Raw genomic sequence first — 113,602 nt, 5'->3', positions numbered from 1 at the left:
TCCACTTTTGAAGATTAGAGATGACATGGTTCGCCACGTTGTCGATGATGGAGACTTTCTGATTCAACATCAAGCAGTTCTGGACGCAATTGTTGAGGAAGATGCTGATCTAGCCGAAGCCGCCATGAAAGTACTTCTCAGCCAAGCGATACAAGCATCGACAGATGCTCGTAAGAAATCTCCACGATAATGAGAACTTTGCCAGGGTTGCCAGATGAATTGCTCTTTGTGCAAGATGGAGCAGTTGCCACTATTACTTTAAATCGCCCAGAGAAGCTCAATACAATGACGCCTGCAATGGGTAAGGCCATCATCCAATTAGTCACCTACATTAATAATGAGGAATCTATTCGTGTGGTCATCCTGACCGGAACTGGAAGTAGAGCGTTCTCGGCCGGTAGCGATGTAAAAGTTCTCGATGACTATGGGTCTAATTGGCAGTTACGAAACCGGATTGATTACGCTCGCGAACTCTGGAAGATTCGTAAACCAGTAATTGCGAAAATTAGAGGCTATTGCATCGGCGGTGGACTCGAAATGGCGCTGATGTCTGATATTCGTTATGCAACTCCCGATTCCAGATTTGCTGCTGGGGAGATAAAACTTGGATGGCATGGAGGAGCAGGCAACACGCAGCTTCTTCCACGTGTGATGTCACCTGGCAGAGCACTTGAAATGTTACTCACAGGGGACATGGTGAGCGCAGAGGAGGCGCGTGATTGGGGCCTAGTCGACAGAATTTTCGATGATGCTGATATTGATGCAAAGGTAGCCGATCTCGCAGCTCGAATCGCAGGAAATGCTCCTATCGCTTCAGAACTGGCAAAACATCTGGTGCGAGTCGCAATGTCAACTGCCGTAGATGTTGGGTTGCAGTACGAGAATGACACTTTTGCATATTGCTTCACAACCGAAGATAGCGATGAAGGCCGTGCGGCCTTTACCGAAAAAAGAAAACCAAATTTCAAAGGAAGATAGGGAAGGGCTAAAAATGGAGATACTCCCAGGTTTACATCGCATTGAATGTCCAATTGGGCCTCGTTATGTGGCCCTATATGCCATCGTTGGCAAAGTTGATATTTTGCTTGTCGATACCGGTTTTGATGGCTCGATACGTGAAACCTTAGTTCCATACTTTAAAGAACATAATCTTTCACTGAGCAAAGTTCGCTATGCCATTAATACACACTCAGATTACGACCATACTGGTGGCAATGGCGCAGTCAAAGAGCTGATGCCAAATGCATTGATATGTTGTGGTGAACGAGATCGTCCGATGATTGAAGACCTTCAGATTATGATTGATGATCGATATAACGAATTTGCTCATGACCACGGGTTTGCAGAATCGCAAGAAGCGGTCGATTTCATTCGTACCGTTGCCTTTGAAAGTAAAATAGATATTGGTTTTGCCGGTAATGAGCGAATTGATTTAGGCGGACGCATGGTGGAGATACTCCATACACCTGGACACTCATGGGGACATTTATCTGTACTCGACGAACAGACTGGTGCAGTAATTATCGGAGATGCAGTTTTAGGGGAGTCAGTTCTCCTTGCAGATGGAGCTCCTGCATTCCCACCCACATATAGATTTGTTGAGGCATATCGTTCAACAATTCGACTTTTAAAGGCCTACAAACCAAGTGAAGTACTGACATCACACTATCCACGATATAAAGGTCAACTTGGTCTTGATTTTCTAGATCTATCTCTTGCGTACACGGATCGAATTGAAAAAATTTGCTTCGAGACTATTCAAGAAGTAGCTAAGCCGATAACCATGCTAGAACTGATTGAGATCGCACATACTCGAATGGGACCATGGCCAGATCCTGCATACAAATATCTGGTCTACCCCGTACTTGGACATCTTGAAGTACTTGAATCCTATGGAAAAATCAAGAGAAGCAAAAATAGTGCGGGAATCGATACCTTCAGTATCTAATATTTAATTCGTATTGACGATTTTGAATGCTTCGGCGATTCGACCCTCTGGAAGTTCGCCTAAGCCAGCGTTACGTTGGCCCCATTCGCGCAGCATTTCTTCCAGGTTTTCCATATGTGATGTCTGGGAAGCATGTTCTTTCAGCGCCGCCAATTTAAAGTGGAATGTGTCGGTGATATCAACGAAGTGATCTGGATGTGCGTGACCCTGCATCCAGACTTCTTTCACCTTCCACGGTTGTAGACCTTCTTTTTCCAACAAATCTGTAAAGGCAAATGGGTTACGGGCATCTGGATAGACCGCTTGGATAGTGGCTTCACCTGCAGCTAGGTGATCTGGGTGGCTGGCACCGATGCGATCCCAATTGCGTTCAGGTGATTGGCAGATCATACGATCTGGTTTCACTCGGCGAATTTGCCTGACAATATCTTTGCGTAGCGCGATAGTCGGTTCAAGATGACCGTCTACATAATTCAGGAATGTGACATCACTAATTCCGAGTGCGGCACATGCTGCGCGTTGTTCTCTCTGACGCACTGCCGGCATCTCTTCTTTCGTAAATCCAGATTCTTCGCCACCTTGGTCGCCATTTGTGCACAGCACATAAGAGACTTCAATGCCTTGTGCCACCCACTGCGCGATAGTTCCTGAGGCTCCGAAATCTGAATCATCGGGGTGGGCGTTGATAACTAAAACGCGCTTGATCTCTGAATCTGCAATCGGCTCCATGATGCACAAGCCTAATAGACTCCGCGGCATGAGCGCGACCGACCCATTGCTAGACGGACTCAATCCGCAGCAACAGAAGGCGGTTTCCCATGCCGGACCACCGCTGCTGGTTGTGGCAGGTGCTGGTTCTGGAAAGACGCGGGTACTTACACGCCGAATTGCATACATTATGGCTAGACGCGATGTGCGCCCCTATGAAATCTTGGCGATTACATTTACCAATAAGGCTGCCGGTGAGATGAAAGAGCGGGTCACTGAACTTGTTGGCCCTGTTGCAAAGTCAATGTGGGTCTCTACATTCCACTCATCGTGTGTGCGCATGTTGCGCCAAGAGGTGGAACGACTTGGCTACAGCAGCACCTTTAGTATTTATGACTCTGCCGATTCTCAGAAGCTCATTTCACGAGTCATGGAGACGCTCAACCTTGATTCCAAGCGCTATCCAGTGCGCCAATTCCAGAATTTGATTTCTAATGCAAAGAATGAATTACAGACTCCTTATGAATACTTAAGTCTGGCTAGCAATCAATTCGAAACCATCGTTGCTGATGTCTATACCCTCTATGAAAAGCGGCTACAGCAGGCTAACGCCATGGATTTCGATGACTTAATCATGAAGACTGTTCAGGTATTGCAGAAATTCCCTGAAGCCAAAGCTCGCTTTCGTTCTCGCTTTCGCCATATTTTAATTGATGAGTACCAAGATACAAATCATGCCCAGTATCAATTGGTTAAGGAACTTACCGGCGTTGAAGGAGACGGCTTCCCACTGGCAGAGCTCTGTGTTGTTGGAGACGCCGACCAATCTATCTATGGCTTTCGTGGGGCAACAATTCGAAATATTCTGCAATTTGAAGTTGATTACCCAAACGCAACTACGGTCTTACTTGAACAGAATTACCGCTCCACCCAGAATATTCTCAGCGCCGCGAATGCGGTCATCACTAAGAATGAATCTCGCAAAGAGAAGAATCTGTGGTCTGATGCTGGTGCAGGTGCGCCACTGACTGGATACGTTGCGGAATCTGAGTATGACGAAGCTGAATTCATTAAGGGCGAGATTCGCTCACTGCAGGATATGGGCCACTCAAACCCGGGCGATACCGCCATCTTCTATCGCACAAATGCCCAATCTCGTATCTTCGAAGAAGTGTTTATGCGCGCAGCAATTCCATATAAAGTCGTTGGTGGGTTGCGATTCTATGAGCGCAAAGAGGTAAAGGATCTATTGGCATACCTTCGGGTGCTGGCCAATCCTGATGATGAAGTTTCACTGCGTCGAGTTATTAACTTTCCTAAGCGGGGTATTGGAGATCGCGCCCTGGAAGAAGTTGAGTTGTTCGCCGAATTACACGGCATTTCATTCTGGAACGCGCTTTTGCGAGTAACAGAGGCAACAGCGGTGCCAAATAAAGCTGCCCACTCCATTAGTTCCTTCACCTCCATGCTCACAGCTCTGCAAACTCTGGTGGAAGCAAAGACAAAACCTTCCGTGATTATTGAAGCAGTCCTTGAGCAATCTGGGTTGCTTACTGAACTTGAGGCAAGTACAGATCCGCAAGATGAAGTGCGAGTGGAGAACCTGAAAGAACTTGTTTCAGCCTCGATGGATTATGAAGAGCGCCCATTTGAAGAGCTCATTGAAGATGAAGAGATTTCACTTTCAGGATTCCTGGAGAAAGTTTCACTTGTGGCCGATGCCGATGAAATTCCAGATGGAGCCGATCATGGGGGAGTTGTCACCCTCATGACTCTGCACACCGCTAAAGGTTTGGAATTTCCAACGGTCTTTCTCACCGGGATGGAAGATGGAATATTTCCTCATGCCCGCACCCTCGATGATCCGAAAGAGATTGAAGAAGAGCGCAGACTTGCCTATGTGGGTCTTACTAGGGCGGAGAAACGTCTCTACATTTCTCGCGCTGAATATCGCTTAACTTTTGGAACACCTAAATACAATCCGGCATCACGATTCCTCGATGAGATTCCTGCTGAACTTATTCAATGGAATAGCGAAGCTCGTTCATCTATTACATCCTCATCCAGTGTGAAGAAATCTCGACTTCCATCAGGGCCACCGCCACGAGCCACGGGAAAGAAATCAACAGCGATGGCTCTTGTCGTGGGACAGCGTGTGTCACATGACACATTCGGACTTGGCACCGTCGTTTCACTTGCTGGCGAGGGCGATAAATCAGAGGCGACCATTAACTTCGGCGCCTACGGTGATAAACGCCTGCTGCTTCGATATGCCCCTGTCACAGCGCTATAAATTAAGCCTTTAGGATTAGGGGCATACACGTCCTGCTCATTAGCCACACCTGAAGGAGCCCATTAGTGGATCTCTACGAATACCAAGCACGCGATCTCTTTGAAAAGCATAACGTTCCAGTATTACAAGGAGCAGTCGCTACAACAGCAGATCAAGCACACGATGCAGCCGCCAAGATGGGTGGCAAAGTAGTTGTTAAGGCGCAGGTAAAAGTTGGTGGGCGCGGAAAAGCTGGCGGTGTAAAGCTGGCAGTTGACGCAAATGATGCAAAGGAAAAAGCAGGAGCCATTCTTGGAATGGATATTAAAGGCCACACTGTTCATAAAGTGATGATTGCTCAGGCCGCACCTATCGTTGATGAGTATTACGTTTCCATACTGCTTGATCGATCTAACCGCACCTTTCTTGTGATGGCATCGGTTGCCGGCGGTATGGATATTGAAGAAGTTGCTCATACTGCGCCAGAGAAATTGGCAAAGGTGCCAGTGAGCGCCGTCGATGGAATTTCATTGGCAAAGGCGACAGAGATTGTTACCCAAGCACAATTTCCCGCAGATGTTGCGGCGCAAGTTGCAGATGTGCTGGTCAAACTTTGGGAAACTTTCCAATCAGAAGATGCCACGCTCGTTGAAGTAAATCCACTTGTAAAGACAGAAGATGGTCGTGTTGTCGCACTTGACGGAAAGGTAACTCTCGATGAGAACGCTGATTTCCGCCAACCAGATCATGAGGCTCTGGTAGATCACGACTCCACCAATGCGCTAGAAGCAGCTGCCAAAGAGAAGGGGCTGAACTACGTCAAGCTTGATAATGGTCAAGTTGGAATCATTGGAAACGGCGCCGGTCTTGTGATGTCCACCCTCGATGTTGTTGCCTATGCCGGAGAAAAATTCGGCGGAATGCGCCCAGCGAATTTTCTCGATATTGGCGGCGGTGCATCTGCCCAGGTGATGGCAGATGGACTCTCTATCATCCTTGGTGATTCAGATGTGAAGAGCGTATTAGTTAACGTCTTTGGTGGAATCACTGCATGTGATGCAGTTGCAAATGGCATCGTTCAAGCTCTGGAACTACTTGGACCGAAGGCAACAAAGCCAATCGTTGTTCGACTCGATGGAAATAACGTTATTGAAGGGCGTGCAATTCTTAGCGCAGCTAACCACCCATTGGTGGAGCAGGCGCAGACTATGGATGGAGCAGCATCGCGTGCTGCAGAATTGGCGGCCAAGTAATGTCAATCTTTATTAATTCAGCAAGCAAGATAATTGTTCAGGGAATGACTGGTTCTGAAGGAACCAAGCACACCCGCCGCATGCTGGCATCAGGTTCCAAAGTTGTTGGCGGCGTGACACCTGGTAAGGGTGGACAGTCAGTCGATATCGATGGCAAGTCACTTCCAGTATTTAACACAGTAGCTGAGGCAATGACAGCGACGGGGGCCAACGTTTCAGTGGTCTTCGTGCCGCCGAAGTTTGCCAAGGCAGCAGTTATTGATGCAATTGATGCCAAGATGCCGCTCGTTGTTGTCATCACTGAAGGTATTCCGGTGCACGATTCAGCATTCTTCTATGCCTACTCGCTTCAAAAAGGCACCACGCAAATCATCGGCCCTAACTGCCCAGGACTGATTAGCCCTGAACAATCAAATGTTGGCATTATCCCTGCAGATATTACAAAGCGTGGACCGATTGGCTTGGTATCAAAGTCAGGAACTCTTACTTACCAGATGATGTATGAGCTTCGCGACATCGGATTCTCAACGGCAGTTGGTATTGGTGGAGACCCAGTTATTGGAACCACCCATATTGATTGCCTACGTGCATTCCAAGATGATCCTGAAACAACTGCAATTGTGATGATTGGTGAAATTGGTGGCGATGCCGAAGAGCGGGCAGCTGCATTTATCGCTGAATATGTCACCAAGCCAGTTGTGGGTTACGTTGCCGGATTCACAGCCCCTGAAGGAAAAACTATGGGACATGCTGGTGCCATCGTTTCTGGTTCATCAGGTACTGCGCAAGCTAAGAAAGATGCACTTGAAGCTGCTGGCGTGAGAGTGGGACAAACACCAAGTGAAACTGCGCAATTAATGCGCGACATACTAGGTCGTTAATTCCACGATGCAACGCGTCCTCCTGGTCTCGTTGTCTCATGTGTTTCGTAGTGCTGCATTTCTGCTGCTGCCATTCTCTTTTATTGCACTGATTGCTTGGTCTACAGCTGGTAGCGCAAGCGGATCAACTACAGATCCCATACGTGGAGCGCTCTGGATCTGGCTTGGCGCTCACCACATTCCATTTCAACTCTCCCTTCCGCCAACTGGTGTTGCTGGCTATCTCACCTACTTGCCTATAGGTGCAGTAGTTCTGCCAATTCTTGTTATTCGCTCCTCATTTACGCGCGCCCTCGAGCGACTCAAGGGTGATTACCACGACCTTAATGTTGTGAGACTTAACTTCTCAATTATTTATGCACTACTTGTCACCATCTTGGCGTTCATGAGCAGATCAAACACGGTTGCAGTGCAGTGGTATTTAGCCCCACTCTTTGCATTTGCCATCGCTCTAATTTCAACTATGACAGTGGGTAGTCGAGTAGTGCCATCACGCCCACTTCAAATGAGTGCTCGAGTTTTATCAGTTCTCCTAGGAGTTTCATTCATCGTCGTATCAGTACTTATCTTCATCAATTTTTCTCAGGTGAGAACAATTACGACCTCGCTACAGCCTGGAATCTTTGGTGGAGTACTGCTTCTCTTTCTCAATATTCTCTACCTACCGAATGCAGCCATTGCCGGCGCGTCTTATTTTTCAGGGACTGGATTGGCAGTTGGCGCCGGAACTCTGATTTCACCACATTCATATAGCTTGGGCGAGATTCCAGCCCTGCCACTTCTTGGAATTCTTCCAGTGGGCCCAAAACCTCTTGCACTCTTTGGAATACTTTTCTTTATTGGCCTTGGTGCACTTTTAGGTTATCTGACAGCAAATTTCGATTTCCGCGCGATCATCCAGAGTTATCTCTTTACAGTCGTTGGTCTGGTAGTTCTTGGCTATCTTGCAAGTGGATCACTGATTACCGCAGAGATGGGCGCCATGGGCGTTTCAATCTGGAAGTTCGCACTCTCCATCGCCCTCGAAATGGGAATAGGTCTAGCTATCACAATATTTATTTCCAATAAGGTATTAAATAGAGGCGTTCGGTGAAGCGAGTTGTCATTCTTGCTTCCGGCGGTGGAACGCTGGCACAGGCCATTTTCGATGCGCGCTCAACAACTTTGGCTGATGTAGATATTGTGGCAGTCATCTCTGATCAGAAAGATGCTCACGTTATTTCCAGAGCAGAAGCAGTGCAGATTGAGTCTTTTGTTGTTCCTATGATGGCCGATCGCACACAATGGGATCGAGAGCTCGAGACACTCCTTGGCGCACTCAAGCCTGACCTCGTGGTTAGCGCTGGGTTCATGCGCTTACTCTCAGCTAAGACAGTTGAAAGATTTAAGATCATTAATAGCCATCCTTCACTTCTGCCGCTCTTTCCAGGTGCTCATGCAGTTCGTGACGCCCTGCAAGCGGGAGCCACTCAAAGCGGCACAACAATTCATTGGGTTGATGCTGGGTTAGATACCGGGGAAATTATCGCTCAAGAAAAACTCGACATAAGCAGTGCTGAAACCGAGGAGTCTCTACACGAGCGCATTAAGATTCTGGAACGCGGTCTCATAGTTGCGACTATTGCATCGATACTGGCTGCGCAGGAGAAGAAGAATGGCTAATCGCAAACCTATTCGCAGGGCGCTGGTAAGTGTCTATGACAAAGTGCGTTTGCTCGAACTTGGCAAAGTTCTACATGATGCTGGCGTTGAAATACTTTCCACCGGTTCTACTGCCAAAACACTCCAGGACGCTGGAATACCAGTAATCGAGGTGAGCACCTATACCGGGTTCCCAGAAATTATGGGTGGTCGTGTAAAGACTCTGCACCCAAAGATTCATTCAGGTATTTTGGCCGATCAGAATAATCCCGAACATCTGAAAGCGATTGCCGATCTTGATATCGAACCTTTTGATCTTGTTGTCATTAATCTGTACCCGTTTGCAGCAACACTTGCCTCAGGTGCTGATTTTGCCGAATGTATTGAGCAGATTGATATCGGTGGCCCATCAATGTTGCGCGGGGCAGCGAAGAACCATGGTTCTGTTGCAGTTATCTGCAATACATCGCAATATGACCAGCTCTTTGCATCCATAAAAGCTGGTGGATTTAGCGATGATGAGCGAAAGTTACTTGCTCTGGAAGTATTTCGCACAACAGCGGAATACGACCTCACCATCGCAAGTTGGCTTGGCTCAACAGTGAGCGATGAGATTCAAGATCTTGATTGGCTAGGTCTAATTTTTAAGCGCGAGAATTCCCTTCGTTATGGCGAGAACCCACATCAGCAAGCTGCCATTTATCGCGGTGGCCCATCGGGAATTGTGAATGCAGTGCAATCACATGGCAAGGAGATGTCATTTAACAATTACACCGATGCCGATACAGCGTGGCGAGCGGCTTTGGATCATGTCGAACCATGTGTGGCAATTATCAAGCACGCTAACCCATGCGGCATCGCAGTCGGAAAAGATATTGCGCAAGCGTATGCAAAGGCACATTTATGCGATCCAGTATCGGCATTTGGTGGAGTTGTGGCGGCAAATCGCACGGTGACTGCTGCGATGGCGCAGTCTCTTTCGGAAGTGTTTACTGAAGTAATCATTGCGCCAGAATATGAGAGCGCTGCGTTAGAAATACTGATGAAGAAACCCTCCATTCGAATTCTTACATGCGCTCATACTCGAATCTCGCCTCTTGAAATTCGCCCCGTCTCAGGTGGCGTGTTAGTGCAAGAGACTGATCTCATTGCAGCCGATGGTGATGATCCAAAGAATTGGAAGCAAGTAACTGGCGCCCCACTTTCACCCGATGTCATGCGCGATCTTGAATTTGCATGGCGAGCTGTTCGCGCCGTGAAGAGCAACGCCATTCTTCTTGCTAAAGATGGTGCGGCCGTAGGAATCGGAATGGGGCAGGTCAACCGCGTTGATTCTGCAAAGCTCGCTGTTGATCGCGCTGGAGCTCGTGTTGCAGGAAGCGTGGGCGCATCTGATGCATTTTTCCCATTTGCTGATGGTCTTGAGATTCTTAGCGCAGCCGGGGTGATAGCAATCGTGCAGCCAGGTGGCAGCGTTCGTGATGAGGAAGTGATTGCTGCCGCAACTAAGGCTGGAATAGCGATGTTCTTCACTTCAACCCGACATTTCTCGCACGCCTAGAGCAACGATTAAGATAAAGCCATGAGCGCACAAATACTTGATGGCAAGGCACTTGCTGCAACCATCAAGAAAGATCTCACAGCGCGCACGCAGGCACTGAAAGCTAAAGGCATCATCCCAGGCCTTGGAACGATCTTGGTGGGCGATGATCCAGGTTCGCATTCTTATGTTGGCGGAAAACATCGAGATTGCCAGGAAGTAGGAATCAATTCGATCCGGATAGACCTACCGGCAACTGCAACACAAGCTGATGTATTGGTGGCCATTAAAGATCTCAACGCCGCCAAAGAGTGCACTGGATATATCGTGCAACTTCCGCTCCCAGGTTCGATTAATACGCAACTTATTCTAGAAGCAATTGATCCGACAAAAGATGCTGATGGTTTGCACCCACTTAATTTAGGTCGACTCGTTGCGGGCTACCGAGCACCGCTTCCATGCACCCCACGCGGAATTGTTGAGCTCATCAACCACTATAAAATTCCACTTTCAGGTGCAGAAGTTGTTGTCATTGGACGTGGGCTGACAGTGGGTCGTCCGCTTGGGCTCTTGCTTACCCGTAAGCAAGAAAATGCAACGGTAACTCTGACACACACTGGTACCAAAGATTTGCTTGCTCATACTAAGCGCGCCGATATTGTGATTGCAGCTATCGGACAACCACACTTCTTAAAGGCGGCAATGATTAAAGCGGGTGCAGTAGTTCTCGATGTCGGAATCTCACGAACTGATGCTGGGCTCATCGGTGATGTTGATCCAGGTGTATTCGAGGTCGCATCATTCGTTGCACCAATGCCAGGTGGTGTTGGGCCCATGACTCGTGCCATGTTGCTGATGAATGTGGTCGATGCATGCGAGCGATAAACGCCCTACAACTTCGTATTGCATACATAGTTATTTCACTCGGAGTTCTCCTTGGTATTGCAGGATTTGTCCGTACTGGAGCGCTGCTTATTTCGGCGGGCACCGGTGTGATTGCGCTCTCGCAGTGGGGGGCTCGCTCTTTCGAGCGCTATCTGCCGCTAACGATAGCCGTGGTGCTTTTCGGGCTGGCAATTGCACTACCTAATGGGTTGTAGAATTCTCTCGATATCAAGATAAATACGTTCAATACATCAAGGTAGATAAAGGATCGCTATGGCAAAGAAAGTCACCGTTGTAGGTGCAGGTTTCTATGGTTCAACAACAGCCCTTCGGTTAGCTGAATACAACATCTTCGATGAAGTTGTACTCACCGATATTCTTGAAGGTAAGCCAGAAGGTTTGGCCCTTGATATGAACCAATCTCGCTCAATCGAAGGTTTTGAAACGCGCATTACTGGCGCGACAACCACGGCAGAAGGTGCTGGATATGAAAAGACAGCTAACTCTGATGTTGTGGTGATTACCGCAGGACTTCCACGTAAGCCGGGAATGAGTCGCATGGATTTAATTGGTGTTAATGCCGGAATCGTTCGTGGAGTTGCTGAAAATATTGCAAAGCATTCACCAAATGCCGTCATCATCGTGGTCTCTAATCCACTCGATGAGATGACAGCCCTGGCACAGATTGCTACCAACTTTCCGAAGAACCGCGTGATGGGTCAAGCAGGAATGCTCGACACTGCACGCTTTACCAACTTTGTAGCAGAAAAACTGGGAGTGCCGGTTTCTTCAGTGAAAACTCTGACGCTGGGTTCACACGGTGACACAATGGTTCCGGTTCCAAGTCGCTGCACAGTTAATGGCGTTGCACTTTCTGAGAAGTTATCCCAAACTGAAATTGACGAACTAGTTGATCGCACACGCAACGGTGGCGCCGAAGTAGTTGCACTTCTCAAAACTGGCTCTGCTTACTACGCGCCATCTGCAGCAGCAGCGCGTATGGCTAAAGCAGTAATTGAAGATTCTGGTGATGTCATGCCGGTCTGTGCCTGGGTTGATGGCGAATACGGAATCTCTGGCGTCTATCTCGGTGTGGAAGCAGAGATTGGCAAGGTAGGCATTCGCAAAGTTGTGGAGAGCGCACTGACAGATGCAGAGGTTGCCTCACTGAAGGAAGCCGCAGAAGCTGTTCGTGCAAAGCAAGCAGACGTTCAAACACTGTAATTAAGTAGAAGCTAATCGGGAGAAGATAATGTCAAAGATTAAAGTAGCAGGCACAGTTGTTGAGCTAGATGGCGATGAGATGACTCGCATTATCTGGCAGTTCATCAAAGACAAATTAATCTTGCCTTACCTCGATGTAAACCTTGAGTACTACGACCTTGGCATGGAACACCGTGATGCAACCGATGATCAAGTAACAATCGACTCTGCTCGCGCAATCCAGAAGCACGGCGTGGGAATTAAGTGCGCGACCATTACTCCCGATGAATCTCGCGTTAAAGAATTTGACCTCAAGAAGATGTGGAAGTCTCCTAACGGAACGATTCGCAACATCCTTGGTGGTGTTATATTCCGCGAACCAATTATTATCAGCAACGTTCCGCGCTTAGTTCCACACTGGACTAAGCCAATTGTCATTGGCCGCCACGCTTTCGGTGATCAATACCGCGCAACTGATTTCAAGGTACCAGGAGCTGGAAAACTCACCCTCTCATTTGTGCCAGAAGATGGATCTGCTCCACAGGAGTTTGAAGTGTTTAACTTCGAATCTTCAGGCGTTGCAATGGCTATGTATAACGTTGATGACTCAATCCGTGACTTCGCTCGTGCCTCCTTGAACTATGGACTTCTTCGTAAGTTCCCGGTCTATCTCTCAACCAAGAACACAATTCTTAAAGCCTACGATGGACGCTTCAAAGATATCTTTGAAGAGATCTATCAAGTTGAATTCAAGACGCAATTTGAGGCCGCAGGTATTTGGTATGAACACCGCCTGATTGATGACATGGTTGCCATGTCATTGCGTATGGAAGGCGGATATGTCTGGGCCTGTAAGAACTACGACGGAGATGTGCAGTCAGATACCGTCGCACAAGGTTATGGCTCACTTGGTCTCATGACATCTGTGCTCATGACGCCAGATGGAAAGATTTGCGAGTCAGAGGCAGCCCATGGAACTGTGACTCGTCACTACCGTGAGCACCAAGCAGGTAAAGCGACTTCAACAAATCCGATCGCTTCCATCTTCGCTTGGACCCAGGGCTTAGCCCACCGTGCCAAGCTTGATAACAACGCTGAGCTTGCTAAGTTCACTAAAACTCTCGAGCGAGTATGTATTGAAACGGTCGAGCAGGGAAAGATGACTAAGGATTTAGCGGTACTGATTTCTAAAGATGCGCCATACCAAACAACTGAGCAGTTCCTTGATTCCATTGATGAGAATCTCAAGAAAGCAATGGCTTAAATCAATTGATAAATCAGGACTCTGGTGCAATAGCACTTGTTGGTTCTGGCGAATATTCACTGCAGATGCAGGAGCTAGAAACCGAGCTCCTGCATTTAGCTATTTCTAAAGGTAAGAAAAACACTTTTGTGCAGATCCCAACTGCGTCTTCGCATGAGGGGCAATCACGCCGCGAACATTGGCAATCACTCGGAAGAGAGCAAGCAGATCGCATCGGAAGTCAGTGCGTTTACTTACCTATTCATGAACGTGAAGATGCATTTAACCTAGACTTTCTAGATTTGATTGCTGATGCTGGACTTATCTATTTTTCTGGGGGAGACCCACACAGAGTTGCCGAAATCTTTAGTGGTTCTCCACTCTGGGAAGAAATCATTAAGCAATGGAATTCAGGAACTTCCCTTGCTGGGTGTTCTGCTGGCGCTATGGCTTTTGGGGGCACCATTATGGGCTTGCGTCGCTCAAACCATAGTCCAGGGCTATCACTCTTGCCAGATATTGAAGTGATTCCACACTATGACAAAATGTTAGGTTGGCTACCAGAGCGAGTTGCATCCTTTGTTTTAAAATCTGATTCTCAGTCTGTACTTCTTGGAATAGATGAATACACGGCGCTTGTGCATACCGATTCATGGCGGCGGGCAGGACGCGGGAAAGTACATGTTCTGCGCGGATCCCTTGATTTCACAGAATAAGAAACCCGCCGTAGAAAACTACGACGGGCCACTTACTTAAATATTAGCTGTGATTAATTAACTCGCCCACCTGTTGCAGAATCAAAGAGGTGAACTGCACCCGGTAAGTTAGTGACGGTAACGATCTGTCCCGCCTTTGGTGGGTTCTTTGGATCCCAGCGCACAATTACTTGAGCGCCTTCATCGACAGCATTTGCGAACTTGATGCTTGCATCGGCCGGCTTGCCATAGACAAATGCATCAGAACCAAGTTCTTCGACAACTTCAACATGAACTTGGAATCCCTTATCTGCTGGAACTAATCCTTCTGGACGAATTCCCACGGTCACAGTTGAACCTGCTGATGCGGGAACATCGATATCAAGATCTCCAAGGTGTGCCTTGCCACCAGATACTGGAGCAATAAGTAAGTTCATGGCAGGTGAACCAATAAATCCAGCAACAAATGCATTTCCTGGCTTGTCATAGAGATTACGAGGTGTATCAACCTGCTGCAGGAGTCCATCTTTAAGAACTGCAACGCGATCGCCCATAGTCATCGCTTCCACTTGATCGTGGGTGACATAGACAGTAGTAATTCCAAGACGGCGCTGAAGCGCGGCGATTTGGGTGCGAGTTGCAACACGCAACTTCGCATCAAGGTTGGACAGTGGCTCATCCATAAGGAAGACCTGTGGTTCACGCACAATTGCGCGACCCATTGCAACGCGCTGACGTTGACCACCAGAGAGAGCCTTTGGCTTGCGCTCTAGATATGGTTCAAGGTCGAGCAACTTTGCAGCTTCACGAACACGCTTATCGCGTTCAGCCTTATCGATACCGGCGATTTTTAGAGCGAAGCCCATATTTTCGGCAACGGTCATGTGTGGGTAGAGCGCATAGGACTGGAAGACCATTGCGATATCGCGATCTTTTGGTGCGACATTTGTTACATCGCGATCACCGATAAGAATTCGACCACCGTCGATTTCTTCTAGACCTGCAAGCATGCGAAGTGATGTTGACTTACCGCATCCTGATGGTCCAACTAGTACTAAGAACTCACCATCTGCGACGGTGAGGTTGAGCTTATCTACTGCCGGAGTTGTGGTTCCTGGATAGATACGTGAAGCATTTTCGAATATGACTGATGCCATCTTTTTTCACTTTCCTTATCCGGGCAGGTACGTGCCCGACGATCCGTGGAGTAAGGCGCTGGTCGGGTGACCAGCGTGGCTAAGGATATGTCAGCGGCAGGCGGGAGGCAATTACGCTCGGTAGACTTCTCCCATCATGGAAAGTGACCCGAGTACCCCACTTATTAGCTCCATCCTGATTGTTGTAGGCCTCATCGTTACTGGCGGACTCTTTGTGGCTGCTGAGATTGCTCTTATCTCATTGCGTGAAAGTCAAGTAAAACAATTAGCTTTGCGTGGAAAGCGCGGAGCAATTGTTGCCAAGTTAGCAGCTAACCCCAATCGCTTACTTGGAGCACTTCAGGTTGGTGTCACGCTTACAGGTTTTCTCTCCGCTGCATTGGGCGCAGAAAAACTAGGTGTCTATGTCATTCCATGGCTAGAAGATCTTGGTGTGCCAACGAAATCTGCAGACACCACGTCACTCATCGGCGTCACCTTAGTCATTGCCTACTTTTCACTTGTATTTGGAGAACTCGTTCCAAAACGTTTGGCGCTATTTCGCACCGAACAGATTGCGCTCGCCTCTGCTTTATTCATTGATTTCGTGGCCAATCTTTTCCGACCAATCATTTGGGTCCTATCTCATTCTACAAACCTAATTGTTCGCCTCTTCGGTATTGATCCAAAGGAGCAGCGCACAGCAATCTCTGAAGAAGAGCTGCTGGATCTTGTGGCTGGCCATGCCGCCCTCACCGATGAAGAACGCGACATTGTGGAAGAAGTATTTAACGCTTCAGAGCGACAAGTGCACGAAGTTATGGTTCCGCGCACCGAAGTAGATTTCATGGATGCTTCTCTCACTGTTGGAAAAGCGATTGCACTTGCGATTGAGAAGGCACACTCTCGCTATCCGGTTGTGCGTGGTTCCTCTGATGAAGTCATTGGCTTTATCCATGTTCGCGATCTCTTAGATACCAGCCTTGCTAATTCAAATGCAAAGATTCAAGAGCTTGCTCGAAACATTATGTATCTGCCAGGGACAAAAGCAATTTTGCCGGCCCTGACTGAGATGCGAAAGCAACGTCAGCACCTAGCTATTGTCCTTGATGAGTACGGCGGCACCGATGGCATCGTCACGCTCGAGGATCTCGTGGAAACTCTCATCGGAGATATCCGAGATGAATATGACTCAGATGAGGTAGAAATTTCGGAGGAATCTCATACCGGCGATTTCGAAATTGATGGTCTGATTTCACTCGAGGATTTACAAGAAGAGTCCGGGGTTGAGTTACCCGAAGGTCCATATGAGACCGCAGGAGGATTTGTCATGCATTATTTAGGGCGTATTCCGGTTGAGAACGACATCGTTGGAGTAAATGGAGTTCGAATCACAGTGCTTTCCATGGAAGGCAAGCGCGCTGGTCGACTATTAATCTCACGTAACTACTAAGGCGTGCGAGAATTACACCCATGAAGCGCGTCTTATCTGGAATTCAACCCACAAGTGATTCTTTCCACTTAGGAAATTATCTAGGTGCAGTCAAGCAATGGGTTGAGCTGCAAGCTGGCCATGATGCTTTCTACTGCATTGTTGATCTACATGCTCTGACCGTTGAGACAGATCCAGCGCTACTTCGAAAGCGCACACTTGCTTCTGCCGCGCAATTAATCGCACTCGGAATCTCACCTGAAAAATCAACGCTCTTTGTTCAATCTCAAGTTCCACAACACAATCAACTGGGTTGGATTATGGAGTGCCTGACTGGTTTTGGTGAAGCAAGCCGCATGACGCAATTTAAAGATAAATCTTCTAAATCTGGCGCTGATTCTTCTCGTGTTGCGCTCTTTACATATCCCATGCTGCAAGCTGCAGACATCTTGCTCTATCAAGCTCACTATGTTCCAGTTGGTGAGGATCAACGTCAGCACATCGAACTTACTCGCGATTTAGCCGGGCGGTTTAATTCACGCTACGGCCAGACCTTCCAATTGCCAGAAGCCTATATTTTAAAGACTGCCGCAAAAATTAATGATATTCAAGAACCCACTGCCAAAATGAGTAAGTCATCAGGCGCCGTTGCGGGAGTCATTGAGATTATGGATTCACCGGATGCTAACTTGAAGAAGATTAAGAGTGCGGTCACCGATGCTGGCCGCGAAGTCACATTCGATGCGGCCGAAAAACCTGGCATCAGTAATTTGCTTACTATCCATTCCGCGCTTTCTGGCAGAACAATTGCCGAGCTCGAAAATGAATTTGCCGGCAAGGGTTACGGAGATTTTAAGGCAGCTGTTGCAGAGGTAGTTGTTGAATACCTACGCCCCATTCGCACTCGAGCACTTGAGCTCCTAGAAGATGAGAAGCATCTACTTGATATTTTGCACCAGGGTTCAGCTAAAGCCCGCACAGTTGCAGAAGCCACTCTTGCAGATACATATAAGAATCTCGGGGTAGTTCTTTAATGAAACTGCGCATGGCACTTGCCTGTGCGCTGATTTTTGGCGTGCTCACTCCGGCGCCCAGTTCGGCAGATACAGCCACCATTGGAGTTGCCTACGATCTTGGTGGACGTGGAGATAAATCTTTTAATGATGCCACCGCAGCAGGCTTAGAAAAGGCTAAGAAGTCACTCGATTTTGGTATTGAAGCAGTGGTTACTGATGGAACCTCTGAAGACCGCGATAAGAGAATTCGTAGCTTGATTGCAAAAAAGTGCGCTCTGATTATCGCTGTTGGCGAGGGATACGGCCCAACTTTGCAAGCACTCGCCTTTGAATTCCCCAATACGCAATTTGCCATTATTAATGACGCAAGCGTTGCGGCAGTAAATGTCAGCTCTATCATCTTTGCTGAAACCCAAGGAGCCTACTTGGCGGGTTTTAGCGCCGCACAAATTTCACAGACTGGCAAGGTTGCGATGATTGCCAACACAAATCAAGCTGATTTATTCAAAAATGGTTTTAGCGCAGGCGTCTTAGCTAGCAAGAAAAAGGTTATTCCCATCGTGAAATATGTTTCTGGCTCCTACTCATTGGCAGCAAGTCAGGTGATTTCTGTTGGTGCAGATGTCATCTATTTGAGCACTCAAGGATCTGACGCCGAGGTATTCAAGGTAATTGTCTCCAACAATATGAAGAAAAACGCCAAGAAAGTTTCATTCATAAATATCGAGCCAGATCAATACTTGGCCGTGACAAGCCAGACCAAGAAATTTTTGGCTGCAACAGTTGTTAAACGAGTGGATAAGGCAATTATTGACATCATCTCCAAATCACTTTCAGGTGATCAATTTCTGGATTATCTCGACCTAGATGCCGGCCTATTTGGCACCCGCTACGGCATTGATGGCGGAGGCATAGAGTTCACCATCCGATCCAAGGAGTTATTGGCGAAAAGTGATGCAATCAATATTGCAGCCGCCACAGCTGAAAAAATCACCGAATAGCACTCAACTTCAACTTGAGAGTTTTCCTAACTGTTACATGCCACGCCCACGTTTTTGCGCCTCAATTCTTGGGAATTATCACCCTCAACTACTAGGCTCGGGCAAAGCAATATTCAACTATTCCTTGGAGGAACCTTGAAAAACAAATTAGCATTGATGGCGATACTTGCCTCGGCTGCCCTTGTATTAAGCGGCTGTAGTGCGTCAAGTGAGAGTGCTGGAGCCAAAGCGTGCCTTGCTCTCGACACAGGTGGCGTGGATGACAAGTCATTTAACGCATCAGCATGGGCTGGAGCTCAGGCTGCAGCTGAAGAGAATTCAGATATCGAAGTTAAGTATCTTGCTGCAGCAACTGATGCAGATTACGCACCAAACATTAAGAAGCTCGTAGATGAGGGATGTACAACAATCATTGGCGTTGGCTTCCTTATCAATGGTGCAATCATTGAAGGTGCTAAGGCGAACCCAGATGTTAAGTTCGCAATCGTTGACCAGGATGGTGAAGATCACGGACCAGATGGTTCAATCTATCCAGGAACCAAGTTTGACAACTTGAAGCCAATTCAATTTTCAACAAATGAGTCAGCTTTCCAAGCAGGTTACCTATCAGCAGGAGTTTCAAAGACCGGAACTGTTGCTACATACGGTGGACTTAACATTCCACCAGTCACAATCTTCATGGATGGCTTTGCCCGTGGCGTCGCGCACTACAACGAAGTTAAAGGCAAGTCTGTAAAGGTGCTTGGTTGGGATACCGCCAAAAAGGACGGCACATTCGTTGGCGGGTTCTCTGACTCCGCAAAGGCACTGCAAATCTCTAAGAACTTCGAGCAACAGGGTGCAGACATTATCTTCCCAGTTGCTGGTGGACTTGGTGGAGCAACTGCAGGTAATTCAATTGCCTCAAAGAAGTCATATGTAATCTGGGTCGACACCGATGGTTACGTGGCTGCTTCTCAGTACAAGGAAGTACTTCTTTCCTCAGTTGTGAAGGGTGTAGATACATCTGTTAAGGCAGTAATTCTTGAAGCAGCTGCAGGTACATTCACAGCAACTGGTTACCAGGGCAATCTTGAGAATGGTGGAACCTACTTGGCTCCATACTATGATCTTGCAGATATGGTTCCTGCAGAACTCAGCGCTGAAATTGAAGCACTTGGTGATGCAATCAAATCAGGTGAGGTCGCTGTTCAGTAATCTGTAAAGGACCGATTTCAAGTCCAACAAATGGGACTAGTGATTATTCACTAGTCCCATTTGCTTTCTATAAAGTAAATTACAGAGTAGATTTACGCTATGTCTCTTGAGCTCCGCGGCATCACCAAACGATTTGGTGATTTGATCGCAAATGATTCAATTAGTTTGAGAGTTGAGTCAGGCGAAATCCACGCGCTTCTTGGTGAAAATGGTGCTGGTAAATCTACGCTTATGAACATCGTCTACGGGCTCTTAGCACCGGATGAAGGCAAAATTCTAGTTGATGAGAAAGAAATTACGATTAATTCACCGCTTGATGCCCTTGCCGCTGGAATCGGAATGGTGCATCAACATTTTATGCTTATTCCGGTATTCACGGTCGCTGAAAATATAGTTCTCGGTCACGAAAAGGTAAGAGGGTTTGGGTTCCTCGATCTGGAAGCGGCAAAGAAAGAGATAATCCGAGTATCTGCTGAGTTTAATTTTGATGTTGACCCCGATGCCTTGATTGAAGATTTGCCGGTGGGAATCCAGCAGCGCGTAGAGATCATTAGAGCTCTCATTTATAACGCAAAGGTGCTCATCTTGGATGAACCAACGGCGGTCTTAACCCCACAGGAGACAGATGAACTCCTTCGAAATATGAGGAAACTTCGGGATCAAGGTACGGCAATAATCTTCATCACTCATAAGCTACGTGAAGTGCAAGAAGCAGCAGATAAGATCTCCATTATTCGCCGCGGTAAGGTTGTAGCGATTGCCTCACCTGAGGCTTCACAAGAGGAACTTGCCTCTCTTATGGTTGGCCGACCTATCTCATTTGAAATTGAAAAAGCTCCTGCATCATTTGGTTCAGTAATTCTCGATGTGGAGAATTTAACAATTCGAGACCACACGGGCAGGGCACTTGTCTCTGATATCTCATTTTCTATCCGGGCTGGAGAAATTCTGGCAGTTGCGGGCGTGCAAGGAAATGGTCAGAGCGAGCTAGCAGAGGCGATTGTTGGATTACAGGACCACGTAGATGGGAAAATTACTTTAGCAGGGAAGGACATTTCGAAGGTTTCTGTGAGAAAAGCTCTGCATGCAGGAATTGCATTCGTTCCGGAATCTCGAGAAGAGGACGGATTGATATCTTCATTTAGTATTGAAGAGAATCTCATCCTCGACTTACATGATCTCCCGCCTTTTGCTAAAGGTCCGGTTATTTCTCAAAGCGTTGTTTCAGAAAACGGAGCATCTAGAGTTACTGAGTTTGATATCCGTGCGCAATCATCAAAAGATTCTGCGTCTTCACTCTCTGGTGGTAATAAGCAGAAGGTGGTCCTTGCCCGTGAATTATCTCGGCCAGTGAAATTAGTAGTAGCGTCACAGCCCACGCGTGGATTAGATGTTGGATCAATCGAGTTTGTACACGAAAGAGTCATAGCAGAACGTGATTCGGGCCGCGCAGTTCTTCTCTTCAGTACCGAACTAGATGAAGTGATTTCTTTGGCAGATAGAATTGCAGTGATGTATCGAGGCAAATTTATTGCAATCGTACCTGCAACAACTTCAAGAGAAGAACTTGGATTATTGATGGCGGGGGTAAAGAGATGAAGAACCTTTGGCAAAGAGTCTCCAGGAAACTAGCCCTTCCATTGTTGGCATTTGCCTTGGCGCTCCTAGTGAGTGGCCTGCTTGTTGCATTCTCTGATTCAGAAGTGTTAGCCCTTAAATCCTCTCCATTACAGATGCTGGTAAAGGCCTTTGCTACAGCTGGTGGTGCTTTTGCGGCGCTATGGCAAGGTTCAGTTTTCGATCCAAATCTGACTCGAAATGGATACTGGAATGGCTTCTATCCACTCTCAGAGACAATCGTTGCCGCTTCACCTTTAATTCTCACAGGACTTTCTGTGGCACTAGCCTTTCGTGCAGGACTATTTAATATTGGAGCCCAAGGACAATTTATTGCAGGCGCAATTGGAGCAAGTTTTGTTGGATTTTATTTCGATCTTCCGGTCGTAATTCATGCACTTGCGGCCATACTGGCTGCAGTAATTGCTGCCGGAATTTACGGTGGATTTGTGGGCCTACTAAAGGCACGTACTGGTGCGCACGAAGTTATCGTCACAATTATGCTCAATTATGTCGCAGGATACTTTTTGCTTTGGCTTTTAAGCACTGAAACTTTTTTACGACCAGGTCGTCAAGATCCACTTGCACCCGAAGTTGCGCTCACCGCGAGATTGCCTAAGCTTTTTGGCGCCGACCTCAGAGCAAACTTAGGATTTATTATCGCTTTAGCTGTAGCAGCCCTGGTCTGGTGGCTTTTGCAACGCAGCACTTGGGGATTTCGATTTCGCGCAGTTGGAGCTAATGCAGTCGCAGCAAAGACTGCGGGTATATCAGTTGGGCGAACTACGACGACGGTGATGTTTATCGCTGGTGCTCTTGCTGGTCTGGGTGGTGCAGTGCAGATACTTGGCTCGGAACCAGCACTCACAGCTGGGGTTGGTGGAACTTTTGGATTCGATGCAATCACTGTCGCCTTACTTGGACGCGCCACCCCTATAGGAACAGTATTTGCTGCTCTACTTTTTGGTGCTCTTCGAGCTGGTGGGTTAGAGATGCAGGCGAGCACGGAAACACCACTGGATCTAGTACTAGTAATTCAAGCTCTCGTTGTCCTCTTTATTGCGGCACCAGCTTTGGTTAAGGCAATTTTCAGATTAAAGAATCTAGACCAAGGAGCGACAATCTCTTCGAAGGGATGGAATGGCTGATGGCAAAGATTAGTTTGCGCACAATGTCTGTTCCGGAGAGACGAAAATTCCGTGGGGTAATCACAATGGGTGTACTAGGAATTTTTGCACTTGTAGTTTTTGCACTCCTGCCGGATAAAAGCCAGCCTGTCACATATGGTTTTATTTTAGGCAAGGAATGGGTGCTGCTCGAGAAGTGGGTCGTTGACTCCAAATCTGGCGCCTTACTCTTCGCCGTCCTGTCAGTAGTTACTGCGCTTGTGGCATTGGGCCTCTTTACGATGAGGAAGCATTCAAGAGTCATCAGCCTTGTTTTCGGATCTACATTTCTTATGTCCTTCCTCTGTTGGGCAGCTGCAGGGAAGTTCATTCCTCTTACAGGTCTCTTACAAGGAGGTTTACTACTTTCCGTTCCACTTATTTTTGGGGCAATGGCTGGTGTGCTATCAGAACGCTCAGGAGTTATCAATATTGCAATCGAGGGACAGCTTCTAGCTGGGGCCTTTGCCTCAGGTGTTATTGCTTCACTGCTAAATAATAATTGGTGGGGACTTCTCTTTGCTCCCATAGCTGGAGCACTAATTTCCCTCCTTCTTGCGATTTTTGCAATTAGATACGGAATTGATCAGGTAGTTCTTGGTTTTGTTCTCAATGTTTTGGTAATTGGATTAACTAGCTTTCTCTACAAGAAACTTCTTATTCCATATCAAAGCGAATGGAATTCAGCAACGGCATTTGCTCCCATAGAGATTCCTTTGCTTTCCCAGATTCCAGTGATTGGACCAATCTTTTTTGCCCAAAGCATAATTGTTTACCTCATGTATATTTTCGTAACAATTATTCACATTGCGCTATTTAAGAGCAGGTGGGGTCTTCGTACACGCGCTGTAGGTGAGCATCCAACTGCTGCAGAATCCGTTGGAATCAATGTCAACGCAATTCGATTTAAGAACGTAATTTTAGCTGGTGCCATCGCAGGTCTTGGTGGCGCCTTCTTCACTTTGGGTGCAGTTGGATCTTTCAGTAAGGAAATGACTGCAGGTAAGGGTTTTATCGCCTTGGCAGCGCTCATCTTTGGCCGCTGGAGCCCCATGGGCGCAGTAGCAGCTGCATTGATCTTTGGCTTCGCCGATAACCTCCAAGGGCTACTGACAATTATTGGCACCCCAATCCCATCTGAATTTATGTTGATGGCGCCATACATTGCGACAATCATTGCCGTCTCAGGATTTATTGGAAAAGTTCGAGCGCCGGCGGCAGATGGAATTCCGTATAAACGTGGCGGAGGCTCGCACTAATGAATATTTATTGGGATGTACTGCACGCAGAGGCGCTAACTGCGATGAAGAAGGCATATGTGCCGTATTCAAAGTTTCCAGTGGGTGTGGCAGCACTTGTCGATGATGGGCGAATTGTTTCTGGATGCAATGTTGAAAATGCGAGTTATGGACTGACCTTGTGTGCTGAATGTGGCTTGGTTTCCTCACTGATTGCAACAGGTGGGGGCCGTCTCGTGGCATTTGTATGCGTGGATATCGCGGGAAATGCACTGATGCCGTGTGGTCGCTGTCGCCAATTACTGCAAGAACATGGTGGTTCCACACTACAAATGATGACTGATCAGGGAGTAAAGACTTTGGCAGATTTACTTCCATGGGCTTTTGGACCCGAGGAAATTGAGAATCGCCTTTCATGATTGAACCTTTTGCGGCTGTAGAAATCATTGCAACTAAGCGAGACCGAAACGAACTAAGCGACACACAGATTGATTGGGTAATCGACGCGTACACCCGTGGTGTTGTTGCAGATGAGCAGATGTCGGCCCTTCTCATGTCAATTCTGCTAAATGGTATGAACTCGCGTGAGATATCACGTTGGACCAACGCGATGATAAATAGTGGCGAGCGTATGGATTGGTCGATGCTCGATCGCAAAACTGTAGATAAACACTCAACCGGCGGTGTTGGCGACAAGATCACACTTCCGTTGGCACCGCTTGTGGCAGCATGTGGTGGCGCCGTCCCTCAACTTTCTGGTCGCGGACTGGGCCACACAGGTGGAACACTCGACAAACTTGAATCAATTCCTGGTTGGCGCGCATCTCTTTCTAATGATGAGATGCTCAAGGTATTACAAGAGACTGGCGCAGTCATTTGCGCAGCTGGTGCTGGGTTAGCACCGGCAGATAAGAAGCTTTATGCACTACGTGATGTCACTGCAACGGTGGAGGCGATTCCGCTGATTGCATCATCAATCATGAGCAAGAAGATTGCCGAAGGAACTTCCGCTCTTGTTCTTGATGTAAAGACTGGCAGCGGAGCCTTTATGGCAGATCCCAAGAAGGCATCAGAGCTCGCTCGCACGATGGTGCAACTTGGTACAGATGCCGGAGTAAAGACTCGCGCGTTAGTAACTGCGATGGATGTGCCACTGGGCTTAACTGCAGGCAACGCACTTGAAGTGCGTGAATCTGTTGAGGTATTAGCAGGGGGTGGCCCCAGCGATGTTGTTGAATTAACAATTTTGCTTGCACGCGAAATGATTGATGCTGCTGGAATTATTGGAAAAGATCCAGAAGTTGCACTGAAAGATGGCAGTGCAATGGATCATTGGCGCAGAATGATTAGCGCCCAAGGGGGAGACCCGGATGCAGCGCTGCCAGTAGCGCGAGAAAAACATGTGATTGCAGCTGCTCACAGCGGCACAGTGACCACCATGGATGCCATGAAGGTGGGTGTCAGTGCTTGGCGTTTAGGTGCGGGGCGCTCTAAGCAGGGCGAGAAGGTCCAGGCGGGAGCTGGAATCGAGTTACACGCAAAGCCAGGGGATTACATCACTGCAGGTGCACCGCTTATGACCTTACATACCGATGAGCCAGCGAGATTCGAACGCGCTTTAGAGATTCTAGAAAGTGCTGTCACAATAGTCGAAGGCGGAACCGTCAACCGACTGCCATTAGTTTTGGAGAGAATCGAAGGATGAGTAACATCACCAAGAAGCCAACTGCTGAACAGGTAAAGCGTTTACCTAAGGCGTTGCTGCACGATCACCTCGATGGCGGACTGCGCCCCCAAACAATTATTGACATTGCCAAAGAGATTGGCCATGAACTCCCAACTTATGACGCGGCAGAGCTTGCCGAATGGTTTAGATCATCATGTGATTCAGGCTCACTAGTTCTCTACTTAGAAACTTTTGCCCACACGGTTGCCGTGATGCAACGCAGACAAGATATTGTCCGGGTTGCGCGCGAATGCGCTGTAGATCTTGCTCGCGATGGTGTTGTTTATGCTGAAGTTCGCATGGCACCTGAACTGATTACCGAAAAAGGACTGACACTTGCACAAGCCATCGAAGCAATCCTCGAGGGTTTCCGCGAAGGTGAAGCTGAAGCAAAGAGTGAAGGGAACACGATTCGCGTCATGTCACTGCTTTGTGGAATGCGCCAAAATCAACTCTCACAAGTAGTTGCAGAACTGGCAGTGAAGTATCGCGATCAAGGAGTTGTCGGCTTTGATATTGCAGGGCCAGAAGATGGATTCCCACCGAGTGATCAGCTAGATACTTTTGAATATCTGCGTCGCGAGAATGCCCACTTCACAATTCATGCTGGTGAGGCCTACGGCCTGCCATCTATCTGGGAAGCAATTCAATTGTGCGGAGCAGAACGCTTAGGTCACGGTGTTCGCATTACCGATGATATCGATTTTAATCACACACCAGCCCGCCTTGGTCGTCTCTCTTCTTATGTGAGAGATCGCAGAGTGCCACTTGAAATGTGCCCATCTTCCAATATTCAAACAGGTGTTGCAGATTCATTTGCCCACCATCCGCTAGCAAAGCTGGCAAAGCTTCGATTTAGAGTGACCATCAATACAGATAATCGCTTGATGTCTGCAACTTCGATGTCACGTGAGATGACAGAGATGGTCAATCAATGTGATTGGACCTTCCAAGATTTGCAGCGAGTGACAATTAATGCCCTGAAAAGTGCGTTTATTCCTTTTGAGGAACGGCTATCGATTATCGAAAGCGTTGTGAAACCGCAGTATGCAAAGATTTCAGAGGAGTAAGTTCGTTACACCCCAACTGAGTGCCAGACAGTTTTAGATTCCATAAATGCAAGGATTCTTGACGGGCTTTGACCAGTACTAAATGCATGAATCCGCTTTAAGTTCTCAGCCCCAGCTACTTTCAGTTCTCCATGTTTTTTCTTGTTAACACCAGAGATATCAAAACCATCAATATCCATATGAGATGCAGCCCACGGGGCAAGTTCATCAAGTGATCCGGTCAGGATATTGATGACACCAGCCGGTAGGTCACTTGTTGCCAACACCTCGGCGAAAGTCATGGCTGGTACTGCAAGTGAACCAGGAACGAGAACAAGAGTTGTATTACCTGAGACTACGGCGGCGGCGATAGCATCGATGAAATCGATAAAACTCACATCAGATGCGATGGCAATCACGCCTTGCGGCTCAGAGATTGAGAAATTGAAGAAGGGACCAGAGACTGGATTTGTGGCTCCACTGACTGCTTGAAGTTTGTCACTCCAGCCGGCATACCAAACCCAACGATCAATAGCATCTGTTACTTGTGCCTTGGCTTTAGCCGCGGTTATCTGCGAAGTAAGTGCAATTTCAGATTCAAACTGTTCTGCTCTGCCTTCAAGCATTTCAGCGATGCGATAGAGAATTTGACCACGATTGTATGCAGTGGCTTTTGCCCACCCTGATTGCGCAGCACGCGCCGCTGTGACTGCATCACGTAGATCTTTACGTGATGCCAGTGCAGGATTAGCAATGAAATCCCCATTCTTGGCGGTTACTTCAAATACGCGACCAGATTCACTACGAGCAAATGCACCGTTGATGAAGAGTTTGTAAGTCTTCTTCACATCAACACGAGGCTGCTTCTTAGTAGTCATTTACTTCGCCCCAGTCTCTTTGCCATTTTTCAAATAGGCAGCAAGACCATGCTTGCCACCTTCGCGACCCCATCCAGATTCTTTGTAACCTCCGAATGGCGATGCTGGATCAAATTTATTAAAGGTATTCGCCCAGATAACTCCAGCTTTTAGGTGTTGGCTAGCCCAGAAAATTCGCGAGCCTTTCTCGCTCCAGATACCGGCAGATAGGCCAAAGGGAGTGTTATTTGCCTTGTCGATAGCTTCTTGGGGAGTTCTAAAAGTTAGGATTGACAGAACTGGACCGAAGATCTCTTCCTGCGCGATTCGGTTAGCCTGAGTGACACCAGTAAAGATTGTTGGAGCAAACCAGAAACCTTTATCAGGCAGATTGCACTGTGGGCTCCAACGTTGCGCACCTTCGCCATCTCCGATTGCTGAGAGCTCTTTAATCTTTACCAACTGCTCCTTTGAGTTGATGGCACCGAGATCAGTATTTTTATCGAGCGGATCTCCGACTCTAATTTTAGACATTCTGACCTTGAGCTTTTCAATCACTTCGTCAGCGATACTCTCTTGCAGAATTAGCCTTGATCCCGCGCAGCAGACATGTCCCTGATTAAAGAAGATTCCATTGACGATTCCTTCGACTGCTTCATCTACTGGGGCGTCGTCGAAGACAATATTGGCACCCTTTCCACCTAATTCCAGGGTCGCTTTCTTATCTGTGGCTGCAATAGCGCGAGCAATCTTCTTCCCAACTTCAGTAGAACCGGTAAATGCAATCTTATGTATTCCTGGATGGTTCACTATCGCTGCACCAGTAGAGCCATCGCCGGTGACAATATTGACTACTCCATCTGGTAATTCAGCTTGCTGACAGACTTCGGCAAAAAGAAGGGCAGTCAGCGAGGTTGTCTCTGCTGGCTTGAGAACCACGGTGTTACCGGTGGCAAGTGCCGGTGCAACTTTCCAAGCCAGCATTAACAGTGGGAAATTCCAAGGAATGATCTGTCCCGCAACGCCATAGGCTTTAGGGGAGTGACCGAGACCTGCGTAATCTAATTTGTCGGCCCACCCTGCATGATAGAAAAAGTGTGCTGCAACGAGTGGAATATCAATATCGCGAGTTTCACGGATTGGCTTTCCATTATCGAGAGTCTCAAGGACGGCAAACTCACGTGCACGTTCTTGCAGAATTCGAGCAATTCGATATAAATATTTTCCACGTTCTTTACCTGAAAGCTTTGACCAGGTTTTTGTATAAGCCTTTTGTGCCGCTGCAACCGCCTTATCAACATCTGACACACCACCCAGAGAAATAAGGCTCAACACCTCTTCGGTCGCAGGATTGATGGTTGGGAAGTGCTTCTTTCCGGCAACAAAAGAGCCGTTGATGAAGTGACCATACTTAGGCTTGATTGAGACGATCGCCCTAGATTCCGGCGCCGGTGCATATTCGAAGGTCATCTTGCGCCCATTCCTAGTCAATCGATACGTAGTTAGGGCTAGCGTAGTAGCCATCTGACATTTTCATGCGTTGCATCAGTAAATCATTGAGAAGCGCGCTTGCCCCGATTCGAAATAGCTGCGGAGTTAACCAGTCAGGTCCTGCAGTCTCATTTACCAGAACCAATTGCTTAATTGCATCCTTCGTAGTTCGGATTCCGCCGGCAGGCTTGACTCCAATTTTTCGTTGTGTGAGTGTGTAAAAATCACGCACAGCTTCAAGCATCACAAGCACAACTGGCGGGGTAGCAGCAGGAGCCACCTTTCCTGTGGAAGTCTTGATGAAGTCAGCTCCTGCAAGCATTGCAAGGTAGGAAGCCTTTCGAACATTGTCATAGGTGACAAGTTCGCCAGTTTCAAAGATAACTTTAAGATGCGCCTTCTCACCACAGATTTCTCGAATCTTTACAATCTCATCAAAGACCATTCCATACTTACCTGCCAAGAATGCTCCACGGTCAATCACCATATCAATTTCAGCTGCACCCGCATTGATTGCATCTTGAGTATCTTGAATCTTCACCTCCATGGAAGCTCGGCCAGATGGAAATGCAGTGGAGACAGCGGCAACTGGAACATGTTCCCCGCCAATTGCATCTAAATGTGTGCGAGCTATTTCAACCATATCGTTATAGACACAGATTGCGCCTACGCTAGGAACTGTTGGATCCGTTGGATCAGGCCTGACTGCCTTTGAACACAAGGCGCGAACTTTCCCAGGTGTATCTGCACCTTCGAGAGTTGTTAGGTCAACCATGGATATTGCGGTATCAATCGCCCATTTCTTGCTTGTTGTCTTAATACTACGAGTTGCCAGCATTGCAGCTCGAGAGTCTGCACCCACTTGGTCAACGCCAGATAGTTGCTCTAAGAATTTAAGAAGAGATTTCTCAGATCCATCAACTAGGCCATAGAAACTCATGAAAGGAATTCTTTCAGAGGTTGGCGAATCTCGTCGAGTATTTTCTGTGACTCACCTGACGTTGCTGTCACGACTTCGATATAACACTTGATTTTCGCCTCAGTACCTGAGGGACGCACAATGACTCGAATTCCTCCAGCAAGCCAGATTCGCAGCCCATCTGTTGGTGGTAATCCGTTTGTAGGAGCCGCTAAGTCATCGATGGCTTCAACGCCACGTCCGGCAATCTCTTGTGGTGGGTGCTGGCGTAGTCGTGCGAGTAGACCAGTAATCACCGATAGATCAGCGACGCGAATTGAAATCTGTTCCGTGCCATGGAAACCATGTCGGGCCCATACTTCATCGAGCAGGTCAGAGACAGTGAGGCCATCGCGCTTTAAATCCATCGCGATCTGAGCCAAGAAGATTGCAGCTGATATTCCATCTTTATCATTAACATTGTCGGAGTCAACTGCGTAACCAATCGCTTCTTCATATCCAAAGGACAGGTTCTCAATCTTTGCCAGCCACTTAAAGCCTGTGAGCACTTCTTTATAGTTGATTCCATAATTCGCACTAATCTTGCCCAGTGCTGAAGAAGAGACGATAGAAGTTGCGAATGTTCCAGATGGCTTGGTGCGTGCAATCCATTCGCCGAAGATTATTCCAAGCTCATCTCCGCGCAACATTCGCCAGCCGACTTTAGGATCTTTAATTGCCACCGCACATCGATCAGCATCTGGGTCATTAGCAATTACCAGCTCAGCTCCAAAATCTTGTGCTTTCTTCAGTGCTAAATCAATTGCGCCAGGTTCTTCTGGGTTTGGGAAAGCAACTGTTGGGAAATCTGGATCAGGAGTGCATTGCTCATCAACCAGAATTAAGGTGGCGAAACCCGCATGGTTAAAGACTCTTTGCACAGTCTGGGTTCCAACGCCATGCATCGCGGTGTAGACAATCTTGAGATCACCGGGACGGGGGGCTAACTGTGCAGTGCGCCTTACGTATTCGGTAATTAAATCCTCACCAACGATTTTCCATTCTTTGCCGCGAGGCTGTGATTTCAAGGATTTCACTAAAGTGATCTGATCGGTAATCAACTGATCGGTGGGGCTGATGATTTGCGAGCAGGCGTAGTTGATTCCATCGGCGCTCGGTCCGACATAAACCTTGTAGCCGTTATCTTGTCGAGGATTATGGCTAGCAGTCACCATAATTCCGATATCGCACTTCAAATACTGCGTAGCAAATGCCAATACTGGCGTCGGAAGCGGACGGGGCAGAACGTATACATCCATGCCGGCGCCGCTGAAGATTGATGCGCTCTCCTGGGTAAATTCAGCCGATCCATGACGTGCATCTTGACCGATAACAACTGATTTCATTCCATGAGATTTCATATAGGCAGCGATACCTGCTGCTGTGCGGCCGACTACGGCGCGGTTCATAGCTGAAGGACCAGGTCCTACTGGTCCACGTAAACCTGCCGTGCCAAATTGGAGAAATCCATTGAAATACTTCTTAAGTAATTCTTCATCACCGGCATCAAGTGCTTTCTGAAGTTCGCCGGCTGTCTGTGGATCCGGGTCATCGGCTATCCATGCCTCTACTTCTGCCTTCAGTGATGCATCCATAAGAAGAAAGTAACTTTCCTTATACGAGCTTTGGAATTGTGGTTTTAAGAAGTGATCCCATGCGACTCGCAGCAGCTTTACCTGCGGCAATGACTTCTTCATGGTTTAACTTCTCGCCAGTCACACCAGCTGCAGCATTTGTTACCAAGGAAATGCCTAGGACTTCAGCACCGAGTGCGTGAGCGGCAATTGCTTCCGGAACCGTAGACATTCCGACTAAATCGGCACCCATGGTGCGCATCATGAGAATTTCTGCTGGAGTTTCATAAGTAGGCCCGCGCCAGTGAACGTAGACGCCCTCGGCAAGAGACGAATCTTCCTTCTTTACAATCTCACGAATTCGCTTGCTATAAAGATCTGTGAGATCAATAAATGTTGCACCTGAAAGTGGTGAGGCGGCAGTGAGTGAAATATGGTCGCGAATAATGACTGGTTGACCAACCTTGTAGGAGGTGTTAATTCCACCGCAGGCATTAGTTAAAATGACAACCTTGCAACCGGCTTTGACTGCAGTGCGTACACCGTGCACAACTGGCTCCATACCCTTGCCTTCATACAAGTGTGTACGACCAAGAAAAACTAGCGCTCGTATCGTCTTGCCATTTTCACTGATTTCATATGAGCGAACTTTTCCAGAGTGACCTTCTACTGCTGGAGCTAAGAATCCAGTGAGTTCATCCGCGTTACATTCAAAGGCAGGAGTGCCAAGTGCATCAGCTGCGCCCACCCAACCCGAACCCATCACCAGTGCAACATCGTGTGAGGGCACACCCGTGCGCTGGGCGATTTCTTTCGCCGCTTGTGTAGCGGCGGCGAGAGGATCGGAGTAGAGAAGATCGGTTGAGGTCATGCCTGAATAATGTCACAGAGAACTGTTCCACTAGCCACAGTCTCACCAATTACAGCTTTTAAGTTCTTAATCACACCGCTTGTATGGGCAGTTAATGGCTGCTCCATCTTCATTGCTTCAAGCACAATAACAAGGTCACCCGCTTCAACGCTCTGTCCTTCTTCCACGGCAATCTTTACCACCGTTCCTTGCATCGGGGATGCGAGTCCGGTGCCAGCTGCGCCAGTAACAGAAGATTGCTTTGCACGGTGGCGCTTTACGACTGGTTCTGGTGCATGAACGAGAATCTCAAACCGCTTTCCATTAACTTCAGCAACTAATTTCTCAGCAGCAACCTTCGTCTGAATATCTAAAGGAACAGATTTAAATGCTGGAATCTCGTTAATAAATTCATTTTCAATGTAACTGGTATAGATCTTGAAATCTTCTGTGTAGGCAGGGTCTTCAAGAATTGCGCGGTGAAACGGAAGTGCTGTAGCTAGTCCACCAACTACAAACTCGGCAAGAGCGCGACGAGCACGTTCAATGGCTTGTTCACGAGTTGCACCGGTAACAATGAGTTTGGCAAGAAGTGAATCGAAGTTTCCACCAATAACATCACCGTTACGGAAACCTGCATCAACCCGAACGCCAGGACCAGTGGGGATACTCCACGCAGTAATGCGACCAGGAGCTGGCAAGAATGAACGCCCTGGATCTTCACCATTAATACGGAATTCAATTGAGTGCCCACGCACTACAGGATCATCGAAACCTAAACTTTCACCCATTGCGATTCGGAACTGTTCACGCACTAAGTCAATGCCGGTAACTTCTTCAGAAACAGGATGTTCTACTTGCAGACGAGTATTTACCTCTAAGAATGAAATTGTTCCATCTTGTCCAACAAGGAATTCGCATGTGCCGGCACCGATATAGCCTGCCTCTTTCATAATCGCCTTACTTGAGCGGTAGAGCTCTTCATTCTGAGCTTCCGTCAGAAATGGTGCTGGCGCTTCTTCTACAAGTTTTTGATGTCGGCGTTGCAATGAACAGTCTCGGGTTGAAACAACAACTGCGTGGCCATGCTTATCAACTAGTACTTGAGTCTCAACGTGGCGCGGCTTATCAAGGTAGCGCTCTACAAAGCATTCACCGCGTCCAAAACCTGCAATCGCTTCCCGCACCGCAGAGTCATAGAGCTCTGGGATTTCCTCCATAGTGCGAGCAACTTTGAGACCACGCCCTCCTCCGCCGAAGGCAGCTTTAATTGCAACAGGAAGCCCGTGTTCTTTCGCGAATGCCAATACTTCACCATGACCAGTAACTGGATCTTTTGTACCTGCAACAAGTGGCGCACCAGCAGCTGCTGCAATGCGACGAGCAGAGACTTTATCGCCGAGCGCGCTGATTGCCGCTGGGGGAGGTCCAATCCAGATGAGACCTGCATCAAGGACTGCTTGTGCGAAGTCGGCATTTTCAGAGAGGAATCCATAGCCAGGATGTACCGCATCAGCCTTTGCTTCTTTGGCAAGTGCGATGATCTTTGGAATATTCAGGTAAGTATCTTTGGCAAGTGTTCCATTCAGTGAGTAAGCAAAGTCGGCGCTCTGGGCGTGCAGCGCATCACGATCTTCTTCTGAGTACATGGCAACACTTTCCAGGCCATGGTCTTTGCAGGCGCGAATAACACGTAAAGCGATTTCGCCTCGGTTAGCAATCAGAACGCGCTTCATGACATCTCCTTTACCTGTGGCCAAGAATATCCAAGTTGCTTCATTGCGCCACGAAGAAAGGGCATCGATATACCGACAACATTAGTGTAATCGCCTTCAATTACCGGAATAAATGGAGAACCGAAGCCATCGAGAGTAAAACCACCGGCGACGTGAAGGGGCTCACCGGATGCAACATAGTCGGTGATTTCTTCTTCGGTCATATCGGTGAATGTCACCTTCGTGGTGACGCGATCTGCAATTTCAATACCTTTCTCAGTATCAATAATGCAGTGACCTGTATGAAGTAGCCCAGTGCGCCCACTAATTTTCTTTGCGCGTTCAATGGCAATATCTGTTGTTCCGGGTTTTCCAAATGAAACTCCATCAACATCAAATGTTGAATCACAACCAATGATGATGGCTGGATAATCAATCATTTCGCGAACTGTATGAGCCTTTGAAACTGCTAGCGCAATGACCATATCCGTTGGGCTCATGGCATTGAAAAAATCAGTTTCTTCATCAACATTGCTTACAATAATTGTTGGATTAAGTCCCGCATCTTCTAAGAGTCTACGGCGGGAAGTTGATTGGGAAGCAAGAACAATACGCGGCATTAATTCATCTTTCTTGGGCCAAAGGCAATGTGATGAGGCAGTGGTTGTCGTAGTTGAGGCCGCCCAAAGATGCTTCGCTTAATCACTGGTGTGAGATCAACAGATTTATGGTTGACCAAAACTGCTTGCAGCGCGAGGAGTTCCTCTGGAGTGGGGTTTCCAGATATGACGGTGAATTTCATTGCTAGAGCGGAATGTTTCCGTGCTTACGTGCCGGCAAGGTATCGCGCTTTGTCTTTAAGGTACGGAAAGCCTTTGTGATGTACTGACGTGAATCCTCAGGCTCAATCACACTATCGATAGTCCCGCGCTCTGCAGCCAAGTATGGGTTTGAAAACTTCTCGGTGTACTCAGTAATGAGTTCGGCTCGCTTAGCGTTCTGATCCTTAGATTCAGATAACTCTTTGCGATACAAGATATTGACCGCGCCTTGTGCACCCATCACCGCAATTTCTGCCGATGGCCAGGCAAAGTTGATATCACTGCCCAGGTATTTGGAACCCATCACAATAAATGCTCCGCCGTATGCCTTACGGGTAATGAGTGTGACAAGTGGAACTGATGCTTCAGCGTACGCATAAAGTAGTTTTGCACCGCGACGAATGATTCCGTCCCACTCTTGTTCGGTGCCAGGCATAAATCCTGGAACATCGACGAGGGTAAGAATTGGAATGTTAAAGGCATCGCAGAAACGCAGGAATCGTGCTGCTTTTTCAGATGAATTGATATCGAGTGTTCCAGCTAGCTGTGAAGGTTGGTTGGCGATAACTCCGATTGATTGTCCTTCAATACGTGCAAAACCCACAACAATATTTGGCGCATAGAGAGCGTGGACTTCGAGGAATTCACCTTCATCAACAATTGCTGAAATCAGTGACTTCATATCGTATGGCTGATTAGGGCTATCTGGAATCAAAGTATTGAGTGCAACATCAGATGAGTTCTTATCAAGGTTCTGTGTTGGAGGTAAAACTGGAGAACCATCCATGTTGTTTGATGGAAGATAAGACAGAAGCGCTTTCACATAATCAATCGCATCAGCTTCCGAATCTGCCATGTAGTGAGCATTTCCTGACTTTGTACTGTGAGTAAATGCGCCACCAAGTTCTTCCATTCCAACATCTTCACCAGTGACAGTCTTGATGACATCTGGTCCGGTGATGAACATATGTGAAGTTTCCTTAACCATCACGGTGAAATCTGTGAGGGCAGGTGAATAGGCAGAGCCACCTGCGCAAGGTCCAAGAATGAGGGATATCTGTGGAATCACTCCTGATGAGCGAGTGTTCAGACGGAAAATCTTTCCGTAACCATTGAGCGATGCAACACCTTCTTGAATTCGCGCTCCACCTGAATCGTTAATACCGATAAGCGGGATACCTGCTTTGAGTGCAAACTCTGCAATCTTCACAATCTTTTCCGAGTGAACCTCACCGAGTGATCCGCCGAAGACGGTGAAATCTTGCGAGTACAGAGCGATTGGGCGACCATCGACAGTTGCTGTTCCAATAATGACACCATCGCCATATGGACGGTTCTTATCCATTCCAAAGTTCTGAGCGCGATGACGTGCGAACTCATCTATCTCGGTAAAGGAATCGGCATCGACAAGCATCTCAATTCGCTCGCGAGCTGTTCCTTTGCCCTTGGCATGCTGTTTCTCTCGGGCTCTTGTCGAACCAGCGTCAACGGCTTCATTAATTCGCTCACGGAGGTCTTCAATTTTCCCCGCGGTAGTGTGCAGATCTGGGCTCATGAACATAAGGTACTAGTCGTGAGTACAGATACGCCAAGACCACCGCTAGATACCGTGCAGATCTCTGAAAAAATCTCGCGGTACTGGCGAGTAAGCGTGGTCGAAGTCACGGGTTCCACGCAAGAAGATTTACTCAATCTTGTACAGCGGGCAGAGGCACGCACCGGCGATGTTCTTGTTACCAATTATCAAAGTGCCGGACGCGGAAGACTTGATAGAACATTTGAAGCACCGCAAGCATCAGCACTTCTATTCTCTTTTTACATTCAACCAAAGCGAGATCAGAGTGAGTGGTCGCTCTTACCTCTCATTGTTGGGCTCAGTACAAGTTTCGCACTCTCAAGACTTGACCCTCAAGTAACCTCATCACTGAAATGGCCTAATGATCTTTTCATCAGTGGCTTAAAAACTGGCGGAATGATTGCTCAAACGGCTGATGATGGCATCATTATTGGAGTCGGAATTAATGTCGCGATGCAAGAATCAGAACTTCCTGTTGCCCATGCAACTTCACTGTCGTTGCAAAATTTTGGTGAACTCAATCGCAATGTCATCTTGGCAGCGTTTCTTAACGAATTTTCTAATCTTTTAGAACGCTGGGAAGCCGGTGAGGATCTCCGCCATCTCTATCTCGAACGCTGTAGCAGTATCGGTGCGAAGATCCGGGCAGAACTTCCAAGCGGAGTTATCAAGAGCGGAGTCGCAGTCGGTATCAGCCCAAACGGGGAGTTGATTCTGGAAGATGGCTCACGAATTACTGTTGGAGACATCGTTCATCTACGATAAGTCAGTGAACGAGCGATTCCCAACAGTTGGCGTCATTGGCGCGGGCCAGTTAGCGCGCATGATGGTTGCACCAGCTTCGGCGCTCGGAATCAATCTCCTTCTTTTCGCACAAAGTGCAGATGATTCAGCGGCTCAAATTAATAGCCATGTGATTGGTGATTACACAGATTTAGAGGCGCTCAAGAGTTTTGCTGCGCGCTGTGATGTCATTACCTTTGAACACGAACTTGTGCCGCTACCAGTCATTAAAGGACTTGAGGCAGCAGGTGTACGTGTGTATCCAGCATCATCGGCATTTGTCTATTCACAAGATAAGGCAGAGATGCGTAAGAAGTTAGCAAATTATCAAGCACCAGCGTGGAAGGTAATCACTGCCACATCTGAAGTAGATCAGTACCCATTGATTGCAAAGGCCATTTCAGGCGGCTATGACGGGCGTGGAGTATGGAAGGTTAATTCTCAGGATGAATTGGCTGAAGTGTTAAAGCACACCCCAAAATTATTGATTGAAGAGCTGATTTCATTCGATTCTGAGATTGCCGTCATGGTTGCACGTTCCCCTCACGGTCAAGCAACATCGTGGGCCCCAACACAGACCGTGCAAGAAGATGGAATCTGCACCATGACCATCACGCCCGCACCCTGCATCTCTGATGAGATTGCAGAACAAGCGCAGAAGTTGGCGCTAGATATTGCAGCCGAAGTAGGCGTCATAGGAGTAATGGCAGTTGAGATGTTTGTAAAAGGCGATCAACTATTCATTAATGAGCTCGCAATGCGTCCACATAACTCTGGACACTGGACCATCGATGGTTCTCGAACAAGCCAATTTGAACAACACCTGCGCGCAATACTCGATCTTCCGCTTGGTGAACCTGCCATGACTCACGAGTATGCGGTGATGGGAAATATTTTAGGTGGCGATAAAGCCGATATGTATCGCCCATATTTACACCTGATGGCTCGAAACCCAGACCTTAAGTTTCATCAATATAAGAAGGAAGTTCGAAAAGGGCGCAAGATTGGTCATGTCACCGCAATCGGCTCCGACCTTCTACAATTAACCACAGATGTGCAGCATGCACGGGACTACATGAGCGGGGCAATCGATGAGTAATTCTAAAGATGTAGCGATAATCATGGGCTCTGACTCTGATTGGCCAGTCATGGAAGAAGCTGCCAAAGTTCTTGACTCATTTGGTATCTCTTATGAAGTAGATGTTATCTCTGCCCATCGCATGCCACTCGAGATGGTTGATTTTTCCCAAAAGGCGCAAGCAAAAGGATTTAAGGTAATTATTGCTGGTGCTGGTGGGGCAGCTCATCTACCCGGCATGGTCGCATCGCTCACAACACTTCCGGTAATCGGAGTCCCTGTTGCACTGAAGAATTTAGATGGAATGGATTCGCTACTTTCAATTGTGCAGATGCCTGCTGGAATTCCGGTTGCAACTGTTGGAGTAGGAAATGCAAAGAACGCGGGAATCCTTGCCGCACGCATTCTCGGAATTTCTGATGCAGCTATCTCTGCCAAGGTTTCAGAATCTCTCAAAGCAATCAATGAAGAGGCAAAAGCAAAGGGCGCTCAATTAAGCGCCCGTCGCAATCAAAAAACTGGTTTCTAGTCAGTTCGACCTAGTGCGTGTACGCGCCAACCAGCTGCACGCCAGAGATTACGATCGAGCATATTGCGACCATCAATTAAGAATTTAGATTTCACAAGTTGTCCAATTACTGAAGGATCTAGTTCGCGATATTCCTTCCATTCCGTCAGGTGCAAGATAGCGTCAGCGCCTTTGACTGCATCGACTACCTTTTCTTGGTAATCAAGGTTTGGAAAACGCTTACGTGCAGGTTCTATTCCCTTAGGGTCATGAACGACAACGGTTGCACCAGCTGCTTGTAGTTGAGCTGCTATATCAAGTGCTGGGGAGTCGCGCACATCATCGCTATCGGGCTTAAAGGTCGCACCCAATATTGCAATCTTGTATTGAGTGAGGTCTTCTGAAAGGTCGGCGCGAACAACATCGATGACTCGTTGACGAGCTCGCATGTTAATTGCATCGATTTCGCGTAAGAATTCAAGTGCTTGATCTGCGCCAAGTTCCTGCGCGCGCGCCATAAAGGCACGGATATCTTTTGGTAAACATCCACCACCAAAACCAATTCCTGCTTGCAAGAATCGATTACCGATTCGGGGGTCATATCCAATTGCTTTTGCAAGAACTGTGACATCTCCGCCTGCTGCCTCGCAGACTTCAGCCATTGCGTTAATAAATGAAATCTTTGTCGCAAGAAATGAATTAGCGGCAACTTTGACAAGCTCTGCTGTTGGTAGGTCTGCGCGTATCCACGGAGTGCCAAGATCAATGATTGGTTTATAGACCTCTTTAAGAATTTGTTCGGCACGATCATTTACAACACCAACAACAAGGCGATTGGGGGTCAGAGTGTCTTCAACAGCAAAACCTTCCCGAAGAAATTCTGGATTCCAGGCAAGGTCTGCCTGTGGGGCAGATATTGCTAATTGATCGCGTAATAGTTGAGCAGTTCCTACTGGAACCGTTGATTTACCTACAACAAGTGAACCCTCTTTAAGATGTGGGGCTATTGCAGCAACCGATGACTTCACATAGGTCAGATCTGCGGCTAACCCATCTTTACTCTGTGGGGTTCCCACGCAGATAAAGTGAACATCGGCATCACTTACTGCAGAGAAATCTGTTGTAAATGAGAGCCTGCCAGTCTTCATCTTTGCTGCAAGAAGGGTATCTAAACCTGGTTCATAGAATGGAAGTTCTCCACGAGAGAGAAGATCAACCTTGCTCTGATCTGTATCAACTCCAACAACCTCGAAACCGAGTGAGGACATACATGCTGCGTGAGTGGCGCCAAGATAACCACAGCCAATCACCGAGAGCTTAAGGGTCATGCGCAGGAGTCTATTGCAGCCATAATTGAAATCTCTCCATTTTGACTACTTCTTAGGAGCGCAGGGATTCTCCGCCGCCGTCTTCGTCTTAAATTTATCGATTTTGATTGGCGCAGCTGTAGCACTTGGTGAAGGCTTTACCTCATCTATCAGCGCTTTATCATCACGAATACGTGTCCATAAGTCTGCGGCTAGCTCTTCATCCCAAATCACAACTGAGCCAACAACTGGATCTCTTCCATTGGGGTTAGAAATTGGAACGGTTAGCGTGCGCACATTGCCGGAAGAGAGATTACGCATCTGCTTTGCCAAGGTGAGCAGGTCATTCTTGCTCACACCAGAATCCATCTTCACTGTTGAAATAGTTGCGTTATAGAAATTTGCTAATTTAATTGGGTTTAGCAATACACCACTGCTTGTGGCTTTGCGTAAGACCGAACTGACAAACTTCTGTTGACGCTCCATGCGTCCGATATCTCCGCGACCATCGTAATCACGTGTTCGCACATACTTAAGTGCCTCAATTCCACCCAAGGTGTGCGTGCCGGCGCTCAGTACTAAGTGGCTCTTTGGATCATCGATATCAACGCTGGTACAGACTTCAATTCCACCCAGGGCATCAACTACACGAGTAAATCCGGCAAAGTTTACTTCGACGTAATGGTCAATCTTTAAATTAGTCTTGGTCTCGATAGTTTGGATGAGTAGAGGGGCGCCACCGAAGGCAAATGCTGCATTGAGCTTTCCAGGGCGTTCAGAAATATCTGTCGTTCCATCTTGGCTCTTATGTGCGGGAACTTGAACCAAGGTATCTCTAGGTAGGGAGACGATAAATGCGGCATCTCTACTCTTACTAATGTGAATTAAGAACATTGTGTCCGAGCGTCCACCGGCAGCAACTGCTGTACTGCCCACCCGTAGCGCTTGAATCTCTTTCTTGCTCAAACCTTCGCGAGAGTCAGATCCCACAACCAAGTAATTAAGGGCCCGAGAAGTTTTTTCAGGACGGTCTGTGAGCTTTCCAAAAACATCGATACGCGAGATTTGACCACTGACTTGACCTAATCCAACCCATGAAAGCGAGGCTAGTATTACAACACCTAAAGAGAGTGATGTAATTATCCGAATCGCCCGAGTAGATTTCACATACGTAGATTACTTGCACGATAGCGTGGAGGGGTTATGGCGACACCAATGCAAGAGTTAATTGGCTCACCGCACCCATCAATTAGCGTGATCTTGCCTGTGCTCAATGAGCAGTCACATCTGGAGAGCTCAGTTCGCTCGATACTTTCACAAGATTACCAAGGCCCCATAGAAGTCATTTTGGCAATCGGTCCATCAAAAGATAGAACACTAGAAATTGCAAAGCGCATAGCTTCGGCAGATTCACGAGTTGTGATTGTAGAAAACCCAACGGGCAAGACAGCGATGGGTCTGAATCTTGCACTTCGGCAATCATTGAATCCAGTTGTGGTGCGAGTCGATGCCCATGCTGAGATTCCCCAGAATTACCTCTCCTTAATAGTTGAGGTGCTAAATAAGACTGGCGCTGTCAATGTCGGCGGTGTTATGGCCGCTGTTGGGAAAACGATCTTTGAAAAGACTGTTGCAGGTGCAATGCGCAGTGCATTCGGAGTTGGTGCATCACGTTTTCACACTGGAGGAGAAGCGGGGCCTGTAGATACTGTCTACCTCGGAGCTTTTCGCAGAGAGGCCCTGATTGCAATCGGCGGATTCGATGAACGATTTACACGCGCTCAAGATTGGGAACTCAATTTTCGCTTACGTGAAAATGGAGGAGTCATTTACTTTGATCCCCGACTTCACGTGACATATCGCCCACGGTCAACAGTGCGCGCTCTTGCAAAACAATACTTTGAATACGGGCGCTGGCGCAGAGTAGTTTCTAGAAGACATAAGGGAACAATCAATTATCGTTACCTAGCGCCACCGGTTGCACTCGTTGGGTTCTTAGCATCAGCAATACTTGGACTACTCCTTTCGCCAATTCTTTTTTTCCCAGCTGCGATCTATACGCTCTTTGTCCTGGGAGCCGCAGTAAAGATTTCGTCTTCAATTCGCGAATTCTTTCTATTACTACTTGTGTTACCCACAATGCACTTCGCGTGGGGTGCTGGATTCATATCTTCCCCAAAGACTCTCGTGCCTTCATCGGAGTAAGTAGCAACAGGCTGCGGTAGCCTTTCGCACGTGGATAAACCAGTTGTAATTTACGAACCTTTCCGCGCTGGCTTGCCGCCGATGCGGGAATACTTCGCCTCCCTGTGGAGCCGGCGTGCGTTTATCTCAGAGTTTTCTCGATCAGGGCTACGCCAACAAAATTATGGATCTATCTTTGGTCAGCTCTGGTTGATTCTCAATCCATTGCTCTTATCCGCGGTCTACTTCTTACTTATCTACGTTATTGGCGGCAGTAGTGATGCGACTCGGTTTGGACACCTCACCGCTACGCTTTTTCTCTTCTATTTAATTGCAAATAGCCTCACAGGTGGAGTCAAAGCAATTACCTCGGGTGAGCGCCTGATTCTCAACACATCATTTCCGCGCATCATGCTTCCAATTTCAGCCACTGTAATTGCCCTCTTTAAATTTTTACCTACCGTCGTTGTCTTCACGGTAATTCACCTTCTCATTGGTTTGCCATTTTCGTGGCAGATGCTCTGGGCAGTTCCAATCCTGTTTATTGCAGTTGTGATGGCACTTGGGATGTCGATTCTTATTTCATGCATCAATGTCTATTTCCGAGATATTTCAAGTATTTTGCCTTATCTGACGCGCAGTCTTCTGTATTTATCTCCAATTTTGTATGAGGCAGACAGTATTTCTGAAAGTATCAAGAAATTTGAAATTCTTAACCCCCTCTTCTATCTACTTGATTCATGGTCACGTGTTGTTGTGCATGCTGAGGCTCCATCAATGAATGGGCTCATTCACGCATCACTGTGGGCACTCGGACTTTTATTGATTGGCTCCTACATCTTCCTATCGAGGGAGCGTGATTTCGCTGTCCGACTTTAACCACGAACATGCCCAGCATGGCATTGCTGTTTCGGTGCGAGACCTGGGACTCACGTACACAACATCAATCGAAAAGAAACCAACGTTAAAGGCGCGCTTCAAATCTCTTGGTCGAGGCAAGAAGTACACCCGAATTGTTCCTGCACTCACCGATGTAAACATTGATGTTCACTATGGCGCTGTGCTTGGAATTATTGGCTCTAATGGAGCGGGTAAATCAACGTTGATGCGTGTGATTTCAGGAATCATTCCTCCCTCACAGGGGCGCGTTGAGGTCTATGGAAGTGTCAGCACACTGCTTGCACTCGGCGTTGGCTTTAATCCATCAATGACAGGCCGCGATAATGTCTATCTCGGTGGTCTGGCAGCAGGAATGTCTCGGGAAGAGATCGATAACCATTTTGATGCGATTGCCGATTTTTCAGAACTTGGGGAAGCAATCGATGCTCCGATGCGCACATATTCTTCTGGAATGTTTGCTCGCCTAGCCTTCTCAGTAGCTGCCGTAGTTGAACCCGATATTTTGATTATCGATGAAGCGCTCAGCACAGGTGATGCGAAATTTAAAGAGAAGAGTCTGAACAGAATTAAGGAGTTGCGCAGCGCAGATCGTGCGCTCATTCTTGTCAGCCACGCACTTGCCACTATCGAAGATATTTGCAATGAGGTCATCTGGCTTAATAAGGGCAAGCTTATGATGCGTGGAAACCCTACGGAAGTCATTACTGCCTATCGTGAATTTGTTAACGCTAGAAAGAGCGCATCATCTGATGAGGACGTTTAAAGCCTTACTCTTAGTTTTCTCCATCTCATTTGCTGCAACATCGACCGCTACAGCAACCGCACCTCTCCAATTTTCTTTTACGGGTTCCGGATACGGCCACGGCGTTGGAATGAGTCAGATTGGAGCCAAGGCTCGTGCTCTCTCAGGTGAAAGTGCCACGGCAATTCTTAATTACTATTACAAAAATGTGCAGATTGCGCCGATAGTAGATACCCAAACGATTCGAGTAAATATTGGTCGCGCTCTAAAGTCAATTTCATTTGTCAGCGCTACACCAGATTCAGCAGTGCAGATCTTTAGCGGTGACATTGCAAGTGCACAAGATGCTCTACCCGCACTGACCTTAAGTGCCAAGAAGAAGATAACTTTCAACGTTGATGGTGCATTCGCTACGGGTGAAGGCCTGCGCGCCAAAGCCTTCACCATTAGGTGGAGTGGACCTTCGTCAGTCATTACATTTTCACAGCCAGGTAGTGTCGTGAAATACAGGTATGGGCAGATTCAAGTGAAGGTAGTAAAAAGCGCAATGGAGGTCACTAACACACTGGCCCTTCGCGATGAGTACTTATGGGGGATTAGCGAAGTTCCGTCATCTTGGCCTGCAGCTGCACTTGAAGCACAGGTAATTGCTTCGCGTTCTTACGCTCTTTCAAAGCTTGGAAAAATTAACTCTGCATGCGACTGTCAGGTTTATTCACATATTGCAGATCAGAACTTTGTGGGCTTTTCTAAAGAATCTGAACCGAGGTTCGGTCAGTTCTGGAAAGCGGCAGTTTCGCGAACAATCATTGACACTTCCACAAGTCTGGCAATTCTAAGTAATGGAAAACCAATACAGGCTTACTTCTTCTCATCCTCAGGTGGCGCAACGCAGACAACCCTCGATGCCTGGGGGCAGGCAACGAGTTATACGCAATCAGTAGTTGATCCTGCGGGGCTAGATCCTAAAAACAATCCTCGCTTTGCTACCTGGAGCGCATCGGCAGATCAATCTCTAGTTGCCACTGCCTTCCTGCTCGCAGACATCGTCACTCTTGAAATAATCTCCCGAAATACTGCAGGGGCAGTTACCTACATCAAGGGCACAGCAAGTGATGGGTCAACCAAATTATTGAGGGGCGATACTTTTAGAAGTAGAGTAAAGATTCCTTCGCCCTACTTTAATTTAGCGGGTTAACGCTCGATTATTAGTTGGCGTGCAAGACGGAGTTCAGGCCGCCCCAGGTACCGGTGCGCATCACAACTTCAAGGCCACCACTCAGTGAGTTACGACGAAATAGCAGATCATTTGCACCTGAAAGTGTGCCAGCTTTAACAACTTCACCATCAGGTAACTTCACCTTGGCAGCTGCTGTGATGTAGGTACCGGCTTCAATGACGCAGTTATTGCCTAGTGAAATTCCTAAACCAGAGTTAGCACCCAGTAGGCACTTTTCACCCACCGAGATAACTTCCTTGCCACCGCCGCTGAGGGTTCCCATAATCGAAGCACCACCGCCAACATCTGTGCCATCTCCAACAACTACACCTGAAGAGATGCGACCTTCGACCATCGACGTTCCAAGAGTTCCAGCATTAAAGTTAACAAATCCTTCGTGCATCACAGTTGTGCCAGGTGCTAGGTGGGCACCTAAACGAACGCGATCAGCATCTGCAATGCGCACACCACTTGGCACGACGTAATCAACCATGCGTGGGAATTTATCTACCGAGATAACACTCACGTGAGCATGCTGGGCTTTCAAACGTGCACGGGTAATTTCAAATCCCTCAACAGCGCACGGTCCAACTGAGGTCCAGACAACATTGGCAAGTAGCCCAAAAATTCCATCGAGTGATGCACCATGTGGCTTAACCAAGCGGTGTGAAAGTAAGTGCAGTCGCAGGTATGCATCGCGTGCATCTTTCGGTGCTACCGCTAAATCAATTTCAATCGAGACTAGCTCTCGAGTTACTCCTCGCGCATCATCTGAGCCCACCATTGATTGCAATGATGAATCAGGGGCGCCAGCAATGGCTCCAAGTGCCGGCGCAGGAAACCAGACATCGAGCACAGTTGTGCCGGCAAGAGTTGCGATTCCGTGGCCATGAGCTAATGAAGACATGTTCCAAGCCTAACCCCTATCCTGTGTGTCATGCGCATTGCAGTGTTTTGTTCTTCATCACCGTCGATTGATTCGAAATATATAGACCTAGCCTTTGAACTTGGCGCCGGTATCGCCGAGAGCGGCGCCGAATTGGTTTCAGGGGGCGGTCATATCTCTGCTATGGGCGCAATTTCACGTGGAGCTCGCAGTAAAGCAGGGCGCACCATCGGGGTGATACCGCAGAAGTTAGTTGATATTGAATTTGCAGATCATGAGAGCGATGAATTAATTGTGGTCGACTCTATGCGCACCCGTAAGGCAAAGATAGAAGACCTATCCGATGCCTTCATTACCCTCCCAGGTGGGCTCGGCACGCTAGAAGAACTCTTTGAAATATGGGTTGGGCGCTACCTTCAATTCCACGATAAGCCAGTGATCATTCTTGACCCACATGGTATTTATCAGCCACTACATACATTGGTGGAGCATCTAGAGAATGAGAATTTTGTGAAACCTGGAATGCGCGATCTCTTACATTGGACAACTACGGTTGAGCAAGCACTTGATTATGCACACGGGAAAAAGTAGATGGCGATTAACACGCTAGCGATTTCGCTCTCCATTCCAGCACCTCAGATTGAAGTGTGGAAGGCGATTGCGGATTGGCCTTCACAAGGACAGTGGATGCTGCAAACAAAAGTCTGGGTAACATCAGAGCGCACTTCAGGAGTTGGCACTTCCATTTCTGCATTCACTGGGCCACTTCACAAGTTCTATCCTCGAATTAAGTCACCAGGATTACTGGACCTCATGACTGTTACTCGCTGGGAGGAGCCAGCTCGATGCGATGTTGATCATCATGGAAAAATTCTTAAGGGAAGCGGTTCTTTCATTCTCACCGAAGAGGGTTCACATTCCACGCGCTTTGATTGGTCAGAAACAATCGTGGCACCGCGAGCGCTCTTTTTGCTGATTGCCCCTTTTCTATATGTGGGTGTACGCATATCCCTCGCACGATTCGCACGTTCATTTCACTAAGCACTCAACAATTACTACCTCACCGAGTAATCTGTATCCCGTGAGCAACCCTCAAACACTGGCGCAATTGCTCGCCTCGCTACCTGAGGAAGAGCGATTCATCCTCACCTTGCATTACCTTCGATCCAAGAGCAGTGCAGAAATTGCAGCGCTCCTATCAGTTCCTGAGAAATCGGTTATCGCCGTAATTGAAAGCGGAAAGAAGCGGCTCACCGCCTTTTTGGGCATGTAATTGCCTCGATTTCACCCCGGGCTCATTCTGCGAGATACTTCTCCCCACTGTTCACGCCCGTGCGCATCATCACCCCGTCGTCTCAAGGAGTCCCCACTATGGCAGCTATGAAACCTCGTACTGGTGATGGACCCATGGAAGTCACCAAGGAAGCGCGCTCGCTCGTCATGCGTATTCCGCTCGAAGGTGGAGGCCGTCTGGTCGTTGAACTTAATCCTCAGGAAGCAAACAACCTGAGCGCAGCCCTTGAGGCTGCAGTTGCTCTTATTAAGAAGTAGAGCGGACCGAAGAAATTCTTCACGCAGTTGCTCCTGAATTAGATTCTCTTATCGGAGCAGATGTTCTTGTACTGGGATACATTCAATCTAAAGATGGCGAAATCACCTTTGTTGGAAGCAAGAAGTTACTCAGTAAAATCGAAAAGTTCTTTGAGATAAATTTGGTTGATGAAGTTTCATTCTTTACGCCGACCGGTAAAGCGGGAGAAATAAACGAGATTCCAGTTCTTCACGATGAGGCCACAGTTGATCGCCTTTATCTTCTCGGTCTCGGAGATCAATCGCTGACCTCTTATCGCACGGCCGGCGCTGCAATCGGGCGCAAGGTGCGCGGAAAAGCAATAGAAATCATTTCACTCTGCGCCGAGAGCGCTCCTGAAATTAAAGCGCATGGAGTTTCCGCTCTTCTAGGTGCGTATTCGTGGAGCTTAAAGACAGGTAAAGAAGTTGAGATTCCTCGGATTGGTATTGCAACTCTTGATGAAAAAATTGTTGCTCGTTCATCGGTCATTGCAAAAGCGCTCTATACCGCGCGAGATCTAGTCCATACGCCATCAAATATTAAGAATCCGCTGTGGATGGCGCAAGAAGCGAAGAAGATTGCAGATGAATGTGGATTGGCGATCAAGGTATTAGCCGGTAAGCAACTGGCTGAATTTGGGGGACTACGCGCCGTAGGAAACTCTTCACCAATACCTGGACCACGCTTTATTGAACTTTCCTATATTCCAAGGATGCGTGGCAATTCAGCCGCGGCGCTACCTCACATTGTCATTGTCGGCAAAGGAATCACCTTTGATACCGGTGGTGTTTCACTTAAGCGCCCCTATGAATTTATGACAGCGATGAAGAGTGATATGGCGGGGGCGGCTGCCGCCCTTGCAACTATCAGCGCACTTCCACAATTACAACCCAAGGTGCGAGTAACCGTCTTGATGATGTGCGCCGAAAATGCACTCTCGGGTAGTGCGCAGCGACCATCAGATGTCATCACGCAATATGGCGGTACCACTGTCGAAATCATTAATACAGATGCCGAGGGAAGACTCGTTCTTGCCGATGGGCTTGCTTATGCGGTGGCAAACCTCGACCCGGATTACCTGATTGATATTGCAACACTGACAGGTTCTGCAACCCTTGGGCTAGGCCGCCAATATGCCGCCCTGTATTCGCGCGATGAAAAACTTGCTAAGAAATTGATGGAGATCGGCGAGGAAAGTGGCGAACGTGTCTGGCATATGCCACTCATCGATGATTACGCCGATTCCCTCGACAGTGATGTGGCAGACCTAAATCACGCAGCAGATAAGGGAGATTACTCTGCCGGATCAGTCACCGCAGCCTTATATCTCGAACATTTTGTCGGAGATAGTCGCTGGGTGCACCTCGATATCGCCGGAACAGGGCGTAGTGAAAATGACTCTGGAGAAAATGTGAAAGGCGGCACTGGATTCGGCGTGCGTTTATTCATTGATTGGATAGTGTCTCTCTCATGAACATTGACCCGCATACCTATGCAGAGACATTTATTGCAGAAGGCACTGTGAAAAGTGCGGCGCGTGCGCGAGGAGAAGAAAATGGAGTCATCGATGTCTCCCAAGGAACGGGTGCATATCTGCGCCAACTTGCTCATCAAATTAAGGCACAGTCAGTAGTTGAAATTGGAACAGGATCTGGAGTTGGTTCACTCTGGCTACTTGAGGGAATGCTTGGAAGCGGAACTCTGACATCGATAGATGATGAGATGGAACATACGTCGATTGCAAAAATCGCTCTAGCCGAAGCAGAAATCGCACAGACTCGAATTAGATTTATTACCAATGCGGTTATGGATGTCATGACAAAGCTCACCGATCGCGCCTATGACCTGGTTGTCTTTAGACACAATCCGGAGGATTTAAGTTTTGCCATCTCTGAAGCACATAGAATCCTTCGAAGTGGCGGCGTCTTTGTGATTGATAATTTTTATGGTGGTGGCAAGGTTCCGGACCCAGCCCAGCGCGATCCGAAGACTATTGCTCTGCGTGAGGCAGGAAAAGCCGTAAAGGCCGATACTGATTCGTGGGTGACATCACTAATTCCAATCGGGGATGGATTGTTGCTTGCAACAAAGTTGTAGCAGAATTTATAGAGTGAGGTTCATCAAGTGAGTGATTTCGATAGCAAGCCGTGGTGGGAAGCGCCCGCACCAAAAGGCTTGAATAAAACAATCTCTCTTAAATCTGCAATCGTTCTTGCACTCGGTGTGGGTCTTATTGCAGGTACATTTACAGCTTCCTCTACTGGATCGCTCTTTGGCCGCTCGGTAAATCTTGTTAAATCTTCATCGACAATCGAACGCCCGGTTGGATCTGTCGCCGAAATCGCCCAACGCGTTCTTCCATCAGTTGTCTCCATTGCGGCAAATTCAAAAAATGGTGGCGCAACTGGTTCTGGATTTGTTATCGACAGTACTGGCTACATCCTGACAAATAACCATGTGATTGCTGGATCAGTTGAAAGCGGTGGGGATATCTCAGTCAGTCTCAATGATGGGTCTGAGTATTCAGCGAAAGTCGTAGGTCGAGATAGTTCATATGATCTGGCAGTTCTGAAAATTACTGGTGCAACTCTCAAAGCCTTGCAATTCGGAGATAGCGATAAAGTTGCCGTGGGCGATTCAGTAATTGCTATTGGCTCACCACTCGGACTCACTGGCACAGTAACTCTCGGCATTATTAGCGCCAAGGATCGCGCAGTAACTGCCGGAGAATCGCGAGAAGACAATTCATTTATCAACGCGCTGCAAACCGATGCGGCAATTAACCCGGGAAACTCAGGTGGACCACTAGTCGATGCAACAGGTTCAGTCATTGGTGTTAATTCTGCAATCGCCTCCCTTGGATATTCAGCAAGTTCTCAAACCGGGTCTATCGGTCTTGGATTTGCGATTCCCATTAATCAGGCACGTAAGACTGCAGAGCAGTTAATTAAGAATGGCAAAGCGACATATCCTGTTATTGGAGTCTCAGTTGAGATGAATTACAGGGGCGAGGGTGCCCTCATTGCAAAGACAGGCGTTGCAATAGTTAATGGTGGAGCCGCAGATAAAGCTGGGCTTAAGGCTGGAGATATCATCACTGAATTCGGCGGACGCGCGATTGGGTCAGCTGAAGAGTTGATTGTTGCAATTCGTGCGCAAAATGTGGGCGATAAGGTAGAGATAATCTTTAAGCGTGGATCTGAGACCAAGAGCGCCATACTGGTTCTGACTGCATCAGAGTAAAGAGATAGGCTTTCCACATTATGTTCTTTGACTTTGGTGCTGGTGAAGTAATCGGGCTCGCTCTCCTTGCGATGATTCTTTTGGGTCCTGACAAGTTGCCACAATTCGCCGTTGATGCAGCAAAGATGGTCAAGAAAATCAAGAATTTTGCATCCACAGCCACAAGTGAACTTAAAGAGAATCTAGGGCCAGGTTTTGAAGATTTACAGCCTTCTGATTTACACCCTAAGACATTTATTAAAAAACAGTTAGCCAATGCTCTCGAAGAAGATAGCAATCCAAAGAAATTAAAGACAAAAGCACAGATCGATCCCGATCTCCTATGAGCACCTTAGAACTCATTCACGCAGCACTTGCCACCGTGCAAGACCCGGAACTCCATCGAGCTCTACCTGAACTGGGCATGGTGAAATCAGTTGCGCACAATGGAACAACGGCCGAGCTAGAGATTCTGCTCACCATTACTGGGTGCCCTATGAAGGATCGTCTGACAACTGATATCGAGAAGGCTGTTCTGGCAGTTGATGGAGTTTCAGAAGTTTCCATTACTTTTGGAGTGATGGATGAAGAGCAGCGGGCAAATATCAAGAAGTTACTTCGTAATGGCCGTGAAAGCTTTATCTCATTTGCGCAAGCTGATTCACTTACTCGTGTCATTGGTGTTGCATCTGGAAAAGGCGGGGTCGGAAAGTCATCACTGACAGCAAACTTGGCAGTCGCCTCTGCCCAGAAAGGGCTACGTGTCGGCATTCTTGATGCTGATGTCTACGGCCACTCAATTCCCCGCTTGATGGGATTAATTGGTCAACGCCCCACAGCGATAGATCAAATGTTTATTCCACTTGAATCCTTCGGTGTGAAGACTGTTTCGATGGAGATGTTTAAACCTGAACGCTCTGATGCCATTGCTTATCGCGGACCGCTTCTACATCGCGTTCTGGAACAACTCTTATCAGATGCCTATTGGGGCGATCTTGATCTGCTCTTTATCGATCTTCCGCCTGGTACCGGTGATCTTGCGATATCACTGGGGCAATTAGTTCCCACATCAGAGATTGTCGTCGTAACAACTCCGCAAATTGCCGCAGCCGAAGTTGCAGAGCGAGCAGGGCGAATTGCCCATCAGATTCATCAACGTGTTATTGGCGTGATTGAAAATATGTCAGCCTATCCATGCGCCAAGTGTGGTGAACTGACATCACTCTTTGGCGAAGGCGGGGGAGAAGAAACATCTAAACGGCTATCGCAATTGGTTGGATCAGATGTTCCACTGCTCGGCAAAGTTCCATTTAGCCCTGAACTTCGCGAAGGTGGAGATGGTGGAAGCCCGGTAGTTATTTCGGCTCCAGAAAGTCCAAGTTCTCAAGTGATTAACGAAATCGTTGGCAAGCTGATTGTGCGAGAGAAATCTTTACTTGGTGTCAGACTCGGGCTTGCGTAACTCTTCCACAATCTCTTTGGCAAGATCGCCCAGCTCATTGCGTAAGTAATCGCGCGTAGCGACATCACCTAGTGCAATACGCAAGCTTGCAAGTTCACGGGTGAGATATTCAGTATCGGCGATACTACGAGCATTCTGTGCGCGGTCTTCATTAAGTGAGATGCGATCTCTATCCGCCTGGCGATTTTGCGCAAGAAGAATGAGCGGAGCAGCGTAAGAAGCCTGCAAAGAGAGAATGAGAGTCAGAAAGATGAACGGATAATCATCAAATCTCAAATCACGTGGTGCCAGTGCGTTCCAAATAACCCAACTAAGCACAAATACTGTCATGTATACCAAGAAGCGAGCAGTCCCTAAGAAACGCGCAAACTTCTCAGAAAGGCGGCCGAATGCCTCGGGATCGTAATTGGCACGAAGTGATCGACGGGTCTCGCGTGGGGTATCTAAACCATTGTTACGTGCCATCATCAGAGCTCCTTCGGTACATCGTGTGAATCTTCAAAACTTGTATCAATACTTTCAAGGGCGGCAGTTGTTGTTGCTGAATCTCGGTGGTCATGTCGCCAGTTTTCAGGAAGCAAGTGGTCTAGGACGTCATCGACCGTTACTGCGCCAAGCAGGCGATCATTTGCATCGATAACCGGCAGGGAGAGCAAGTTATAACTAGCTAAGTATGAGGAAACAGCATGTAAAGAGGCATCGGGGTTTACGCCTTGGGTATTGGTATCAACGATTGATCCCAAGAGCGTTGATGGACGCTCACGCAGTAGCCGTTGGTAGTGCACCATTCCGATAAATCGCCCAGTAGGTGTTTCTAGTGGTTGGCGGGCGATAAATACTTGTGATGCTAGTGCAGGTGAAATTTCACTCTGACGCACGGCTGCCAGTGCATCTGCAACGGTGTAATCAGCTGACATCACGATTGGCTCTGTCGTCATCATTCCACCGGCTGAATAATCTTCATATGTCATCAAACGCAAGACATCTTCCGCATCTTCCGGGTCCATCAAGTTAATTAATTCTTGTGCACGTTCTTCACCGATTTCGCGCAACAAGTCTGCTGCGTCATCAGGATCCATCTCCTCCAGTACATCGGCAGCACGTTCACCTTCGAGTTCAGCAAGGAGAGCCACGCGCTCAGCTTCATCCATCTCTTCTAGTACATCGGCAAGACGTTCGTCATTGAGTGCACGCGCAACTTCAACGCGGCGTTTAGGTGCCAAGTCTTGAATCACGGCAGCTAAATCTGCCGCACGCAGATTGCTTAACGTTGAAAGCAAATTTGAAACACCTTGATTTGATTCGTGTTGCGCAAAGCCAGTGACATCTTCCCATGCAAGAGTTGATGTTGCTCCTTTACGGCGGAAGCCATGGCCTTTGCGCATAATATGAACGCGAGTGATGAGCCAATCACCTGTGCGGTTCTGTTCCATAGCCATATCTTCCACAAGCACAGCTTCATTATCTTCAATCACTGTGATGGTGCGGTCGAGTAGATCACCTAGTACGAGTAATTCACCAGTGCGGGTATCAAAGCGGCGCATATTAAGAAGCCCAGTAATCACAACGGCGCCTGATTCAATTGATGTCACACGGGTGATTGGAACGAATACACGACGGCGAAGTGGTACTTCAACTACTAAACCTAGAATGCGCGGTGATTGGTTATTAGAACGCAGGGTCGCCACAGCATCGCGCACCTTGCCGACTGGATCACCGTTAGGGTCAAAAACTGCAGTTCCGGCTAAGCGGGCGAGAAATATTCGATTGCTGTTATTTCCGCTCATGGGATAAGAGTAACGGGTGACCTATCGGCTAGGTTTGCGCAATGAACTCATCTGGGAAATCATCGGCCGGCAAAGGTATCGATAACCACACTCAGATGCCTGCACGCCCCGACCTGATTCGCCTCATTATCGGAGTGTGTGGAGTCGGCTCCTCAGGGCCCCTAATTGCAATGAGTGCGATGCCGGTACCCACATTGATTTTCTGGCGAAATTTCGGAGGCGCGCTACTTACTCTGCCATTTGCACTGCGACATAAAGTCACTCGCACAGGTGTTCAATTAGCTGCACTTGCGGGAGTGTTGCTCGCTCTGCACTTTGTAGGATTCTTTTTATCAATGCGTATGACGAGTGTTGCAGCAGGTACAGCCCTGGCTGCAACACAACCTATCTATGCCGCCTTCTTTGTAAAACTCACAGGGGGCCACATTCCAGGTAAAGCATGGGTTGGAATGTTTATTAGTTTTCTCGGCGTACTTCTTGTGACGGGCGTTGACTTGCAACTGGATAAAAAATCATTCTTAGGAGATCTGGCAGCGTTGGTAGCTGGTGCACTCGCTGCTGCCTATATGTTGGTAGGTTCGCGCGCACAGCAGCAAATGGAAACAACGTCTTATACGACTATTTGTTACTTCGTATGTTCAATTACCGCACTACCGATGGCCTTACTCCTTGGCTATGAAGTGATTCATTTTTCAGCCAGAGAATGGTGGATCCTGCTGGGTCTGATTTTGGGAGCGCAACTCCTTGGCCACACGGTATTTAACTCAACGCTTAAGCGGGTATCTCCTGCAATTGTTTCGATGATTGTCTTCTTTGAAGTACCTGTAGCAGCAATTCTCGCCTTCATCTTTGACATTGGAAAGCAACCAACTTTAAGTATTATTCCTGGAGTAGTTCTTATCCTTCTTGGTTGTGGACTTGTTGTATTAAGGAATACAAAAGAGAGTAGCGTGGAACTGTGATAGACCTACACACTCACACAACCTGTAGCGACGGTACTGATTCCCCATTCGCGCTAGTTAAGAAAGCACTTGCTACCGGCGTTACCACTCTTGCCATCACCGATCATGATTCCACTGCTGGATGGAGTGAAGCAATTACCGCGCTGCAACCTCAAATTGAACTTGTCTTGGGTGCAGAAATTTCTTGCCTGACTTCAGATGGAATTAGCGTGCACATGCTCGGACTTCTCTTTGATGGCGAAAACGCTGCGATTCAACAAATTCTTGCTGATTCACGCGATACCCGTATACCTAGAATGCGAAAAATGGTTGAACTCCTGCGTGCTGATGGCATTGATATTTCGCTAGCGGATGTGCAGGCGCAGACTCCAGCAGGTGCCACAGTGGGTAGACCACACCTAGCAGATGCGCTTGTGCGCAAAGGAGTAGTCGCAAGCCGGGATGAAGCTTTCTTAAACTTGCTCAATAATGAATCCAAATACTATGTAACTCACGCTGCGCCCACTCCGGTCGAAGCAATTCGCGCAATTCATGCTGCGGGGGGAGTGGCAGTCATTGCTCATCCTTTTGCATCTCGCCGAGGGCAAATCATTACATCAGAGACATTTGCTGATTTGGTTGCTGCGGGGCTGAATGGCATTGAGGTAGACCATCGTGATCAAAATGCAGAGGAGCGCAAAACTCTGCGTGAAATAGCACAGGAGCTCAACCTTGTTATCACTGGATCAAGTGATTATCACGGCACCGGAAAACTTAATGCAATGGCAGAGAACACAACACTTGCGGCACAATGGGAAGCCTTAGAAGCGCAAGCAGATGCACGAAGGGTGGTACGAGTATGAATTCAATGGGAACAATTACCTTTGCCACGCAAGCTTTTGTCACACTCTTTGTCATTATGGATCCACCAGGAGCTACGCCAATATTTCTTGGTTTAGTGGGAGACAAGACTCCGCGCGAGCGAGTGCGATTAGCATGGCAGGCAGCAGCTGTTTCGCTCTTTGTTATTGCAAGCTTTGCTTTCTTCGGACAGTTCATTCTGGAATATATGAATGTCTCTATCGAGGCGCTGCAAGCAGCTGGAGGGTTACTTCTCCTCTATGTCTCATTACAACTTCTCACTGGCACATCAAAAGGCGGAGCTGATCAGAAAAGCTCCAATATCGGAATGGTGCCACTTGGTACTCCACTCCTTGCTGGCCCTGGAGCAATCGTTGCAACCATGATTTATGTGCAGAAGGCAGATTCGACTGCGCAGTTCATAGGATTAGCCGTGGCAATTGTTGCGGTGCACCTGATTATCGGAACAGTTCTGATGGCATCGACCAAGATTGTTGGTGTGATTAAAGATGCTGGGGTCACATTGTTGGCAAGTATCGCTGGGTTGTTACTTGCGGCAATTGCAGTACAAATGTTGGCAAATGCAATTAAGGCATTTACCGCAAATTAGCTAGATATTCGCTTAGTCCGAGTGCGTTCGCGTTTTACCTGCGGAGCTGAACTCTTTGGTGCACTCTTTGCGGGCGCTGCTTTCTCAACCTTGGGTGCACGTACCTTCTTGAGACTTCCAGTTGAATCGCGCGGAATGTCGAGCATTTCATATAGGTGATCTGAAGAGGAATATGTCTCAAGTGGTTCAGCGAGACCTAATTTAAGTGCGGTATCAATCATCTTCCAACGCGCCAGGTCATCCCAGTCGACGAAGGTTACTGAAATACCGTGGGCGCCAGCTCGCGCAGTACGACCAATGCGGTGCACATATGTCTTCTCATCTTCTGGGCATTGGTAATTAATGACGTGAGTAATACCATCGATATCAATTCCACGTGCTGCAACATCTGTTGCAATCAGGACATCTGATTTACCAGCCTTGAAATCATTGAGCGCCTTTTCGCGCGCAGATTGCCCGAGATCACCGTGGATAGTTGCCGCGTTAAATCCACGCTCTACTAATTCATCTGATGTCTTCTGTGCGGTGCGCTTGGTGCGACAAAAGACAATAGTTGGCCCGCGACCATTGGCTTGAAGAATACGTCCAAGTAGCTCGATTTTATCCATGGCGTGTGCTCGAATCACGTGCTGCACAATGCGAGAGACAACTGCGCCTTCATCCTCATTATCTTGCGTGCGAATGTGCACAGGCTGGTTCATGAAGCGACGTGCTAAAGCAATGATGTCTCCAGGCATGGTCGCTGAAAAGAGCATCGTCTGCTGGCGAGCAGGAGTACTAGTAAAGATTTTCTCAACATCAGGTAAGAATCCGAGATCAAGCATTTCATCGGCTTCATCCAGAACTACTCGCGAAACGTTCTTCAGTGTGAGTTGTCCTTGACGATATAAATCTAACAAGCGACCTGGGGTTCCCACCACAATCTCGACGCCCTTTTGTAGCGCTTCAATCTGTGGCTCAAATGCCCGGCCGCCGTAGACAGCCAAAGTGCGAATTCCGCGGTTGAAGGAGAGCTCTTCAATATCTTTGGTGACCTGAACGCAGAGCTCGCGCGTTGGAACAACAATGAGAACTTGCGGATGCCCCTGATTAGCTAGTTGTGACCAATCAGCATCATTGGGTGCAATCACGCGCTCAATGACTGGAATTCCAAATGCGAGGGTCTTACCGGTACCGGTCTTTGCTTGGCCAATCACATCGCCATCGGCAAGTGCAATAGGCATGACCATCTCTTGAATAGGAAAAGGTGAAGTAAAGCCATGTTCATTGAGCGCATCGATTGTCTCTTTGCGAAGTGGTAAGTCTGCGAAAGTTATCGACACTTAGTTGGCACCGAAACCGACGCGACGCTCGGTTGGTTGCCCGATTTCTACATAGCCAATTTTCTCTGCCGGCACGATAACTTCATGGCCGCGAACATCTGAAAGAACAAGGGGAGTAGCGGATGTAAGGGCGGCAGTGACTGCGGCCTTGATCTCTTCGGGAGCCATTGGACATTCAAAGGAGAGCTCGCTGCTGACGTGTGTAATGGAGATGCGAACTTGTGATGCCTTATCTGTTTTCTTTGTGCTCATAGCCCTATCTTAGAGTCAGAGTTCAGTACGGGGAAATCCAGAAATTCCCCTCCACATGAGGTTCTCAACGAGTTCTATCGCTTGTTGGCGAGTGAGTTTTCCATCTCTTTCCAGCCAATGACGAGCTGTGACTTGAACATAGCCAATTAATCCAACGCCGAGCATCATCGCTTCCTCACGAGGAAGTCCGGTGTCATTGGCGATCACACCACTGACCGCGGCGGCGCAGTCATAGGTCATGCGATTAAGTCGCTCGCGAACTTGAGGCTCAACGTTCATATCACTTTCAAAGAGGAGGCGAAATGCCTCTCCCTCATTTTCAATAAAATCAAAGTAAGCATCAATAGTCACATGCACGCGTTGCTTATTATCTGGAGTTGAAGAGATAGCTTTCTGAAGTTCAAAGACCAGAGAATCAATGTGAAGGTCAAGAACGGCGAGATAGAGATCTAGTTTTGAGGGAAAGTGCTGATAGAGAACTGGCTTACTGACGTTGGCTCGATCTGCAATCTCATCCATCGCAGCTGAGTGATATCCAGCAGCTGTGAAGACTTCAAGAGCCGCCGAGAGCAAAATCGCTCGTCGCTCGTCGCGCGGCAGGCGTGATTTATCTGAACGCGAATTATGTGCAGATGCAGTTTCGGTAGTCATTATGCGCATCGTACAGAATTGGCAGGCAAAGGCACAGTACGGCAGAATCACTCCCATGAAGACACCGCCGCTGGTTACGCCAGGTCCTGCGCTTACCGTTGCTGAGGTTCGTCGATATAGCCGTCACTTAATCATCCCTGATGTTGCAATGGCGGGTCAGCAGCGCATGATGAATGCCAAAGTACTCTGCGTTGGCGCAGGAGGCCTCGGATCTCCAGCCCTGATGTATTTAGCTGCAGCTGGCATCGGAACTCTTGGAATCGTTGAATACGACACTGTTGATGAGTCAAACCTGCAGCGACAAATTATTCATGGCCAATCAGATATCGGCAAAAGCAAAGCACAGAGTGCGAAAGAGAAAATTGCTGAGATAAATCCTTATGTGAATGTCATTACCCATGAAACACGACTTGATAATTCGAATGTGATGGAGATTTTTTCTCAATACGACATTATTGTTGATGGCACAGATAATTTTGCAACTCGTTACTTAGTTAACGATGCATGTGTACTTTTAAAGAAACCATATGTGTGGGGTTCTATCTATCGCTTTGACGGACAGGCAAGTGTGTTCTGGACCGAGTATGGTCCTTGCTATCGCTGCCTCTATCCAGAACCACCACCTCCGGGCATGGTTCCAAGTTGTGCTGAAGGCGGAGTTCTTGGAGTTCTCTGCGCAACAATTGGCTCAATCCAAACTACAGAAGCAATCAAGGTTCTCACTGGAGTCGGTGAACCACTTATTGGTTCTTTGATGGTTTATGACGCACTTGATATGAGCTTTAGAAAGATTAAAGTGCGTAAAGATCCTAACTGCCCGCTGTGTAGTGATAACCCGACTCAGACCGCGCTACTGCCTGACTACGAAGCATTCTGTGGGGTGCTCTCTGATGCTGCGCAGGAAGCAAGTGCTGGCTCAACGATTACTGTGCAAGAGTTGAAGTCAAAGATTGATGCGAAAGAGAACTATTACCTCATCGATGTGCGCGAACCAAGTGAATACGAGATTGTAAAGATTCCGACTGCGCATCTGATTCCAAAACAGGGATTTATTGATGGATCGGTATTGGCAACCTTGCCGCAAGATCGACCAATCATTTTGCATTGCAAGAGCGGTGTGCGCTCTGCCGAGTGTCTGGCAATACTTAAGGATGCCGGATTCTCTGATGCATCACATGTCTTTGGTGGCGTGGTGGCATGGGCGAAGCAGATTGATACATCACTGCCGGTCTATTAATGCTTGCTAATTACACCGGCTATCGAGCCCTGCTTGTGCATGCCCATCCTGATGATGAAACTATTAACAATGGCAGCACGATGGCACTTTATGCAGCGCTAGGTGCGCAGGTAACACTGGTTACTTGCACCCGTGGTGAAGAAGGTGAAGTTCTAATTCCAGCTCTTGCCCACCTAGCAGCACATGAAACCGACGCACTGGGTGATCACCGCGTGGAAGAGTTAGCGCAAGCAATGGCCGAACTCGGTGTTACAGATCATCGGTTTCTTGGTGAGGGAGTCAAGCGTTATCGCGATAGCGGCATGATGGGAACAGAACCCAACAATCGGCCCGATACTTTTTGGAGCGCAGACTTCGATGAAGCTAGTCAATTACTGGTTGCAATTATTGATGAAATCAAGCCACACGTGATGATTACCTATGATGAATTTGGTGGCTATGGTCACCCCGATCACATCCAAGCCCATCGCGTTGCGATGGCGGCGGCTGAGCGCGCTACTTGGAATATCCCAAAAATTTATTGGAATGTGATGCCCAAATCTGTTATTCAAGCGGGCATTGAGAAGATGAAATCACTTGGCTCAGATTTCTTCGGAGCAGAGAGTGCCGATGATTTGCCTTTCGCAAAAGACGACTCCTTTGTTCATGCATGCATCAATGGTGGTGATTACGTTCATCAGAAGATGGCTGCGATGGCTGCGCATGGCACACAAATAGCAATCGATGGCCCTTTCTTTTCGCTCTCAAATAATCTTGGGCTCGAGATCTGGGGTAATGAGTACTACACGCTAGTTAAGGGTGAAAAAAGTGGAGAGCTAGATGGGCAGGGCCACGAGAGCGATCTCTTTGCCGGCATATCAATCACATCATGAGAGCGCTGTTTTCGCTTCTCTTTGGAGCAGTTGTAGCACTAGGTGCAACTCTGATTCACCCAACCCGTCCACCCATTGGAGTGATACTTGCACTCATTGGTACTTACATGTGCATTCGCTGGGTGGGTCGATATTTTGGTAAGAAGAGATACAAGCTCATCGCGCTCTTTGGCTGGTTTATCGTCATCGTTCGCGCCGGAACATTTGGTGTGGGAAAAGAACTGCTGATCCTAGGAGATAACTCAGGTACGGCACTTTTGTTTATTGGATTTATTATTGGAGTAATTGCAGTCCTACAACGCGCCTAACTTACTTCCAGCGCCAACTCTGCCCGGTGGGTCCATCGCTGATCTCCAGGCCGCGTGCTTCTAGCTCTGTGCGCAGGGAATCACTTCGATTCCACTCTTTAGCTTCTCTGGCAACAACTCGATCATTCAGAAGTTGTTCCAATTCTGGGGTAAGTGGTTTTGACTCAGGAACTCGATTGAGTTCGAGTCCGAGCACCTGATCTGCATATAAGAAGATTGCACGTTTATCTTGTGAGCCCATGGCAGCGTCTTTTTCAATGGTGCGCAACCTTTGCATGGCCCGCGGTGTGTCAAGGTCATTGGTGAGTGCATCAGTAATCTCTTGATCAATTTTAATCTCTGTTGATATTCCCCATTCAGACATCAGCGCGCGCCACTTGCGAAGCGTTGAGTGCGCAGCATCAAGTGCTGCCCAAGAGAGATCCATCTGTGATCGATAGCGGTTTTCCAGGAATGAGAAACGGAGTGAGAGCGGATCTAAACCACGTTCCTGCACATCACTAAGAAGTACAACATTTCCGGCACTTTTTGACATCTTGCGACCTTCAAAGAGCAGATGTTCTCCATGCACCCAGGTAGCTACAACTTCAGAATGGGTTAACGAGTTTGACTGAGCTCTTTCATTTTCGTGGTGTGGAAATCTAAGGTCAATTCCGCCCACGTGAATATCTACCTTCGAATCCAGGAAATCAATTGACATTGTGCTGCACTCGATATGCCAGCCAGGAAAACCTGGCCCCCATGGGGATTCCCAGATCATTTGCGTGCGTTCGCCGGCTAATTTCCAGAGCGCCCAATCGGCATGGAAGCGCTTACCGCTTTCATCGTTGTGCTCATGACGATAGCCGGGTTTGAGCGCTGCTAATTTGTTGCCGCTAATTGCACCATAACTTTCAATAGATGTTGCATCAAAGTAGACCGAGCCATCACTTCCGATGTAGGCGTTCTTACTTTCGATAAGTTTTTCGATGGCAGCGATCATTGAATTCATATTCTCAGATGCTCGTGGATATCTGTCGGCTTTTCTGACATTGAGTAAGGCCAAATCTTTGTGGAAGCGGGATTCAAATTCGCGAGCAATAGCAAATGGGTCAGTCTTCGTGCGTTTAGATTCTGCCAATAATTTATCTTCACCTTCGAAGTCATCGGCCATGTGTCCAACGTCAGTGATGTTTTGAATGAGTTCCACGTCTACACCTGTCATGGTTAGTGTGCGGGAGATCAGATCTGCAAGTAAGAAGGTACGAAGGTTTCCTACATGAGCATCTCGGTAGACGGTAGGACCACAGCAGTAGATGGAGATATAACCATCACGACTGGCTATTTCTTGAACTTCTCGAGTGCGGGTGTCATAAATGTGAAGCTGACCGCTGGCGGCATCTCGGCGGTTAAAGACTGGGATGACGCGAAAGAAAGCAATATCTGCGAGTTCAAATTCAATGAACTCACCCCGGCGATTGATGAGGCGTGTCTCACTATGTAGAACGCCGACGATGTCACGGAATCCGCCATCCGAATCTCGCAGGCGAATAGTGGCTCGCTTGCCAACGGCAGCCCGTAAAGTCTCGGCGTTCACGTGGCAACCTTAATCATGTAATCAGTCTCTTGCAGGGTTAGACTTATCGCCTACCGCTTCAAGCCTTCTGGAGGATCTTTCGTGACATATGTAATCGCCGAACCTTGCGTGGACGTTAAAGATAAGTCCTGCCGCGAAGAGTGCCCCGTTGATTGCATTTATGACGGTGCTCGGATGCTCTATATCCAACCTGACGAATGTGTCGATTGTGGTGCGTGCGAGCCGGTATGCCCGGTCGAAGCTATTTATTATGAAGATGATGTTCCGGGTCAGTGGCAGAACTACAAGAAGATCAATACTGAATTTTTCATAGAACTTGGATCACCTGGGGGAGCATCAAAGGTCGGAGAGACAAACTCTGATCACACCGATGTCACTGCTCTTGCGCCAAAAACTACCTGATTTTCCATGGGACGCGCTCGCTCCCTATGGCGAGATAGCGCGCAAGCACCCGCAAGGTGCCATTGATTTATCAGTGGGAACTCCAGTAGATCCCACTCCTGAATTTATCCAGCAAGCTTTACGTGAGTCATCTGATTCGCCAAGTTACCCGGTAACAATGGGAACTCAAGAACTGCGCACTGCAATTCATCAATGGGCTACAACAACTCTTGGTGCCAGTGGCGACTTTGCCGTGTTACCCCTTATTGGATCTAAAGAGTTCGTTGCTTGGTTACCCACCTTTCTTGAATCGGCAACTGTTCTTTATCCACGTATTGCCTACCCAACATATTTAGTCGGCGCCCTCCTTGCTCAGGCAACGCCGACTGCCGTTGACATTGATGCAACCACGTGGCCTACGGCTGATCTGGCATGGGTGAATTCACCCTCTAATCCAACCGGAAGAGTTCACTCCGAATCTGAATTACGTGCAGCCATTGAATGGTCACGAAAGAATAAGAGCGTTGTAGTTTCAGATGAGTGCTACTTGGAATTTGGCGATACCAAAACTCCTACCTCTATTTTGCGATACACAGATGGTGATAACACCAATATTTTGGGTGTGTACTCACTTTCCAAGAGATCTTCGATGGCTGGCTATCGCGCAGCTTTCGTAGTGGGGGATCCACAATTGATTGCCAGAATTCTTGAAGTACGTAAGCACGCCGGCATGATGGTCTCTTTACCGGTGCAGCACGCCATGGTCGCCGCACTTTCTGATAGCAAACATGTTGCTGAACAACGTGGGCGCTACAACGCACGTCGCACTCGCCTGGCACCTGCTCTGATTTCTGCCGGTTTCAGTATCGATCATTCAGAAGCCGGCCTCTATATCTGGGCAACGCGAAATGAAAGCTCATGGGACTCAGTTGCCTGGCTGGCAGCACTGGGAATTCTTGCCACTCCCGGCGTTTTTTATGGCCAAGCAGGAGAGAACCATATTCGGATTGCGCTGACTGCCACTGATCAACAGATAGCAATAGCGGCAGAGCGCATTCTCGCGAAAGTCAGTGCATCCTAATGGCTGTTGGAATTTTATTAGTCGGTGGTCTTGGAACCCGCCTTAAGCCACTGACTAATGAATCTCCCAAACCGATGTTGCCAGTTGCCGGTCTGCCTGTCACTGAACATCAAATACTTGCCGCTAAGCGCGCTGGTATTCACACCCTTGTGCTTGCCACTTCCTACCTGGCAGAAGTCTTTACGCCATATTTTGGTGATGGAAGTAAATGGGGAATCAATATCCGCTACGCAGTTGAAAAGCAGCCCCTTGGCACCGGCGGTGCAATAAGAAATGCGGCGCAGCTATTAGAAGGCGATGAGCCGATTGTCATTTTCAATGGCGATGTTTTAAGCCGGCATTCGATTGCAGACCAAATTGCATTTCACCAAGAGAAGAAAGCTGATGTCACACTGCACCTCATTGAAGTCGATGATGCGCGTGCATTTGGCTGCGTGCCAACAGACTCAGAAGGACGAGTTACCGCCTTCTTGGAGAAGATGGAAAATCCGGTAACCAAATTTATTAATGCCGGCTGCTATGTTTTTAGCCCCGATGTCATCAAGGAGATTCCGCTGGGATCCGTGGTAAGCGTTGAACGCGAAACTTTCCCAGCACTGATTGCACAGAACCGCCCGGTCTTTGGATATAAGCAAGCTGCTTATTGGCTCGATGTCGGAACCCCGGCAGCACTCTTTCAAGGCTCACGCGATCTAGTAGCTGCACCCTTTCTTGCGATGGCTGGCTCCACGATTGGCAATGACACCCAGATCACTGGCGGTACCGCAATCGGTGCCAACACAACGATTGCATCTGGCTGCCGCATCGATGACTGCATCATCGGCGATAACGTGGTGATCGAATCTGATGTGAAATTGTCACAATGCTTCATTGCAGAGGGAACACATGTGAATAGAGGCACCGAAAAAGCCCGCACTTACCTCTCAAATAGCTCAGATTTACCAATTTCTCTCTAAAAATCGACTTTTCGTCCTAAAAAAAGCGCCAAAAGTCTCGACTTAGGAGTTGACTCCAAGGGATTACACCGGTGTAATTAATACCTAGAGCGCAGGTGATTCACAACGAATTCCGCCCCTAATGACTTGAGGAGATTTGCAGATGCCAATCCGCCCAGAAGGAACATCGACTGGCAAGCCATCAGCCCCCACTGCTGGACCAACTATTCAACTAGCTAATGGCGAGAATTTTGAACTCTCCTGGCAAGAGCGCTCACTCTGCGCTCAAACTGATCCGGAAGCTTTCTTTCCAGAAAAGGGTGGCTCCACTCGCGAAGCAAAGCGAGTCTGCCTCTCATGTGATGTGCGCCAAGAGTGTCTTGAATACGCTCTGGCACACGATGAACGCTTTGGTATCTGGGGCGGTCTCTCAGAGCGTGAGCGTCGTCGACTTAAGCGTCGCCCTGCGTAAGGGCAGCCAGCAACAATTTCCGGCCCTGGGCCTTACTTTAGGTAGGTTCTTCCCATGAGCGCTCCGCGGGTAACTGCACTCTTAGTTGTACACGATGGAGCAACTTGGCTATCTGAAGTTGTCGCTTCTCTTGCTTCGCAATCTGTGCGACCTAATCAAGTTTTTGCCATTGATACTGGCTCCCTCGATGCTTCGGTGAAGTTGCTGAAAGGCGCTCGCATTCCGGTAGCAACAATCGATAGAGAAAGTGGATTTGGTGCTGCCGTAGCTCATGGAATCACGCAGCTGCCTGCGCTGATTAAAGATAGTGAAGAATGGATTTGGATTCTTCACGATGATTGCGCGTTGCATCCGGCCGCACTTGAATCTTTATTAGCAGCGATTGCAGATCGCCCCAGTGTTGTGATGGCTGGACCAAAACTTCTTGGTTGGCATGATCGAACGCATCTCATTGAATTAGGAATCAGTATTGCAACTAACGGTGCGAGATGGACAGGTCTTGAACCTCTTGAATACGATCAAGGTCAACACGATGGCGTAACAGAAGTTCTTTCTGTGAGCACAGCAGGTGCCCTCATCCGTCGTGACGTCTTTGAAGAACTCGGTGGCTTTGATCAGAATTTAGAGCTATTCCGAGATGATGTTGATTTTGGTTGGCGTGTTCGCGTTGCGGGACACTCGGTGATTGCCGTCTCTGATGCGATTGGGTATCACGCACAAGCATCGGCGACCGAACGAAGAAGTGTTGATGTGCAAGGAGCGTTTCTTCACCGCCCACTTTTACTAGATCGGCGCAATGCAGCCTATGTCTTGCTTGCTAACTCAAGTGTGTGGTCACTACCTGGACTCATCTTCACGCTATTTGCCGGGGCTATCTTGCGTTCTGTCGGCTACCTATTTGCCAAACTCCCCGGCTATGCATCGGATGAGATCTTGGCAATTGGCTCACTCATTATTCATCCCACCGAATTACTTTCAGCTAGAAAATTTCGCAAACAGCACCGACTGATTTCTCCGAGAGTGGTCAATGCCTTTGTTCCATCGCGGATATCCCAACTTCGTTCATCTATTTCTCGTCTGGCATCGACGCTACGTTCCGCTGTGCTTCCTCATTCACCATCACGTGAACTACCGATTGTCAGCGACTTAGAAATAAATGAGGATGAAGATCCTCTTACCCCGGTGTCACGAACTCCATGGAAATCACTTTTCTATAGACCCATGATTATTGCCGCATCAATCATCACACTCGTCTCACTTTCCTGGGCACGACATAGGTTTGGGCCATTAGCCGGAGGAGCTCTTGCCGAATCTCCAGCTAGTTTCCGAGATTTAATCAAGCTCTATATCTCTAGTTGGCATGACGTGGGTATGGGCAGTGCGCAATCCACTCCTACTTGGGTCTTAGTCATCGCAATCGCATCTCTGCTCTTCTTCGGAAATGTTTCAGTATTTATCACTATTTTCTTTCTCATCGCTCCCTTGATACTTCTGCTTTCAGCACACCGATATTTAAAGAGATTTACAGATAATCAGTGGCTATCAGCTGGCGCTTCCTTGCTCTATGCCTTATCGCCGGTGGCGATTGCATCGGTGAACGCCGGGCGACTCGGAGTACTTGTCTTTATGGCGTTACTGCCCTTTTTCATAGTGCAATTTCATACCTGGGCCGAAATCGATCGTTGGAGTTGGCGAAGCATCTTTGGATACTCACTTTTTATCTGGTTCCTGCTTTCATTTAATCCATCGGTGCTGCTTATCCTTTTCGTGGGAATCATCCTTACAATTTTCGGCGACTTCAGGAAAGCATCAAATAATTACCAGGATCAACTCTTCCTCGAACGACTCAAGCGTCGCCTGACTCTTCTCATAATTCCATTCTTGTTATCGGCGCCGGCTTCTTTCGGTGTGTTACTCAACCCAACCCGTATTCTTCGAGAAATTGGACTATCCGTTTCTGGCGGTGGCCCGAACCTAGCAATTCTTGCCAATCCAGGTGGGCCGGGATCTCTTCCGTGGTGGTGTGCCAGTCCGATAGTGGCAATTTTGCTCGTCGCCTATTTCTCTACTACCGCCGCTCGAAAATTTGCAGTACCAGGAATTACTTTCTTGCTGTGTGGAACTTTGATTAGCGTTGCAGTCATACCGGGTAATGGAACACCGTTAAATGCCCAAGTATCTGTTGGAACCTTTATCGCTATTGCCACGCTCTTCTCATTAACTTCTGGTGTTGTGATGTTCGATAAAATTAGATCCCGACTTGAACAATCCCACATTAATTTCCGGCATATTTCGGTTGCACTCATTCTCGCTTTAACCCTGGTTTATAGTGCGACATCTCTTTCCTGGTTGGTTTCTGCAGGAGCTGATTCACCACTTCGTACGGGGCAGAAGAACGTGCTACCGGCCTACCTTGCAATAGAGAAGAGCGCCAAGTCACTCGTGCTTCGTCCATACACCAGAAATGGTGAGCAAACTCTCTCCTATTACATTTCCAGAGGAAGAGACATCACACTGGGTGAAGTAGATGTTGCGCCAGCGGACACGGAAGTAATTTCCCGAGCAGTTGAAGGCTTAATCGACAATACTGGGGTGACTTCAAGTGAAGTCTTAGCAACCTACGGAATCAAATACGTTTACTTAAAGAATCCGATTATTGATGAGGTAGTTCAAACTATTGATGGCTTAGGAGGCTTCATTAGAACCTCTGCGACAAAAGCTGGAGTTGTCTGGAAGGTAAATGAGCCAACCGGACGCATCATTCTTACCGACTACGCCGGAGAAGTTTCCATCATCGAAGCAACCGGAATTAGCGCCATTGTGCCGCGTCCCGGAACACTCACACTTACTGAAAGTTTTAGTAAAGGGTGGAGAATTTACCAAGATGGATTTACTGCAGCTCGTATTGAAGATCGCGATGGTCTTCCCACCTTTGAAATCACCAACGCTGGCGAAGTCACCATCTTCCATGATGGAACACAGCGAAGGGCCTGGATCTCCTTCTTCATGATTGTGCTGGTCACTGTCATTGTTCTTGCGCTGCCCTCTGGTCGCCGCAAGAGTGAGATATCTGAAAAGGAGCTGGCATGAAAAGCAACCGTGGCTTCCTTCTCTTCCTCGTGACAATCTCGATTTTAGCGATTAGCAATTTGCTTAACTTCACCGTCTCAACATCTCGATTTAATCAGTCATACCCTTCTGTTATTTGCCCACCTAATACATCGGGATTAACCACAGCAATTTCTCTGACAAGTTCTAAGACTCAGATCAGAAAAACTGGCACCTCCGCAATGAACACTCGTGAGGCAGGAATTAGCCGTTATGCAATCGCTTCCCAGTCTGCTGTCATCGATGCTGGAGCAATTACCCCGGTTGTGTGGCAGGTCCGAAAGGGTGTGTGGGCTGGTGCATCTGCATGTCAGGCCCCGATTACTTCACGGTGGTTTGTGGGCGCAACTGCAGATATCACTTCGAAGGGTTCGCTGAACTTAGTAAATAGCGGTTTAGGTAAAGCACTTGTTCGCGTCTCAGTCTTTAGCGAGAATGGTGAACTGACCCCCAGAGATTTAATTGTGGGTGCGAATTCATTTAAGCAGATCTCACTGCCATCTTTGGCTCCAGGTGCGAAATCAATTGCTATCCATATTGAAGCAAAGTCTGGCCGCGTCAATGGTTTTCTTGTAGATGAACGTGGCAAGGGCCTGCGATCACTGGGCGGAGATATCGTTAATTCAACGGATGATCCTGGTAAGAAGTTGCAGATTCCGGCTATCCCGCAACAAGTGAAGAGGAAGACGCCGAGCCCTCACACATTGCGACTCTTAGTCCCTGGTGATGTTGATGCGCGTATCAGCGCTGAGATTCGCTCTACCGATGGAACCTTTTCTCCGGTTGGGATAAATGGCAGGGTTGTTGCCCATAAGAAAGTCGTTGAGATTCCCATGAATATCTTGATGTCGTCCGGAAAATTTGCACTACATATTTCTTCCGATCAACCAATTCTTGGATCTGTGTTTTCACCGACGCTCTCGCAAGGAAAGAGTGATTTCGTATGGAGTACTGCCGTTCCGGACTTGCAAGAGTTCACCTTGGCTACCACTGGCTTAGCCCCCACCTTGGTTTTCACAGGCAGTGAAATCGAAGTCAGACTCACAGTGATGCAGGCCGGTGGCAAATCTAGAACAATTGATATCAAGGGTTCTGACATAGCTACCTACGTACTTTCTGACTCAGCCCGGTCTGTCAGCTTTTCGGCAATCTCGCCCGGAACTTCTGGCGCGGCTCTGATTTCATCCAAGAGTGGATACGGATATGTTCCATTGACTCCGGGCAGTGTTCTGACAAAGTCTTCAATTCCAGATTCAAATATCCGTGTGTTAAATCCCTGACTTTTATAGCTACACCGATAGCCTTATACACATGAGTTCTTCGGTACGTTCTGGGCGCAGTTGCTCTCGTGTGAGTTGCAATTCTTCGGCATCGATGACCCTTACCTATATTTATGCTGAATCCACTGCCGTCCTTGGACCGCTGGCAACTTTTTCTGAACCTCATTCATATGATCTCTGCGATAAACACTCTGCCCGGCTTACCGTTCCGCAAGGTTGGAATGTCATCAAGCAGGCTGTAGATGAAAATCAGAGTGGACCAAGTGAAGACGATCTCATGGCAATCGCCGATGCTGTCCGTGAGGTAGCTCTGAATTCTCACGCCACGACTACTGATGTCTCAACAACTACTTCACAATCAAGCGTGGGCAGACGCGGGCATTTGCGCGCAGTGCCTTCCTAATTTCACTTCTGCATACTCAATTCTTTACGATACCTTCATGAGCGCATCGATATTTAAGGCCTATGACATCCGTGGGTTAGTAGATGAAGAACTCACGCCAGATTTTGCATTTGCCACTGGGGTTGCCTTCGCTCGCTTCTTAGAAATTGAACGTGAACCAGGAACCGTTGTCATTGGCGAAGATATGCGTCCATCTTCACCCACGCTGGCAACTGCATTTTCAGCGGGTGTTACTTCGCAAGGCCTAGATGTCATTCGTATCGGACTTGCCTCTACAGATATGTTGTATTTCGCTGCCGGAAAGTTAAATCTGCCGGGTGCGATGTTTACGGCAAGCCATAATCCTGCTGCATACAATGGAATCAAACTCTGCTTTAGCGGTGCACGTCCCATAGGTAAAGAATCGGGCTTGTTAACAATCGAAAAGTTCGTTTATGAAGGCACTCCCATGGCGATGAGAAATGTCGGTGTCGAGAAATCGAAGAATATGCTGGAGGAATATGTCGATCACTTACGCACCTTGGTCGATGTTTCACAGATTCGCCCTTTGAAAATAGTTATCGATGCCGGCAACGGAATGGGCGGATACACAGCACCAGCTGTCTTTAAGAGACTTAACGCAGAAGTAATTGAGCTCTTCTTTGAATTAGATGGTTCTTTCCCTAATCACGAAGCCAACCCGATTGATCCAAAGAATCTCGTTGACTTACAAAAGGCGGTGAAGAAACATGGTGCAGATATCGGGCTCGCATTCGATGGTGATGCCGATCGCTGTTTCCTTGTTGATGAAAAGGGAGCACTTGTCAATCCATCTTCTTTGACATCACTGATTGCATCTCGCGAGCTAGTTAAGTATCCCGGGTCAAATATTATTTATAACCTCATCTCCTCGCGAGCAGTGAAAGAAGTCGTGGAAGAAAACGGCGGAACGGCGGTTCGTTCACGTGTGGGCCATTCGTACATTAAAAAGCTCATGGCCGAAACAGATGCCGTATTTGGTGGAGAACACTCAGGCCATTTCTACTTTAGAGATTTTTGGAAGGCAGACTCTGGAATGCTGGCCGCGCTACATGCAATTGCCGCACTCGGTGAAAGCAAGAAGTCACTCTCCACAATTCTTAAGCCATTTAACAGATATCACTCAAGTGGAGAGATTAACTCGACAGTCTCTGATGCAGCTGCCTCGATGGAAACTATCCAGCAAAAATTTGAAGCAGATAGTGATGTAGAAATGGATCATCTTGATGGTCTGACTGTCAGCGCCAAAGACTGGTGGTTTAATCTTCGGGCCTCTAATACCGAGCCACTCCTTCGACTCAACGTTGAGGCTTCTACCGAAGGGCGCATGGAGAAGGTTCGCGATGAAGTTCTCAAGGCGATACGAAGCTAAGTCTGTTTCACCCTTTTTCCCGGAGTCCACTAAACTAATTCCGTAGCCGACTAGCACAGTAGAGCCCTACGCCGAAGGTCAAGCGAAAAAGACAATCCTCATAGTCAATTGAGGAACTACCTAGGGAGATATGTTTTCATGACACAAGTAACAACAATTCCAAAGCACGATATAGCCGACGCTTCACTTGCTGCCGAGGGGCGCAAGCGCATCGAATGGGCAGAGCGCAACATGCCGGTCCTTGCACAAATTCGTGAACGATTTGAAAAGTCACAACCATTTACCGGCGTACGAATCGCAGCATGTATGCACGTCACAACTGAGACCGCTAACTTGATGCGTGTTCTTAAAGCTGGCGGCGCTGAAATTGCTCTCTGTGCTTCTAACCCATTGTCTACTCAAGATGACACAGCTGCAGCTCTTGTTCATGAATACGGAATCTCTGTATTTGCACGTAATGCAGTTGATCGTGACGGGTATTACTCGCACATCAACGCTGCCCTCGACATCGAACCTCACCAAGTCTTCGATGATGGTTGCGACTTAGTAAACACTCTTCACACAACTCGCAAGGAGCTCCTACCAAATATCGCTGGTGGTTGCGAAGAGACTACTACTGGAGTTATTCGCCTTAACCAGATGGCAAAAGATGGCGCACTCACATTTCCGATGATCGCAGTCAATGACACAGACACAAAGCACATGTTTGATAATCGCTATGGCACAGGTCAATCGACTCTTGACGCGGTCTTCCGTGCGACTAACTTCTTACTTGCAGGACGCATTGTCGTTGTTGCAGGATTTGGTTATTGCGGAAAAGGTGTTGCAGAGCGCGCAAAGGGCATGGGCGCAGATGTAGTTGTGACAGAAATTGATCCAACTAAGGCACTCGATGCAATGATGCAAGGTTTCCGTGTAATGCCGATGTTAGATGCAGCCAAAGTTGGCGATGTATTTATTACAGTCACCGGTAACCGCGATGTACTGCGCGATGAACACTTCGCAGCGATGAAAGATGGCGCAATCATGGCTAACTCAGGTCACTTTGATATCGAAATCGATGTTGCTTGGCTAGAGCAGAACTCAAAACAGAAGAATGCCAAGATGCGTCACCAGACCGATGAATACGTGATGAAAGATGGTCGCCGCTTACTTCTTCTCGCTGAAGGTCGTCTAGTAAACCTCGGCGCAGCTGAAGGTCACCCAGCATCAGTGATGGATATGTCATTCTCTGATCAGGCCCTAACTGCGGAATACCTCGTTAAGGAAGCAAAGAACCTTCCTGCTGGAGTGCATGAAGTTCCAACATATATCGATAAGGAAGTTGCGGCGTTGAAACTCATTTCGATGGGTGGACGTATCGATGTACTCACACCAGCTCAAGATATGTACCTTAATTCTTGGGAGCACGGTTCATAAATGATCGTTGATATTGCATGACACTCATCATGGTCGTCGATGACGATCAAGATCTCGCCGAAATGCTGGGAATTGTTCTTACAAGTTCTGGCTTCGATGTAGATATGGTGAGTAGAGGAGATGAGGCGCTGGAGGTATTTAGAAATAATCCTCCGGACCTCGTCTTACTTGATGTCATGTTGCCAGGAATAGATGGCATAGAGGTCTGTCGACTAATTAGAAAAGAGTCGATGGTGCCAATCGTGATGCTCAGCGCCAAGGGGGAGACCCAAGATGTTGTGCGGGGGCTTGAAGCAGGCGCCGATGATTACATGCAGAAACCATTTCGGGACAAGGCTGAACTCATTGCGCGTATTCGCACTCGTTTGCGTCGCACCAATTCTGATGTGACCGGCCTTCTTTCCATCGGTGACATCACAATCGATGTGACAGCCCACGAAGTTCGTCGCGGTGCGATTCTCATTCAGCTAACCCGTCTTGAATTTGATTTGCTGGTCGCTCTAGCAAAAGACCCAGGTCGGGTGTTTACACGCGACGCGCTCTTAAGTGAGGTCTGGGGCTACCGACAAACAACTGATACGCGATTGGTCAATGTGCACGTGCAGCGACTTCGTTCAAAGGTTGAACACGACGCCGACCGTCCAGAGATCATCATGACGGTTCGTGGCGTGGGCTATAAGGCGGGCGGAGCCGCTTAACATGAACCGTTTACGACGGTCACTCAAACATTCACTAGCAACACGAGTGATTCTCTCAACTCTCTTTCTGTCCTTAACTGTCGTATCGCTTACCGGTTCTGCGCTGTATTCACGTCTAGCTGATGGAATCCTGGCAACTAGCCTGAACTCTTCACTGGCTGAAGCCCGATACACATTTTTTAATGCTGAATACCAAGTACTTGCATCGCAGTCGATGACAGTTCAAGCCCGTAAAGAAGCTCTCGCTGAATTCGTTGTGAGAACCTCGACCCAAGGAATTAATGAGGAGCGTCGAGAAGTAATTTTTGCAAAGTCTCCAGGAGGACCTACTACAGCAAATTCTTATGAGATGTCTTCGAATGTCATTAAGAACTCATCCATTCCTAAAGATCTTCGCGCCCAGATCAAAAAAGATGCCAAACTTCATTATGCCTACGGTCCTGCACGATATAACAACGGAGAGAGTATTGACTCTCTCTTTGTGGGTCAGAGAATTATTATTCCGACTGGGGGGCGATACGAGATTTACATCATCTTTTCTCTCAAGAACCAGACGGCAACAGTAGATCTCATCAAGAACTCACTTCTGCTTACTGGAATCGCACTCATTTTCCTCATCGGACTTATCACCTGGCTCGTAGTGCGACAAGTGGTTCGACCGGTGCGTGAAGCAGCACGTATCGCTAATCAGTTTACGCAGGGAGACTTCACTCAGCGGATGAAAGTCGTTTCAACCGATGAGATGGCAACGCTGGCAATTTCTTATAATGAAATGGCCCTATCTATTGAAGAGCAAATCACTCGGCTAGAGCATCTCTCACGTGTACAGCAGCGTTTTGTTTCAGATGTCACCCACGAACTACGAACTCCTTTGACCACACTGCGTATGGCATCAGAGGTAATCCACATCCAACGCAGCTCTTTTGATCCACTCGTCGCCCGGAGTTCTGAGCTACTGGTTGCTCAACTAGATAGATTCGAGCGGTTGCTCGAAGACCTACTTGAGGTAAGTCGGTTTGATGCCGAGGTGGCTGTTCTGGAACCTGTTGATTTTGATGTTATTGGTCTGATTAACCGATGTGCCGCAGATTTCGATATGGGGGGCACTGTGCCAACGCGTGACATACAAGTAGAGGCAGATGAAGAGTCTGTCACTATTAACGCTGATATCCGCAGAGTTGAGCGCATCATGCGAAATCTTCTTTCAAACGCGCTCGATCATGCTGAAGGAAAGAAGATTCTTGTTAATGTGGTTGCTACCGATACCGAGGTTGGTATTGGTGTTCGAGATTACGGCTCAGGACTTGATGAATCGGCCCTGACTCGCGTCTTTGATCGGTTCTGGCGAGAAGATCCATCACGTGCTCGAGTGCGGGGTGGAACTGGTTTAGGCCTTTCCATCGCACTTGAGGATGCGCGTCTTCACAATGGCGAATTGGATGCGTGGGGACGTCCAAACCAAGGAGCTCACTTTGTTCTCACCTTGCCCCGCAAGGCCGGCGAGTTAATAAATTCAAGACCAATCAAGGCCACACCAAAAGATTTCCACCAAGAGGCTTTTTACCAATAACCGCTAGCTGTCATTGCAGCATGATGGCCAGATGAATCTGCTCACATCACTTGAGGAGCTAATTTTCCCAGTTCGTTGTTTAGGTTGTGGCGCCCTAGGTTTAGAGATCTGTTCGCAGTGCAGAAAGTTCTGGCAGCCGAGAATTTACAGATCTCACTCTCGCCGAAAACCATATTTCCCGATTTATTCTTCCATTCCCTATTCACCGATTGCAGGGAAAGTTTTATTGGCTGCAAAAGAACATGCATTGCGACGAGCAGATGAGTTAATGGTGAGTGCACTTTCTCATTCGCTTTCGCTCTGTTTACAAGAGCAAGGAATCGGATTTTTAGTTCCAATTCCATCTAGAAAATCTGTGGCCCGTTTACGAGGAAGGCAATTCATTAGCGAATTAACCCGAGAAATTGGCAGTGGTGCACGGGTGCCCACCCGTGAATTATTGACTCACACCCGGGTCGTCAAGGATCAATCAAAGCTCGATGCAAAGAAACGAGTAGAAAATTTGGAAGGGTCACTGGCATCCCTGCGTTATCACAGTGGAAAGGCAATCATTGTCGATGACCTCATCACAACAGGGGTGACTTTGCAGGAGGCGGCCCGCGCATTGCGTGCTGCAGGCATTGAGGTTTCGGCTGCGATTACAGCTTGCGTGGCAGAACCTCTACGATAAGGGGGCTCGAATAGGGCGCCCAGTGCAAGTGATTGGGATTGGCAAGTGGAAGGTAGGCAAATGGCTTCAATTCTCGACCGCATCATGCGAGCCGGCGAAGGAAAAATTCTTCGTGACTTAAGCAAGGTCGTCGAAAAGGTGAACGCCTTCGAAGCTTCAATCTCTGCACTTGCTGATGACCAACTGCGCGCTAAGACCGAAGAATTTAAGAAACGTCTGACACAAGGCGAAACACTCGATGATTTACTTCCTGAGGCGTTTGCCGTTGTTCGCGAAGCTGCAAAGCGCACACTTGGCCAGCGTCACTACGACGTTCAAATCATGGGTGGAGCAGCGCTTCACCGTGGCAATATCGCAGAAATGCGTACTGGTGAAGGTAAGACTCTCGTTGCAACACTTCCCTCATATCTCAACGCCCTAGCAGGACGCGGAGTTCACGTTGTTACAGTCAATGATTACTTGGCTGAGCGTGACAGCGAATGGATGGGTCGTGTTCACCGATTCCTTGGTCTGAGCGTTGGCGTAATTCTCAACAGCATGACTTCAGCAGAGCGTCGTGCTGCCTACTCTTCAGATATTACTTATGGCACAAATAATGAATTTGGTTTCGATTATCTTCGCGACAATATGGCATGGTCACTCGAAGACTGTGTGCAGCGTGATCACTACTTTGCAGTTGTCGATGAAGTTGACTCGATTCTTATTGACGAGGCACGCACACCGCTAATCATTAGTGGACCGGCTGATAAGGCCACCAAGTGGTATGTCGAGTTTGCCAATATTGCAACCAAACTACAACGCGATTCACACTATGAAGTAGATGAGAAGAAGAAGACCGTTGGAATCCTGGAAGATGGAGTCACTAAGGTTGAGGAGCTGCTTGGGATTGAGAATCTATATGAAGCCGCCAATACAACCCTGATTGGCTATCTCAATAACTCAGTCCGTGCGAAGGAACTCTTTAAGCGCGATAAAGATTATGTAGTAATGAATGGCGAGCTTCTTATTGTTGATGAGCACACGGGCCGCATGCTTGCAGGTCGTCGTTATAGCGAAGGTCTGCATCAAGCTCTGGAAGCAAAAGAACGAATTGAAATTAAAGATGAAAACCAAACCCTTGCCACAATTACACTGCAAAATTACTTCCGACTCTACGAAACCATTTCTGGAATGACCGGAACAGCTGTTACAGAAGCGTCGGAGTTTCATCAAATTTATAAGCTTGGTGTAGTTCCTATCCCAACAAATCGCCCGATGCAACGTATTGATGAAGCTGATTTAGTCTACAAATCTGAGGTAGGAAAGTTTGCATCTGTTACTCGTGACATTGTTGAGCGTCATCGCAAGGGCCAACCGGTATTGGTTGGAACCGTCAGCGTTGAAAAATCAGAAGAACTTTCTGCATTCCTCAAAAAAGCAGGCGTCCCTCACGAAGTTCTCAACGCTAAGCATCACGAGCGGGAAGCGGCAATCATTGCTCGCGCTGGAACTAAAGGCGCTGTCACGGTTGCGACAAATATGGCAGGACGCGGAACCGACATCATGCTGGGTGGAAACCCAGAGTTTATGGCTGACTTTGAATTACAGCGCAAGGGAATTTCACCGGTAGATAACGCAACTGAATATGAAGCTGCCTGGCCGGCAGAGATTGCAAAGCAAAAGGCTGCAATTGCCAAGGAGCACGAAGAAGTTGTCGCACTCGGTGGGCTCTATGTTCTTGGAACTGAGCGACATGAGTCCAGGCGTATCGATAATCAGCTCCGTGGACGATCAGGACGTCAAGGCGATCCTGGTGAATCTCGTTTCTACCTCTCACTGCAAGATGATTTGATGCGCAGATTTAACTCTGGAATTGTTGAACGTGTATTAGGAGCAGCTGGCTTACCGGAAGATGAACCCATTGAATCAAAGATGGTTTCCAACGCAATTCGCTCAGCCCAGACACAGGTGGAAGCGCAGAACTTTGAAATCCGTAAGAATGTTCTTAAGTATGACGATGTCATGAACCGCCAGCGTGAAGTAATTTATGCAGAACGCCGCTTAGTACTTGAAGGCAAAGATATTGGAAGCCAAGTGGGCGATTTCATGGCTGACACCTTGAGCGCATATGTTCAGGTGGCAACAGCCCAGGGCTATGCCGAAGATTGGGATCTTGATCAACTCTGGGCAGCTCTCAAACTTATTTATCCGATCTCCTTTACGCCACAAGATTTAGAGAAGGAGTTTGGTTCACGATCAGCTCTGGATGTGGAGATTTTAGAGACTCGAATTCTCGATGATGCCGTTGCCGCATATGCAAAGCGTGAAGCAGCGTTAGGAGTAGAAGTCTTACGCGAATTAGAGCGCAAAGTACTGCTCTCTGTCCTTGACCGTAAATGGCGCGAGCATCTCTATGAGATGGATTATTTGCAAGAAGGTATCGGCCTACGTGCGATGGCACAACGTGATCCACTGGTTGAATATCAACGCGAAGGTTTTGAACTCTTCTCAGCGATGATGGACGGTATTAAAGAAGAGTTAGCCAGCCTTGTCTTTAACGTCGAAGTAACAATCGAAGGCGATGGCTCAGAAGTGAAGGCACGCGGAGTTAATGACAAGCCGGCAAATACGGCTCCACTTCGTTACACCGCAGCAGATGAAAATGGAGTTGTGACATCTAGTGAAGTCTCGCGTAATAGCCCGTGCCCATGTGGCTCTGGCAAGAAATTCAAGCGCTGCCACGGCGCTGCCTAATTCACTTTAGAGCAAACGCAGAGCGGTGCAGAGCCAGCGTCCGTCAACGCCTTCAAAGCGAATAACAATTGCGCGAAGTCGATTTCCAAATCTGACCGTCACAGTTGATTCGCAGATGCCATCTAGTGGCTCTGATTGATGGATACTTTTAATCTTTCCAATTTCACTCTGACTGCCAGTCTTGCACAGCAGCTCCATATAGATCACCCGATGACATGAACGAATCAATTGCGCTGGTTGCCTGCGACCGGCCCAAATTTCAAGGATGCTCACAATGAACTTCATCGTCCACTGATGTAAATCTGGCAGATCTGTGGCCGAAGATGGAATTGGCATCTCATCCGGTTCAATCTCTTCCCCGAAGGTAGAAGGAACTAGGTAGAGCCTTGCCACTTGCGGTGGCATGACAGGTGCGGGGGGAGCAAATAAATCTAGAACTGGATGGCTCCATAGCGCAGGATCTTCCGTGCTTGAAATCAATTGAAGATTAGGCTTGGTGCTTGGAATGGGTTGCGTGTAGGTATCTGTTGTCATGGGTGCATAGTGGAGTCAGTCGCTCACGTAGTAATCAGCTAGAAAGATGAAATGCGCTCATCCTTTCGCTGTACTGTGCAAAAGGCGAGATCCGGTTTCTTACCCCCTTTTACGCTGCCGCCATGGCCCCTAGGAAGCAGAAGAACACACGATTCATTCTCTCTATCTCACTTTTCATAGCAGCGCTCTTGGCATCTTTTCTGATGTCCGTTGCCGCAAATCAGAAAGAGAAATATTGGGTGGCAAGTAGGCCGATTGCATCAGGAACATCTATTGAGAGCACTGACCTTAATCTCATCTCAGTCACCCTGGGGTCAGCTCGGGGAAGGTATGTATCTGCAGATATTGATCCCACTGGCCTGATTTCACGCCGCATTATTGCGGCAGGAGAATTAATTGAAGTCGATGCACTGACTAACCAATCAATTTCTGCCAGGCAAAAGCAGGTTTCTCTGAGTATGCGCGCGGTAGATATTCCATCACAAGTCGGTGTTGGAGAGATTGTCAGCCTCTATCAGTTACACGATGAAAAGAATGGCGAAAGCTTGCAGGCGCCCACCTTCATCCTCGGCAGCGTCTTCGTAGTTTCAATCGATAGGAAAGGATCAAATTTCGGGGGAGAAGTGGCAATGACAGTGTCAGTAGCTGGTGAATTCATCGCTGACGTATTAGCGGCAACGACTAGCGGTCGTTTGGTTGCCGTACAAACACATGGCTAAGTCAGAACACGCTAGTGCGGTCACAGCGATTCATGGTTCTGACTTTGAAAGCTTTGCGGCAAGTACCTTATTTAGCCAAGGATGGAGCGTCTTATACCGCGCACTGGATTGGGTATCACTCAATGATTTTTTGCAAGGTTTAGAGACACAACCAGATGTATTACTCATCTCCACAGATTTAGAGGGGCTAGATGCCCAATCTCTTCATAAACTCACTAATAGCGGGATGAGAATCTTTATCTTTCGAAAGAGCGATGCAGATCTGCGTCAATTTCCAGATTCCTTTGCCCAGCCCACCGTTGCCCTCGAGTTAATCTCGATGATTCGCGGTTCGATGAGAAGACCGATGCTCAGAGTCAGTGAGCCGATTACCCAGCAAACTCGAGCACATGTCCTGGCAATTGCAGCTGCCCATGCTGGCGCTGGTTGCACATCGTTAAGTATTAACATCGCAACTGAACTCAGTCTTTTAGCAAAGAAAGTTCTCATCATTGATGCAAATGCCATTTCTCCAGCTATTGCAATTCTCTTAGGGCAACAAGGGTTGAACTCTTCCAAAAGCTTTCAAAAGATTGCCAATAATCTGTGGGCACTGGAAGTCACTCAGGAAAATACCGCTGAATCTATTACGCTATTGGACACTGCTAAGACCGAGTTTGATTACATCATCATCGATTCCGGTGTGATCAACGAACTTACGCAAGTACTGCGAGGCCAACGCTGGACTGGTGAGATTTTGGTGTGGGTCACTTCGCAGGCAGATGAATTATGGATCATCGCAAAATCTAACCGAGTGGGAGTCGAGCGAGTTCGCAAGATTTCACAAGCTCTCTCACAAAATTCAATGAAGCCCACAATCTCTTTTGTGCAGGCCATGTCGGCTCCAGGAAAGAGAGGTGCAATTTATGACGAAGCATTTCTGGCGGGTGCAAGGACGATTGGCCCTAAGAAAATTCTTGCGTATCCGGCAGATTCACGTTCGATAGCAATGGCTGAAAATGAGCAGACATCACTCTATGAATCCAATGATCGAAGCCTGCTCCGCAAGAGCATTGCCAGTTTGGCCGGTGAGGTAGGGGGATAACTTCTTATAGGCTAGGCACATGCGTGCATACATTGGTGTTACCGCCTCTGAAATTCAAGAATTTCTCCAATCAGGAGAGTTCGATGTCAGCGATGCCTATGCAGCTACCCCGACATTCATATCTAGCAATAGCAATCTCGATGAAGAAGAAGTCGAATACATCCTTTCACTGATTGCAGCTGAAGATGCAGTGGAGCTACTTGGTTTTGCTGTTGGTACTGCCTGTGTGTTAGCCCTGGAAGTTCCTGAATCAATCATTGAAGCAGAGCATGAACTCTCAATCTCACTTTCTGCACCTCTGCAGTGGGATTACGTGCAATGCTGTTTTGAGGTTTCAGCTGATGGTCAGGAACTGACCTGGTTTGCCACACAAGAGATTGCCAGCAATCTGGCAACGTGGCTTTCGTAAGGATTCGTAATATGGCATCAATTGAAGAATTTGTGAAAGAGCGAAGTCCGCTGACCGACATTCATATCCACCGACTCCGAGAACTGATAGCCGATTGGCAACTTCTTTCAGATTTATCATTTGCCGATCTCATTCTCTGGGTTCCGCTGCGAAAAGATTTCAAGAGTTGGCCCACGGGATACGTTGCAGTTGCGCACATCAGACCCACAACTGCCGCAACTCTCTTTCCACTTGATGTCATCGGGGATGAAATCACCCATGGGCAGCGCAAATATATAGATCAAGCACTTGCTAGTGCTGAGATTGTCAGAGATACAGAACCAGAACCGATGGGGGAGTTCTCGGTTAAAGAGGAAACAATCCCCGTCTTAGTTGATGGCCTTGTGGTTGCAGTTATTTCACGCCATAGAAATGCCGAACTCATGCGCCAACCCAGCCGACTGGAACTTAATTATCGCGAGATTGCACATAATTTATATCGAATGATTACGGAAGGAAGTTTTCCATATCCAGATGCAGGATCACTTTTTGACCCGGCACCGCGAGTGGGTGATGGATTAATCCGCCTTGATGTCAACGGTGTTGTCTCCTATGCAAGTCCGAATGCACAATCAGCATTTAGCCGCTTGGGGTGGGTAAAGGAAGTTGAAGGCATTGAGCTCGGAACTCTTGCGCAATCACTTGCGCAACACAGTGCTGATGCCCAAGAAGAGAGTATCGCTGGGGCACTTACAGGTAAGTCACTGAAACGAGTTGAAGTTGAAAATGCGGGTGGAACTATCTCATTTACCGTCCTGCCACTAATTCAAGGTGAAAACCGGATTGGTGCAATCGTTTTACTTAATAACGTGACTGAGATTCGCAGACGCGAGCGAGAACTAGTAACAAAAGATGTGACTATTCGCGAGATTCATCACCGAGTAAAGAATAATCTGCAGACAGTTTCAGCTCTGCTTAGGTTGCAGGCCCGCCGCATCAATGATCCCAACGCGAGTGCGGCACTTAACGAGGCGGTTCGTCGTATTGCCTCCATTGCCTTGGTACATGAAACTCTTTCCAATACCCCCGATGCATCAGTGGGATTTGATCAGGTGCTAGATAGCCTGGTCACACATGCGCTAGAGCTGAGCCCTCGAATGAATGAATTGCGTATCGAGCGAACCGGCACCTTTGGTTCACTTGACCCACGAATTGCAACACCGCTAGCCCTAGTCATTACCGAACTCATTCATAACGCCCTCGAACACGGATTAGCTGAGGAGGGTTCAGTGCTCGGAATTCATGTTGATTCAGGGAATTCAGATATTCAAGTGATCATTTCAGATGATGGTGTGGGCTTACCTGAAGGATTTAATATCGCTGAATCTCCAAACCTAGGTCTGCAAATTGTGCGCACGCTGACCGAAAATGAACTCAGCGGCACGCTCTCATTGGTCTCTGATCACGTACAGACGAAAGCGATATTGGTTTTTCCCAATACTAAGTAGAAATTAGTGGTTAAGAAAGTCCGTTATCTATCAAGCGAGCACGATTACGAGCGGCGCGACGTTTAAGGGCGCGGCGCTCATCTTCTGAAAGTCCGCCCCACACACCTGCATCTTGACCTGATTCCAGCGCCCAAGCAAGGCATGGATCTTTTACGATGCAGCGATTACATACCTTCTTCGCTTCTTCAATCTGGCTAATTGCAGGGCCAGTATTTCCAACGGGGAAGAAGAGCTCAGGATCTTCATCACGACACGCAGATTGATGTCTCCAGTCCATGGCTCACCCCTTTCAATTCCAGATATAAATGTGTGCGCAACTAGTGCGTGCAAGAGGTTAATTCTCCCTGTTACTACAAAGATAAACAAGAAGGAAGGCGAAAAGATTTCGTACTTTGTAGTGATTTATATCCCTCTTACGCTCTTTGCGTTATGAAAAGATTGAGCGCAGTTGGTGCTAGTGCCCCCGACAGGAATCGAACCTGTGCACCTGCCTCCGGAGGGCAGTGCTCTATCCCCTGAGCTACGGGGGCGCAGGTAGAAGGGTAGATTATCTGACTATGAGCGATACCGAGAGCGCATATTTTGCAACAGGTTGTTTCTGGGGCGCCGAGCGCAGATTATGGAATATTCCTGGAGTACTACAGACAAGTGTTGGCTATATGGGTGGAGCACGTCCAGATCCTTCATATGAACAAGTGTGCACAGGAGTTACCGGCCACGCTGAAATTGTGGAAGTGAGCTTTGATCCAACGAAGGTCACATATAGACGATTACTAGAAGAGTTCTGGGTGATGCATGATCCGACGTCACTGAACCGACAAGGTGGAGATATCGGAACCCAGTATCGGAGTGCGATTTTTACAACGAGTGATTCTCAGTTGCTTCAGGCAGAGGCAACACGCGATGTGTATCAGGCAGCCCTTTCCCGAAAAGGAATTGGCGAGATTGTTACCGAGATCAAGAGCGCGCAAGGCATCCCTTACTATCTCGCCGAGGAGTACCACCAGCGATATTTAGCGAAGAATCCCAATGGCTATGACTGTCATTCAAGTACGGGAGTCCCATTTCCTTCGCAAGTCTCCAGCTAAGCGATTACTCTGTACCCATGACCGATAAGTTCCTGCACCCGGAGACTCTTGCAATTTCAGCAGGGCGTCCGCAAGCAGCGCCGGGCGCCGGGTTAAATACACACATCTCCCTGAACTCCACATACCGTGCAGGTGGTGAGATCAATTATGGCCGCTTCGGAAATGAAAACTGGCATGACTTAGAGAATGCAATTTCGGCACTGGAAGAAGCACAGTCAACGTTGGTCTTTGCCTCAGGGATGGCGGCAATCACTGCCGTCTTTTCGCTCTTGCCACACGGAGCACCTGTAGTTGCCTCACATGAAGGCTATAGCGGCACCATGTCACTGCTTAAGCGTTATCACACTGAAGGTCGACTAGAAGTTCGCTTTGTAGATATTACAGATACCAAAGAGGTGATTAGCCAATTACAGGGCGCCGCCTTCTTATGGGTGGAATCACCAACCAATCCTGGGTTAAATGTTGCTGAAGTGGCAGTGATCATTGGCGAAGCAAAGAAGCGTAATTTGGGTGTGGGATTTGATAATACTTTTGCAACACCGCTCAATCAAAAGCCGCTGACATTTGGCGCAGATATCGTCATGCATTCAGTTGCCAAATATTTAGCTGGACATAGCGATGTTATTTTAGGTTCACTTTCGGTGAAGGATCCTGCTCTTCATACCCGCCTCATTGAAGCCCGCACAACTCTGGGCGGAGTTGCCGGTCCTTTTGAAGTTTGGCTTGGTCTGCGCGGACTTCGTACATTCCCACTTCGATTTAACCGGGCCCAAGAAAGTGCTGCCATCTTGGCAAAGAAGTTAGCTGGCCACCCTGCAGTGAAAAATGTTCGCTATCCCGGATTCGGCGCAGTCATCTCCTTTGAGGTAGGTGCAACGGTCGAGCAGACCGAAGCCATCTGCGATGCATCAACTCTTATTGCCAATGCAACAAGTCTTGGGGGAGTTGAAACCACGTGGGAGCGCCGGCGCCGGTGGGAACGCGAGAGCCATAGCGTGCCGGAGAATCTCATCCGCCTTTCAGTGGGGTGCGAACATATCGATGACCTCTGGAACGATATCGACACCGCACTCACCCAGGGGTAAAGCGCGCACTTTGATTCAAAGTGGAGTATTTTTAGCCATATGAAAGCGCTCCGAAGAACCCTTGCAGCAATCACTGTTGCACTTCTTGCCTTCCGCGCTGTCGGATCATTCCTATCGTGGGTTGAAAAACAAGACGAGAATGAAACTGATGCTTGGATTGATGAAGACGAATTCGAAGAAGCGTAAATGTCTGACAGCCAGTATGTAGCTGGATCTTGCAATATTGGCACCGGAGAAATTCGCCGCCGCCAAGTAGTTGCCATTATTGGAAGCGCTCTCAGCGTGAGCGCGCTTATTGGATTTATCTCAACAAAGGCAGAGCCCTCGCTTCGACTCGGAATCTTTATTCCGCTGGCTGTGGCATCAATTGGCTGGGTGCAATCGAAACGAAAATTCTGTCTCGCATACGGCCTGATGGGCACGTTTAACTTCGGCAAGCTGGGTCAGCTCTCGCGCGTGCAGGATAAAGCAGCGCTAGCAGCCGATCGAAAGACTGCAGTGGTCATTCTCACCCAATCACTCTCGTTAGCTGCAGTCCTCACATTAGTTGTTTATCTGCTGCCACTCTCCAGCTAAATCTACTCTTACATTTTCACCCCTGTAGTGGGATGCTATTGAAATGAAAATCATCATTCATCCTCGCCATGCAGAACTCGCTAGTGACTTTTCATCGATAGCAGAAGAGAAATTACTCTCTATGAATCGCTTTAGTGTAACGATAGACCGCATTGAAGTGGAAGTACTGCATGAGGCAAACCCGCGACAGGGCAAACATTCTCATAAGGTGGTTATTACTTCACACGGTTCAGGTCCGCTACTGCGAGCAGAGGCTGCTTCATTTAATGACGTGGCGGCATTTGATGATGCAATTAAGAGTATTGAATTACAAATTAGAAAAATACATGAACGCGAGAAGAGCCATGATCGTCATACCTTGCGCACCATGAAGGTGGATGTGAAAGAGTAACTAGCGGAATTGTTTCTCTTTCTTTTCTTGCCTCTCTTTTTGTTTCGCTGAATTTTTCTGCACGCGCATTGGATCTATTGGCGGTATAGGCGGTTGGCCAAGTGCGATGATTGCACTCTCTCGAGCATAAATTGCGGCAGCGACTGCGCCTTTCTTTACCGTAATGACAGAAATCTTTTGCTCTGGCTTACTTGCAATTTGCATGGCAGATCGAGCATCTTGATTAGCTTTATTAATAGCCAGATAAAAACTCTGGTTTATTTCACGCATTTGCTGGTCGCGAAGTTGCATCGCTTGGTTAAAGGCATCCATATCTCGCTGGAATTGTTCGAGGACCCCTGAAGGCAGAGGAGGTGGTGTCCGTTGATCTGCTACAGCAGATTGAGAGAAAGAAGAGAACGAGCAGAGAGTGAAGATAACCGCTGCGGATATGCCTCTTCTCATGGCTTAATAGTATTAAAGAGGTGGTGTGAATCTTCTGTGAATCACCTAGCGGTTTCGTGTGCAAGGGCGTGAAGTGGTAGAAAAAGTGGGAATTGCGTGAAAGGCTGGGTACATGAGCCAACTCATCATGATTATTGACGACGAAGTCGGAGTCCGCGAGGTACTCGCCGATGCCTTCAAACTCGCTGGATTTGAAACTGTTGTGGCAGCTGATGCCATGGTTGCCCTTACTCTGCTTCGCACAACCAAACCAGATCTTCTTGTGGTTGATATCAATATGCCCATGATGGATGGCTTTGAATTTATTGAACGCATCAGAAGTACAGGCGATAACACTCCTGCACTGATGCTAAGTGCCCGCGGTGACCGAGCCGACATTACTCGTGGATTAACCCTGGGAGCCGATGACTATGTGACAAAACCATGGCGCGGTCTAGAAGAACTCGTGCTTCGAGTAAGAGCCATCTTGCGCAGAACTCAATTTACAGTCACTTCTGATTCGAGCTTAAGCAGCGGTCCTATCAAACTTGATAACGACTCTCATCAAGTCACATTCAACGGTGAGGTAGTGGAGTTATCTCCGACCGAATTTCGCCTGCTGCATGTTTTGCTCGAAAGCAAGGGACGGGTATTGACTAAGACTTATTTGCTAGATGAGGTCTGGGGAATCACCTTCGAATCTGAGAGCACCGTTGTAGATACCTATATCTCCTACCTGCGAAAGAAATTACATCGCGATGGATATGAAGGCATAAAGACGATTAGAGGGGTCGGCTTCCAACTTCTTACGGAGAAGAGTTGAAGATCTCAAACAGCACCAGGACCAGCATATTCACAGTTTTGCTGGTCACAGTAGTCACCTTGGGAATTGGTAGCTACTCCGCTTTTCATACCCGCAGCGCTGAATTATCTGAGGTAAATGCCTCACTCGATTTTGTTGCACAAGAGGCGATAGATAACCCAGAGCAATCTATTGGCGCGGCTCTCTTTGCGATTGAGCAGCTCACTCTTAATGCAACGCTGACGCTTTTAACCGAGGAGGGTCAAGAGACTTTAGTTCGTGAGTCCTCTTTGAGTTATCTAGGAGCCCCTGCGAAAGATCTCATTGAAAAGGCTACCGCCCGCCCGGTATCAATAAAATCTGGTGATCCCTATCAATTGCGAGCAGTGCGCCTTGATGAGAAAGATTTCCTACTCATTGCCCGATCCACTAACGCGATAGATGAACACTTTGAGGTCAATCTCCGTGCATTGGGAGTTGTTACTTTTTTTGTCGATCTCATCGCAGGAGTATTACTCTTTTTCTTCTTTAGGCGAGCTAATCGCCGAGATGAATATGCATCCCTTGCTCGTATGCAGGAATTTCTGGGCGATGCATCTCATGAATTGCGCACCCCACTCACCGTGGTCAAAGGTTATGTGGAGATGCTGAGTAAGAAACAGCTGGTAACGGCTGAAGATCAAGATCGTGCATTTACTCGCGTGGGAACTGAAATCAATCGGATGGAGAATCTGATTCAAGATTTACTGCTTCTTGCCGAACTAGGTGAGAGCGGAAGTCGAGATATTGAAAAAATGGATGTGAGTGAGTTATTAAGCGCTCATGGCACTGACTTCACGACTCTTAATCCTGGGCGCAAGGTAGTCTTAAAAATTGAGAATGACTTGGTGGTAGTGGCTTCCAGAGATTATCTCTCTCGATTTATCCAAAATGCTTTTACCAACATCATGCGCCACACCAGTGCAGATGCTGCGGTAACAATCACATGTAGTAAATCTGGGAAAAACGTCCTGATTATGATTGAAGATGCTGGGCAAGGCTTACCTGAGGGTGCTTACGCTGAGAATATTCGTTCACTCAATCGATTTGATAAGTCTCGCTCGCGCGAAAATGGTGGTTCCGGGTTGGGTATGAGCATCATGTCTGCCGTTATTGAAAAACTGAACGGCACTTTCTCGCTACGCAAGAGCGCCCTGGGCGGCTTGGCGGTAGTGGCGAGCCTTCCTTTAGCTAAAGACTAAACTTAGCCCTGTGAGCGATGCCAATCTCGAAGATGTATTTGTTGAGCTCACCGAGAAATTTAGTGATACCAACTCCTTAGTCAGAGTTGTCCTCTCGGGTCGGCGCAGAAACATGCAGACTGCGCACGAGCGCATCGATCTGCGACCTGTTTTGATAAAAGATTCCATTGCGATACAAGTTAGTCATAGCGATGGTCGCCAGATGACAACGAAGAATTATGAAGTAGGGCAAGCACCCTTTAGCGAATTAATGCGCTCTGGATATGCCAATATTCTGCTAGAACAGACTCACCAATCAATCAGTGTGCGAATTACGAAAAAGGGTGAAGCACTCATCCACCGCGAATCAACCGAGCGCGAACAAGAGCTGTCACACGACCGCAGTAAGTCGCGATTACTTGACCCATCTGATCCCTATCTGATTGCAATTGGTATATCTGATGCCCAAGGGAATCTCAAAGCGAGCAAGTCAGATAAATACAAGCAGGTAGAAGAATTCTTGCGCTTACTCACCCCAACGCTAACAAGTGCAATCAAGGCCGGACACATCGCACAACCCACAGCTGCCAAGCCCCTGACTATCGTCGATCTTGGATGTGGCCATGCTTATCTAACATTTGCAGCTCATCAATATCTACGTAGTCAAGGCATGCCGGTAAAAGTAATCGGTATTGATGTTCGCACCTCTGCTCGAGATCGCAACAATGAGATAGCCAAGCAATTAGGAATCTCTTCGAGTATCGAGTTTCGAGCCGAGGAGATAGCAGATACCACTCTTACCTCAGCTGATATCGCCATCGCACTTCATGCGTGCGACACAGCAACTGATGATGCAATTGCCTGGGCGATTAACTCTGATGCCAAGCTGGCTTTGATAGCACCTTGTTGTCACCATGATATTCAGGCACAGATGAACGAGATTCCGCAGCCATGGTCGATCATTACCCGCAACGGAATTATGAAAGAACGCCTGGGAGATTTGCTTACCGATGGCCTACGCATGCAGATCATGAAATTGCGTGGCTATCGGGTAGAGGCAATTGAATTTATTGGGGGAGAGCACACCCCCAGAAATCTCATGATTCGCGCAGTAAAGACCGGTGCAGGGGTGGACGCATCAGAAAAGCAGAGATATGACGAGATGCTGGCGCTCTGGAAAGTTAAACCTGCGCTAGCAACGCTGATCAAAGGTTAGACTTCGCACTATGTCCAAAGTCCTTGCATCACTTCCTATCGGTGAAAAAGTCGGAATCGCCTTCTCTGGCGGACTCGATACATCGGTCGCTGTGGCCTGGATGCGCGCAAAAGGTGCGGTGCCATGCACCTACACCGCAGATCTTGGCCAATATGACGAGACCGATATTGATTCGGTTCCAGTTCGCGCTAAGGAGTATGGCGCAGAGATTTCACGACTTGTTGATTGCAAGACTCCACTTGTTGAGGAAGGTCTTGCTGCTATTGCCTGCGGAGCTTTTCATATTCGTTCTGGCGGTAAGGCCTATTTCAACACAACACCACTTGGCCGCGCCGTAACCGGAACGCTGCTGGTTCGTGCGATGTTGCATGACAAGGTTGAAATCTGGGGAGATGGTTCTACCTATAAAGGTAATGACATCGAACGTTTCTATCGCTACGGCCTGCTTGCAAATCCCAATCTACGAATCTATAAGCCGTGGCTCGATGCTGATTTCGTCCGTGAACTCGGTGGTCGCAAAGAGATGTCACAGTGGTTAGTTGCCAACAAGTTGCCATATCGCGACAGCACTGAGAAGGCTTATTCAACTGATGCAAATATCTTGGGCGCGACCCATGAGGCGAAAGATTTAGAGAACCTCGATGCCTCCATTGAGATTGTTACTCCAATTATGGGCGTGAAGTTCTGGGATTCATCAATTTCTATTGCATCTGAAGATGTGAAGATTGAATTTGTGCAAGGTCGCCCGGTGGCAATTAATGGAAAACGTTTTAGTGATGTCGTGGCGCTGATGAATGAGGCAAATAAAATTGGTGGTCGCCATGGCCTTGGAATGAGTGATCAGATAGAAAATAGAATCATTGAAGCTAAGTCGCGTGGAATCTATGAGGCTCCAGGAATGGCGCTGCTCTTTATCGCTTACGAGCGACTCATCTCTGCAATTCATAATGAAGACACGATTGCGAACTACCATGCAGAAGGTCGCAGACTGGGTCGCTTACTCTATGAAGGACGCTGGCTTGATCCGCAGAGTTTGATGCTCCGTGAATCACTCACACGTTGGGTTGCATCGGCTATTACCGGCGAAGTCACACTTCGTCTGCGCCGTGGTGATGATTATTCAATCATCAACACAACTGGACCTGCCTTGAGTTATCACCCCGATAAGTTATCGATGGAGCGCACTGAAGATGCTGCCTTTGGACCAACAGATCGTATTGGGCAGTTAACTATGCGTAATCTAGATATTGCCGATACCCGGGCAAAGTTAGAGATGTATCGCGATCAAGGCCAACTCGGTGGCGGAGATTTCAACCTGATTAAGGAGTTAGAAAATTAATAAGACCACTCGCAAAGCAATAGCTGGCGTCATTGCCGCCACACTCGTAGGACTCACCGTCCTAGTTGGTCTCAACGTTACCGAAGGAGAGAAGATGTCAGGTGCAACAGTGCTGCCAGTAGTTTCTGCAGTAGCAGGGGAAGTTCCCACAATTTCAAAGCCAGAAGGTAGCGCGCCAACAGAGCTCACTACCAAGGACATCATCGTTGGAACCGGGGCAGAAGTTCTTCCGACATCTACTTTGACTGTTCACTACACACTCATGGCGTGGTCAACTGGAAAAATCATTGAGTCATCATGGAGCGGTCAGCCAGCAACATTTCCGTTAGCGGAGGTAGTTGAAGGTTGGCAGAAAGGTTTGCCTGGCGCCAAAGAGGGCGGACGTCGATTGCTGATACTTCCACCAGAAATGGGATATGGCGCAGCTGGTTCTGGACCTATTGGTCCCAATGAAACTCTTGTCTTTTCTGTCGACATTATTGGTGTTGCTTAAGGAATAGTTTTACTTCTTAAGCCAAACCGTTGTACCGGCCGGGATTTTGCCGTTGGTAAGTGGGTGGGAAGAGATGAGAATTTCCCCTTTAGGCATTGGATAACTTTCACCACGGAAGTTGGTGATGCAATGCCAGCCATTTGGCCGTGAGAAGTGCAAGACTGATGGATTACCAGTCTTATGCCACTTTATCTTTTCTTCAGTGATTAGTGATTTACGAAGTCCCAGTGCGATGCGATAAATGGAGAGCGCCGAGTTCGGATCATTTTCTTCTGCTGCTACTGAGTAATCTGCAAACCATGATGGTTGTGGCAAGTGTGCACCGCCTGTTCCAAAACCAAAAGAAGAACCTGATTTCTGCCACGGCAGCGGCACACGGCAGCCATCTCGCCCCTTATCCATTTTGTTATTGCGTAGGTATTGCGGATCTTGAATCTGACTTGCTGGAATATCAGTGACTTCGTGCAGGCCTAACTCTTCACCTTGATACATATAGGTACTACCAGGAAGAGCCAAAATAAATAGCGTTGCCGCAAGTGCATTCTGTGTGCCAGCGGCTGCATCTAGTGGATGAGAAGTTCCATCGGAGAGCATCCATGAACGACGGTCTACTGCTGAGTTAAGACCCATCTTCGTTGCATGGCGGATTTGATCGTGGTTTGAAAGTGTCCATGTGCAAGAAGATTTGTTCTTTAGGGCAAGCTCCAGCGCATCTTGCACGCTCTCCTTATATGCAGCTGCTTCAAAGGGGGTCTCAATGAAACGGAAATCAAAACATTGCCCCAGAGTCTTTGTGCTGGCATAGAGCGGAAGGCGCTCTGGGTGCACAAATGCTTCTGCCACAGCAACTCGTGGCGGGTCATACTGGTTAAATAGTTTGCGCCATTGTTTATAGATCTTAAAGAGTTCATCGCGGTCGGCCAAGATTCCCTTGCCCTTATTACCGCGCTCTTCCAGGGTTTCAAAGACTGGCAGGCTACGAAGTGGCTCAGAGAGATCTTTCTTCAGTGCATGTGCCACATCGATGCGAAACCCATCAACACCGCGATCAGCCCAGAACTTAAGTGTCTTAAGAAATTCCTTTTCCACTTCTGGGTTATCCCAATTAAAATCTGGTTGCTCTGGTGCAAACCAATGCATGTACCACTGGTTACCTTTGCCACCCATGACTGATTCATGGGTCCAGGCACTCGGTGCAAAGTGTGAAACCCAATCAGTGGGTGGCAGCTCGCCCTTTTCACCTTTTCCATCTCGGAAGATGTAACGATTGCGCGCTTTAGACCCAGGCTTTGCTTCGATTGCTTCTTTAAACCACACATGCAAATTTGATGAGTGGTTAGGAACGATATCGACAAATATTCGGATTCCTACTTTGTGTAGCTCTGCAAGTAACTCATCGAAATCTGCCAGCGTTCCAAGCCGTGGATCTACATCGCGATAATCAGCGACGTCATAGCCACCGTCTGCTAGCGCCGATGGATAGAACGGACTTAACCAGACTGCATCTAGGCTCAATGATTTCAAGTATGAAATACGCGAGGTAACTCCTTTGAGATCGCCGATGCCGTCGCCATTTGAATCGGCGAAGCTACGCGGGTAGATCTGGTAGATGGCCGCTTGGCGCCACCAATTCTTATCTTTTGAGAGTCCAACGCTTTTAGGCATGGGTCGTACTCTACGGAAGGAGTCCAAGGCAATTGTCGAAAAGCACACAAATGTGATGTAAATGGAATGTATTTGCGGTTTTGTGCAGTCGTCACCCTTTTGAGTAGGATTCTATGAAGTTACATTCTCCCGCTTCAAGGAACAGGTTCTTGACTATGACAACGGTTTTACTTACTGGTGCCAGCGGATATATTGGCAAGCACATCGCCCTACAACTACTCAATGATGGATACACAGTCCGTGCTTCGGTGCGCAAGCTCAGTAAAGGTGATGAGGTGCGTAACGCAGTTGCCCCACACCTTTCACCTGGAGTCGATCTTGCTAGCAAGCTTTCATTTGTTGAACTTGATCTAGAAAAAGATGCTGGGTGGAGCCAAGCGTTAGTGGGCATTGATGTGCTGATGCACACCGCCTCTCCCTTCCCGCTTGGGTCACCAAAGGATGAGAATGAACTTATTCGCCCGGCAGTTGATGGAACCTTGCGCGCACTTCGCGCCGCACAAGCTGGCGGCATTACCCGAGTGATTCTCACATCTTCGATGGCGGCAATTTATGCTCGTGATTTACCGGCAGGGACTAGCGCCTATGACGAGAGTATGTGGACTGATGTGAATCATCCGGCCGGCAAAGATGCCTACATACGCTCCAAGACTTTAGCTGAACAAGCTGCGTGGGATTTCATTAAGAACCAAGCACCTGAAATTGAGCTCACAGTGATTAACCCAGCACTGGTATTGGGCGCTCCGTTAGATAACAACTTTGGGTCTTCTATCTCCTTGGTGGAAAGATTGCTCCTAGGTAAGGACCCGATGGTTCCTGATCTGCGCATGCCGATAGTGGATGTCAAAGATGTTGCTCGCATGCACGTGCAATCCATCAAAGTTACCGCTACTGCGGGAGAGCGAATTTTATCTGTTTCTGAGACTAAATCATTTATGGAGATTGCAAAGCTTCTCAAATCAAAGTATCCACAAAGTAAGGTCAAGACCGCACTTGCACCCAATATTTTAATCAAGTTCCTCTCACTCTTTGACCCGGCAATTAAGTCAGTCGTAGCAATGCTGGGTAAGCCACTCATCATTAGCCATGCCAAGGCCGAGCGATTGCTGGGAATCAGCTTTATTCCGGCGCAGGTAAGCATTCTGGAATCAGCTGACTACCTTTATATGAATGGGCTCATAAAAGGGTAAATGGTTGGCACTCTTTCTCGTGGCCTTCTCTAGGCTATAGCCATGACCTTGCTACATATCCTGGACCTGCTCTCCACCTTTGTCTTCGCACTTGTTGGTGCTCGGGTGGCTGCAGATAAGGGCCTTGATTACGGCGGCATCGCATTCATAGCAGCGATTGCATCAGTATCAGGTGGCACCCTTCGAAATGTATTTCTTGGCCTGACTCCGATCTGGATCACAGATGGCTGGATTGTTGTCAGCATTATTGCTGCTGTAGTTCTTACTCTTGTCTTTAGACGTGTCACACATATTGGTAAGACGCTACTCATTATGGACACCTTTGGCCTTGCTGTGGCAACACTTTCTGGAACACAGCTCGCCTTTGAAGAAAACGTTGCCTGGTATGCAGCCATTCTTTTGGGAGTCATAACCGCTGTGACCGGCGGGCTATTACGAGACATTCTCTGTCAGCTAGAGCCGGTCTTGCTCCACCGCGAAACGATTGGCACATCAGCACTCATGGGAGCGATTACCTTTGTTGCCCTGCATCAACTCAGCGTTGCAGATAATCTGGCGGCAATTATTGGGGGAGTAGTAGTGATGCTTACCCGTGTCATCTCAATCCAATTCGATCTACACCTGCCTAAGTTCAGCAAGTAGCAGGAGAGATAAGTTCTCATCAAAACTCACCTTGGATGTTGACATTGGCTCATAACACAGTACTTTTGCCAGAATGTTCGTGGCAAATCTAGGAGCCAAATGAAAATCGCTGTTGTTGGTAGTTATGGCGTTGGAATGACGATGCGAATCCCGCAACTTCCGCAGGCTGGTGAAACTCTCATGGGTGGCGTATTTGATGCGGGACCAGGTGGCAAAGGATCTAACCAAGCAATAGGTGCGGCGCGACTTGGCGCCGAAGTAAGTTTCCTTACCGCTATTGGCCCTGATGATTTTGGGCAGGGTGCACGTGCACTATGGAAAGTAGAAGGTGTCGATGATTCATGTGTGGTCACCGGCAAGGGCCACACCATGGTGGGATTTATCTTGGTCGAATCCGATGGTGAGAACAGAATCTTGGTTGCAGCTGGGGCCTTGGATGAATTAACGCCAGCTCATGTGGAAAGTTTCCGTTCACATATCGCTCAAGCTGATGTGCTTGTAGTCTCTATGGAACTTGCTCTGCCCGCGGTCTTGGCTTCGTTAAAGATTGGGCGGGAAGAAGGTCGTTTAATAGTTCTTAATCCAGCTCCAGCAGTGAAATTACCGCCAGAGGCATGGTCGATGTTTGATGTCATCACACCCAACCGAACCGAGGCCCCGGTATTACTCGGGATCGCGGGCGATCATGGGCTCTCACCTAAAGAACTCATTGCCCAAATGCGCCTTAAGACCAGCGCCAAGATAGTGATGACTTTAGGCTCGGAAGGATCGCTCGTAGATGATGGCAGCGATGTGTATGCCGTTCCTGCCATTAAGGCTAAGAAAGTAGTTGATACAACTGGTGCTGGAGATAGTTTCACCTCTGCCTTAGCTGTTGCTATATCTGAAGGGCGTGATTTTCATGAGTGTGTGAAATTTGCAACCGCTTCAGGTTCACACTCTGTTGGCATTGCAGGAGTAATTGATTCACTACCTACGAGAGAAGAGATTGAAAAATGTCTAGCACAGTAGATGCCGCCACATTAACCCCAGCCCAACTAGCCCCCTATATTCAACATACCAAGATAGAAGTGGGCTCTACTCGGCAAGAGATGATTGCCCATGTGGAAGATGCCATGAAATATGGCTTTAGCGCGGCAATGGTGCCGGGATCATGGGTTGCACTGACCGCTTCAATACTGAAAGGAACAGGAATTGAAGTTGCCTCAGCTTTAGATTTTCCAACCGTAGGTGTGATGACTAGTGCGGGCAAGGCTGCCGAGGCAGCAGAACTTGTCAGATTAGGTGCCACCCAAATTGATATTGGTGTTCAAATTGGTTGGCTTAAATCTGGAATGTATGACGAGTTCCGGGAAGATATAGCGGGTGTGGTGCGCGCATCCGGTGTTCCGATCAAAGTGATGTTAGAACTTCCGCTGCTAACGGAAGCAGAGAAGGAGTTGGCAGTGCAGCTTTCGATGGAAGCCGGTGTGGCATATTTAAAGAATGCAAGCAGTGGCCAGATAGAGACTGCAAACCCTGAGAGCGTGCGATATTTAGTAGCGCGTGCCAAGGGTGGAGTTTTGGTTAAAGCCTCTGGTTCCATTAAGCATTTAGCCCAAGCTCGCGCGCTCATTGCAGCAGGTGCATCTTTACTTGGTACCAGTGCCGGGATTGAAATAATCTCTGATACGAGTAGCGCTGAGACAAAGAGTTACTGAAAGGTAGCCGATAAGGGAGTGATCCTCCTCGCCCGTCATTTCAGCCCACGAACTCTCTCCTGGCTAGGGAAACCCCAGCAACACTTGCCAAAAACCTATTGACATCCAGGCGGATTGGGAGTTTTATACCCATATTGCGCATGGAAAGGATTCCATGGATGCAATCATCGGAGAGGATGAGCAGGCATGGCGCAGAAGGCTAAATCTCGTCGAGTTAAATTTCCAGAAGAGGCGAGCGTTATTGTCGCCCTCCTTGTTCTAGTCGGCATTGTGGGAGCGCTGCGCCCAACATTTTTAAAGCCTGAAAACCTTCTTAATCTTGCTGCGAGCTATTCCATCTCAGCGTTACTTGCCGGGTGCATTGTCTATCTACTTTCAATGGGAGAAATTGATCTCTCATTCGGTTGGATCCTTAATCTTTCTGCTGTGGTTGCAGGTCTTTCCATGATTGCCGGAGTTCCGGTCTGGATTGCAATCATTTTAGGAATTGGCGCTGGTGGTTTTATGGGAGCAATCAACGGTGTGCTCACAGTTGTGATGAGACTTCCCTTAATCATTGTCACCTTAGGCACGGCTTCAATATTTCAGGGTCTTTCTCTGATCTCAAATAAGTCAGGTTCTGTTGTTCCAACTGATAAGAAACTTACTGAGAATATCTTCTTTAGAGTTCTCGGTGGCGATATTGAAACACCAGTACCTTTTATTTTGATTTTCGTGGTATTTGCATTTCTGGTACTTCATCTGACTTTGCATAAGACTCGTTTTGGATATCGAATTCTTGCTATTGGTAGCAATCCAGAGGCGGCGCGTCTAGCTGGTATACCAACCAAGAAAATCAAGATTCTCACCTGCACACTTATGGGTGTTGTCTCTGGCATCGGTGGAATCCTCTTCCTTGGTTTTAGAGGAGCAGTTGATCCAAGTACGGGAGCTAACTTGCTACTGCCAGTTGTGGCAGCGGCAATCATTGGCGGAACTCCACTTTCAGGTGGAGCCGGAACAGTTTGGGGCTCATTAGTCGGTGCACTCATTGTGGGAGTTATCGGAGTAGGCATTGTCTTCTTGGGTATCGATGCCGTGTGGAGCACCCTGGTAACCGGGCTCGTCATTATCTTTGCAATCGGTGTGGATCAAATTGTTCGAGTTCGGAAAAATCGAGCGAGTTAAAATAAGTTTCAACCTTGCTCATCGGGAGCATTGCTTGAATAGAAAAGAAGGAGAGGGAAAAGATGACAATCAAGAGCCGTAGTGCACGTTTTAGTGCAATAGCAGTTGTTACTGCGTTGGTTTTTTCTGCTAGCGCAGTAGCCACTCCTGCGCAGGCTGCGCAGAAGAGACTGACAATCGGTTTCGTAGTACACGTGATTGGTAATCCATTCATTCAACAAATTATCGATGCAGCCCAAATGGCTGCTAGAGATCTCAATGTAAAGCTCGTAGTAACTGGCCCAGCTGGTGCTGAAGGCGATGCTCAACTCACTGCGGTGCAAAACCTAGCCGCATCTGGTGTTGACGGGATTGCAACTTCTGTTCCTGCTGCTTCCATGGTTAAGGGACTGAACACAATCATTAAGGCCGGAACACCTATCGTTATGTTTAACGGACTTGGCGAAGGAGTTAACGGACCATATGTTGGTGAAAAGTCAGTTGAATCTGGACGCCTTCTTGGAAAGATGGTCCTAGATAAGATCGGTGGAACAACCGCTAAGGGTGGTGTCATCGTTGGAAACTGCTACCCAGGATTCCCAGTGTTGGAAAACCGCCAAAAAGGTGTGCTAGAAAGTCTTGCTAAGGCTTCTGGGGTCAAGATCATTGGACCATCAGATGTCAAGGTTGACTCAGCAGCTAACTTCGCTGCATGGCAAGGACTTCTTGCTGCGAATCCAGACGCACTTGCAATGGTCGGTCTCTGCGCTCCCGATGTTGAAAGCATCGGTAAAGTAAATGCAGCTGCTCCATCATCAAAGGCAATTGGTGGCGGCTATGACCTCACAACCGGAAACCTCGAAGCACTTGCAAATGGAACTGCCCACATCAGCTTGGGACAGACTCCATTCGTTCAGGGATACCTTCCTGTCAAGGTGTTGGCAGATAGCCTCCGAAACAAGATCAAGATTAACAAGCCAGGCTTCTTAGACTCAGGAACAGAAATTGTTACTGCAACTAAGGTCATAGAGCCATTCGGTTCAGCACCACTTACCTTCAAAGCGCTGCAGAAAATGTCAGCTTCAAAGGCTTTGACTCGTAAGTACTACGACCCAATAGTTAAGGGTTACATCAAGGATTGGCAGAAGAACCTCAAGCCAATCTCAGATGAATCTGCTTAATTAATAAGTAACCGGGACAAACTACGAACGGAGGTCACACATTGAATACTCAAAGCGTTCATAACGTGATCTCCGTTCGTGGCCTGGCTAAGCGCTACGGTGGGGTTAAAGCCCTCAACGGATTAGATCTAGATTTAGAAGCGAATAAAGTCCACGCCATTGTTGGTGAAAATGGGGCTGGCAAATCAACGTTCATGAAGATTCTCTCGGGTGGAGTCACCCCCGATGAGGGCAGTATCGAGTTCATGGGGGAGAAGTTCTCCTCCTTTACCGTGCAATCAGCATCAAAGCTTGGTGTCGGAATCATGTATCAAGAGCTGCGCTTGTTTCAGCATCGTGATGTATTAACCAATCTTTTTCCAGATCGCGAAATGCGCATCGGCCCATTTATTGCTAGAAAGAAGATGGCTGAGATCGCGCTACCGGTCCTTAAGTCCATTGGACTCGATGTGGATCTCAATCAGATTGTCGGAGAAGTGCCCCTTTCAGACCAGCAACTGATTGAACTTGCCCGTGTTCTCATTGAAAAACCTAAACTTCTCATTTTGGATGAACCCACCTCTGCCCTCAATGCCCGTGAAAGTAAGCGCTTACTTGACCTAGTGAAAGCTTTGCCGGCGCAGGGAACGACCGTGCTTTATGTTTCACATAGATTAGATGAAGTGTTTGCAGTTGCAGATCACATCACTGTGATGCGCAATGGCTCGCTTGTTTTTTCAAAACCCACCACGGAGCTCGACATTCCTACCGTCATTGGTGGAATTGTGGGAGAAAAAGCCGCGTCCTCCATGGCCAAGAAAACGGGCAGTGCCGATTTATATGCAAGTGCGGAAAAAGTCTTGGAAGTGAAGAACCTCAGTAATGGTAAGCAGGTTTTAGACATTTCGCTAAACGTTGCAGCAGGTGAAATTGTTGGCGTTGCTGGGCTCATTGGTTCTGGCGCCGATGAACTACTAGAAACGCTCTTTGGAGCGCGGCCAAAGGTGGCAGGCACGGTCACTGTGCAAGGCGTTGAAAAGACCCATTTAAGTCCTCAGAATTCAGTGCGCGATGGTGTTGCTTTGATTCCAGCGGATCGTAAACGGGTAGGGCTGATGCTGGAGCGAACAGTTTCAGATAATTTATCTCACGTTGCCATCGGTGGAGATAAAAAAGGAACGCTATTGATCTCTAAAAAAGCGATGGCTGCAACTGCCATGAGGCTAGTTGATAAGTTTGTGATTAAAACTGAGGGCGTTCAAGTAAATGTAGGAAATCTATCTGGCGGTAACCAACAGAAGGTAGTTATCGGCAAATGGCTGGAAATAAGCCCAGGACTTGTCCTGCTCGATGACCCAACCCGAGGTGTAGATATTGGAGCCAAAGTCGAGCTTTTCCGCCTTGTTCGCGAAGTTGCTGCTGAAGGTAAGGGCATCTTATTTAGGTCAACGGAAATCTCTGAGTTAACTACCTTGTGCGATCGCATAGTTGTAGTCAAAGATGGTGTCAGTACACGTGAGGTCTCCGGTGTTGATGATGGCGAGCTCATCAAATTAATTAACGAATAGTCCACCCATAAGACCGATTGAGAAGAGAAAGAGGAAAAAATGGTAAGAAGAGCGTTCACGATGCGTTTAAAGCCAGGCAGCTTGGCGACATACAAGATGCACCACGATGCGATTTGGGCAGAGCTGATTGCCGAACTAGAAAAGTCCGGTATTGCAGATATGACTATTTTTGAAAATGATCCTGTTCTCGTGATGTATTCAGTGATCACTGATGTTGAGGCGTGGGATCGGTTATGGCACTCAGAGGTACACGACCGCTGGGCGGTATTGATGAGCCCACTGATGGAGTTCAACTCAGATGGAATTGTTAACTCAACAGAGCTTCGCGAAGTCTTCCATCTCGAAACGAACGCAGGTAAGTAGCAAAGATGTCGGCTGCAAAACTTGCTCTTGTAACAGGTGCTAGTCGTGGAATCGGGCGCCAGATTGCGTTAGGTCTGGCTGACCAAGGCCACCAAGTTATTGCAGTCTCACGTTCGGCACTTGATACAAGTGCATTGTCGGCTTCTCAGAAGTCGATGATCACAAGTATCACCGGTGATGTCAGCGATAACTCCTTTGTTGAAAAGCTTGAGAAGCAGGTTTCAAAAGAGCATGGCGCTGTGCAGATCCTTGTAAATGCAGCAGGAGTATTTGGACCCATTGATCTCATCCAAAATACCGATCCAGGCGAATGGGTACGCACCATCATTATCGATGCCATCGCGCCCTATTACACCGCTCGTTCATTCCTACCTGGAATGCTTAAGAGCAAGTGGGGCAGAATTATCAATTTAACTTCTGCTGCCTCCTTGCATCCACCAGGCCCACTTAATAGCGCCTACGGAACTTCTAAAGCGGCGCTGAACCAACTCACCAGACATCTTGCGGCCGAAGTTGCTGGCTCAGGGGTGACTGCAAATGTGATTCATCCAGGTGATGTTCGAAGTGATATGTGGGGCGATATTAAGGCCAAGGCAGAGGCACTTGGTGAGGTAGGTAAAGATTACAAAGCCTGGGTTGATTGGGTAGATCAGACTGGCGGGGATGATCCCAAGAAGGCGATGGATCTTGTGCTTAAGTTAGTAAGTAGTGAAAGTGATTCGGTCAATGGCAGATTCTGCTGGATTGATCAACCACTGCAAGCGCCAATTCCAAGCTGGGAAGATCCGGTAGACGCCAGACCTTGGGGTTAGCATGACAGAAGCAAGAACTGCCCTAGTAACAGGTGCTTCACGTGGAATTGGGTTTGGGATAGCACTTCGTTTAGCAGAAGAAGGTTTTAAAACTGCCGTTGTTGGACGGGATAAAACAAGAATTCAAGCAGCAGCTAAAGAGATTACCGAAATCTCTGGCACCCAAGCCCTGGCAGTAGTTGGCGATGTTTCATCTTGGAGTGATTGTGTTGCAGCTGTTGAAAAAGTAGTGAGAGAGTTTGGTTCTATCGATGTGCTCGTTCCCAATGCTGGCATGGGAATTATTGGCTCCGTTGTTGAGTCAAATCCTGCTGACTGGGCGATGATGATGCAGACTAACTATTTAGGAACAGCGCACATTGTCAAAGCTGTGCTTCCTGCAATGCTCAAGCAAGGCGCCGGAGATGTCATCGCAGTTGTTTCTGCTGGTGGCACTAAGGGATATCCGGAATGGTCGGGATATTGCGCAACTAAGTGGGCGGTAATGGGATTCATGGATAGTTTTGCGCAAGAAGTAATTTCACAAGGAATTCGTGTCTCCACACTCTGCCCCGGTGGCGTAGATACCGCTTTTTGGGATGATCTCAATAAAGATATCAATCGCGCCGGAACCGAAGGACGCGGTAAATTAATGAGTCCAGCAGATGTTGCCGAAATGGTGATGCTTCAAGTGAATCTGCCTCGTAATGTGATGCTCAAGAATGCGTTGTTTTTTCCTACAACTGAATGGCATTGAGAACCTTAAATGCATTGTTGCCGTATTTCGCCAAGGCCGGTTAGCAACTAGACCCATTTCCTGGGTACTTCTATAAGTGGGTTGTGAGGGACTCGAACCCCCGACCCAGGCATTAAGAGTGCCTTGCTCTACCAACTGAGCTAACAACCCATTTAAGTGCGTAAACACTTAAATGCAGAGCAGACCCTACCAGCGAGGCGCACCTTGTCTAACCACCTCACAGGGGCGAAGATAGTCAAATGTCTCGCTGGGAAATACAGGTAGCGCTACTGATTTCTGCTGGGGTATTGGCGATTTCCATACCGCCTGCTAGCGCCGCAGAGAGTGCGCCAGGGGTTGCACTGGCAGTTCTGGAGACATTGCCAGTAAAGGGGAGAGCACCAAAGACTGGATATTCCAGAGCTGCATTCGGGCAGAGCTGGGCCGATGTTGATCGCAATGGATGCGATACGCGAAACGATATCTTGAAACGGGATATGAATTCGATTGTGTATAAGCCCAGAACGCGCAATTGCGTGGTGCTATCTGGCACTCTCATCGATAGATACTCGGGGGAGATGATCAACTTTGTGCGCGGCAATGTGAGCAGCATGGAGGTGCAGATAGATCACGTGGTGGCACTATCTAATTCCTGGCAGACAGGTGCATTTAAGTTAAGCATCGCCCAGAGAACAGCCCTTGCAAATGACCCACTGAATCTCTTTGCAGTCAAAGGCAGACTTAATCTGCAGAAAAGTGATGGTGATGCGGCAACGTGGGTGCCACCGCTAAAGAGTTTTAGATGTGCCTATGTGGCGCAACAGATTGCCGTGAAAGCTAAGTATTCATTGTGGGTTGTAGCCCCGGAAAAAGCTGCGATGTTAGCAATCTTGTCGCAGTGTCCAACCCAGCCAGTGCCGGTTAGTTAGGAAGATCTACGGTGTAGTGCACACCGCTAAACTGCTTACGCCACTTCGTAACTTCACGCTTGACTGATTGTGAGTCAACAGTGGCAGCAAGTGATTGCGCAATGAAATCGCTGAGCTGATCCATATCTTCTACCTTCATGCCAAGACGCACGATTTCTGGGGTACCGATACGAAGACCATTGAGATCTCCAGCAACAGGTGCAATCGGCAAACCGATTCCACAGGCAAGCAGTCCAGCTTCTCCCATGCGCTTTGCTGCACTTTGTCCGCCACCATATGGAGCTGCCAGGATCGCAAATTGGTGAGACATGGTGAAGCCCTTATCTGCGGCATAAACATTGACGCCGCGGTTCTGCAAGTTTTGTGCGAGCGCTTTTGATGTCTTAACCATCATTTTCGCGTAATCAGAACCAACTGCCTTCCAATCTTGCAAAGTGATGCCGAGGGCGGCGGTCTTTGCGGCATCGAAGTTAGCGGTCAGTCCTGGGTATGCGATTGCATCAAGCTTCTGTGCGATGGCATCATCGTTGGTGACGATAAGTCCACCTGCCGGTCCACCGAGTGACTTATATGTTGAGAAGGTCATCAAGTGCGCGCCTTCAACAAGTGGTTGCGGCCAGACTTTTCCAGCAATCATTCCGCAGAGATGTGCTGCATCAAAAAGTACCTTGGCACCGACTTCATCAGCGATTGCACGCACATCTGCAATCGGGTGATGGAATAGATTGAGCGAGCCACCCACAGTGATCATCGTCGGCTTTACTTCGTGGGCAAGTTTGCGCAGGGCATCGATATCGATGGTGTAGCCAGATTCATCGACGGGTGCCGAGATTGTGTTGAGGCGATAGAGGCCAGCAGATCCACCTTTATGGTGAGTCACATGTCCACCGATTGTGGGAGGGGGAGCGATGATGGTGTCACCGGGTTCGGTATTTGCCATAAAGGCATAGAGGTTTGCAATCGCACCGGAAGGAACGCGAAACTCGGCATAAGTGGAACCAAATACTTCACAGGCTAGCTCTTGGGTAATGATTTCAATCTGCTCAATGGCGCCAAGTCCGGTTTCATATTTATCGCCCGGATGCCCCAAGGATGCGCGCGAGCTCATGCCGGATGCAAGTAATTTTTCTGCCCGAGGATTAAGAATATTTGTGGCCGGATTGAGATTGATACCTTCAATATCGTGCAGGCGATGATTTTCTTGTGCTAACTCTTCAATCCAGCTCTGAACATCGGAGCCACTTTTTCCATCAACTTGAGCTGCGATTCTGGCGATGAGCTCCTGTGAAGCCGGGGTTGCCCAACTCTGAGTCTTAAGTGACTGCGTCATACGGTCAATTAAAGCGCATCGCCGCCGCGCTCGCCGGTGCGAATGCGAATTACTTGCTCAACGTTAGTAACCCAGAGCTTGCCATCACCAATGGAGCCGGTGCTTGCCGTGTTAACGATGACGTCAATAATGGATTGTGCTTCACCATCTTCAACGAGTACTTCAATGCGCACCTTAGGAATGAAATCAACTGTGTATTCGGCGCCGCGATAGATCTCGGTGTGTCCCTTTTGGCGACCAAAGCCACGAGTTTCTGAGACGGTCATGCCAGCGATGCCAGCTGCTTGCAGCGCAACCTTGATGTCATCGACCTTTGCTGGCTTAACGATTGCGGTGATGAGCTTCATTCTGTTCTCTTTTCTTAGTTATCGAATACTAGTAACGGTTTGAATTTCCAGTGATGTCATAGGCAGATTCAGCATGGAATGTTGTGTCCAGGCCGTTGAGTTCATCGTCTCGATAAACACGGAAGCCGATAGTCTTTTGAATGAGGGTGGCAATGATCCAGGTAGCTGTGAATGAGAAGGCAGCGACTACGAGAATCGCAACTACTTGTCGTCCTAGCTGTGTGGTTCCGCCGCCAACAAGTAGTCCATCGGCGCCAGCAGCGTTAGCAGTTAGCGTTGCAATCAGACCAATTGCAAGCATTCCGAGAATTCCACCAACACCGTGGACACCGACCACATCGAGTGAATCGTCATAACCAAACTTATATTTACGTGAGACAGCCCAGGACGATGCAACACCGGCAATCAGACCAAGAATGAGTGCGCCCAGTGGATTCAAGTAACCACACGCTGGTGTGATGGCAACAGCGCCGGCGATAGCACCGGATGCCACACCGAGAGTTGTTGCTTTTCCATCGCGCTTTTTCTCATAAGCAATCCAGGTCATGGCAGCTGCAGCTGTGCAAATTTGAGTATTGATCATCGCAGTTGCAGCAAGGGAGCCGGCAGAGAGAGCAGAGCCGGCATTAAATCCAAACCAGCCAAACCAGAGCATGCCGGCGCCAAGAAGTACCAGCGGCATATTGTGTGGTCGCATCGGATCGCGTCTGAATCCATCGCGCTTTCCAAGAACGAGAGCGAGAGCGAGTGCTGCTGCACCTGAGTTAATTTCAACAACAGTGCCGCCAGCAAAATCTAGCGCTTTAAGTTTGTCGATGATCCATCCACCTTCACCGTTCTGGGCAGCAAATGCCCAGTGGGCAACTGGTAGATAGACGAGTGTGATCCAGATGCCAACGAAGAGAACCCAGGAACCGTACTTGGCGCGGTCGGCAATGGCGCCAGAAAGGAGAGCCACAGTAATAATGGCAAAGGTAAGTTGGAACATGGCAAAGGCAAGTACTGGAATTTGGTGACCCTCAGCGCCAGTTACCTGATCAATGGTGGAAGCCAGACCTATGTGATCAAGGTTTCCAATCAGACCACCTTGTGATGGACCGAAGGCGAGTGAGTATCCATAGAGCACCCAGATGATTGTTGTGATGCCGATTGCGGCAAATGACATCATCATCATATTCAGCGCTGATTTCGCGCGGACCATGCCGCCATAAAAGACTGCCAGACCTGGAGTCATGAAAAGTACTAGTGCTGCACTTGCTAAAACCCATGCGGTATCACCGCTATTGATCGCCTGCATTGTTAGTGGGTCTCCTTATACCGTTGGTAGGACGCTTGAATTTCTGCTTCAGCTGCAACATGGCCAACCCAATCACCACCATGAACTTCTTTACCTGGTTCCAGTGTTTTATAGACCTCAAAGAAGTGCTTGATTTCATCTAGTTCATAGATGGGAACATCTGGCAGATCATTTAAATTGTTCTTGCGAATATCTCCAGCTGCCACACAGAGCAACTTGTCATCGCCACCTTTTTCATCGGTCATGCGGAACATTCCAATAACGCGACAAGAGACCACACAACCAGGGAAGGTGGGCTCATCGAGCATGATGAGTGCATCCAGTGGATCGCCATCATTAGAAAGGGTGTTCTTCACAAAGCCGTAGTCGTGCGGGAAGCGAGTTGCGGTGAAGAGCATGCGGTCTAGGCGAACTTCGCCAGTCTCATGATTGATTTCATACTTATTACGAGATCCCGCTGGAATTTCCACAACAACATCGAAGATCATAAGAATGGACTCCCTGTGCTTAGTAAGTGATGTAGTGGGGATTAAAGAACTTGGGGTGAACGACGGGGCTCGAACCCGCGACATCTCGGACCACAACCGAGTGCTCTACCAGCTGAGCTACGCCCACCATGTGCTGTGCAGGGACTACTTTACCTGCCCCGGCTCGCTTTGGATAAATACGCTCTGGCGGTAGTACGCCAATTCGGCGATCGAGTCTCTGATATCTCCCAGTGCGCGGTGATTGCCAGTTTTGGCTGGGGCGGCAAAGTAAGTCTTGGGATACCAGCGGCGCGTAAGTTCCTTAATCGATGAGACATCGATGGTGCGATAGTGAAGGAACTCATTGAGTGCGTGCATGTCACGAGCGATGAAGTTGCGGTCTACCGAGACCGAGTTTCCGGCCAGTGGAGATTTGCCTGGCTCACATCCGGCTGCTTGCAGATAAGTAAGTATCTGCTCCTGGGCGGCTTCAATCGAGATGCCATTGGGAATCTCGGTGATCAGGCCCGAGCTCGTGTGCATCTGGCGCACAAAATCTCCCATGGCGCTCAGTTGCTCTTGGGTTGCTTGGATGACGAGATCAATACCGTCTCCGATGATATTTAGCTCTGAATCAGTGACCAGGACCGCAATCTCAACCAGTGCATCGGTGGCCAGATCCAGCCCGGTCATTTCGCAATCAATCCAGATGAGATGGGGGAGTTCGGTGGCCATAGGCGCAAGGGTAAGGGTTATGGGGGTGGAGCGATAATTCAGGCTCCGTTCACCTGCTGTTAACTTAGAGTCTCATTACTTAATGCGGATTGCCACCATTATCTGCTCATGGCAATTGAACTAAAAGAGCGCCCGACCCCACCGGTGCCTCGGGAAATCACAACCAAGCCCCGTCGCTCTGATCAGATTTTTCGCCTGGTTGTAACTATTGGCGGAATGGCTTCATTAGTAATTCTGGGATTGATTGCACTCTTCCTCTCACTAAAGGGTGCGCACGTTCTCGTCGACGAAAAAATGGGATTCATCACCGGCTCTGCTTGGGAAGCTATAACTGATGAAACCGGCGACATCAGTGAATCAAATTTTGGTATCGGTGCGATGTTAGTGGGGACAATGTTGTGTGCCCTTATTGCAGTTTTAGTAGGCGTGCCAATTTCCGTTTTGACTGCACTGTATTTAACATTCTATGCAAACGGAAAACTAAAGAAGTTCCTCATATCTGTAATCGATTTGATGGCTGCATTTCCTTCTCTGCTCTTCGGTTTCTGGGGATTTATTGTTTTTATGTCGTCAGCTGAGTATTGGGCCAAGCTAATCAATAAATACCTGGGATTTATTCCCATCTTTGATTTACCTGCTCCTGTTTTTGAGCGTTCACCATTTATTGCTGGATTGGTATTGGCAACCATGATCATCCCGATTGTTACTGCGATTTCCCGTGAAATTTTTGACCAGACCCCGTTAGATCGAATCCAAGCGGCGTATGCACTCGGAGCTACCAAGCTGGCGATGATTAAGGCTGTCGTAATCCCTTTTGGCCGTGGCGGCATAATCGGTGGGGCTATGTTGGGACTTGGTCGCGCTATGGGTGAAACAGTTGCGGTCTATACGGTACTCAATATCGTTTATCAAATAAATTGGCAGGTTCTTTTTGGTGCTGGCGGAAACGTGGCATCCTTAATTCTTCTCAAATTCGGTGAAGCGGGTCCTTACGAGGTCGATGCACTGATGGCAGCCGGATTGATTCTCTTCTTGCTCACCCTTTTAGTAAATGCGACAGCAGACTTACTCATCAATCGTTTCGGAGGTAAGGGACGATGAATAAAGTCATTCCTATGCCACAGAAACCGTGGCAACCCTCTGGTGCAGACAAGGTCAAAAGTCTCCTGATTGTATTTGCCGCTTTTGTTTTAGCTGGTGCTTCAGTCGAATTGACAGGGTTTAATGGAAAATTAGGTTTCTTCTTCTCGCTCTTCATCTCACTACTTATTCTAAATTTCAGTTTCCACTACTTTAAGCGTGGAACAGCTGCAGCCAAGGATGCTTTGCTTCAAGTGCTTGCAGTAATGGCGATTGTGATCACATTAATTCCAATCGTTAGTATCGTCGCTACCGTATTTAGCAAGGGCTACAAGGGGCTTCACTGGGGAATTCTTACCAAAGATATGGCCCTTGCATCAGTGAATGACCCAATTGCAAGTGGCGGGTTGTTGCATGCACTCGTAGGAACAATCCTCATGGTTGGTGGGGCGCTCATCATCAGTTTCCCAATTGGAGTTCTTACTGCGCTGTACCTGACGGAAATTCGCGGTTCACTAACTCGCCCGATCAAGTTCTTGGTACAGGCAATGTCTGGGGTTCCATCCATTGTTGCTGGTCTCTTTATCTTGTCTAGTTTGGTCTACCCTGTAACAAAAGAGCTCTCAGGTTTGATGGGCTCCCTTGCACTCACCATCTTGATGATCCCAACCATTGCAAGAACGGCCGAGGAAATGCTGCGGCTTATTCCCAATGAACTTCGTGAAGCTGGCGTTGCTTTAGGTGGAACTCAATGGCGTACCGTTGCCGGGGTTGTACTTCCGGCAGCCAAGAGCGGCTTGGTTACCGCCATCATTTTAGGTGTAGCTCGAATTATTGGTGAGACCGCACCCATACTTCTAGTTTCGGGTGGAGGAGATTCCTTGAATCTCAATCCGACTGAGGGAGCGATGGGATCGCTTCCGTTCTATATTTGGAAAGCATTCCTTACTAGTGGCACTCCTGAAGCACTTGCTCGTGCCTGGGCGGGCATGTTGGTGCTATTGAGCTTCATTTTCATTCTTTTTGGTATGGCACGCTACATAAGCGGAAGAAAGGTTGGGTAATTCCATGACCGAATCTAATAATTTCACTAACAACGAGAAGGAAGAACAAATGACGACATCACACGTAACTCCATCCTCACTATCGAGCGTTGCATCAGCCCGCGCGGTACGTCAACCAGGGACAGCGATACTCGGCAATGGTCTTGAAACTCGCGGTGTGCATGCCTGGTTTGGTAAGAAGCACGTCCTGTCCGATGTGACACTCGATTTTGCTGCAGGAACAGTGACAGCACTTATCGGACCATCAGGCTGCGGTAAGTCAACATTTCTTCGTACGCTCAACAGAATGCATGAATTTATCCCTACTGCCGCAATGGCTGGAGAAGTTCTGCTTGATGGAAAAGATATCTACTCACCGGATACAGATGTAACCAAGATTCGTCTTCGCGTAGGCATGGTCTTCCAGAAGCCAAACCCATTTCCTTCAATGACAATCGGCGAAAACGTGCTCTCTGGTCTCAAGCTTGCTCAGTTGAAGAAGAAGAACACAGATGAACTTCTTGAATCCTGCCTGATACGCGCAGGGCTATGGAACGAGGTTAAAGACCGGCTAGGAGAGCACGGTGGCGCTCTCTCGGGTGGTCAGCAGCAACGTCTCTGCATCGCTCGCTCATTAGCAGTTGAACCACAGGTTCTCTTGATGGATGAGCCATGTTCTGCTCTTGATCCAGGATCAACATTTAGAATTGAAGAGACAATCTCAGATCTTGCCAAGACCATGACAATCATCATCGTCACACACAATATGCAGCAGGCAGCCCGAGTCTCTGATTACACCGCTTTTTTCCTATCCGATGGAGGTCCAGGCGAAATGATTGAGGCAGCTCCAACGAGTCGCATTTTCTCTTCTCCCCAAGATAAGCGCACAGAGGATTACGTAACTGGCCGCTTCGGCTAAATCTATTTGTTCACCTTCTGGAACCTAAACGTTTACCTTCTGGTGGCTAAAAAGTAACGCCCGCTGAATATCTTGTGGAGCGTAAGAGTTACTTACGTCCGTTCTACGAAGGGTAAATGATGAAGTTTTCTAAGAAGGCCAAGGCACTAATCGTCGCCGGCTTTATTGCAGTTGGTACAGCTACCCCAGCACACGCTGTTGATCTTGCTGGCTCGGGTGCATCATTTGTTGATCCATTACTACAAGAGTGTAAGGCAGGATTCAATACGGCCACTAAGCACTCATATGTCTATACCTCAACAGGCTCAAGCACTGGTGTTAAGAATTCAGACGCAAAAATTGGTGACTTCTGGTTTTCAGATGTAGCCCACACTGCAGCAACTAAGCGTTCAACAGTTTTCCATGCGCCAATCGTTGCAGCGCCAATCGCAGTTCTCGTCAATCTCCCTGGAAAGAAGAATCTTTACCTTTCATCAACAACAGTTGCAAAGATCTTCTCTGGTGACATAACAAAGTGGAATGATCCAGCAATCCAGGCAGATAACAACCGTCAAATCAAGACAGTTATCTACCGGAAAGATAAGGACGGAAACGTTGCAAAGGATGCAAGCGGAAATCCAATCGTTCTTAACACTAGAACTCTTACATCTAACTACACACTTCCAAACCAATCAATCAGAGTTATCTACCGTTCAGACGGATCAGGAACAACAGGTAACTTCACAGCATGGCTCAATGGTGTTGCTCCAACTGTTTGGACAAAGCCAGGAAATAACGCATTTACAACTGCATTCCCAACCGCCACCCTTAACGCCGCAGGCAACATTGGTCGTATTGTCGGAGCGGGACAGTCACAGGGAGTTGCAGGACTTGCAGCAAAAACCAAGTACTCGATTACCTACGCTGAGAAGAACTGGGGAGATACCTTCGGGCTTCGTGCAGCATACGTATCAAATGCTTCCGGAAACTTTACCTACCCAGATTCTGCAGCTACTTCAGCATTCTTAGGTGCAGCAAAGCAGGATGCTAACGGCATCGTGAGCTATGACTACAACACATCAGTTGCTGGTGCATACACACTTGGAATCATTTCTTACATGCTTATTGAAACCCAATATGCAGATAAGGCTCGTGGTGCTGCTGTGAAGGAACTTGCACAGTACATCGTTTCTCCTGCGTGCTCGGGTGCAAAGCCTTCGCTAGGGTTCGTAGTTGTGTCTGGAACATTCCTTGATGCGGCTAACGCTCAAATCGCAAAGATGAATAAGTAATACTTAAAAAATAGGGACTGGGTAGTTCGCTTCGGCGAGCTACCCAGTTTTTTATGTGCGCCTGGCAGGAATCGAACCTGCGACCTACCGCTTAGAAGGCGGTTGCTCTATCCGACTGAGCTACAGGCGCCTGCAGGGTCGTATGAGGCAATTGTACCCAGTAAGGTTTGCGACTATGGCTGAGTTCATATACACGATGAAGAAGGCGCGTAAAGCGCATGGTGAAAAGGTAATTCTTGATGACGTTACCTTGATGTTCTTACCTGGAGCAAAGATTGGTGTTGTTGGTCCCAACGGTGCTGGTAAGTCAACAGTTCTTCAGATCATGGCCGGTTTGCAACAACCTTCCAATGGTGAGGCCTACCTATCTCCCGGTTACACCGTCGGAATTCTCTTGCAGGAACCACATTTGAATGAAGAGAAGACCGTTCTTGAAAATGTGCAAGAGGGTGTGGCTGAGACCATGGAAATGGTGCGTAGATTTAATGAAGTATCGGAGGAGATGGCCAGCCCTGATGCTGATTACGACAAGTTACTTGCCGAAATGGGCGAGCTCCAAGAGCAACTTGATCACCGCAATGCCTGGGAACTTGATTCACAGCTAGAGCAAGCTATGGATGCGCTGCGTTGTCCGCCGCCTGATTCTGATGTCAAAGTTTTATCTGGTGGAGAAAAGCGCCGCGTTGCTTTATGTAAATTGCTTTTGGAAGCACCAGACCTACTTTTGCTAGATGAGCCCACTAACCACCTCGATGCGGAATCAGTGTTGTGGCTAGAACAACATTTAAGTAAATACCCTGGCACTGTTGTAGCGATCACTCACGATAGATACTTCTTGGACAACGTTGCGCAGTGGATTCTTGAACTAGACCGCGGCCGCGCATATCCCTATGAAGGTAACTACTCAACATATTTAGAGACAAAATCAGCACGTCTAAAAGTTGAAGGTCAGAAAGATGCCAAGCGCGCTAAGCGTTTAACAGAAGAGCTCGATTGGGTTCGCCAGAATGCAAAGGGTCGCCAAGCTAAGTCAAAGGCTCGTCTTGCTCGCTATGAAGAGATGGCGGCAGAGGCCGATAAAATGCGTAAGTTGGACTTTGAAGAGATTCAGATTCCACCAGGGCCGCGTCTTGGAAACATTGTTGTTGAAGTAGAGCATTTGGTAAAAGGCTTTGGCGATCGCGTTCTTATCGATGATCTCTCATTTACTCTGCCACGCAATGGAATTGTGGGAGTTATTGGGCCTA

General features: G+C 48.1%; 118 protein-coding genes and 4 tRNA genes (2 of these 122 running past the window's edge). 89 read left to right on the top strand and 33 right to left on the bottom strand.

Translation table 11 applies throughout. The annotated features are described in order from the left end of the window. The 3 genes in view from A1sIA79_RS05265 to A1sIA79_RS05255 are tightly spaced (at most 13 nt apart) and all read left to right on the top strand, a layout consistent with a single transcriptional unit that may run on beyond the window. Positions 1-190, top strand: partial view of a FadR/GntR family transcriptional regulator gene (locus A1sIA79_RS05265; RefSeq protein ID WP_095675158.1) — the 3' portion only. 530 nt of this gene lie to the left of the window's left edge; the window shows 190 of its 720 coding nt (coding positions 531-720); its start codon lies off the left edge, out of view; the stop codon is at positions 188-190. Then, positions 190-978, top strand: coding sequence for an enoyl-CoA hydratase/isomerase family protein (locus tag A1sIA79_RS05260; RefSeq protein ID WP_095675157.1), 789 nt, complete (start codon positions 190-192; stop codon positions 976-978). Before A1sIA79_RS05265 ends, A1sIA79_RS05260 begins: the two co-directional genes overlap by 1 nt. A gap of 13 nt (positions 979-991) precedes the next feature. Beyond that, positions 992-1,948: an MBL fold metallo-hydrolase gene (locus A1sIA79_RS05255; protein ID WP_095675156.1), complete on the top strand. Its 957-nt coding sequence runs from the start codon at positions 992-994 to the stop codon at positions 1,946-1,948. Between the two features lie 3 nt (positions 1,949-1,951). Here the strand turns inward: A1sIA79_RS05255 and A1sIA79_RS05250 are convergent, their stop codons facing one another. Next, a complete protein-coding gene (locus A1sIA79_RS05250) occupies positions 1,952-2,677 on the bottom strand; it encodes a PIG-L deacetylase family protein (RefSeq protein WP_095675155.1) in 726 nt (241 codons plus the stop codon). A 28-nt stretch (positions 2,678-2,705) separates the two neighbouring features. Here A1sIA79_RS05250 and pcrA point away from each other — a divergent pair, with 28 nt between their 5' ends. From pcrA to A1sIA79_RS05195, 11 genes are all read left to right on the top strand, one after another. Continuing rightward, the gene (pcrA, locus tag A1sIA79_RS05245; RefSeq protein WP_095675154.1) at positions 2,706-4,949 is read left to right on the top strand and encodes a DNA helicase PcrA; all 2,244 of its coding nucleotides are present in this window, start codon (positions 2,706-2,708) and stop codon (positions 4,947-4,949) included. 65 nt (positions 4,950-5,014) lie between these two features. Then, on the top strand, positions 5,015-6,181 hold the full coding sequence (sucC, locus tag A1sIA79_RS05240; RefSeq protein WP_095675153.1) for an ADP-forming succinate--CoA ligase subunit beta: 1,167 nt from the start codon (positions 5,015-5,017) through the stop codon (positions 6,179-6,181). Further along, positions 6,181-7,062, top strand: coding sequence for a succinate--CoA ligase subunit alpha (gene sucD, locus A1sIA79_RS05235; RefSeq protein WP_095675152.1), 882 nt, complete (start codon positions 6,181-6,183; stop codon positions 7,060-7,062). The genes sucC and sucD overlap by 1 nt, the downstream gene beginning before the upstream one ends. Before the next feature lie 7 nt (positions 7,063-7,069). Then, entirely contained in the window at positions 7,070-8,155 is a 1,086-nt protein-coding gene (locus tag A1sIA79_RS05230; protein ID WP_095675151.1) for a cell division protein PerM, read from the top strand. After that, complete coding sequence (purN, locus tag A1sIA79_RS05225) at positions 8,152-8,724, top strand: phosphoribosylglycinamide formyltransferase (RefSeq protein WP_095675150.1); 573 nt, start codon at positions 8,152-8,154, stop codon at positions 8,722-8,724. Before A1sIA79_RS05230 ends, purN begins: the two co-directional genes overlap by 4 nt. Beyond that, a complete protein-coding gene (gene purH / locus A1sIA79_RS05220) occupies positions 8,717-10,264 on the top strand; it encodes a bifunctional phosphoribosylaminoimidazolecarboxamide formyltransferase/IMP cyclohydrolase (RefSeq protein WP_095675149.1) in 1,548 nt (515 codons plus the stop codon). Before purN ends, purH begins: the two co-directional genes overlap by 8 nt. Before the next feature lie 21 nt (positions 10,265-10,285). After that, positions 10,286-11,128, top strand: a complete 843-nt coding sequence (locus A1sIA79_RS05215; protein WP_095675148.1) for a bifunctional methylenetetrahydrofolate dehydrogenase/methenyltetrahydrofolate cyclohydrolase — start codon at positions 10,286-10,288, stop codon at positions 11,126-11,128. Beyond that, positions 11,116-11,343 (top strand): hypothetical protein, encoded by a 228-nt coding sequence (locus A1sIA79_RS05210; RefSeq protein WP_095675147.1) that lies wholly within the window; start codon positions 11,116-11,118, stop codon positions 11,341-11,343. Before A1sIA79_RS05215 ends, A1sIA79_RS05210 begins: the two co-directional genes overlap by 13 nt. A 58-nt stretch (positions 11,344-11,401) precedes the next feature. Continuing rightward, the gene (gene mdh / locus A1sIA79_RS05205) at positions 11,402-12,352 is read left to right on the top strand and encodes a malate dehydrogenase (RefSeq protein WP_095675146.1); all 951 of its coding nucleotides are present in this window, start codon (positions 11,402-11,404) and stop codon (positions 12,350-12,352) included. A gap of 28 nt (positions 12,353-12,380) precedes the next feature. Then, positions 12,381-13,595 carry an NADP-dependent isocitrate dehydrogenase gene (locus A1sIA79_RS05200; protein ID WP_095675145.1) on the top strand — a complete coding sequence of 405 codons (1,215 nt, stop codon included), beginning with the start codon at positions 12,381-12,383 and terminating at the stop codon, positions 13,593-13,595. 5 nt (positions 13,596-13,600) lie between these two features. Further along, positions 13,601-14,290 carry a Type 1 glutamine amidotransferase-like domain-containing protein gene (locus A1sIA79_RS05195; RefSeq protein WP_095675144.1) on the top strand — a complete coding sequence of 230 codons (690 nt, stop codon included), beginning with the start codon at positions 13,601-13,603 and terminating at the stop codon, positions 14,288-14,290. Positions 14,291-14,343: 53 nt separating this feature from the next. Here the strand turns inward: A1sIA79_RS05195 and A1sIA79_RS05190 are convergent, their stop codons facing one another. Beyond that, the gene (locus tag A1sIA79_RS05190; RefSeq protein ID WP_095675143.1) at positions 14,344-15,426 is read right to left on the bottom strand and encodes an ABC transporter ATP-binding protein; all 1,083 of its coding nucleotides are present in this window, start codon (positions 15,424-15,426) and stop codon (positions 14,344-14,346) included. A gap of 136 nt (positions 15,427-15,562) precedes the next feature. On the opposite strand from A1sIA79_RS05190, the gene A1sIA79_RS05185 reads away from it, so the two are divergent. The 10 genes from A1sIA79_RS05185 (at position 15,563) to A1sIA79_RS05140 (ending at position 26,868) form a co-directional block, all read left to right on the top strand. Next, positions 15,563-16,858 (top strand): hemolysin family protein, encoded by a 1,296-nt coding sequence (locus tag A1sIA79_RS05185; protein ID WP_095675142.1) that lies wholly within the window; start codon positions 15,563-15,565, stop codon positions 16,856-16,858. A gap of 20 nt (positions 16,859-16,878) precedes the next feature. Then, positions 16,879-17,871, top strand: a complete 993-nt coding sequence (gene trpS / locus A1sIA79_RS05180) for a tryptophan--tRNA ligase (protein ID WP_095675141.1) — start codon at positions 16,879-16,881, stop codon at positions 17,869-17,871. Beyond that, positions 17,871-18,854 carry a BMP family lipoprotein gene (locus A1sIA79_RS05175; RefSeq protein ID WP_095675140.1) on the top strand — a complete coding sequence of 328 codons (984 nt, stop codon included), beginning with the start codon at positions 17,871-17,873 and terminating at the stop codon, positions 18,852-18,854. The genes trpS and A1sIA79_RS05175 overlap by 1 nt, the downstream gene beginning before the upstream one ends. Positions 18,855-18,989: 135 nt before the next feature. Beyond that, on the top strand, positions 18,990-20,051 hold the full coding sequence (locus A1sIA79_RS05170) for a BMP family lipoprotein (protein WP_095675139.1): 1,062 nt from the start codon (positions 18,990-18,992) through the stop codon (positions 20,049-20,051). Between the two features lie 99 nt (positions 20,052-20,150). After that, complete coding sequence (locus tag A1sIA79_RS05165; protein ID WP_095675138.1) at positions 20,151-21,650, top strand: ABC transporter ATP-binding protein; 1,500 nt, start codon at positions 20,151-20,153, stop codon at positions 21,648-21,650. Further along, a complete protein-coding gene (locus A1sIA79_RS05160) occupies positions 21,647-22,816 on the top strand; it encodes an ABC transporter permease (RefSeq protein ID WP_095675137.1) in 1,170 nt (389 codons plus the stop codon). The genes A1sIA79_RS05165 and A1sIA79_RS05160 overlap by 4 nt, the downstream gene beginning before the upstream one ends. Then, positions 22,816-24,093 carry an ABC transporter permease gene (locus A1sIA79_RS05155; RefSeq protein WP_223298336.1) on the top strand — a complete coding sequence of 426 codons (1,278 nt, stop codon included), beginning with the start codon at positions 22,816-22,818 and terminating at the stop codon, positions 24,091-24,093. The genes A1sIA79_RS05160 and A1sIA79_RS05155 overlap by 1 nt, the downstream gene beginning before the upstream one ends. After that, on the top strand, positions 24,093-24,491 hold the full coding sequence (locus A1sIA79_RS05150) for a cytidine deaminase (RefSeq protein ID WP_095675135.1): 399 nt from the start codon (positions 24,093-24,095) through the stop codon (positions 24,489-24,491). Before A1sIA79_RS05155 ends, A1sIA79_RS05150 begins: the two co-directional genes overlap by 1 nt. Beyond that, a complete protein-coding gene (locus A1sIA79_RS05145) occupies positions 24,488-25,777 on the top strand; it encodes a thymidine phosphorylase (protein ID WP_095675134.1) in 1,290 nt (429 codons plus the stop codon). The genes A1sIA79_RS05150 and A1sIA79_RS05145 overlap by 4 nt, the downstream gene beginning before the upstream one ends. Further along, complete coding sequence (locus tag A1sIA79_RS05140) at positions 25,774-26,868, top strand: adenosine deaminase (protein WP_095675133.1); 1,095 nt, start codon at positions 25,774-25,776, stop codon at positions 26,866-26,868. The genes A1sIA79_RS05145 and A1sIA79_RS05140 overlap by 4 nt, the downstream gene beginning before the upstream one ends. A 5-nt stretch (positions 26,869-26,873) precedes the next feature. On the opposite strand, the gene A1sIA79_RS05135 is transcribed toward A1sIA79_RS05140, so the two are convergent. The 9 genes from A1sIA79_RS05135 to A1sIA79_RS05095 are packed head-to-tail and all read right to left on the bottom strand — an operon-like array spanning position 26,874 to position 36,674. Next, entirely contained in the window at positions 26,874-27,725 is an 852-nt protein-coding gene (locus A1sIA79_RS05135; RefSeq protein WP_095675132.1) for an aldehyde dehydrogenase family protein, read from the bottom strand. Further along, on the bottom strand, positions 27,726-29,174 hold the full coding sequence (locus A1sIA79_RS05130) for an aldehyde dehydrogenase family protein (RefSeq protein WP_095675131.1): 1,449 nt from the start codon (positions 29,172-29,174) through the stop codon (positions 27,726-27,728). A gap of 13 nt (positions 29,175-29,187) precedes the next feature. Next, a complete protein-coding gene (gene deoC, locus A1sIA79_RS05125) occupies positions 29,188-30,135 on the bottom strand; it encodes a deoxyribose-phosphate aldolase (RefSeq protein WP_095675130.1) in 948 nt (315 codons plus the stop codon). Next, positions 30,132-31,850, bottom strand: a complete 1,719-nt coding sequence (locus A1sIA79_RS05120; RefSeq protein WP_223298335.1) for a phospho-sugar mutase — start codon at positions 31,848-31,850, stop codon at positions 30,132-30,134. The genes deoC (A1sIA79_RS05125) and A1sIA79_RS05120 overlap by 4 nt, the downstream gene beginning before the upstream one ends. Next, positions 31,768-32,598, bottom strand: coding sequence for a purine-nucleoside phosphorylase (locus A1sIA79_RS05115; RefSeq protein ID WP_095675128.1), 831 nt, complete (start codon positions 32,596-32,598; stop codon positions 31,768-31,770). Before A1sIA79_RS05115 ends, A1sIA79_RS05120 begins: the two co-directional genes overlap by 83 nt. Beyond that, positions 32,595-34,313 carry an acetyl/propionyl/methylcrotonyl-CoA carboxylase subunit alpha gene (locus tag A1sIA79_RS05110; RefSeq protein WP_095675127.1) on the bottom strand — a complete coding sequence of 573 codons (1,719 nt, stop codon included), beginning with the start codon at positions 34,311-34,313 and terminating at the stop codon, positions 32,595-32,597. The genes A1sIA79_RS05115 and A1sIA79_RS05110 overlap by 4 nt, the downstream gene beginning before the upstream one ends. Continuing rightward, positions 34,310-34,912: a Maf family protein gene (locus A1sIA79_RS05105; protein ID WP_095675126.1), complete on the bottom strand. Its 603-nt coding sequence runs from the start codon at positions 34,910-34,912 to the stop codon at positions 34,310-34,312. Before A1sIA79_RS05105 ends, A1sIA79_RS05110 begins: the two co-directional genes overlap by 4 nt. Then, a complete protein-coding gene (locus tag A1sIA79_RS05100) occupies positions 34,912-35,094 on the bottom strand; it encodes an acyl-CoA carboxylase subunit epsilon (protein ID WP_095675125.1) in 183 nt (60 codons plus the stop codon). The genes A1sIA79_RS05105 and A1sIA79_RS05100 overlap by 1 nt, the downstream gene beginning before the upstream one ends. A gap of 2 nt (positions 35,095-35,096) precedes the next feature. Continuing rightward, complete coding sequence (locus A1sIA79_RS05095; RefSeq protein ID WP_095675124.1) at positions 35,097-36,674, bottom strand: acyl-CoA carboxylase subunit beta; 1,578 nt, start codon at positions 36,672-36,674, stop codon at positions 35,097-35,099. A 12-nt stretch (positions 36,675-36,686) separates the two neighbouring features. Here A1sIA79_RS05095 and A1sIA79_RS05090 point away from each other — a divergent pair, with 12 nt between their 5' ends. The 3 genes from A1sIA79_RS05090 to purE are packed head-to-tail and all read left to right on the top strand — an operon-like array spanning position 36,687 to position 39,079. After that, positions 36,687-37,454, top strand: coding sequence for a biotin--[acetyl-CoA-carboxylase] ligase (locus A1sIA79_RS05090; RefSeq protein ID WP_190277044.1), 768 nt, complete (start codon positions 36,687-36,689; stop codon positions 37,452-37,454). Then, on the top strand, positions 37,411-38,571 hold the full coding sequence (locus tag A1sIA79_RS05085; protein WP_095675123.1) for a 5-(carboxyamino)imidazole ribonucleotide synthase: 1,161 nt from the start codon (positions 37,411-37,413) through the stop codon (positions 38,569-38,571). The genes A1sIA79_RS05090 and A1sIA79_RS05085 overlap by 44 nt, the downstream gene beginning before the upstream one ends. After that, the gene (purE, locus tag A1sIA79_RS05080) at positions 38,564-39,079 is read left to right on the top strand and encodes a 5-(carboxyamino)imidazole ribonucleotide mutase (RefSeq protein WP_095675122.1); all 516 of its coding nucleotides are present in this window, start codon (positions 38,564-38,566) and stop codon (positions 39,077-39,079) included. Before A1sIA79_RS05085 ends, purE begins: the two co-directional genes overlap by 8 nt. Here the strand turns inward: purE and A1sIA79_RS05075 are convergent. Together A1sIA79_RS05075 and A1sIA79_RS05070 are read right to left on the bottom strand one after the other, a co-directional pair. Further along, entirely contained in the window at positions 39,076-40,386 is a 1,311-nt protein-coding gene (locus A1sIA79_RS05075) for a UDP-glucose dehydrogenase family protein (protein ID WP_095675121.1), read from the bottom strand. The two genes, purE and A1sIA79_RS05075, sit on opposite strands and share 4 nt — an antisense overlap. A gap of 45 nt (positions 40,387-40,431) precedes the next feature. Further along, a complete protein-coding gene (locus A1sIA79_RS05070; RefSeq protein WP_095675120.1) occupies positions 40,432-41,532 on the bottom strand; it encodes an LCP family protein in 1,101 nt (366 codons plus the stop codon). A gap of 36 nt (positions 41,533-41,568) precedes the next feature. Between A1sIA79_RS05070 and A1sIA79_RS05065 the strand changes: the two genes are divergently transcribed. Genes A1sIA79_RS05065 through A1sIA79_RS05050 form a run of 4 tightly spaced genes read left to right on the top strand, consistent with a single transcriptional unit; the run spans position 41,569 to position 45,389 of the window. Next, the gene (locus A1sIA79_RS05065) at positions 41,569-42,570 is read left to right on the top strand and encodes a glycosyltransferase family 2 protein (protein ID WP_095675119.1); all 1,002 of its coding nucleotides are present in this window, start codon (positions 41,569-41,571) and stop codon (positions 42,568-42,570) included. A 30-nt stretch (positions 42,571-42,600) separates the two neighbouring features. After that, positions 42,601-43,428 carry an ABC transporter permease gene (locus tag A1sIA79_RS05060; RefSeq protein ID WP_095675118.1) on the top strand — a complete coding sequence of 276 codons (828 nt, stop codon included), beginning with the start codon at positions 42,601-42,603 and terminating at the stop codon, positions 43,426-43,428. Continuing rightward, positions 43,406-44,212, top strand: a complete 807-nt coding sequence (locus A1sIA79_RS05055; RefSeq protein ID WP_223298137.1) for an ABC transporter ATP-binding protein — start codon at positions 43,406-43,408, stop codon at positions 44,210-44,212. The genes A1sIA79_RS05060 and A1sIA79_RS05055 overlap by 23 nt, the downstream gene beginning before the upstream one ends. Beyond that, positions 44,199-45,389 carry a SpoIID/LytB domain-containing protein gene (locus A1sIA79_RS05050; protein ID WP_223298333.1) on the top strand — a complete coding sequence of 397 codons (1,191 nt, stop codon included), beginning with the start codon at positions 44,199-44,201 and terminating at the stop codon, positions 45,387-45,389. Before A1sIA79_RS05055 ends, A1sIA79_RS05050 begins: the two co-directional genes overlap by 14 nt. 10 nt (positions 45,390-45,399) lie before the next feature. Here A1sIA79_RS05050 and dapD read toward each other — a convergent pair whose 3' ends face one another. Then, positions 45,400-46,317, bottom strand: coding sequence for a 2,3,4,5-tetrahydropyridine-2,6-dicarboxylate N-succinyltransferase (gene dapD, locus A1sIA79_RS05045; protein ID WP_095675117.1), 918 nt, complete (start codon positions 46,315-46,317; stop codon positions 45,400-45,402). Positions 46,318-46,347: 30 nt separating this feature from the next. Between dapD and A1sIA79_RS05040 the strand changes: the two genes are divergently transcribed. From A1sIA79_RS05040 to A1sIA79_RS05000, 9 genes are all read left to right on the top strand, one after another. After that, positions 46,348-46,887 (top strand): LOG family protein, encoded by a 540-nt coding sequence (locus A1sIA79_RS05040; protein ID WP_095675116.1) that lies wholly within the window; start codon positions 46,348-46,350, stop codon positions 46,885-46,887. Beyond that, a complete protein-coding gene (locus A1sIA79_RS05035; protein WP_095675115.1) occupies positions 46,888-47,337 on the top strand; it encodes an SRPBCC family protein in 450 nt (149 codons plus the stop codon). A gap of 40 nt (positions 47,338-47,377) precedes the next feature. After that, complete coding sequence (locus A1sIA79_RS05030) at positions 47,378-47,569, top strand: sigma factor-like helix-turn-helix DNA-binding protein (protein WP_223298135.1); 192 nt, start codon at positions 47,378-47,380, stop codon at positions 47,567-47,569. Positions 47,570-47,667: 98 nt separating this feature from the next. Further along, entirely contained in the window at positions 47,668-47,847 is a 180-nt protein-coding gene (locus A1sIA79_RS05025) for a DUF3117 domain-containing protein (RefSeq protein ID WP_020045748.1), read from the top strand. Positions 47,848-48,008: 161 nt separating this feature from the next. Continuing rightward, on the top strand, positions 48,009-49,343 hold the full coding sequence (locus A1sIA79_RS05020) for a leucyl aminopeptidase family protein (protein WP_223298332.1): 1,335 nt from the start codon (positions 48,009-48,011) through the stop codon (positions 49,341-49,343). After that, the gene (locus A1sIA79_RS05015; RefSeq protein ID WP_095675113.1) at positions 49,340-49,966 is read left to right on the top strand and encodes an O-methyltransferase; all 627 of its coding nucleotides are present in this window, start codon (positions 49,340-49,342) and stop codon (positions 49,964-49,966) included. Before A1sIA79_RS05020 ends, A1sIA79_RS05015 begins: the two co-directional genes overlap by 4 nt. Positions 49,967-49,993: 27 nt before the next feature. After that, positions 49,994-51,112 (top strand): S1C family serine protease, encoded by a 1,119-nt coding sequence (locus A1sIA79_RS05010; RefSeq protein WP_223298331.1) that lies wholly within the window; start codon positions 49,994-49,996, stop codon positions 51,110-51,112. Between the two features lie 20 nt (positions 51,113-51,132). Further along, positions 51,133-51,438 carry a sec-independent translocase gene (locus A1sIA79_RS05005; RefSeq protein WP_095675112.1) on the top strand — a complete coding sequence of 102 codons (306 nt, stop codon included), beginning with the start codon at positions 51,133-51,135 and terminating at the stop codon, positions 51,436-51,438. Continuing rightward, on the top strand, positions 51,435-52,553 hold the full coding sequence (locus tag A1sIA79_RS05000) for an Mrp/NBP35 family ATP-binding protein (protein WP_095675111.1): 1,119 nt from the start codon (positions 51,435-51,437) through the stop codon (positions 52,551-52,553). The genes A1sIA79_RS05005 and A1sIA79_RS05000 overlap by 4 nt, the downstream gene beginning before the upstream one ends. Here the strand turns inward: A1sIA79_RS05000 and A1sIA79_RS04995 are convergent. Continuing rightward, positions 52,524-53,018, bottom strand: a complete 495-nt coding sequence (locus A1sIA79_RS04995) for a DUF1003 domain-containing protein (RefSeq protein WP_095675506.1) — start codon at positions 53,016-53,018, stop codon at positions 52,524-52,526. The two genes, A1sIA79_RS05000 and A1sIA79_RS04995, sit on opposite strands and share 30 nt — an antisense overlap. A gap of 2 nt (positions 53,019-53,020) precedes the next feature. After that, positions 53,021-54,340, bottom strand: coding sequence for a magnesium transporter MgtE N-terminal domain-containing protein (locus A1sIA79_RS04990; protein WP_095675110.1), 1,320 nt, complete (start codon positions 54,338-54,340; stop codon positions 53,021-53,023). 41 nt (positions 54,341-54,381) lie between these two features. Here A1sIA79_RS04990 and A1sIA79_RS04985 point away from each other — a divergent pair, with 41 nt between their 5' ends. From A1sIA79_RS04985 to A1sIA79_RS04975, 3 genes are read left to right on the top strand one after another with little or no spacing between them, the layout of a single operon-like run. Further along, on the top strand, positions 54,382-55,302 hold the full coding sequence (locus A1sIA79_RS04985) for a DMT family transporter (protein ID WP_095675109.1): 921 nt from the start codon (positions 54,382-54,384) through the stop codon (positions 55,300-55,302). Continuing rightward, positions 55,299-56,144: a PHP domain-containing protein gene (locus A1sIA79_RS04980; protein ID WP_095675108.1), complete on the top strand. Its 846-nt coding sequence runs from the start codon at positions 55,299-55,301 to the stop codon at positions 56,142-56,144. Before A1sIA79_RS04985 ends, A1sIA79_RS04980 begins: the two co-directional genes overlap by 4 nt. After that, positions 56,141-56,752 carry a MarC family protein gene (locus tag A1sIA79_RS04975; RefSeq protein WP_095675107.1) on the top strand — a complete coding sequence of 204 codons (612 nt, stop codon included), beginning with the start codon at positions 56,141-56,143 and terminating at the stop codon, positions 56,750-56,752. The genes A1sIA79_RS04980 and A1sIA79_RS04975 overlap by 4 nt, the downstream gene beginning before the upstream one ends. Here A1sIA79_RS04975 and A1sIA79_RS04970 read toward each other — a convergent pair. From A1sIA79_RS04970 to A1sIA79_RS04960, 3 genes are read right to left on the bottom strand one after another with little or no spacing between them, the layout of a single operon-like run. Next, a complete protein-coding gene (locus A1sIA79_RS04970; protein WP_095675106.1) occupies positions 56,749-58,074 on the bottom strand; it encodes a DEAD/DEAH box helicase in 1,326 nt (441 codons plus the stop codon). The genes A1sIA79_RS04975 and A1sIA79_RS04970 overlap by 4 nt on opposite strands. Next, positions 58,075-58,326 (bottom strand): DUF3107 domain-containing protein, encoded by a 252-nt coding sequence (locus A1sIA79_RS04965; protein ID WP_095675105.1) that lies wholly within the window; start codon positions 58,324-58,326, stop codon positions 58,075-58,077. It abuts the gene before it with no gap. Positions 58,327-58,341: 15 nt separating this feature from the next. Continuing rightward, positions 58,342-58,986, bottom strand: coding sequence for a TetR/AcrR family transcriptional regulator (locus A1sIA79_RS04960; RefSeq protein WP_095675505.1), 645 nt, complete (start codon positions 58,984-58,986; stop codon positions 58,342-58,344). Positions 58,987-59,032: 46 nt separating this feature from the next. On the opposite strand from A1sIA79_RS04960, the gene moeZ reads away from it, so the two are divergent. The 3 genes from moeZ to A1sIA79_RS04945 are packed head-to-tail and all read left to right on the top strand — an operon-like array spanning position 59,033 to position 61,394. Beyond that, the gene (gene moeZ, locus A1sIA79_RS04955; protein ID WP_095675104.1) at positions 59,033-60,214 is read left to right on the top strand and encodes an adenylyltransferase/sulfurtransferase MoeZ; all 1,182 of its coding nucleotides are present in this window, start codon (positions 59,033-59,035) and stop codon (positions 60,212-60,214) included. Further along, the gene (gene mshB, locus A1sIA79_RS04950) at positions 60,214-61,086 is read left to right on the top strand and encodes an N-acetyl-1-D-myo-inositol-2-amino-2-deoxy-alpha-D-glucopyranoside deacetylase (protein WP_095675103.1); all 873 of its coding nucleotides are present in this window, start codon (positions 60,214-60,216) and stop codon (positions 61,084-61,086) included. The genes moeZ and mshB overlap by 1 nt, the downstream gene beginning before the upstream one ends. Further along, positions 61,083-61,394 carry a hypothetical protein gene (locus A1sIA79_RS04945; RefSeq protein WP_095675102.1) on the top strand — a complete coding sequence of 104 codons (312 nt, stop codon included), beginning with the start codon at positions 61,083-61,085 and terminating at the stop codon, positions 61,392-61,394. The genes mshB and A1sIA79_RS04945 overlap by 4 nt, the downstream gene beginning before the upstream one ends. A gap of 1 nt (position 61,395) precedes the next feature. On the opposite strand, the gene cysS is transcribed toward A1sIA79_RS04945, so the two are convergent. Next, positions 61,396-62,970: a cysteine--tRNA ligase gene (cysS, locus tag A1sIA79_RS04940; protein WP_095675101.1), complete on the bottom strand. Its 1,575-nt coding sequence runs from the start codon at positions 62,968-62,970 to the stop codon at positions 61,396-61,398. Between the two features lie 81 nt (positions 62,971-63,051). On the opposite strand from cysS, the gene fdxA reads away from it, so the two are divergent. The 13 genes from fdxA (at position 63,052) to secA (ending at position 79,110) form a co-directional block, all read left to right on the top strand. Then, positions 63,052-63,372 (top strand): ferredoxin, encoded by a 321-nt coding sequence (gene fdxA / locus A1sIA79_RS04935; RefSeq protein WP_095675100.1) that lies wholly within the window; start codon positions 63,052-63,054, stop codon positions 63,370-63,372. Further along, positions 63,341-64,432, top strand: a complete 1,092-nt coding sequence (gene dapC / locus A1sIA79_RS04930) for a succinyldiaminopimelate transaminase (RefSeq protein ID WP_095675099.1) — start codon at positions 63,341-63,343, stop codon at positions 64,430-64,432. The genes fdxA and dapC overlap by 32 nt, the downstream gene beginning before the upstream one ends. After that, positions 64,432-65,388: a nucleotidyltransferase family protein gene (locus A1sIA79_RS04925; RefSeq protein WP_095675098.1), complete on the top strand. Its 957-nt coding sequence runs from the start codon at positions 64,432-64,434 to the stop codon at positions 65,386-65,388. Before dapC ends, A1sIA79_RS04925 begins: the two co-directional genes overlap by 1 nt. Before the next feature lie 142 nt (positions 65,389-65,530). Continuing rightward, positions 65,531-65,839 carry a WhiB family transcriptional regulator gene (locus A1sIA79_RS04920; protein WP_223298131.1) on the top strand — a complete coding sequence of 103 codons (309 nt, stop codon included), beginning with the start codon at positions 65,531-65,533 and terminating at the stop codon, positions 65,837-65,839. 54 nt (positions 65,840-65,893) lie between these two features. Continuing rightward, the gene (locus A1sIA79_RS04915) at positions 65,894-68,929 is read left to right on the top strand and encodes a glycosyltransferase (protein WP_095675097.1); all 3,036 of its coding nucleotides are present in this window, start codon (positions 65,894-65,896) and stop codon (positions 68,927-68,929) included. Continuing rightward, positions 68,926-70,227: a DUF5719 family protein gene (locus A1sIA79_RS04910; protein ID WP_095675096.1), complete on the top strand. Its 1,302-nt coding sequence runs from the start codon at positions 68,926-68,928 to the stop codon at positions 70,225-70,227. Before A1sIA79_RS04915 ends, A1sIA79_RS04910 begins: the two co-directional genes overlap by 4 nt. Before the next feature lie 31 nt (positions 70,228-70,258). Then, positions 70,259-70,630: a DUF3499 domain-containing protein gene (locus A1sIA79_RS04905; protein ID WP_095675095.1), complete on the top strand. Its 372-nt coding sequence runs from the start codon at positions 70,259-70,261 to the stop codon at positions 70,628-70,630. Between the two features lie 37 nt (positions 70,631-70,667). Next, entirely contained in the window at positions 70,668-72,020 is a 1,353-nt protein-coding gene (locus tag A1sIA79_RS04900) for a phosphomannomutase/phosphoglucomutase (RefSeq protein WP_095675094.1), read from the top strand. A gap of 138 nt (positions 72,021-72,158) precedes the next feature. Further along, a complete protein-coding gene (gene ahcY, locus A1sIA79_RS04895; protein ID WP_095675093.1) occupies positions 72,159-73,439 on the top strand; it encodes an adenosylhomocysteinase in 1,281 nt (426 codons plus the stop codon). Between the two features lie 17 nt (positions 73,440-73,456). Next, positions 73,457-74,137 carry an MtrAB system response regulator MtrA gene (mtrA, locus tag A1sIA79_RS04890; protein WP_095675092.1) on the top strand — a complete coding sequence of 227 codons (681 nt, stop codon included), beginning with the start codon at positions 73,457-73,459 and terminating at the stop codon, positions 74,135-74,137. 1 nt (position 74,138) lies between these two features. Beyond that, positions 74,139-75,707, top strand: a complete 1,569-nt coding sequence (gene mtrB / locus A1sIA79_RS04885; protein WP_095675091.1) for an MtrAB system histidine kinase MtrB — start codon at positions 74,139-74,141, stop codon at positions 75,705-75,707. 226 nt (positions 75,708-75,933) lie between these two features. Continuing rightward, the gene (locus tag A1sIA79_RS04880) at positions 75,934-76,377 is read left to right on the top strand and encodes a ComF family protein (RefSeq protein WP_190277043.1); all 444 of its coding nucleotides are present in this window, start codon (positions 75,934-75,936) and stop codon (positions 76,375-76,377) included. Positions 76,378-76,437: 60 nt separating this feature from the next. Then, a complete protein-coding gene (gene secA / locus A1sIA79_RS04875; RefSeq protein ID WP_095675089.1) occupies positions 76,438-79,110 on the top strand; it encodes a preprotein translocase subunit SecA in 2,673 nt (890 codons plus the stop codon). A 6-nt stretch (positions 79,111-79,116) separates the two neighbouring features. Here the strand turns inward: secA and A1sIA79_RS04870 are convergent, their stop codons facing one another. Beyond that, on the bottom strand, positions 79,117-79,644 hold the full coding sequence (locus A1sIA79_RS04870) for an Rv3235 family protein (protein WP_095675088.1): 528 nt from the start codon (positions 79,642-79,644) through the stop codon (positions 79,117-79,119). 122 nt (positions 79,645-79,766) lie between these two features. Between A1sIA79_RS04870 and A1sIA79_RS04865 the strand changes: the two genes are divergently transcribed. The 4 genes from A1sIA79_RS04865 to A1sIA79_RS04850 are packed head-to-tail and all read left to right on the top strand — an operon-like array spanning position 79,767 to position 83,343. Continuing rightward, positions 79,767-80,363, top strand: coding sequence for a flagella basal body P-ring formation protein FlgA (locus A1sIA79_RS04865; RefSeq protein WP_095675087.1), 597 nt, complete (start codon positions 79,767-79,769; stop codon positions 80,361-80,363). Continuing rightward, positions 80,356-81,447 (top strand): CpaE/TadZ family protein, encoded by a 1,092-nt coding sequence (locus A1sIA79_RS04860; protein ID WP_095675086.1) that lies wholly within the window; start codon positions 80,356-80,358, stop codon positions 81,445-81,447. Before A1sIA79_RS04865 ends, A1sIA79_RS04860 begins: the two co-directional genes overlap by 8 nt. A gap of 19 nt (positions 81,448-81,466) precedes the next feature. Beyond that, complete coding sequence (locus tag A1sIA79_RS04855; RefSeq protein WP_095675085.1) at positions 81,467-81,856, top strand: DUF6912 family protein; 390 nt, start codon at positions 81,467-81,469, stop codon at positions 81,854-81,856. An 11-nt stretch (positions 81,857-81,867) separates the two neighbouring features. Further along, on the top strand, positions 81,868-83,343 hold the full coding sequence (locus tag A1sIA79_RS04850) for a sensor histidine kinase (RefSeq protein WP_095675084.1): 1,476 nt from the start codon (positions 81,868-81,870) through the stop codon (positions 83,341-83,343). 10 nt (positions 83,344-83,353) lie between these two features. On the opposite strand, the gene A1sIA79_RS04845 is transcribed toward A1sIA79_RS04850, so the two are convergent. Beyond that, positions 83,354-83,620, bottom strand: a complete 267-nt coding sequence (locus tag A1sIA79_RS04845; protein WP_095675083.1) for a WhiB family transcriptional regulator — start codon at positions 83,618-83,620, stop codon at positions 83,354-83,356. 181 nt (positions 83,621-83,801) lie between these two features. After that, positions 83,802-83,873, bottom strand: a tRNA-Arg gene (locus tag A1sIA79_RS04840). A gap of 27 nt (positions 83,874-83,900) precedes the next feature. Here A1sIA79_RS04840 and msrA point away from each other — a divergent pair. The 5 genes from msrA to hpf are packed head-to-tail and all read left to right on the top strand — an operon-like array spanning position 83,901 to position 86,483. Beyond that, positions 83,901-84,431, top strand: a complete 531-nt coding sequence (msrA, locus tag A1sIA79_RS04835; protein ID WP_095675082.1) for a peptide-methionine (S)-S-oxide reductase MsrA — start codon at positions 83,901-83,903, stop codon at positions 84,429-84,431. Positions 84,432-84,448: 17 nt separating this feature from the next. Beyond that, complete coding sequence (locus tag A1sIA79_RS04830; RefSeq protein ID WP_095675081.1) at positions 84,449-85,516, top strand: trans-sulfuration enzyme family protein; 1,068 nt, start codon at positions 84,449-84,451, stop codon at positions 85,514-85,516. Positions 85,517-85,555: 39 nt separating this feature from the next. Further along, positions 85,556-85,702: a hypothetical protein gene (locus tag A1sIA79_RS06945; protein WP_190277042.1), complete on the top strand. Its 147-nt coding sequence runs from the start codon at positions 85,556-85,558 to the stop codon at positions 85,700-85,702. Next, positions 85,703-86,092, top strand: coding sequence for a hypothetical protein (locus A1sIA79_RS04825; RefSeq protein ID WP_095675080.1), 390 nt, complete (start codon positions 85,703-85,705; stop codon positions 86,090-86,092). It abuts the gene before it with no gap. Between the two features lie 43 nt (positions 86,093-86,135). Further along, positions 86,136-86,483 carry a ribosome hibernation-promoting factor, HPF/YfiA family gene (gene hpf, locus A1sIA79_RS04820; protein WP_095675079.1) on the top strand — a complete coding sequence of 116 codons (348 nt, stop codon included), beginning with the start codon at positions 86,136-86,138 and terminating at the stop codon, positions 86,481-86,483. Here the strand turns inward: hpf and A1sIA79_RS04815 are convergent, their stop codons facing one another. Further along, complete coding sequence (locus A1sIA79_RS04815; protein ID WP_095675078.1) at positions 86,484-86,795, bottom strand: hypothetical protein; 312 nt, start codon at positions 86,793-86,795, stop codon at positions 86,484-86,486. Between the two features lie 244 nt (positions 86,796-87,039). Here A1sIA79_RS04815 and A1sIA79_RS04810 point away from each other — a divergent pair, with 244 nt between their 5' ends. The 5 genes from A1sIA79_RS04810 (at position 87,040) to A1sIA79_RS04790 (ending at position 91,976) form a co-directional block, all read left to right on the top strand. Then, positions 87,040-87,729, top strand: a complete 690-nt coding sequence (locus tag A1sIA79_RS04810; RefSeq protein ID WP_095675077.1) for a response regulator transcription factor — start codon at positions 87,040-87,042, stop codon at positions 87,727-87,729. A 38-nt stretch (positions 87,730-87,767) separates the two neighbouring features. After that, positions 87,768-88,949 carry a sensor histidine kinase gene (locus tag A1sIA79_RS04805; protein ID WP_223298329.1) on the top strand — a complete coding sequence of 394 codons (1,182 nt, stop codon included), beginning with the start codon at positions 87,768-87,770 and terminating at the stop codon, positions 88,947-88,949. A 10-nt stretch (positions 88,950-88,959) separates the two neighbouring features. Further along, positions 88,960-90,144: a class I SAM-dependent methyltransferase gene (locus A1sIA79_RS04800; RefSeq protein ID WP_223298328.1), complete on the top strand. Its 1,185-nt coding sequence runs from the start codon at positions 88,960-88,962 to the stop codon at positions 90,142-90,144. 10 nt (positions 90,145-90,154) lie between these two features. After that, positions 90,155-91,483 (top strand): argininosuccinate synthase, encoded by a 1,329-nt coding sequence (argG, locus tag A1sIA79_RS04795; RefSeq protein WP_095675075.1) that lies wholly within the window; start codon positions 90,155-90,157, stop codon positions 91,481-91,483. A 94-nt stretch (positions 91,484-91,577) separates the two neighbouring features. Next, the gene (locus tag A1sIA79_RS04790) at positions 91,578-91,976 is read left to right on the top strand and encodes an FKBP-type peptidyl-prolyl cis-trans isomerase (RefSeq protein WP_095675074.1); all 399 of its coding nucleotides are present in this window, start codon (positions 91,578-91,580) and stop codon (positions 91,974-91,976) included. A gap of 9 nt (positions 91,977-91,985) precedes the next feature. Here A1sIA79_RS04790 and A1sIA79_RS04785 read toward each other — a convergent pair whose 3' ends face one another. Next, positions 91,986-93,641, bottom strand: coding sequence for a glycoside hydrolase family 13 protein (locus A1sIA79_RS04785; RefSeq protein ID WP_095675073.1), 1,656 nt, complete (start codon positions 93,639-93,641; stop codon positions 91,986-91,988). A 155-nt stretch (positions 93,642-93,796) separates the two neighbouring features. On the opposite strand from A1sIA79_RS04785, the gene A1sIA79_RS04780 reads away from it, so the two are divergent. The 10 genes from A1sIA79_RS04780 to A1sIA79_RS04735 all read left to right on the top strand — a co-directional run bounded on the left by A1sIA79_RS04780 (position 93,797) and on the right by A1sIA79_RS04735 (position 102,958). Next, positions 93,797-94,831: an SDR family oxidoreductase gene (locus A1sIA79_RS04780; protein ID WP_223298327.1), complete on the top strand. Its 1,035-nt coding sequence runs from the start codon at positions 93,797-93,799 to the stop codon at positions 94,829-94,831. A gap of 42 nt (positions 94,832-94,873) precedes the next feature. Then, positions 94,874-95,473 (top strand): trimeric intracellular cation channel family protein, encoded by a 600-nt coding sequence (locus A1sIA79_RS04775; RefSeq protein ID WP_095675071.1) that lies wholly within the window; start codon positions 94,874-94,876, stop codon positions 95,471-95,473. Positions 95,474-95,572: 99 nt separating this feature from the next. Further along, positions 95,573-96,484 carry a ribokinase gene (locus A1sIA79_RS04770; protein ID WP_095675070.1) on the top strand — a complete coding sequence of 304 codons (912 nt, stop codon included), beginning with the start codon at positions 95,573-95,575 and terminating at the stop codon, positions 96,482-96,484. Beyond that, positions 96,469-97,173 (top strand): deoxyribose-phosphate aldolase, encoded by a 705-nt coding sequence (deoC, locus tag A1sIA79_RS04765; protein WP_095675069.1) that lies wholly within the window; start codon positions 96,469-96,471, stop codon positions 97,171-97,173. The genes A1sIA79_RS04770 and deoC (A1sIA79_RS04765) overlap by 16 nt, the downstream gene beginning before the upstream one ends. Positions 97,174-97,359: 186 nt before the next feature. Further along, positions 97,360-98,340 (top strand): ABC transporter permease, encoded by a 981-nt coding sequence (locus A1sIA79_RS04760; protein WP_095675068.1) that lies wholly within the window; start codon positions 97,360-97,362, stop codon positions 98,338-98,340. Positions 98,341-98,402: 62 nt separating this feature from the next. Then, positions 98,403-99,500, top strand: coding sequence for a sugar ABC transporter substrate-binding protein (locus A1sIA79_RS04755; protein WP_095675067.1), 1,098 nt, complete (start codon positions 98,403-98,405; stop codon positions 99,498-99,500). A 41-nt stretch (positions 99,501-99,541) separates the two neighbouring features. After that, a complete protein-coding gene (locus tag A1sIA79_RS04750) occupies positions 99,542-101,047 on the top strand; it encodes a sugar ABC transporter ATP-binding protein (protein ID WP_095675066.1) in 1,506 nt (501 codons plus the stop codon). Positions 101,048-101,086: 39 nt separating this feature from the next. Beyond that, positions 101,087-101,410, top strand: coding sequence for an L-rhamnose mutarotase (locus A1sIA79_RS04745; RefSeq protein WP_095675065.1), 324 nt, complete (start codon positions 101,087-101,089; stop codon positions 101,408-101,410). Positions 101,411-101,415: 5 nt separating this feature from the next. Beyond that, on the top strand, positions 101,416-102,222 hold the full coding sequence (locus A1sIA79_RS04740; RefSeq protein WP_095675064.1) for an SDR family NAD(P)-dependent oxidoreductase: 807 nt from the start codon (positions 101,416-101,418) through the stop codon (positions 102,220-102,222). 1 nt (position 102,223) lies between these two features. Further along, entirely contained in the window at positions 102,224-102,958 is a 735-nt protein-coding gene (locus A1sIA79_RS04735; protein ID WP_095675063.1) for an SDR family oxidoreductase, read from the top strand. A 77-nt stretch (positions 102,959-103,035) separates the two neighbouring features. Here A1sIA79_RS04735 and A1sIA79_RS04730 read toward each other — a convergent pair. After that, a tRNA-Lys gene (locus A1sIA79_RS04730) sits at positions 103,036-103,108 on the bottom strand. A gap of 89 nt (positions 103,109-103,197) precedes the next feature. Between A1sIA79_RS04730 and A1sIA79_RS04725 the strand changes: the two genes are divergently transcribed. Then, a complete protein-coding gene (locus A1sIA79_RS04725; RefSeq protein WP_095675062.1) occupies positions 103,198-103,866 on the top strand; it encodes an HNH endonuclease family protein in 669 nt (222 codons plus the stop codon). Here A1sIA79_RS04725 and A1sIA79_RS04720 read toward each other — a convergent pair. From A1sIA79_RS04720 to orn, 6 genes are all read right to left on the bottom strand, one after another. Next, a complete protein-coding gene (locus A1sIA79_RS04720; RefSeq protein ID WP_095675061.1) occupies positions 103,859-105,196 on the bottom strand; it encodes a serine hydroxymethyltransferase in 1,338 nt (445 codons plus the stop codon). The two genes, A1sIA79_RS04725 and A1sIA79_RS04720, sit on opposite strands and share 8 nt — an antisense overlap. Before the next feature lie 8 nt (positions 105,197-105,204). Next, on the bottom strand, positions 105,205-105,543 hold the full coding sequence (locus tag A1sIA79_RS04715) for a P-II family nitrogen regulator (RefSeq protein WP_095675060.1): 339 nt from the start codon (positions 105,541-105,543) through the stop codon (positions 105,205-105,207). A 28-nt stretch (positions 105,544-105,571) separates the two neighbouring features. Next, a complete protein-coding gene (locus A1sIA79_RS04710; protein ID WP_095675059.1) occupies positions 105,572-106,840 on the bottom strand; it encodes an ammonium transporter in 1,269 nt (422 codons plus the stop codon). Between the two features lie 2 nt (positions 106,841-106,842). Next, positions 106,843-107,328 carry an inorganic diphosphatase gene (locus tag A1sIA79_RS04705; protein ID WP_095675058.1) on the bottom strand — a complete coding sequence of 162 codons (486 nt, stop codon included), beginning with the start codon at positions 107,326-107,328 and terminating at the stop codon, positions 106,843-106,845. Between the two features lie 51 nt (positions 107,329-107,379). Next, positions 107,380-107,455, bottom strand: a tRNA-His gene (locus A1sIA79_RS04700). A 17-nt stretch (positions 107,456-107,472) separates the two neighbouring features. Next, positions 107,473-108,042, bottom strand: a complete 570-nt coding sequence (gene orn, locus A1sIA79_RS04695) for an oligoribonuclease (RefSeq protein ID WP_095675057.1) — start codon at positions 108,040-108,042, stop codon at positions 107,473-107,475. Positions 108,043-108,150: 108 nt separating this feature from the next. Between orn and pstC the strand changes: the two genes are divergently transcribed. The 4 genes from pstC to A1sIA79_RS04675 all read left to right on the top strand — a co-directional run bounded on the left by pstC (position 108,151) and on the right by A1sIA79_RS04675 (position 112,355). Beyond that, positions 108,151-109,143: a phosphate ABC transporter permease subunit PstC gene (pstC, locus tag A1sIA79_RS04690; protein ID WP_095675056.1), complete on the top strand. Its 993-nt coding sequence runs from the start codon at positions 108,151-108,153 to the stop codon at positions 109,141-109,143. Further along, the gene (pstA, locus tag A1sIA79_RS04685) at positions 109,140-110,186 is read left to right on the top strand and encodes a phosphate ABC transporter permease PstA (RefSeq protein ID WP_095675055.1); all 1,047 of its coding nucleotides are present in this window, start codon (positions 109,140-109,142) and stop codon (positions 110,184-110,186) included. Before pstC ends, pstA begins: the two co-directional genes overlap by 4 nt. 4 nt (positions 110,187-110,190) lie before the next feature. After that, positions 110,191-111,084: a phosphate ABC transporter ATP-binding protein PstB gene (pstB, locus tag A1sIA79_RS04680; protein WP_223298127.1), complete on the top strand. Its 894-nt coding sequence runs from the start codon at positions 110,191-110,193 to the stop codon at positions 111,082-111,084. Positions 111,085-111,200: 116 nt separating this feature from the next. Further along, positions 111,201-112,355 (top strand): substrate-binding domain-containing protein, encoded by a 1,155-nt coding sequence (locus tag A1sIA79_RS04675; protein ID WP_223298126.1) that lies wholly within the window; start codon positions 111,201-111,203, stop codon positions 112,353-112,355. A 56-nt stretch (positions 112,356-112,411) separates the two neighbouring features. Here A1sIA79_RS04675 and A1sIA79_RS04670 read toward each other — a convergent pair. Beyond that, a tRNA-Arg gene (locus A1sIA79_RS04670) sits at positions 112,412-112,485 on the bottom strand. Positions 112,486-112,530: 45 nt separating this feature from the next. Between A1sIA79_RS04670 and ettA the strand changes: the two genes are divergently transcribed. Next, positions 112,531-113,602, top strand: partial view of an energy-dependent translational throttle protein EttA gene (ettA, locus tag A1sIA79_RS04665; protein WP_190277040.1) — the 5' portion only. Its footprint extends 596 nt past the window's final position; the window shows 1,072 of its 1,668 coding nt (coding positions 1-1,072); the start codon lies at positions 112,531-112,533; the stop codon falls past the right edge of the window.

This window comes from Candidatus Planktophila versatilis, from assembly GCF_002288105.1.
In the GTDB taxonomy this organism is placed as follows: Bacteria; Actinomycetota; Actinomycetes; order Nanopelagicales; family Nanopelagicaceae; genus Planktophila; species Planktophila versatilis.
Note: the sequence above shows the minus strand (reverse complement) of the source record. Positions and strands in the feature narration are given on the sequence as shown.

Excerpts from the sequence above, each read along its gene's own strand:
- A1sIA79_RS04990 (WP_095675110.1), bottom strand. The coding sequence starts at position 54,340 with ATGAGCGGAAATAACAGCAATCGAATATTTCTCGCCCGCTTAGCCGGA.
- purH (WP_095675149.1), top strand. The coding sequence starts at position 8,717 with ATGGCTAATCGCAAACCTATTCGCAGGGCGCTGGTAAGTGTCTATGAC.
- A1sIA79_RS05230 (WP_095675151.1), top strand. The coding sequence starts at position 7,070 with ATGCAACGCGTCCTCCTGGTCTCGTTGTCTCATGTGTTTCGTAGTGCT.
- A1sIA79_RS04720 (WP_095675061.1), bottom strand. The coding sequence starts at position 105,196 with ATGACGCAGTCACTTAAGACTCAGAGTTGGGCAACCCCGGCTTCACAG.
- A1sIA79_RS04985 (WP_095675109.1), top strand. The coding sequence starts at position 54,382 with ATGAACTCATCTGGGAAATCATCGGCCGGCAAAGGTATCGATAACCAC.
- purE (WP_095675122.1), top strand. The coding sequence starts at position 38,564 with ATGAGTAATTCTAAAGATGTAGCGATAATCATGGGCTCTGACTCTGAT.
- A1sIA79_RS05210 (WP_095675147.1), top strand. The coding sequence starts at position 11,116 with ATGCGAGCGATAAACGCCCTACAACTTCGTATTGCATACATAGTTATT.
- A1sIA79_RS04915 (WP_095675097.1), top strand. The coding sequence starts at position 65,894 with ATGAGCGCTCCGCGGGTAACTGCACTCTTAGTTGTACACGATGGAGCA.
- mtrA (WP_095675092.1), top strand. The coding sequence starts at position 73,457 with ATGACACTCATCATGGTCGTCGATGACGATCAAGATCTCGCCGAAATG.
- A1sIA79_RS05115 (WP_095675128.1), bottom strand. The coding sequence starts at position 32,598 with ATGACCTCAACCGATCTTCTCTACTCCGATCCTCTCGCCGCCGCTACA.
- A1sIA79_RS04780 (WP_223298327.1), top strand. The coding sequence starts at position 93,797 with ATGACAACGGTTTTACTTACTGGTGCCAGCGGATATATTGGCAAGCAC.
- A1sIA79_RS04975 (WP_095675107.1), top strand. The coding sequence starts at position 56,141 with ATGAATTCAATGGGAACAATTACCTTTGCCACGCAAGCTTTTGTCACA.
- A1sIA79_RS04810 (WP_095675077.1), top strand. The coding sequence starts at position 87,040 with ATGAGCCAACTCATCATGATTATTGACGACGAAGTCGGAGTCCGCGAG.
- dapD (WP_095675117.1), bottom strand. The coding sequence starts at position 46,317 with ATGTCTTCATTAGCTCATGGCCACGGAATCGCAACTCTTGCCGGCACA.
- A1sIA79_RS05075 (WP_095675121.1), bottom strand. The coding sequence starts at position 40,386 with ATGACCCTTAAGCTCTCGGTGATTGGCTGTGGTTATCTTGGCGCCACT.
- A1sIA79_RS04945 (WP_095675102.1), top strand. The coding sequence starts at position 61,083 with ATGAGAGCGCTGTTTTCGCTTCTCTTTGGAGCAGTTGTAGCACTAGGT.
- A1sIA79_RS05155 (WP_223298336.1), top strand. The coding sequence starts at position 22,816 with ATGGCAAAGATTAGTTTGCGCACAATGTCTGTTCCGGAGAGACGAAAA.
- A1sIA79_RS05100 (WP_095675125.1), bottom strand. The coding sequence starts at position 35,094 with ATGAAATTCACCGTCATATCTGGAAACCCCACTCCAGAGGAACTCCTC.
- A1sIA79_RS04770 (WP_095675070.1), top strand. The coding sequence starts at position 95,573 with ATGAAAATCGCTGTTGTTGGTAGTTATGGCGTTGGAATGACGATGCGA.
- A1sIA79_RS04790 (WP_095675074.1), top strand. The coding sequence starts at position 91,578 with ATGTCAGGTGCAACAGTGCTGCCAGTAGTTTCTGCAGTAGCAGGGGAA.
- secA (WP_095675089.1), top strand. The coding sequence starts at position 76,438 with ATGGCTTCAATTCTCGACCGCATCATGCGAGCCGGCGAAGGAAAAATT.
- A1sIA79_RS04920 (WP_223298131.1), top strand. The coding sequence starts at position 65,531 with ATGCCAATCCGCCCAGAAGGAACATCGACTGGCAAGCCATCAGCCCCC.
- A1sIA79_RS04775 (WP_095675071.1), top strand. The coding sequence starts at position 94,874 with ATGACCTTGCTACATATCCTGGACCTGCTCTCCACCTTTGTCTTCGCA.
- A1sIA79_RS05135 (WP_095675132.1), bottom strand. The coding sequence starts at position 27,725 with ATGACTACTAAGAAGCAGCCTCGTGTTGATGTGAAGAAGACTTACAAA.
- A1sIA79_RS05160 (WP_095675137.1), top strand. The coding sequence starts at position 21,647 with ATGAAGAACCTTTGGCAAAGAGTCTCCAGGAAACTAGCCCTTCCATTG.
- A1sIA79_RS05165 (WP_095675138.1), top strand. The coding sequence starts at position 20,151 with ATGTCTCTTGAGCTCCGCGGCATCACCAAACGATTTGGTGATTTGATC.
- pcrA (WP_095675154.1), top strand. The coding sequence starts at position 2,706 with ATGAGCGCGACCGACCCATTGCTAGACGGACTCAATCCGCAGCAACAG.
- A1sIA79_RS04860 (WP_095675086.1), top strand. The coding sequence starts at position 80,356 with ATGGCTAAGTCAGAACACGCTAGTGCGGTCACAGCGATTCATGGTTCT.
- ahcY (WP_095675093.1), top strand. The coding sequence starts at position 72,159 with ATGACACAAGTAACAACAATTCCAAAGCACGATATAGCCGACGCTTCA.
- A1sIA79_RS05140 (WP_095675133.1), top strand. The coding sequence starts at position 25,774 with ATGAGTAACATCACCAAGAAGCCAACTGCTGAACAGGTAAAGCGTTTA.
- A1sIA79_RS04735 (WP_095675063.1), top strand. The coding sequence starts at position 102,224 with ATGACAGAAGCAAGAACTGCCCTAGTAACAGGTGCTTCACGTGGAATT.
- dapC (WP_095675099.1), top strand. The coding sequence starts at position 63,341 with ATGTCACTGCTCTTGCGCCAAAAACTACCTGATTTTCCATGGGACGCG.
- A1sIA79_RS05085 (WP_095675123.1), top strand. The coding sequence starts at position 37,411 with ATGGCTCACGAATTACTGTTGGAGACATCGTTCATCTACGATAAGTCA.
- A1sIA79_RS04905 (WP_095675095.1), top strand. The coding sequence starts at position 70,259 with ATGAGTTCTTCGGTACGTTCTGGGCGCAGTTGCTCTCGTGTGAGTTGC.
- A1sIA79_RS04925 (WP_095675098.1), top strand. The coding sequence starts at position 64,432 with ATGGCTGTTGGAATTTTATTAGTCGGTGGTCTTGGAACCCGCCTTAAG.
- pstB (WP_223298127.1), top strand. The coding sequence starts at position 110,191 with ATGACCGAATCTAATAATTTCACTAACAACGAGAAGGAAGAACAAATG.
- A1sIA79_RS05025 (WP_020045748.1), top strand. The coding sequence starts at position 47,668 with ATGGCAGCTATGAAACCTCGTACTGGTGATGGACCCATGGAAGTCACC.
- A1sIA79_RS05040 (WP_095675116.1), top strand. The coding sequence starts at position 46,348 with ATGCGCATTGCAGTGTTTTGTTCTTCATCACCGTCGATTGATTCGAAA.
- pstC (WP_095675056.1), top strand. The coding sequence starts at position 108,151 with ATGGCAATTGAACTAAAAGAGCGCCCGACCCCACCGGTGCCTCGGGAA.
- A1sIA79_RS05150 (WP_095675135.1), top strand. The coding sequence starts at position 24,093 with ATGAATATTTATTGGGATGTACTGCACGCAGAGGCGCTAACTGCGATG.
- A1sIA79_RS04995 (WP_095675506.1), bottom strand. The coding sequence starts at position 53,018 with ATGGCACGTAACAATGGTTTAGATACCCCACGCGAGACCCGTCGATCA.
- A1sIA79_RS05215 (WP_095675148.1), top strand. The coding sequence starts at position 10,286 with ATGAGCGCACAAATACTTGATGGCAAGGCACTTGCTGCAACCATCAAG.
- A1sIA79_RS05190 (WP_095675143.1), bottom strand. The coding sequence starts at position 15,426 with ATGGCATCAGTCATATTCGAAAATGCTTCACGTATCTATCCAGGAACC.
- pstA (WP_095675055.1), top strand. The coding sequence starts at position 109,140 with ATGAATAAAGTCATTCCTATGCCACAGAAACCGTGGCAACCCTCTGGT.
- A1sIA79_RS05260 (WP_095675157.1), top strand. The coding sequence starts at position 190 with ATGAGAACTTTGCCAGGGTTGCCAGATGAATTGCTCTTTGTGCAAGAT.
- A1sIA79_RS05110 (WP_095675127.1), bottom strand. The coding sequence starts at position 34,313 with ATGAAGCGCGTTCTGATTGCTAACCGAGGCGAAATCGCTTTACGTGTT.
- mshB (WP_095675103.1), top strand. The coding sequence starts at position 60,214 with ATGCTTGCTAATTACACCGGCTATCGAGCCCTGCTTGTGCATGCCCAT.
- mtrB (WP_095675091.1), top strand. The coding sequence starts at position 74,139 with ATGAACCGTTTACGACGGTCACTCAAACATTCACTAGCAACACGAGTG.
- A1sIA79_RS05175 (WP_095675140.1), top strand. The coding sequence starts at position 17,871 with ATGAAACTGCGCATGGCACTTGCCTGTGCGCTGATTTTTGGCGTGCTC.
- A1sIA79_RS05035 (WP_095675115.1), top strand. The coding sequence starts at position 46,888 with ATGGCGATTAACACGCTAGCGATTTCGCTCTCCATTCCAGCACCTCAG.
- A1sIA79_RS04755 (WP_095675067.1), top strand. The coding sequence starts at position 98,403 with ATGACAATCAAGAGCCGTAGTGCACGTTTTAGTGCAATAGCAGTTGTT.
- mdh (WP_095675146.1), top strand. The coding sequence starts at position 11,402 with ATGGCAAAGAAAGTCACCGTTGTAGGTGCAGGTTTCTATGGTTCAACA.
- A1sIA79_RS04855 (WP_095675085.1), top strand. The coding sequence starts at position 81,467 with ATGCGTGCATACATTGGTGTTACCGCCTCTGAAATTCAAGAATTTCTC.
- A1sIA79_RS05250 (WP_095675155.1), bottom strand. The coding sequence starts at position 2,677 with ATGGAGCCGATTGCAGATTCAGAGATCAAGCGCGTTTTAGTTATCAAC.
- A1sIA79_RS04870 (WP_095675088.1), bottom strand. The coding sequence starts at position 79,644 with ATGACAACAGATACCTACACGCAACCCATTCCAAGCACCAAGCCTAAT.
- A1sIA79_RS04715 (WP_095675060.1), bottom strand. The coding sequence starts at position 105,543 with ATGAAGCTCATCACCGCAATCGTTAAGCCAGCAAAGGTCGATGACATC.
- orn (WP_095675057.1), bottom strand. The coding sequence starts at position 108,042 with ATGGCCACCGAACTCCCCCATCTCATCTGGATTGATTGCGAAATGACC.
- A1sIA79_RS04725 (WP_095675062.1), top strand. The coding sequence starts at position 103,198 with ATGTCTCGCTGGGAAATACAGGTAGCGCTACTGATTTCTGCTGGGGTA.
- msrA (WP_095675082.1), top strand. The coding sequence starts at position 83,901 with ATGAGCGATACCGAGAGCGCATATTTTGCAACAGGTTGTTTCTGGGGC.
- A1sIA79_RS04710 (WP_095675059.1), bottom strand. The coding sequence starts at position 106,840 with ATGCAGGCGATCAATAGCGGTGATACCGCATGGGTTTTAGCAAGTGCA.
- hpf (WP_095675079.1), top strand. The coding sequence starts at position 86,136 with ATGAAAATCATCATTCATCCTCGCCATGCAGAACTCGCTAGTGACTTT.
- A1sIA79_RS04845 (WP_095675083.1), bottom strand. The coding sequence starts at position 83,620 with ATGGACTGGAGACATCAATCTGCGTGTCGTGATGAAGATCCTGAGCTC.
- moeZ (WP_095675104.1), top strand. The coding sequence starts at position 59,033 with ATGAAGACACCGCCGCTGGTTACGCCAGGTCCTGCGCTTACCGTTGCT.
- A1sIA79_RS04705 (WP_095675058.1), bottom strand. The coding sequence starts at position 107,328 with ATGATCTTCGATGTTGTTGTGGAAATTCCAGCGGGATCTCGTAATAAG.
- A1sIA79_RS04740 (WP_095675064.1), top strand. The coding sequence starts at position 101,416 with ATGTCGGCTGCAAAACTTGCTCTTGTAACAGGTGCTAGTCGTGGAATC.
- A1sIA79_RS04900 (WP_095675094.1), top strand. The coding sequence starts at position 70,668 with ATGAGCGCATCGATATTTAAGGCCTATGACATCCGTGGGTTAGTAGAT.
- A1sIA79_RS05005 (WP_095675112.1), top strand. The coding sequence starts at position 51,133 with ATGTTCTTTGACTTTGGTGCTGGTGAAGTAATCGGGCTCGCTCTCCTT.
- A1sIA79_RS04760 (WP_095675068.1), top strand. The coding sequence starts at position 97,360 with ATGGCGCAGAAGGCTAAATCTCGTCGAGTTAAATTTCCAGAAGAGGCG.
- A1sIA79_RS04815 (WP_095675078.1), bottom strand. The coding sequence starts at position 86,795 with ATGGATGCCTTTAACCAAGCGATGCAACTTCGCGACCAGCAAATGCGT.
- A1sIA79_RS04825 (WP_095675080.1), top strand. The coding sequence starts at position 85,703 with ATGTCTGACAGCCAGTATGTAGCTGGATCTTGCAATATTGGCACCGGA.
- A1sIA79_RS04675 (WP_223298126.1), top strand. The coding sequence starts at position 111,201 with ATGATGAAGTTTTCTAAGAAGGCCAAGGCACTAATCGTCGCCGGCTTT.
- A1sIA79_RS06945 (WP_190277042.1), top strand. The coding sequence starts at position 85,556 with ATGAAAGCGCTCCGAAGAACCCTTGCAGCAATCACTGTTGCACTTCTT.
- A1sIA79_RS05130 (WP_095675131.1), bottom strand. The coding sequence starts at position 29,174 with ATGACCTTCGAATATGCACCGGCGCCGGAATCTAGGGCGATCGTCTCA.
- A1sIA79_RS05015 (WP_095675113.1), top strand. The coding sequence starts at position 49,340 with ATGAACATTGACCCGCATACCTATGCAGAGACATTTATTGCAGAAGGC.
- A1sIA79_RS04785 (WP_095675073.1), bottom strand. The coding sequence starts at position 93,641 with ATGCCTAAAAGCGTTGGACTCTCAAAAGATAAGAATTGGTGGCGCCAA.
- A1sIA79_RS05065 (WP_095675119.1), top strand. The coding sequence starts at position 41,569 with ATGGCGACACCAATGCAAGAGTTAATTGGCTCACCGCACCCATCAATT.
- A1sIA79_RS05120 (WP_223298335.1), bottom strand. The coding sequence starts at position 31,850 with ATGAAGAAGTCATTGCCGCAGGTAAAGCTGCTGCGAGTCGCATGGGAT.
- A1sIA79_RS05095 (WP_095675124.1), bottom strand. The coding sequence starts at position 36,674 with ATGTTCATGAGCCCAGATCTGCACACTACCGCGGGGAAAATTGAAGAC.
- argG (WP_095675075.1), top strand. The coding sequence starts at position 90,155 with ATGTCCAAAGTCCTTGCATCACTTCCTATCGGTGAAAAAGTCGGAATC.
- A1sIA79_RS04865 (WP_095675087.1), top strand. The coding sequence starts at position 79,767 with ATGGCCCCTAGGAAGCAGAAGAACACACGATTCATTCTCTCTATCTCA.
- A1sIA79_RS05000 (WP_095675111.1), top strand. The coding sequence starts at position 51,435 with ATGAGCACCTTAGAACTCATTCACGCAGCACTTGCCACCGTGCAAGAC.
- trpS (WP_095675141.1), top strand. The coding sequence starts at position 16,879 with ATGAAGCGCGTCTTATCTGGAATTCAACCCACAAGTGATTCTTTCCAC.
- A1sIA79_RS05105 (WP_095675126.1), bottom strand. The coding sequence starts at position 34,912 with ATGCCGCGTATTGTTCTTGCTTCCCAATCAACTTCCCGCCGTAGACTC.
- A1sIA79_RS04910 (WP_095675096.1), top strand. The coding sequence starts at position 68,926 with ATGAAAAGCAACCGTGGCTTCCTTCTCTTCCTCGTGACAATCTCGATT.
- deoC (WP_095675130.1), bottom strand. The coding sequence starts at position 30,135 with ATGAGTTTCTATGGCCTAGTTGATGGATCTGAGAAATCTCTTCTTAAA.
- A1sIA79_RS05185 (WP_095675142.1), top strand. The coding sequence starts at position 15,563 with ATGGAAAGTGACCCGAGTACCCCACTTATTAGCTCCATCCTGATTGTT.
- A1sIA79_RS05145 (WP_095675134.1), top strand. The coding sequence starts at position 24,488 with ATGATTGAACCTTTTGCGGCTGTAGAAATCATTGCAACTAAGCGAGAC.
- A1sIA79_RS05200 (WP_095675145.1), top strand. The coding sequence starts at position 12,381 with ATGTCAAAGATTAAAGTAGCAGGCACAGTTGTTGAGCTAGATGGCGAT.
- deoC (WP_095675069.1), top strand. The coding sequence starts at position 96,469 with ATGTCTAGCACAGTAGATGCCGCCACATTAACCCCAGCCCAACTAGCC.
- A1sIA79_RS04830 (WP_095675081.1), top strand. The coding sequence starts at position 84,449 with ATGACCGATAAGTTCCTGCACCCGGAGACTCTTGCAATTTCAGCAGGG.
- sucD (WP_095675152.1), top strand. The coding sequence starts at position 6,181 with ATGTCAATCTTTATTAATTCAGCAAGCAAGATAATTGTTCAGGGAATG.
- A1sIA79_RS04960 (WP_095675505.1), bottom strand. The coding sequence starts at position 58,986 with ATGCGCATAATGACTACCGAAACTGCATCTGCACATAATTCGCGTTCA.
- A1sIA79_RS05255 (WP_095675156.1), top strand. The coding sequence starts at position 992 with ATGGAGATACTCCCAGGTTTACATCGCATTGAATGTCCAATTGGGCCT.
- A1sIA79_RS04745 (WP_095675065.1), top strand. The coding sequence starts at position 101,087 with ATGGTAAGAAGAGCGTTCACGATGCGTTTAAAGCCAGGCAGCTTGGCG.
- A1sIA79_RS05050 (WP_223298333.1), top strand. The coding sequence starts at position 44,199 with ATGAGGACGTTTAAAGCCTTACTCTTAGTTTTCTCCATCTCATTTGCT.
- A1sIA79_RS04965 (WP_095675105.1), bottom strand. The coding sequence starts at position 58,326 with ATGAGCACAAAGAAAACAGATAAGGCATCACAAGTTCGCATCTCCATT.
- A1sIA79_RS04850 (WP_095675084.1), top strand. The coding sequence starts at position 81,868 with ATGGCATCAATTGAAGAATTTGTGAAAGAGCGAAGTCCGCTGACCGAC.